The sequence below is a fragment of the Pseudomonas sp. SWI44 genome (assembly GCF_002947915.1).
GTDB classification, from domain to species: Bacteria; Pseudomonadota; Gammaproteobacteria; order Pseudomonadales; family Pseudomonadaceae; genus Aquipseudomonas; species Aquipseudomonas taiwanensis.
In genome coordinates this window covers 5,241,968-5,354,494 of record NZ_CP026674.1, presented here as the reverse complement: position 1 = coordinate 5,354,494, position 112,527 = coordinate 5,241,968, and the positions used below count along the sequence as shown (strand labels likewise).

Here is a 112,527-nt window from a genome sequence, read left to right as displayed (position 1 = left end):
TCTTCACCCTGGCGGGGTTGCTGATTCGCTTGATCGGCGACTTGTCCTACACCCTGCTCGACCCACGCATCGACTTCGACGCGAGGGTACGCTGATGCTTTCGCCTGTCTCCCGCCGCCGCCTGCAGCGTTTTCGCAACCACCGCCGCGGCTGGCTTTCCTTGTGGCTGTTCGCCGGATTGCTTGTGCTGAGCCTCGGCGCCGAGCTAGTGGCCAATGACAAACCCTTGCTGCTGGGCTACAAGGGCGAGTTGTACGCTCCAGCGTTCAAGCGCTACAGCGAGCAGCAGTTCGGCGGCCAATTGCCGTTTCAGCCTGACTATCGCAGTGCCTATGTGCGCCAACTGATCGAAAGCCAGGGTGGCTGGATGCTGTTCGCCCCAATTCCCTTCAGCGCCGACACGCCAAACTACGACCTGCAGGTGCCCACACCCAGCCCACCCAGTGCCAGCAACTGGCTGGGCACCGACGACCAGGGACGCGATGTACTGGCCAGGGTGCTTTATGGCACACGGGTGTCGCTGCTGTTTGCCTTCGCCCTTACCGTCGTCAGTGTGCTGATCGGGGTAATGGCCGGCGCCCTGCAGGGCTACCACGGCGGCTGGGTCGACCTGCTCGGGCAACGGTTGCTGGAGGTATGGTCAGGGTTGCCGGTGCTGTACCTGCTGATCATCCTCAGTGGTTTCGTCGAGCCTGACTTCTGGTGGCTGCTGGGGATCATGGCGCTGTTCTCATGGCTTAGCCTGGTCGATGTGGTGCGCGCCGAGTTCCTTCGTGGGCGTAACCTTGAGTACGTCAAGGCCGCCCGTGCCCTCGGGTTGCCCGATACCCAGGTGATGCTGCGGCATATCCTGCCCAACGCCATGAATGCCACCCTGACCTTCATCCCCTTCATGCTCACCGGGGCCATCACCACCCTGACCGCATTGGACTTCCTTGGCTTCGGCATGCCGGCAGGGAGCGCTTCGCTGGGCGAACTGGTGACCCAGGGCAAGCAACACCTAGAGGCACCGTGGTTGGGCTTTACCGCGTTCTTCGCCCTCGCGGTGATCCTGTCGCTACTGGTGTTCATTGGTGATGCCCTGCGCGAAGCTTTCGATCCTCGCCGCTAGCGTGGCGCGGACAAGGCAGCACAGTCTTCACCCAGGCCATACCTCGCCGCATAATGCGTCTCCCCCTCAACAGGCCTCCTCCATGCACGACAGCGACAGCCTCAAGGACTATCCCCAGGTAAGGCAACTGGCGATCCGCTCGCTGTTCGAGATCATCGAGCAATCCAGCGAAGGCACGGTGATCGTCGACCGCCAGGCCCGCATCGTCTGGATGAACGAGCGCTATGCCCGGCGCTTTGGCCTGGCCGATGCCGCGAGCGCCATCGGCCAGCCGTGTGAGTCGGTGATCCCTGGCAGCCTGATGCGGGAGGTGGTCAGCAATGGCCGGCCAATCCTGCTGGACATGCTCGACACCCACAACGACCCTTTGGTGGTCATGCGCTTGCCCATCCACGATGACCAGGGCGCGCTGATCGGGGCCATCGGCTTTGCCTTGTTTGACGAACTGCGCAGCCTGTCGCCACTCCTCAAACGCTACTCGAGCATGCAGCAAGAATTGGCGTCCACCCGCTCACAGCTAAGGGCACGTCAGGCCAAGTACAGCTTCGCCCAGTTCGTCGGCAGCAGCGCGGCCAGCCTCGAGGCCAAGCGCCGGGCGCGGCGTGGCGCGAGCAGCGATTCGCCCGTGCTGTTGCTGGGCGAGACCGGCACCGGCAAGGAGTTGCTGGCCCATGCGATTCATGCCGCCTCGGCGCGCGCGCACAAGGCGTTCGTCAGCATCAACAGCGCGGCCATTCCAGAGACCTTGCTGGAGGCCGAATTCTTCGGCACCGCCCCAGGTGCCTTCACCGGCGCCGACCGAAAGGGGCGCAGCGGCAAGCTGCAACTGGCCGAGGGCGGCACGCTGTTCCTGGACGAGATCGGTGACATGCCGCTGGCCCTGCAGAGCAAGTTGCTGCGCGTGCTGCAGGAAAAGGAATACGAGCCTGTGGGTTCGAACCAGATGCTGCGCAGCGACGTGCGGATTATCGCCGCCACCTCCATCGACCTGCAGGCCGCCATGGACCGTGGAGCATTTCGCGCCGACCTGTATTACCGGTTGAACGTGCTGCCCATCGACGTGCCGCCATTGCGTGAGCGCCTGGAAGACTTGCCAGCGTTATGCGAAGCGATCCTGGCCGAGCTGGGCAGCCAGTACGAGTTGGAGCCCGAGGCATTGCAGCTATTGGCCCGGCACGCGTGGCCAGGAAATATCCGGGAGTTGCGCAATGTGTTGGAGCGGGCCACGTTGTTGGCCGACCAGCCGCGGCTGGGGCCTGCGGAAGTACGCTCGGCGCTGGGGCCATTGAGCCCGGTGGCGGCGGCTGTGACGCGGCAAACATACCGAGAGGCCTGTGAACAGTTCGAGCGCAAGTTGATTGGCGATGCCTTGCTGGAATGTTCGGGGAATGTGCCGCAAGCCGCTAAGTTGTTGGGGCTGGGGCGCTCTACCTTATACAAGAAGATGGTGGCGCTTGGGCTTTAGTCTCATTTTTGAGATTCTTGTCTCTATATAGGGATACCACCCCAACCGCCGGCAATCCTTCGCCTACACGACACGTGTTAGGACCCGGCGTGCCGGCGAGGGACTGCAAAGCGGGCCCAACCGTCTCAAATCAGAGACAAATATGTCATAACCACCAAATTTATCTATGTAATTCAATCACTTATAAGGTTGGCACGATTCCCGCTATCCCCTGGTAACCGATAACAACAAGACCCACCCAGGAGATTCATCCCGATGACCGTGCTCATCGCACTGGCCGCCCTGGCCCTGCTGATGCTGGCCGCCTACCGCGGCTACAGCGTGATCCTGTTCGCCCCCATCGCCGCCCTCGGCGCGGTACTGCTCACTGACCCGGCCGCCGTGGCCCCCGCATTCACCGGGGTGTTCATGGAGAAAATGGTCGGCTTCATCAAACTCTACTTCCCGGTCTTCCTGCTAGGCGCGGTGTTCGGCAAGCTGATCGAACTGTCAGGCTTCTCTCGCTCCATCGTCGCGGCTGCCATCGGTCTGCTCGGCACCCGGCAAGCCATGCTGGTGATCGTACTTGTCTGCGCCTTGCTTACCTACGGGGGCGTGTCGCTGTTCGTGGTGGTGTTCGCGGTTTACCCGTTCGCCGCCGAAATGTTCCGCCAAAGCGACATCCCCAAGCGACTGATCCCGGCGACCATCGCCCTCGGTGCGTTCTCCTTTACCATGGACGCCCTGCCCGGCACGCCGCAGATCCAGAACATCATCCCCAGCACATTCTTCAATACCACCGCCTGGGCCGCACCCTGGCTGGGACTGATCGGCACCTTGTTCGTGTTCTGCGCAGGCATGCTCTACCTGCAACGCCAGCGCAACAAGGCCCAGCGCGCAGGCGAAGGCTATGGCAAGGACCTGCGCAACGAGCCGGAGACCGCCCCCGACCTGACCTTGCCCAACCCCTGGCTGGCCTTGTCGCCCCTGGTGCTGGTGGGGGTCATGAACCTGCTGTTCACCCATTGGATTCCACAGTGGTACGGCCCCAGCCACACCCTGCAACTGCCGGGCATGAGCGCGCCGGTCAACAGCGACGTGGCCAAGCTCACGGCCATCTGGGCAGTGCAGGCAGCCTTGCTGGTGGGTATCTTGATGGTACTGGTGTGTGCCTTTGGCGCCATTCGTACACGCCTGGCGGAGGGCACCAAGAGCGCGGTCAGTGGTGCGCTGCTGGCGGCAATGAATACCGCCTCGGAGTACGGTTTCGGCGCAGTGATTGCGTCGCTGCCGGGATTCCTGGTACTGGCCGATGCCCTGCGCGCCATCCCCAACCCGCTGGTCAACGAAGCCATTACCGTCACGCTGCTGGCGGGCATCACCGGCTCGGCATCCGGTGGCATGAGCATCGCCCTGGCTGCCATGAGCGAAAGCTTCATCGCCGCTGCCAACGCCGCCAACATTCCGCTCGAAGTGCTCCACCGGGTGGCCGCCATGGCCAGCGGCGGCATGGATACCCTGCCGCACAACGGCGCGGTGATCACATTGCTGGCGGTGACGGGCCTGACCCATCGCGAGGCCTACAAAGACATTTTCGGCATTACATTGATCAAGACCCTGGCGGTATTCGTGGTCATCGCCACTTTCTACGCCACCGGCATCGTCTAAGGAGCTTTACATGACGCTCAACGGCAAGACTGCACTCGTCACCGGTTCCACCAGCGGCATTGGCCTGGGCATCGCCCAAGTGCTGGCGCGCGCGGGTGCCAACATCGTGCTCAATGGCTTCGGCGACCCGGCGCCAGCCCTGGCCGAGATCGCCCGCCACGGCGTGAAGGTAGCGCATCACCCGGCGGATCTGTCCGATGCGGCCCAGATCGAGGCGCTGTTCGCCCTCGCCAATCGCGAATTCGGCGGTGTCGATATCCTGGTCAACAATGCTGGTATTCAACATGTGGCGCCGGTGGAGCAGTTCCCGGTACAAGCCTGGGACAAGATCATCGCCCTCAACCTGTCGGCGGTGTTCCACGGAACCCGGCTGGCGCTGCCAGGCATGCGCGAACGCAACTGGGGGCGGATCATCAACATCGCCTCGGTGCATGGCTTGGTCGGCTCCAGCGGCAAGGCCGCGTATGTGGCGGCCAAGCATGGCGTGGTCGGGCTGACCAAAGTGGTCGGACTGGAAACCGCTACCGACAACGTCACCTGCAACGCCATCTGCCCTGGCTGGGTGCTGACGCCATTGGTGCAAAAGCAGATTGACGACCGTGCAGCCCATGGCGGCGATCCGCTGCAAGCCCAGCACGACCTGCTGGCCGAGAAACAACCTTCATTGGCCTTCGTCACTCCCGAGCATCTGGGTGAACTGGTATTGTTCCTCTGCAGCGAGGCCGCAAGCCAGGTCCGCGGCGCCGCCTGGAACGTCGATGGCGGCTGGCTGGCCCAATGACAGAGGGCGACCGGGGCCTGGCGGCGGCATTGCACCCGTTTGATTGCAAGGAGGCCCTATGCGCCCTACCCGTCTGTTCGCGATGTGTTCCCTGACCCTGGCCATGGCCGCCCCGGCGATGGCCGCCAAACTTGAAGATGTCGCACCCTACCCCAAGGCTGAAAAAGGCTTCACCCGGCAGGTGATCCACCTGCCGGCCCAGGCCGATGAATCGGCCCACACTCTGGAAATCCTGGCAGGCAAGACCTTGCAGGTGGACTGCAACCGCCAGCGCCTGGCCGGCAGCCTGGAAGAAAAAACACTGCAAGGCTGGGGTTATAGCTACTACCGTCTGGAGAAAGTCGGCGGCCCGGTCAGCACCCTGATGGCCTGCCCGGACGGCAAGAAGACCGAGGCCTTCGTGCCAGTGGTCGGTGAAGGCTTCATGGTCCGCTACAACAGCAAGCTGCCGGTGGTGGTGTATGTACCCGAAGGCGTCGAAGTGCGCTATCGCGTCTGGTCGGCATCGCAGGACGTACAAAAGGCTAAAGTGGAATAAGAGACCCTCTGTGGGGCTGCTTCGCGGCCCCACGCCCCAGATCCTGCGGAGGTTCGGCATGAACGATGTGCTCTGGCGCCCCTCCACGGCGCAGATCGAGGCCAGCCGGATGGATGCGTTCCGTCGCCGAGTCAACCTGCGCTACAACCTTGAACTCAACGACTACCCGGCGCTGCATCGCTGGAGTATCGAGCACCGCGCCGCCTTCTGGCAGACGCTGGCCGAGTACTTCCATGTGCGTTGGCATACCCCTGCCAGCCAGGTGCTCAGCGAAGGGCCACTGATGCCGGACGCCCGGTGGTTTGCCGGCGGGACCCTGAATTTCGCCGAGCACTTGCTGCACCGGCGCGATGATCGTCCGGCGCTGATCAGTGTGCGCGAGGATGGCCTGCGCGTGGTGCTGACCCATGCTCAACTGGCAAGCCATGTCGCCGGTCTGCAAAGGGCCTTCATCGCCGCCGGCATAGGCGTCGGCGATCGGGTAGCAGCGATCATGCCCAACACCTGGGAAACCCTGGTAGCGATGCTTGCCTGCACCAGCCTCGGGGCGGTGTGGTCCAGTTGTTCGCCGGAGTTTGGCTTGCACGGCATTATCGACCGCTTCGGGCAGATCGAGCCGAAGCTGCTGATCGCCTGTGCTGGTTATCACTACGCTGGCAAGACCCTCGACCAGGTGGACAAGATCAACCAGGTCTGCGCCCAGTTGCCAGGCCTCGAACAGTTGCTGATAGTGCCCTACACCCGCACCCAGACCCACGCCGATGCGTTCAGTGCACCGCAGGCAAGCCTGTGGGACGATTTCTACCGGGCCGGCGGTTCACCCAACTTCGTCCCGCTGCCGTTCGATCACCCGCTGTACATCCTCTACTCCAGCGGAACCACCGGAGTACCCAAGTGCATCGTTCATGGCGCCGGTGGCGTGCTGCTGCAGCACCTCAAGGAGCATGGCCTGCACAATGACCTGAAGGCCGACGATGTACTGTTCTACTACACCACCTGCGGCTGGATGATGTGGAACTGGCTGGCCAGCGGCCTGGCGGTCGGGGCCACCTTGGTGTTGTATGACGGCTCTCCCTTCCACCCCGGCCCCGAACGACTGCTCGACCTCATCGACGCCGAGGGCATCCGTGCCTTCGGCACCAGTGCCAAGTACCTGGCCGCGCTGGAGCAGGAAGGCATCGAGCCGTGCAACAGCCATCGACTCGACAAGCTGCGACTGATCATGTCCACCGGCTCACCGTTGTCGCCGCACAGCTATGACTACGTCTACGGCAAGATCAAGGCGGACCTGTGCCTGGCGTCGATGTCGGGTGGCACCGACATCGTCTCGTGCTTCGTGCTCGGCAATCCGACCTTGCCGGTACGCCGCGGCGAAATCCAGTGCAAGGGCCTGGGTATGGCGGTCGAGGTGTGGGACGAACACGGCAGGCCGGTAACAGGCGAGAAGGGCGAGCTGGTGTGCATCCATCACTTCCCCTGCATGCCGCTGGGTTTTTGGAACGACCCCGATGGCAGCCGCTATCACGACGCCTACTTCAGCCAGTTTCCGGGTGTCTGGGCGCAGGGCGATTATGCCGAGCAACTGACCAGCGGGGGCTTGGTGATCCACGGTCGTTCCGATGCGGTGCTCAACCCTGGAGGGGTGCGTATCGGCACGGCGGAGATCTACCGCCAGGTGGAAAAGGTCGAACAAGTGCTGGAAAGCGTTGCCATTGGCCAGGAGTGGCACGGCGATGTGCGTGTGGTGCTGTTCGTGCGCCTGCGCGACGGTCTGCTCCTGGATGACGATCTGCGCCAGCGTATCCGCCAGGTGATCCGCCAGTACACCACACCGCGTCATGTACCGGCGGTCATCGCGCAGGTCACCGACATTCCCCGCACCATCAGCGGCAAGCTGGTGGAATTGGCGATTCGCAACGTGGTGCATGGGCGGCCGGTGAAGAACACCGATGCCTTGGCCAACCCAGAGGCACTGGACCAGTTTCGCGACCGCACGGAGTTGCGCGATCAGGCATAATGTCGCCCTTTTTTGCCCCGAAGCACAGGTGTCCCATGAAAGCCCAAGCCCGCCATATCCTGGTCAAGACCGCTGAGGAAGCCGAGAAGCTCAAGCAGCGCATCGCCAACGGCGAGGCTTTTGACGTATTGGCCAAGAAGTTTTCCACTTGCCCATCGGGCAAGCGCGGTGGCGATCTTGGCGAAGTACGCCCCGGGCAACTGGTAGGGGCAATCGACCAGGTGATCTTCAAGAAGGCGTTACGTGTGGTGCATGGGCCGATCAAGAGCAAGTTCGGCTATCACCTGGTGCAGACCTTCTACCGCGACTGATCGAGCAGTCACCGCGCAAGCCACGGCGTCAACCTGGGCTTGAGCCAATCCTAGCGACGTGCCGCCAGCAGTCCGAGGCCAGCGCAGCCAAGCAAGGAGGCGCTGACCCGGTTGAACAACCGACGCGGCGCAGGCTGGCTGAACCAGCGTTGCAGGTATGCACCAAGCCCGGCGTAGAGGGCGATGGCGGCCCATTCCAGCAGCAGGAACAGCACGCCCAACCACAGGAACTGCTCACTCACAGGCGTGGCGCTGCCCACGGACACGAACTGTGGCAGGAAAGCGGTGAAGATCAAGATGGCCTTGGGGTTGCCCGCTGCCACCCAGAACTCCTGACGAGCCAGGCGCCAGGTGCCGCGCGGATGGTCGGCTGCCAGCACGGCATCACCCACTGGAGCACGCCACAACTGCCAGGCGATATAGAACAGATACGCTGCGCCCACCACCTTGATCGTCAGGAACAGGTATTCGCTGGTGTGCAGCACCACGGCCAGGCCCATGGCCGCCAGCGCGATCATGCCACTGAAGGCGACGATTCGCCCGCCGCCGGCGACACAGGCCGTACGCAGGCCATAGCGGCTGGCGTTGTGCAGCGAAAGCAGGTTGTTTGGCCCCGGTGCCATGTTCAGGGCAAAGCAGGCGGGTATGAATAACAGCAGGCTCGACAGGTCCATTCGCGTTCTCCCAGACGTCAAGTGCTTATTTCGACGTTCGCCCGCACCAGGGTCAAGGTACAGCCATGGGAAAAAACTGTACGGTCGCCCCCTTGGCCTTGGCGCTGGTAAGCTGCCTGAGTGATCAAGGAGCCTGCCATGCCCTCTTCCTCGTCCCCCGCGCTGTGGCGCGATGCGGCGCTGCCCTTCGTCGAAAGCCGCCGCGCCTGCGATAGCCGGGCCTGCTACAAGGCCCATAGCCACCCAACCTTCTCCATGGGTGCGGTGGATGCCGGCAGCAGCTATTTCACCGGCGCCGGTGCCGGGCAAGCGCACCTCACCCCTGGCACCCTGGTGCTGGTTCCGGCGCAGCGTGTGCATGCCTGCAACCCCGAACCCGGTCAGGCCTGGAGCTACCAGATGCTGCACGTGGACGCGCACTGGCTGGCGCAGTTGCGTCTGGAGTCCGGTCTTGCCGCAGCCGAGACCGGGGCCCCCGCACGCATCAGTCGATCCCCTGCGCTGTACCGTGAGTTCTGCGATCTGAACGCCCTGCTGTTCTCCACGGCAGCCGCGTCGGAGAAGGAAGCTGCACTGGTAGCCTTCCTCGGCGACCATGACTTTTCCGTGCATCCGCCACTGTATCCTGCACCTGCGCCGTCGCTGGATGCGCCCACCCTGAGAACACTGATCGAACGCATGGAAGCCGACGACCCGGCTGAACTGAGCCTGGCTGCGATGGCCAGCCAGGCAGGCCTGGGCCGCTATCAGCTGATCCGTGCCTTTCGCGCGGCCACCGGGATGACGCCCCATGCCTACCTGCTGAACGCTCGCGTCAATCGGGGGCGGCGTTGGCTCCTTCAAGGGCATGACCTGGCCGAAATCGCCTATCGCTTGGGCTTCGCCGACCAGAGCCATTTCCAGCGAGTGTTCAAGGCCCATGTGGGTGTGACACCAGGGCAGTACCGGGCCACGCAATAATCTTCAATACGCGCCATCGGGCCGACGCCAGACTGGGGTTTTGGTAACCCGAGTGACCTGCCTCATGGAGCAGTTTCTGATTGTCGCCTTCGCCCACTTCCTTGCCCTTGTCTCGCCCGGCCCGGACTTTTTCCTGGTCGCCCGAAGTTCGGTATCCGCTGGCTGGCGAGTTGCCAGCGGCGCATGCCTGGGTATCGCCTTGGCCAATGGTCTTTTCATCGTCAGCGCCTTTGCCGGCCTTTCCATCCTGCGCGACGGCAGCGCCTTGTTCATCGCCTTGCAAGTGGCTGGCGCGGGTTACCTGCTGTACATCGGTACGTTGTTCGTTCGCCACGCCGGGAAAACCGAATTGGCAATGGCAGGCGAAGTGCAAGCGGCCGGAGGCTGGAGCCGCTGCTTGGGCATGGGCTTTTTATCCGGAATCCTCAACCCCAAGAACGCCTTGTTCTATGCAAGCCTGGCCAGCATGGTCGCCAGCAGCAGCGGTGCCTGGAAGACCGTCTACGCTGGCTGGATGTTCAGCATCGTGCTGGTCTGGGACCTGCTGGTCGCTGTGACCATCGGCAATCGCAGGGTGCTGAAACGCTTCGCGTACGCCTTGCCGTGGCTGGAAAGGCTCAGTGGCGCATTGCTGATCATGTTGGCCATGGCGCTAATCGGTCACCTGGTAGCGGGTTGACCAAGGTCAGTGTGCGCAGGTCCATCAGGCTGAAATGACCAAGGTTCCAGCCGCCGGTATCCAAGTGCCAGACATTGCCCAGCAGCGTGGCCTCGACCAGCGGCGTATGCCCCACCAGCAGTGCCCGCAGACCTTCCACCGCGCGGCTGTCGCGCTCGTGCAGGCGCCTGCGCGACCACTGGCAGAATTCGCAGACTTTGGGTTCGAGCACGCCTTCGAGTTGGTCACGCAGCACGCTCCAGTCGGCGAACGGGCTGTCAGCGTGCAACAACCCGACAAGGCCTTCGGAGGTCTGTACTTCCATGGCGATTGGCAAGCGCTCGAACGCATCGACGAAACGCTGCTGATCCGTCCTGGGCAGATCCAGAAACCAACCTCCGCCGGCAGAGCGATACATCTGCGGATCCAGCTGACCGCCGTTGAGGTGGTTCACCGCCAGCGACTCGTGGTTACCCTGCACGGCATGAAACCAAGGCCGGGCAAGCCAATCCAGCACCGCTTCGCTTTCCGGGCCCCGATCCACCAGGTCACCGACACTGAACAGGCGATCTACCTCGGGGTCGAAACCCACGGCATTCAACAACTGCTCAAGGCGGCTGAAATGCCCGTGGATATCACCCACCGCCAAGTCACGCCCCTTGCCATTGGCGGTTACCCGCCGAAACCGGCTCATTGCACTATTCCTCTACGGCAGCTCCCATGGCAGGCGTAAAATGGTTTGACACGCAGTCCGCTCCGGAGGTGCCTCGTGCGTAACGTCCTTGCCTGTGCCGTGCTCATGGTGCTTTCACTCAATAGCATGGCACAAGGCACACAAACCCTGCAGGTTCAGGTGCATTTCGATCACCCTGAGCACTTCCGCGATGCCAGGCTGGATCGCGCAGGTTACGCACGTGGCGCTGACGACTACGTCCTGAAGACCCTCACGCACTATCTGCAAAAGCTTGGCCAGCGCTACCTGCAACCCGGCCAGCAACTGGTCATCGATATCCATGACATCGACCTGGCTGGGGGCTTCGAACCCTGGCACGTCAATGCCTACGATGTACGCTTCATGCGCGAGACCACCTGGCCGACCATCGACCTGAGCTACACCTTCAGCCAGCCGGGCAAACCCGACCAGCATGCCCAGGAACGGGTCAGCGACAAGATGTACCTCAGCCGCCCCGGACGGGTAACCAGTAGCAGCGAGCGCCTGTATGCGGAAAAAGCCATGCTCGCCGACTGGTTCCGCCAGCGTTTCGCCGCCCAGCCAGCGTCATGATGGTCTCTTCACTGGCGAGGCGTAGCGTGCCGGTAGTATCCTCGGGGTTTGGATCCGTACCAAGGAAGGGCTAGCCATGAAACTCTGTGCCATACAACTGGCGTCGCACAAGGGCGACCTGGATAGCAACCTCGACCGCCACCGCTACTGCATCGAGCAGGCCGCCGCCCTGGGCGCCAGGCTGGTGGTGTTTCCCGAACTGTCCCTGACCGGTTACGAGCCGACCCTGGCCCGCCAATTGGCCCTGCCCCTCTCATCTGCCCGACTGGACCCGCTGCAAGCACTCTGCGACCACCATGACATAACGGTTGCAGTGGGCCTGCCACTGCCGACCCCCAATGGCATACAGATCGGCATGCCCATCCTGCGCCCGGGCCAACCCAGGCTGAGCTATGCCAAGCAGCGCTTGCACGACGATGAGCTGCCGTTCTTCACGCCTGCCGGGCAGAGCCTCGTATTCGAGGTGGATGAACACACCATCGCGCCAGCCATCTGTTACGAATCCATGTTCATGGCACATGCCGAGAAGGTCCGCGCCCAAGGGGCTGGTCTGTATTTGGTCAGCGTCGCTAAAACCGTCAAGGGTATCCGCGAAGGTTACGAGCACTACCCGGAGGTGGCCCGGCGTTTGAACATACCCGTATTGATGGCCAACTGTATCGGGCCGGCAGACACCTTCATCGGGGCCGGCGGGTCCGCGGCCTGGGACCCTCGAGGGCAGTTGCTGGCGGCATTGGATGAGCGGACCCAAGGCCTGGTGATGCTCGATCTGGCGACAGGCAGTGCCACTGCCCTGGTGTTACCGGAACTGCCTGCATGAGGTATCTGCTGCTTGCCTTGGCATGTTACGGGGCCACCTACTACCTGGTCGGTTTGACGATTCAAGGCCAACTGGCAAACATCGCCGACGGGCTTAGCCATCGACCGGATGCGCCAACGCCCGCTCAATATCTGCGCGAAGTACGCCACCAGGCGCGCCGCGCCCATCGTCACTACACGTTGTTGGCTGGCTCGGTATTGGCACTTGGGTGCTGCCTGGTGGTCAGTTGGGCAAGCTGAACGCCTACCATTCCAGCGCCAGGCTCTGCCGTCCTTCCAGTGCCAGCAAGTATTGCTTGGCCTGCAAACCACCCGCGAAGCCGGTCAAGTTGCCGGAAGCGCCGATCACCCGGTGGCAGGGCGCGATGATCGAAATCGGATTGCGCCCGTTGGCCGCGCCGACGGCCCGAACTGCGCTGGGGTTGCCGATCTGCCGGGCAATCTCGCTGTAGCTGCGGGTTTCACCGAAAGGAATGGTCAGCAGCGCCGCCCACACCTGGCGCTGAAACTCGGTGCCGACAAAATCGAGCGCCAATTCGAAGCGCTGCCGGGTACCGGCAAAGTATTCACCCAGCTGACGAGCGGTTTCGCGCAACAGCGGATGGTCGTCGTCGCGCTGCAGTTCGCCAAGGCAAACGCGGTTTTCACGTTCATGCTCCCACAGGACGGCTGCCAAACGCTGGTTGCGGGCCACCAGGGTCAGCGTGCCGACAGGGGATGCCATCAGGGTGAATGAACTGGACATGGAAGACTCTGCTCAGCAAGACGTTCGCCGCACTCTAACCCTGCCTGCGGCGCCCTGCACCCGCTTTCTTGCTCAAGCAACGCCAGCCGCGGGTGTACCGACGGTAAGCGAACTGTCATTTATTCATGAGCTTCCTTGATGCTTATCCGCAGCAGGACTAATACTTAGATCTCTGCCTGGGGAGGCACAAAAAATGCAACCAAGATTCGTTATCGTTCCGGCGGTACCCATCGAAAAGGAGTCATTTCGTATCGGTGCGCGCTACTATGCGGCGACCACGGGTGGTGGCTTCGACATCTACGATAACCAAGCCAAGGAGCGGCTCAAACCTAGCTATCCGGACAGGACGGCCGCAGAGGCGCAATGCGTTCGCATGAATGCCGCGGGTGATGCGCCCCCCAAGTCGTGAGCCAATCGCCACCTTGAGAGCGGCGACGCTATACAGACAGTTCCGGCAGGAGGGTTGGTTGATGTGCGGGCGCCTCTCTCAATACCGTGGCATTCACGAGTTCGTCGACACCCTTGGCATGCCCGGAGCCTGGCGTAACGTCATCGACGGGCCCGTCACGCCTGGCTACAACGTGGCCCCGTCGACCCCGGTGGTGGTCTTGCGCGTAGACGGTGCCGGCCTCAGGGCCGACCGAGTGAGATGGGGCTGGCGGCCACACTGGGCCGAAGACCGCGCACCACCGATCAACGCGCGCGTGGAGAAAGTCGCCCATGGCGCCTTTTTTCGCGCGATCTGGCCCCACCGGGCAATTACCCCAGTCGACAACTGGTACGAATGGGTCGATGAAGGCGGCCCGAAAAAGCAGCCTTACCTGATCAGGCGTCGCGACGGCCGCCCTGCCCTCTGTGCCTCGATAGGACAGTTCACCGGCAACGACAATGACGGCTTCGTGATCATCACCGCTGACGCCCAGGGCGGCATGGTCGACGTACACGACCGACGCCCCGTCGTGTTGTCGCCCGCGCTTGCCAGGGCCTGGCTGGCCCCGTCGACAGCACTGGCACAGGCTGAGCAGATGGCGTTGCACCTGGGCGAACCCGCCGAATCCTTCGAGTGGTACCGTGTGAGCGTGGCTGTGGGCAATGCGCGTAACCAGGGGCCGGAGTTGATCCTGGCCGTATGATCACTACAGGCAGTCGCGCGCCGCTTGGCGCAACTTGTCACCCGCGAAGAAACCACCTTTGTAGAACGTGGCGAGGCCGCCGTCGTGGTGCTTGACGACTTCCAGCACCTCATCGGATGCCAAGGCACTGGGCACCGTCAGACGGTAGCCGTTGTTGATCGATTTCTGAACCGTGAGCGGGGCTATGGCTTTCCATTTAGGCAGCACGCACGCGGCGTAATCCTCGGGTGATTTTTTCGTGGTTTTACTGCCAGTGGGGGCCGCTGGCGATGCACAGGCAGTCAGGAAAGCGGCCAGCGCAAGCGGAAACAAAATGCGAAAGGTATGCATGGACAAAGTGACCAAATCAAAGTGATGGCAGTTTACTGAGCTACTGTAAGGAACTCCAATCCACCAAAGTCGCCCCCAACCCTCTTGTACGCACTTCATCGCACATCCGGGCAAGCCGCGACACGCCACTGAAGGCTGACCGGGTCTGCGACGTATTACCAATAGGCCAATGCCGGCGACTGTCTACAATGGGCCTCGCTGACGGATCAGCACCCATCGGAAAGCCCGCCTCGGCGGGCTTTCCCCTGCCACCCTGCGACCTCATGCCATTCGCCGCCCTGCGGTAGGCCCTAGCATCACCTGCCATGCCGGGTATCCACTGGTCAGATCCGCACCGCAGCGAGACAAAACGGGCGCTTACTGAGGGTCATGCCTTCTGGCTCGGCATAGCAGATGTCCATCGAGGTGAGCCGCCATGAAACGCATCCACAAGATCATCCAGTTACACCGCCGTCAGCTGCACTTCCATCTACCACCCAGCGGGCTGGACAGTGAACTGCCTGCCCTACCCCCACACCCGGTTGTCACTCTCCAGTTGGCCCAGGTTCGGGAGGTCGCCATACCCAGTAACGGGGATCAAGCGCTGGCCTGCAAGAACACGAATATCGCCACGACATCCACGGTCAACACCGCCGTTACGATGAAACTCAAGAAGTAGAGGTCATTCTGGAACATGGCTGCACACCCCATTTTTGTCAGTGTTACTGGGAGTGCAGCAAAACCTGTTCCACCCTAGCGGTACGCATGAACTTCAACGTGTGACTTGCCAGGGCCCGGTCAAACTTCGATCAGGACCGCTGAGCCCGACCGTAGGGGCCCATGCCATAAATAGGCTAAGCTGCAATCTCCGGCGCCTCGATGGCACTGGGCGTTTCGACACGCAGCTATCCATCGTCGCTCTGGCGATTCACACCAACGAGCCGGAATCTGGCTCAAAGAGGGTGTACCAATGGCGACAATCGAGACAAAGGCGTTCGCTCGCGGGCTGCAGCGGGTGGAGAACAGCTGGCAGGCCTATGTCCTGTCACAAAAGTCCGCCGCGGGTCTGGTGGGAAAGGAGCTCGAATTAGCCTTGGCGATCAGTGCTCGACACTTCACGAAATTTCAGAATCAGAGCCAACAGTTCTATGCAGAGGTTCGAAAGCGTGTTGGAGACGCCGAAAAACTGGAAAGGGACATGGCGTTGTATCCCCATTACTACCTGCCTAAACCCCAATAGCCGCCACGCTTCGGTCTGCGCCGGCTGGAGTAATGGGCGAGATCCTGCGGCGCGGATCCCTCCTTCACCTGAACACTCACCCTAAGAGCATGCTGATGCATGCCCTGGGTGATACAGCTGCATGGGTTCTTGGATCAGCACGCAACCTCAAGGTCTGGCCGTGTGGCTTTTGCTCCATTGCGTTTTCAGCGGCAAGCGGTTGAAACCGCTAACCCCTGGGTCGACGTTCTGAATAGAACCGCCATTGGAGAGAAATCGCTCGACTTGCTCCGAGATCCGTAAATGCGCTTCTCGGTTTTGGGCGGGCTGGGGCGGGAACATGATGACAACCTCACTGTTGTGCCACTGTAATCCAGTACTCGGCATCCACTATACGCCAAACCCTACAAAAAATACGCAATTCGCCGCAATATTATGCAAAATAGCCACAACATAGAGACAATCAACCAATCACGCAGCGCTTGCAGCGGGAGCACGTCATGACCCTTCGAAGCCTGGCCAGGAATCTTCCGTCAGATCCAGAAAGAGAGGGATGGGTGCTTGGCTGGGGCGTCCTGCGCGCCCTGCACCCCTGGCATTTTGTCGACGTCTATGCCGACCGGAACACCGCCGGGGCGGAAGCGCAGCGCCGCGGATCAGATTATGTCGTTGAGTTCGGCTCGCATCGCCTTGGATCGGATGAATTCATCTGCGGGATAACACCGCCTGAAGGCTAAGGCTTGGCCGGCAAACCCAGAGGGACGCCTGCTGGGCACGTTGGTAGGGACTGGCGGCACATCGATGCAGTCGCCGCGCCCTGACACGCCCTCCAAGACCATCGACCCTTGGTCGACTTTTTGTACCATCCAGTACATTCCTTGATTACACTCCCCGCGTTTCACCCCTGTCCTACAAACTGACGATCTGATACTTGGAGTGTATTAAGTCGATGCAAACGGATTCGATTCGCCTGATGAGCGATCTGGAGCAACAAATGCTGCTGGAAGAGCTCAGCAGCAACGCAACGCAGGTCGAAGAGCAACTGAAATTCGTCGTTTGTGGACAATCCACTTTAAGTGAACTGGAGAGTCTGCTCGGCCCCTTCGAACAATGTGAAGTGCTGGGCGACATGAAATTACTCCGCTGGAGGTTTGTCTACACCGAGGGGGGCCTGGCCCTGAGTGATCCTCAAGTCCTCACGGTGGCAATCGACCAGAAAGACTGCATAACCGATTTCGCCTTGGTCTAGCGCTGCGAAAGCGCTCGCCAGATTCGGTCCGCTCCATTGATCTGCCATGAACCAGGCGCCCCGTATCATTGTCAGGAGACGTATCAATGAGCGTAAACATCAACAGTCTCACGATCACCACGCCGGTTCCCACTTCAGCCACCAACCCGGTTGCGCTGGAGCTCAGTGGAGCCGAGGCGATCGCACAACTGCCCAGCGTCGTCAAGGTCTTGGCCGATGGCTCTGTACAGTTCTCGGCACCGACCAAAGGTGCATCCAGCAAGAGCACTCACCGCACGCGGTGCGAATGGAAGGAGCCGGTCTATTGGTCGCTCGCAAGCGATGCCGAGCACATCAACGTGCAGGAGATGACGCTGACCAAGGTCAACTCCGCCCAGAAGGTTGTCATTGCGCAGCTCCATGTGAAGGACGACGATAGCCCGCCAGTGAAGGTGTTCTGGAGCAAGGCAAACATCACCCTGGGATTTCGCAAGACATTCAATCAGGCGGCCCCAGTGAACATGACCCTACTCAAAAACGTGCCCCTCGGGACGACGTTCAGGGTGATCATACGCGTCCTGGCTTCGGGTGCCCTGACCGTTACCGCGCAAAGCAATGGCCGCGCGGGATCGTCCGGCAGGCTGGAGATGGACAGTTCCTGGCGCTCATCGCTGTTGAACTTCCACGGCGGTGTGTACAACCAGGTCGACTATACCGACGCCACTGCAGCTGATGACGGCTCGATCTGTATTCTGAGCGAACTCTCGCTGACTCACGTCTGACCTTCGGGCGCCGGCCAGGTGGCACTGTCCGTTCAGTTGTCGGTGCCGGCTTCACCGCTTGCCCGTCGCCCCCATAGTCATGGCGGCCCTAGTGGGTGCGTAGCACTTGCTCACCAGCATTCCCAGGCAAGCGGATGGCGTCGGCCAGGGCGACACCGGCGATCAATGCCACACCGATTAGCGCCCAGTGAAAATCACTCACCGTCAGCTCACCCTCACCTCCTCGCAGCATCAGCGAAAGGCGCAACAGCAGCGCGACAACCGCCACACCAAGCGCCATCGCCAGCTGGAAGAACATACTGAACAGTGTCGATGCCTCGCCCATCTGCTGCTTGGGCACCTCGGAAAATCCGAGCGCGTTGTAGGTGGTGAACTGCATCGAACGCGACAGTCCGCCTATGAATAGCACCAGCGCCATCCAGTACCACGCCATCCCCTGTTGCAGGCCCAGACAAGCCAGGATGCAACCGACGCCGATCAAGCCGTTCACCAACAGTACGCGTCGAAAGCCATGACGCCGCAACAACCCCGTCGTAAACGGCTTCATCGCCAGGTTACCGGCGAAGATCGCCAGCACCAGCAACCCAGTATCCAACGGTGACATGCCCAAACCGATCTGCAACAGCAACGGGACCAGGAACGGCAAGGCGCTGATCGAAAGGCGGAACAGCGTGCCACCGACGACGCTGGCCCTGAAGGTGGCGATACCCAGGGTCGTCAACGGCAGCAGCGGCGCCGGATGGCGCTGGCAATGACGGACCGACATCCAGGTCAGGAGGCCACCCACCGCCAGCAGGGCTAAGCCTCTATCGAGGCTGCCACCGGAAAGCGAACCCAACATCTCCAGCCCAAGCAGCCACGCGGCGCAGGCCAAGGCAAGAAGAACGAAGCCGAGCACATCGAAGCTGCGGACTTCGCTCGAACGAGTATTGGGCACCAGCCACCACGCCGCCGCGATAGCCAGCAGGCCCAACGGGATGTTCAGGTAGAAGATCCACGGCCAGGACAGGTGGGTCACGATCAGCCCACCAACGGGGGGGCCGAGGACCGGTGCCACCAACCCAGGCCAAGTGATTACCGCGAGCATCTTCACCAGGTCCTGCTTTTCGGTGGTACGCAACACCACCAACCGACCGACCGGGACCATCAGGGCGCCACCGATACCCTGGAGCACCCGTGCGGCGACAAAGGTTTCCAAATTGTAAGCCAGGCCGCAGAGCCAGGACGCCAGGGTAAACAGAGCAATGGCACCGGCGAATACCTGGCGGGCACCGAAGCGGTCAGCTACCCAGCCGCTGAGCGGAATGAACACTGCCACCGCCAGCAGGTAGGCGCTGATGCCGATGTTCAGACTCACCGGACTCGCGCCAAAATCATGGGCCATCTGCGGTAGCGCCGTGGCGATGACGGTCGCATCGAGGTTTTCCATGAAAAAGGTGATGGCGACCAGCAAGGCAATGCAAGTGGTCTGCCGGGCGCTGAGGGTTACGGCCGCTTCGGTCAAGGCTACACGTCCTTCTGAAAGTGAAGAATCGGTCAGACCATCTTCATCGCCGCACGCAAGGCGAGCAGATAAGTCTCGACACCGAACCCGCAGATCTGTCCGCGCACGACTTCGGCGAACACCGAATGGTGACGAAACGGCTCTCTGGCATGGATGTTCGACATATGCACTTCGACCACCGGCGCCTCGAGGATGGCCAACGCATCGCGGATACCATAGCTGTAGTGCGTCCACGCCCCGGCATTGATCAGCACAGCATCGACCCGATCTTCAAACGCCTGATGGATTCGCTCGCACATGGCGCCTTCGAAGTTGGTCTGGAAGCTCTCGACCCGCGCCCCCAGTTCCTCGCCCAGCGCCTGCAAGGACTGGTCGATATCGGCCAGCGTGGCCGTACCATACTGGCGCGGGTCGCGTTTGCCGAACATGTTGTGGTTGATACCGTGCAACATCAGCACATTGGCAACCATGGGCTTACTCCAGAGGAATGGTCAGTCGGTCGATCACGGCGCGGGTTTCGGGACGCACCCCACGCCACCAGGCAAACGCTTCCGCCGCCTGCTCGACCAGCATGCCCACACCGTCGGCCAGGCGCGTCACGCCTTGTGCTTGCGCCAGACGCAGGAATGGCGTCAGGCCTTTGCCATAAGCCAACTCGTACGCCAGCCGCGTCGCGCCCAACACATCAGCAGGCAACGGCGGCAGTTCACCGGTAAGGCTTGCAGAGGTGGCATTGACAACGATGTCGAACGCCTGCCCTTCCAGCTCCTCGTAGCGGCTGATACGTAGCAGCGGATGGTCCAGTTCATTGCGCAAGGACACCGCCTTGGCCATGTCGCGGTTGGCGATCACCAGCTCGCTCGGGCCCGCTTGCAGGAACGGCAGTAGTGCTCCACGAACCGCACCACCAGCGCCGAGTACCAGCACCCGACGGTTGCGCAGCGGCTCTGCAAGGTTCTCTTCGATATCCCGCAACAAGCCGATGCCATCGAAGTTCTCGGCGAAGATATGGCCATCCTCGAACTTCAGCGCATTGGCCGCCCGTGCCAGCTGAGCCCGCTCGCTGCGCCGGTCGGCCAGCTCGAAAGCGCGCAACTTGAATGGCGCGGTGATGTTCATGCCCAGCCCGCCATCGCTGCGAAATTGCAGCACCTGGGTCTCGAACCCCTCGAGCTCGCCCTCGATGGCACCATACGCCAGGGTCTGGCCGCTGGCCTGGGCAAACAGGCCGTGGATCAAGGGGGATTTTGTGTGATTGATCGGTCGCCCGATCACTGCATAGCGGTCGCTCATCGTGCATCTCCGTGGGTGAACAGCACACCGTCCGCTTGCATGGCGGTGATTTCTTCGGGGCTGAAGCCAAGCCCGGCAGCGACTTCGGCATTATGCTGGCCAAGGTCCGGGGCCACCTGATGGATCGTGGTGTCGCAATCGGAAAAGCGGAACGGCAGATTGGGCAGGCGCAGGGTACCGTAGCGCGGGTGCCGCTGTTCGATGACCATGTTGCGAGCCTGGATCTGCGGGTCGGCCAGCACTTCGTCGATGCGTTGCACCTTGGCGCTGGGAATGTCGATGCCATCGAGCAGTTGCAGGATGTCGGCGACCCGACGCGCGCCGACCCAATCGCGGACCACTGCGAGAATCGCTTCGCGATGTGCATTGCGGCCATTGAGGTGATGGTAGCGGCTATCGCTACCGAACCCGGACGGGCCGCCATTGGCCTCGACCATGGCGGCAAAGCGCTGCCAGGCATCGTCGACCTGGGCGGCGATGACCAGGTCGCCATCGGCTGCGCGGAAGACGCCATAGAGGGTCGAGGTCGGCATGTCATGGCCGGTCTGCTCCGGTAGCACCTTGCCGTCGGACAACGTGTAGCACTGCACCGCATACTCGTGCATCGACACCAGCGTGTCGTACAGGGCCATGTCGATATGTTGTCCGCGTCCAGAGCTTACCCTGCCCAGCAACGCCGCGTTGATCGCCGCAACAGCATGAATACCGGTGTACATGTCGCCCAGGGAAATGCGCAGCAACGGGGGCGCCTCGCCCGGCACGCCAACCATCTGCATGATGCCGCTCTTGGCTTCGGCAATCAGCCCGAAGCCGGCGCGGTGAGCATCCGGTCCGGTGTGACCGTAGGCTGAGATTGAGCAGTACACCAGGCGCGGGTTGCGCGCCGACAACTCGGCATAGCCAAGACCAAGCTTATCCAGCGCACCCGGGCGATAGTTTTCGATGAACACGTCGGCCGAATCGGTCAGGCGTTGCATGAAGGCCTTGCCACGCGGGTCCTTCATATTGACGCTGACGCCCTGCTTGCCCATGTTCAGCTGCAGGAAGTAGCCGCTCTGCTGCTCATCCAGAGTAAACGCATGCTGGCGGCCGGCATCGCCGCTGCCGGGCCGTTCGACCTTGATCACCTCGGCACCCAGCGCGGCCAGGCAGCGCCCCACATAAGGACCGGCGAGGAAGTGGCTGTAGTCGATGACGCGGATACCTGCCAATGGCAATGCCTGGCTCATGCTTGTGCCCTCCTCGGCACCATCAGGCGGTGCTCGCCGCGCTGCACGACTTCGCCATGCTGGTTGATCAGTTCCGACGGCAGTACCACGATGCCCCACCCTGGGCGACTTTTGCTGGGACGCATCGCCCCTACGCGCATGCGGACATGCAGCACATCGTTGACCTTTATCGGCAGCACGAAATCCCAGGTCCAACCCAACGACATACCCGGCACGAAGCGGTATTGGCACTGGGTCTTCAGGCCGTCGGCGATCGACAACCCGAACAAGCCGTGGGCGACCAGGCAGCCGAAGTGGCTGGCATTGGCGTACTCCTCATCGACATGGACTGGGGTGTGGTCGCCGGTGAGGTCGGCGTAGGCCAGGATGCGCTCGCGAGTTACCGTGTAGGTGGGGCTGATGCACTCATCGCCTTCGCGGGCGTCGTCCCAGAATTTTTCCACTACGCTCATGCCGATACCTCCGCACGCGGGTCGATGGCCAGTGCCTGGGCGACGCACTTGGCCGGCGAGGCCTGGATGAACTCCACCGCCAGGCCGTCGGGCAGGCGCAGCCAGTTGCGACCCTGAGACATTTCGCTGACACCGAAGCGTTGGGCTGCGGCCAGGGCGGCTTCGAGGTCCTCGCACATGATGCCCAGGTGGGCCAAGCGCCCCTCCGGCCCGGCGAAGTCCGGCTGGTGAATGAACTGCAGGCCACCCAGCGTCCAGTACTGCGTCGGCAGCTCGACGTCGCCCTGCACTTCCCGCATGGTCATGCCGCACACTTCATTGAAGAAACGGATATGCCACTGAATGTCCCGCACCCAGAAGGCAACGTGTTCGAGATAGGCTTTCGGCTGGCTCATGGATTATCCCTTTTCTGGTGATCGGCCATCGCGCGTTCGATGCCCTTGATACAGGCCACCAAGGTCGCGTTGACGGGGGTGGCAACGCCATGACGCTGGCCCCAGCGCACGACGGAGCCGTTGATGAAGTCGATTTCGGTGATCGAGCCCTTTTCCAGGCTCTGCAGCATCGAGGTGCGGAAGCTCGCCGGCAGGCCCTCGGCAGCCAGTCTCCATGCCGCTTCGGGACTGGTCAGGCTCAGGCGGATGCCGGCCCGCTCGGCGACGGCAATGGCCTCGGCCACGGCAGCCTTTGCGGTGCATTCGAGCAGCGGCTCGCTGTACAGCTGGCCATAGCTGAGCATGGTGATGCCGCTCAACGCGCCAGTCGCGACGTTGACCAGCAGCTTGTCCCACATGGTGCCAAGGATGTTGTCGCTGACCGTGGTGGCCAGTCCGGCGCCGTTGAACGCCTCTGCAATGGCTTGCACGCGTGGGGTCATCTGGCCGTCGAGCTCGCCAATGAAGGTCTGCTTGCCTGCCACCCCGGCCCGGATCGATCCGGGTGCCAGCAGCACGCCGCCGACATAGGTCTTGCCGGCCAGCACCCGCTCGCGGCCCACGGCCTCGGCCAGGATGTCCTCATGGCCGAGGCCATTCTGCAGCGACAGCACCAGCGTTTGTGGCCCGAACAGTGCAGTGCCGCCAGCGATGGCATCGGCGGTGTGGAACGACTTGACCAACACCACCACCAGGTCGACCGCGCCAATGTCTTGGGCGTCAGTCGTCGCGTTGACCCGCACTGAGCGCTCGCCGCGTTCGTCCTGCACCTGCAGCCCGTTCAGGTTCATCGCCTCGACATGCGCACGGCCACGGTTCAGCAGCCAGGTTTCATGCCCCGCCTCGCTCAAGGCCGCGCCAATGGCGCAGCCCAGGGCACCGGCACCCAGAATGCAGATTTTCACGTCGCAGACCTCCTGTGATTTGCGACCACCTTATGCAGACGGGCTTATTTAGACTATACAATGCGTTCAATACCACTATTGAGATTCGCAATAATGAGTACATTGGAGGCTCTGCCTGAGCCGAAACTGCTGCAGCTGTTCGACGTGCTGTATCACTGCCGCAGCGTTACCCGCGCGGCCGAGCAGCTCGGTCAGAGTCAGCCGACCATCAGCATCTGGCTGGCGCGGCTGCGCGAACAATTGAACGATCCGCTGTTCGTGCGCACGCCGACCGGCATGGCACCTACGCCACGCGCCGACCAGTTGATCGGCCCCTGCCGGGAAGTCCTGGAATCCCTGCGCCGCCTGACCGCCTGGGAACCACAATTCATTCCAGCCACGGCGCAGCGTCGCTTTCGCCTGTGCGTCAGTGATGCCAGCCATATCACCTTGCTGCCCAGCATTCTCAACCACCTGCGCTCACATGCGCCGGGAATTCGCCTGGAGGCGGCACGTATCGATGGCAATACTGAAAGCGCACTGGAGTCCGGCGAGGCGGACCTAGCGATCGGTTTCGTACCATGGCTGGGTGGAGGAATGTATCAACAGGTGCTGTTCGACCAGGACTGGGTGTGCCTGAGCAATCCGCAGCATCCACGCCTGGCACATGGGATGAATGTGGCGCGCTACCGCGCCGAAGGGCATGTCCAGGTCAGCGCCGGCACCGGGCAGAAATTGCTGGAGGCCGGCTTGGCGCGCGCGGGCATCGAACGCAGGATCATGCTGGAGCTGCCGGCGTTCCTGGGGTTGGGGATGATCGTCGGGTCGACGGACTTGGTGGCCACGTTACCCCGCCATATCGGGCAAACTCTCGCCGAAATGCATGGGCTGCGCCTGCATGACTGTCCGTTTGCAGTCGAGGGATTCACGGTCAAGCAGCATTGGCATGCCCGGTATCACCAGGACAGCGGGAATCGGTGGTTGAGGGAGGTCGTCCGGGGATTGTTCCAGTCAGGGAAAGGTTAGCTTCAGGAGCAACAGTCCGCTGAACCAGGGTTGCCAGCGCTGCCATATAGGAACAATTGCCGTCGCACCGCGAGCGCATCAAAATAGCGCTTCCCGCGAAGACACCCACACTCCAGGAAGGAACACTCAGATGCCGTACCGACTTGCCATCTTCGACTTTGACGGCACGCTCGCAGATTCATTTCCCTTCTTTGTCCGGGTGTTCAACCAAGTCGCTGACCGGCACGCATTCAACCGAATTCAACCCGAAGAACTAGACAGTCTGCGCAAACTGGGGGCACGGGAGATCATGTCCCATATCGCAATGCCCCGCTGGAAGCTGCCTTTCGTAGCGCGGACATTCATGAGTCTGATGAACAACAATCGAAGCTCGATCCCGCTTTTCGATGGAATCGCCGATACGCTAAGCCATCTGGATGAGCAAGGACTGATGCTCGCGGTGGTCTCTTCCAACGCCAAAGACAATGTCACGCAGATCCTGGGCGCCAGCTGTCGACATTTCCGCGCCTTCGAGTGCGGGGCATCCATTTTCGGCAAGGCATCACGCTTGCGCCGGGTCATGCGCAAGTGTGGGGTTACGCCAGAAGAAGTTATCTATATAGGCGACCAGCCTACAGATGGCGAAGCAGCATCGGCTGCAGGCATTGCGTTTGGCGCGGTTGCTTGGGGATATGGGACCCATGAAGCATTCCATGATCTTCCATCCCACGAGTGGTTTGCCGATGTAAGCCAATTAAGGCGACTGACCGGAAACCCTCTGCTGCTGCCATGCATACCCACGCGCTGACGTGTAGCCCGCAAAAAAGCTGTCGGCTGCGGTGAGGTATCAGATTCGTCTGATTAAGCTAGCGGCGGCCCTTGACATAACTTGGCGCATCCATTTACCGAGCATGCACCATGCAAATTTCAAGGCGAACTTATGAACAAGCAAGCAAGCAAGCAAGCAAGCAAGCAAGCAAGCAAGCAAGCAAGCAAGCAAGCAAGCAAGCAAGCAAGCAAGCAAGCAAGCAAGCATTATAGCGCTCGAAGCGTAATTGCCGCAAGCCTATTTTTAACTATTTCCGCGTGTACATTACCCGCTCGTGACAACTCGGACGAAATCCATAATACATCAGAAACCCTTCGTTTAAAGGAAGCCTATGATCGCTTGACATTCGAACACCCTGAATTTAATTGGAAATACGTTGAGGGACTCGCCGAATGATAAAGCCGATCAAATACCTGGTAGCTTGCATTATTGCGACACCCTCGCTTTCGTTCGCCGCCTGCGAATTTTTCGAGGGCCACTCCCAGAAACAAATCACCGTAAGCATACCCTCAACGCTTTCCATCCCCCGAGACGCAGAAAACAACACCGTTATCTACGAGTCTCCAGCCCAGACCTTTTCCGGTAACGCGTCGTACACCTGTTCCACTACCTTCACCACCGGAATAGTAAACAACGTCGGCAGCAACGCACCGACGAAAAACTACTTCCCCATCGGCAATACGGGGCTTTCGTGGCAGTGGATCTATCAGGACGCGCCCTATATCGGATTCGGTGGTGGATCAATTAGAACCCCGGGCGGGTATGGATTCAACACCACGAAGAACGCGTTGCGCATCATAAAAACCGGCGACATCCCGTCAGGTACGACGATACCTGCTGGCACCTTGGGATATATACAAGTCGAAACATCAGCCGTCAGACCGCTAGCGATGATAATAGACAAAAGTCCATCCATCGTACTTCAGTCATGTGAAACGCCGAACATAGCGGTGGAGATGGGCGAATACAATCTAAGTGTCTTTGCCAGCGAAGGCAACGCCACCCCACCCAAACACTTCGAAATAAAACTGAACAACTGCCCCAGCGGAATCAAAAAGGTCAGTTATCGCTTGACTGCCACTTCAGGTTCGCCAGCGGTAAATGGGCAACTCGGGATAATAGAACTGAACAAGGGTTCAACCGCCAAAGGCATCGCGCTTCAACTACTTGACAGCAACCAGGCACCTCTACAACTCGACAAAACTTATGTTTTCAACGAATACTCAACCCTCGGCGGAAATTTCTCCATCCCCATGAGCGCGAAGTACATACGCACGCTGCCTAACGGCAGCGCGGGTCAATACGATGACGGTATGAGCGCGGGCTCTGCTAGTAGTGAAGTGACGTTCGTCATGAGTTATCTGTGACTCACGGTGCGCGTCAAGGACATTGTCATACCCGGTTGGCCGGCTCGCCCTTATGGGCTCATCGACCGCCCCACAGGCAGGCTGGGCCACCGTAAGCAATAGACAGCAGCACACCATCGCGTATCAGCACACATCATTTTTAGCCGCCGTCGGACCAGCACATCAGCCACAAAACCTCGACCAAATCCGCCTATGGGGCCTTGCGTACACAGAGGAAAAGCGAAACTCGCTAGGTCACGGAGCCAGAGACCGATTGGCGCAGCGTGAAACCTGACGGGGCCTGTTGTACAGAACGTCACAGTCGGCCAATGAAAATACAGCCAATACGGCGCTTATACCATCTACTTTGGCCGTTTCGACATCCAAGCAATGAAAAATACCTGTACAAGGTACTTTCTTTGTACAGGTATTAAGGCAATACTCCCTGCACCGAGGATCTCTCCTACGCTCCCAGCCTGTCGGCATTAAGCCGTACCGCCATGTTATTCCTTCTGCAGGAGGTGCCAGCCTTGTCTATACAACTCATACCTGTTGAGCCTCAACGACCTCATGGCTGCCGCAGCTGCAAGGATAACGCTGGCATTGACTTCGACTTCACCATGGCGTTCCAGCCCATTGTCGACACCCGCGCCCACTGTGTTTTTGCGTATGAATCTCTGGTCCGGGGTAAAGATGGCGCTGGCGCACAGGCCATATTGCAAAAAGTAAATGACTCAAACAGATATAAATTTGATCAAGCGTGTCGTGTCAAAGCGGTGGAACTTGCTGCGAGAGCCGGCATGCCAAGCTGCTTGAGCATCAATTTTCTACCCAATGCTGTGTACCAAGCAGAGGCCTGCATTAGAACCACCCTCCTTGCCGCAGAAAAATACAATTTTCCCATTGAAAAAATAATATTTGAAGTTACTGAAAATGAGAGCATCGCAGACAAAGCACACATAAAAAAGATCATGGAATCCTATAAAAAACAAGGCTTTAGAACGGCAATCGATGACTTCGGCTCCGGGCACTCCAATCTCAATTTACTGGCCAGCTTTCAACCCGACATCCTCAAGATCGACATGGAACTGATAAGAGACATCCATACCAGCAAGGCCAAGCAAGTTATCACCAAGGGCATTGTAAGCGTCTGCCGAGACCTCAACATACAAATCATCGCCGAAGGGATCGAGTGCGTTGAGGAACTTGATACGCTTCAGGCACTCGAGATACACCTGTTCCAAGGGTTCTTTTTCGCAAAGCCAAAACTTGAATCCCTTCCTGAGATTGCATGGCCCTAGCAGCGAAACCTAATAGGAGTCATCCATGGACAGCGCGATAGACTTCAACGCTGTAATAGCGCTCACACTGGACTACTTAAAACTTCATTTCACACACGCAGAATGGAGCATTGTTCGCGTGGGTGCCGATGAAGCCCCCAAGGCGAGCGGCAGTCATTTCGAACACCCCACGCCCGACGCCGAACTGCAAGCCATCACGAATAAAATACGCGCCGACCTCTTGGTCAATGATGTTCACGCGCCGGGAGGGGTCATACAACATGCATTATCAGGCGAGCACGGCGACACTACGCAGACTACACAGTACGTTGCCATACCCCTACTCCACTATCCGCCTATGCTCTACGGATTTATTTATGGAAGATCGGTAGATCGCAACCTATTGGAAAACCGTGCCGACCTCAGACTGCTGGAACTTATTGCGTCGCTTCTAAATAGCTTACTGCATGCTGAAACACAAGCAGATTTCCAGGCGCGCCGCGCCGAGCGTTTCGAAACCCAGGCGTACACTGATGCTATGACCAACCTGTTCAACCGAGCAGCATGGGAACAACTCTTGCACCAGGAAGAACTGCGCTGCGAACGCCAAGAAACACCCTGTGCTGTCATCGTGATTGACCTGGACGACCTCAAGCAAACCAATGACGCCGAAGGGCATTATGCCGGAGATCAGCTTATCAAGCGGGCCGCTACCTCGTTACTTCAAGCTTCACGCAAAGAGGATATCGTTGCCCGACTCGGCGGCGACGAGTTCGGGATAATTGCCACCCACTGCAACGAATATGACGGCGCGTGCTTATTGCAGCGAATTAGAGACTTGTTCAAAAAAGAAAAAATCAATGCCTCAATCGGAATGGCGCCACGCCAACCGTCTGGCTCACTAAAAAAGGCGTTCATCCGGGCTGACCAAGCGATGTACAAAGAAAAGCGTGTAAAGCGTGGTTCCGCAACGGCGCGAACCTTAGAAAACCCGTTTACGCCGGGTCACCAAACGGTCTGATTTAGCCACTGCATGGGTGCCATTATGTTTAACAAACGTCTAAAGTGCGAATTGGATGATGCCTTGTCAACGCTCCGGTCCCAGGAGGCCAGAGAAACAGCCATCAGTCGCTCGACGGCGACCATTGAGTTCACACCGGAAGGCATTATAACGAACGCCAATCAAAACGTATTGCATGCAATGGGTTACACGCTGGATACGCTGATTGGCCAACACCATGACATCCTTTGCCCGAACGACGATACCCACAGTGTCGGGCATGAGGGCTTCTGGAGAACATTGCGAGACGGTGAATATATCCGCGACCGCATCCCCTTCCGCAGCCGCCAAGGTGAAACGCTCTGGCTTGAGGCAACCTACAATCCAATTTTTTCGGCGGACGGTCGCGTCAGTCGCATACTGATGCTCGCAAACGACATAACAGAGCACGTCAGGCGCGAGCAAGAGCAACGCAACGTCCTAGAGGCCATGAGTCGATCGATGGCCATGATCGCGTTTGACCCAGACGGATATGTACTTGAAGCCAACGATAATTTTCTGCATACGCTCGGATATCGTATGCCTGAAATTCAGGGTAAACACCACCGACTCTTTTGCACTCAACAAGAGGCGCAGTCGTCGGAATACCAAGATTTTTGGGCGCACCTCAACAAGGGCGCGTTCTTTTCCGGCCGTTTTCAGAGGGTGAACCGATGCGGCGCCACCGTTTGGTTGAGCGCCACTTACAACCCGATATTTGATGCCAACAAGAAACTGTACAAGATTGTAAAATTTGCTCGCGACATTACACCGCAGGTTGAACAACAGCAAATCGAGTCAACGGCCGCCACGCTTGCCTATCAGGTCTCGAAAGAAACCGACCAACGTGCGCAGCACGGCGCCATGGTCATCAGCGAAACCGTGGCGGTGGTCCGCAGCATTGCGGGCGAACTTTCAAATGCTGCCCTCAAAATATCAGCCGTTGGTCAGCAGTCTGAAATGATCACTGGCATTGTCCAAACCATACGCGGCATCGCTGATCAGACTAATTTGCTGGCGCTAAATGCAGCCATTGAAGCGGCCCGAGCAGGCCCCCAAGGAAGAGGTTTCGCTGTCGTCGCAGATGAGGTGCGTCACCTCGCTGTTCGCACCGCCCAAGCCACCTTGGAAATCAGCGACGTTGTAAAGCGAAACCATCAATTATCGCAAGACGCTGTCAAAGGTATGCAGATGACTCAACATATGGCTGACGTCGGCGTAGGGTTAGTAGGCCAAGCCGGGGATATCATTGGGGAAATTCAAAGCGGCGCCCGCCAGGTCGTGGACACGGTCAAGCAACTCAGTGAAGCGGTAGATAAACTCTGAGCCTTTTCGTCAACTCGCTTCTTCGCCTTCACGTTGTTGCCCTGTACTCAACCGTGAGATGAGTGACTTGGTGAACAGGCTCCAATGCAGCGCGTACATCATCGACCGATAGACCTACAGAACCTTGCACACTCACGATGGCTGCTCGCGCCTGCGGCCCCACTCGCCAGACATGGAGGTCTGTGATCTTGAGCGTCCCGAACTGACTGAGCAATTCACGGATCTCCTCGGCTATATACTCATCGCTCTTGTCGAGTAGCACGGCTGCAGTATCGCGAATGAGCGACCACGCCCAGCGCGCAATCACGACAGCCCCCACTATACCCATCAACGGATCAAGCCATACCCAGCCGAGGTACTTGCCAGCCACCAGTGCGACGATGGCCATGACAGATGTCACTGCATCCGCCAGCACGTGCATATATGCGGAACGCAGGTTGTTGTCGTCGCCATGCGTGTGGGTGTGGGTGTGGGTGTGGTGATCATGGGAGTGTCCATGATGATGCGCATGCTTATGACTGCCTCCCGCGAGAATGAGGGCGCTGACAAGGTTTACGACCAAACCTATTACCGCAATGAACGTGGCCGCCTCGAACTCCACGTGGGCAGGTTCGAAAAGGCGTACTAACGATTCAGCACCGATGCCCAAGGAGATCAACCCGAGAACGAGAGCGGACGCAAAACCGCCAAGGTCACCCACTTTTCCCGTTCCAAAACTATAAGCAGCATTCTGCGAATGCTTGCGGGCAAACGCATAGGCCGCCACGGCGATACCCAGCGCGCCTGCATGAGTGGCCATGTGAAAACCATCGGCCAACAGGGCCATCGAACCGGTGATGTATCCGGCAGCTATTTCTCCCACCATCATGGCAAGGGTCAGCGCTACAACCCACAAGGTGCGCTTGGCATTTTCATCGTGTCCAGCACCCAGGAAATCATGGCTGTGAATGGGATCGATCGTGCTCATGTGTTTCTCACTTTGAGTATCGGCGGATGGCTTCCAGGAGCGCTTCCACACCTTGCGCCCTCTCTTGATCAGTGAGACCCGCCCTGGCTACATGCTCACGGGCATGGTCCTCAACAATCTCATCAAGTAGCCCGTTGATTGCGCCACGGGTTGCAGCCACCAGATGCAGGGTTTTTGCGCAGTCAGCATCGCCCTCCAGTGCACGCTCTATAGCCTGTACTTGTCCAGCGATGCGCTTCACCCGCTTGAGCAACTCATCTTTTCCGGATTGCATGTGGGCCATAACATACCCCCCTACCCTATATTGCGTGAATGATGCGCTTGATTTTCGTTGGGAGCAAGGGAGGGTCGGCAAAAGCAGGCTGTGGTTCCACGAACCAAGTGTTACAATCCGCCACTTCAAAGCGGCGCTCGAAGCGCTGGACATCCGTGAACGTCGGCAGTACGACACCCGCCACACCTACGCAACCATGCGCCTGATGACTGGGATGAACCGTGCGTTCATCACGAACCAGCTTGGCCAAAGCGTTGAGATGTTGCCCTCTACCTACGCGTAATGGATCAGCTCCTCCTCGGACTGGAGGGAGCTGGAGAAGCTGCCGCCCCGAGTCGAATTGGCCCAGCATTGGCCCAACACTGACTAGAGGGCCTAAATACACCTCTGGAACCCCCGCAGGACAAGCACTTGATTTCTACCGCCAACATCACCATGCAATTCGGCTCCAAGCCGTTGTTCGAAAACGTCTCGGTCAAATTCAACAACGGCAACCGCTACGGCCTGATCGGCGCCAACGGCTGCGGCAAGTCCACCTTCATGAAAATCCTCGGCGGCGACCTCGAGCCGTCCGCGGGTCAGGTCATGCTCGAGCCGAACACCCGTCTGGGCAAGCTGCGCCAGGATCAGTTCGCCTATGAAGAGTTCACGGTCATCGACACCGTGATCATGGGTCACAACCAGTTGTGGAAAGTCAAAGCCGAGCGCGACCGCATCTACTCGCTGCCGGAAATGACCGAGGAGGACGGCATGGCCGTCGCCGAGCTGGAAACCGAATTCGCTGAAATGGATGGCTACACTGCCGAGTCCCGTGCCGGCGAGCTGCTGCTGGGCCTGGGTATTCCGCTGGAACAGCACTTTGGGCCGATGAGCGAAGTCGCGCCAGGTTGGAAGCTGCGCGTGCTGCTGGCACAGGCGCTGTTCTCGGATCCGGACTTGCTGCTGCTGGACGAACCGACCAACCACCTGGACATCAACACCATCCGCTGGCTGGAGAACATCCTCACCGCGCGTAACAGCACCATGGTGATCATTTCCCACGACCGGCACTTCCTCAACAGTGTCTGCACCCATATGGCCGACCTGGATTACGGTGAACTGCGCCTGTTCCCGGGCAACTACGACGAGTACATGACCGCCGCCACCCAGGCCCGTGAGCAGTTGCTGGCCGACAACGCCAAGAAGAAGGCCCAGATCGCTGAACTGCAGACCTTCGTCAGCCGCTTCTCGGCCAACGCCTCCAAGGCCAAGCAAGCCACCTCGCGCGCCAAGCAGATCGACAAGATCCAGTTGGCCGAGGTCAAGCCTTCAAGCCGTGTCAGCCCGTTCATCCGCTTCGAGCAGACCAAGAAGCTGCACCGCCAGGCCGTGACCGTCGAGAAAATGGCGAAAGCTTTCGACGACAAGGTGCTGTTCAAGGACTTCAGTTTCACGATCGAAGCCGGCGAGCGTGTGGCGATCATCGGTCCGAACGGTATCGGCAAGACCACCTTGCTGCGTACCCTGGTCGGTGAAATGACCCCGGACAAGGGTGAAGTGAAGTGGACCGACAGCGCCGAAGTGGGCTACTACGCCCAGGATCACGCGCACGACTTCGAAGACGACATGAGCCTGTTCGACTGGATGGGCCAGTGGACCACCGGCGAGCAGGTGATTCGTGGCACCTTGGGCCGGATGCTGTTCTCCAACGACGAGATCCTCAAGTCGGTGAAGGTCATTTCCGGTGGCGAACAGGGCCGCATGCTGTTCGGCAAACTGATCCTGCAAAAACCGAACGTACTGGTCATGGACGAACCGACCAACCACCTGGACATGGAGTCGATCGAGGCACTGAACCTGGCGCTTGAGAACTATCCAGGCACGCTGCTGTTCGTCAGCCACGACCGCGAGTTCGTGTCGTCGCTGGCCACTCGCATCATCGAACTGACCCCCACTGGCGTGGTGGACTTCAGCGGCACCTACGATGACTACCTGCGCAGCCAGGGCGTCGTAGTCTGAGCCGACCGCACAAGGGCCGCACCGCGGCCCTTTTTTGCGCCCCGGCCCAGCGGGCAAGGCTCGCAATCAAATAATCATTAGCCTGCTTTCATTTCCGTCGCGCAACGGCCATGATGAATCCACGCCCACCGCCCGCCCGCGAACGAGCCCATGACCGCGCAACAACCCTCCCCCAGCACCCGCGCCAACCGCACGCTACAGATCCTGTCGATCGTTTTCTACACCTTCATCGCCTTCCTCTGCATTGGCTTACCGATTGCGGTGCTGCCCGGCTACGTGCATGACCAATTGGGCTTTGGCGCGGTAATCGCCGGGGTGACCATCGGCCTGCAGTACCTGGCCACCCTCCTCAGCCGTCCCTTCGCTGGGCGTGTGGCCGATACCTTGGGTGGCAAGCGTGCCATTGGCTACGGACTGTTCGGGATTGCCGGCTGCGGGGTATTGACGTTGCTGTCGGCCTGGACGCTTGGACTTCCCGTGCTGAGCCTGTTGCTGCTGCTGGCTGGACGGGTGCTGCTGGGCGTGGCCCAGGGGCTGATTGGGGTGGCGACATTGAGCTGGGGCATCAGCCAGGTAGGTGCGGAGCATACGGCCAGGGTGATTTCCTGGAACGGCATCGCCTCCTACGGCGCCATTGCCATCGGTGCGCCGGTGGGCGTGCTGGCCGTGGACGGCCTTGGCTTCAGTGTGCTGGGCCCTGCGCTGTTGCTGCTTGCGCTGTCGGCCTTGCTGGCATTGCGCAAGCGCCCGGATGTGGTGGTGGTCCGTGGTGAACGCCTACCGTTCTGGTCGGCTTTCGGGCGCGTCGCGCCCTGCGGCCTGGGGCTGACACTGGCCTCGATCGGTTATGGCACCCTGACCACCTTCGTCACCCTTTATTACCTTGAGCGTGGCTGGATTGGCGCAGCGTGGTGCCTGAGCGCATTCGGCCTGTGCTTCATCGTTTCGCGGCTGCTGTTCGTCAACGCGGTCAACCGCTTTGGCGGCTACAACGTGGCCATCGCCTGCATGGCCACCGAAGTGGTCGGTTTGGGCCTGTTGTGGCTCGCCCCTTCGCCGCCCTGGGCACTGCTGGGGGCGGGCCTGACCGGCTTCGGGCTTTCACTGGTGTATCCGGCGCTGGGGGTCGAGGCCATCAAGCAGGTGCCCAGCAGCAGCCGAGGTGCCGGACTGGGCGCTTACGCGGTGTTCTTCGACCTGGCCCTGGCCATCGCCGGCCCAGTCATGGGCGCGGTCGCCGTGCACTTGGGCTACGCCTCGATCTTTTTCGTCGCGGCCCTGCTCGCCCTGTCAGGGGTGGGCCTGATCCTGCTGCTGGCCCGGCGCAACAACGGCGGTTGAGCGCCCTGCAGGCAGCGGCGCGCCCAGTGCCTGGCTGAAAAATGCAGCAGTGTCACGCGTTAGCGAGCGATGGATATGCCGGCGGTCGACACCGTCGGCATCCTTGCACAGCACTGGCATGCGAGCGTGCTGCTCTTCGTCGCAGCGGGCCATGAACACGAAATGCCCAGCGCCGGCCAACAAGCGGTAATCCGGGGTGAGCGGAAGCTTACGGGCAAGGGCCTCGGCATTCCGGTCCAGCGCCACCAATTGGTCGCTGTCACCGCTGAAGATCAATGCCGGCACCTTTACGCCAGCCAGGGCGTGACGGCCAAACATCAGGCTAAGCGGTGCCATCAGCATCACCGCGCCTATCCGTGTATCTGGCTGGGGGCTCAGTTCGCTACGGTCGGCTATCAATACACCATGGGTCTTGCAGGCATCGGCATCGTGTGGGCGCTCCAGGCAGTAGCGCCTCAGCCGGTCCAGATCTGGCTGCGCGCCCGACAGAATCAGCGCCGTTTCACCGCCGGCCGAATAGCCAATTACACCCACTTTGCCGTCATTCAGGTAGGGCCCCAGCAACCGATCGACACGGGCGGCGGTGATGGCGGCACTGACCTGCAACGGACGACCATAGAGGTTGCTCAGGGTGCCCAGGCGGCTGTGGTCGCGGGCGTTGTCGCCTGGGTGAATCACCGCCACCACGACGAACCCCTGGTGCGCCAGGGCCGTTGCCAAGTAATGCAGCGCCAGCGGGCTTCCGGTGTTGCCATGGGACAGTACCAGCAAGGGAAATTGACCCAAAGCGACCGGGGCCTCTTCGGCCACCTGGATCGGGTAGCCGTCGATACGATTGGTGCGAGGCTCGCCTGTGGACGGGTAGAACGCCAGGGCCTGCATCGGACGGGCATCGACAGGATCGTCCAGGGTCATGCGGTGCAGCCCAACGTTCCAAGGCTGCGCCTCGGCGCGGGGCAGCAGCCCCCCCAGCAGGACCAGCGCCAACAAGATTCGGGAGGTGCTCATCGGCCCGCCACCCCTGCGAAGCAAAAGGATGACGCCAGCATAGATCCAGGATCGTCCGGGGCGGATGAAACCTAAATGAAAAAACGGCTGACACCCCAGGTGGCAGCCGTTTTCTAATTGCCTCAGCGGATCACGCGGCGGCGAACAGCTCGTTGGCGATCTGCGCCTGAGCGTCGTCAATTGCCTTGCTACGCTGCTCCGGGCCGTAGGCCAGGCCGTGGGCGCGGACGATTTCCAGGTCGGTGATACCGATGAAGCCGAGGAACACTTTGAGGAAGTCCTCATGACCGGCACCGGTCGCTTGGCCGGCGTGCAGGCCGCCTGCAGTGGATACCAGGACCACTTTCTTGTCGCCGCACAGGCCTTCAGGGCCGGCTTCGGTGTAGCGGAAGGTCTTGCCGGCGACGGCAACACGGTCGATCCAGGCTTTGAGCTGGGTCGGCACGGTGAAGTTGTACATAGGGGCGCCGATCACCACAGCGTCGGCGGCCAGGAACTCTTCCAGGGTTTCGGCGCTGAGCTTGGCTTCGAACGCCTGGGCCGCATCGCGCATGTCTTCAGGGGTACCGGCTGCAACCAAGGTCGCGGCGGAGAAGTGGGCGATGGCGTCGGCGGCCAGGTCGCGGTAGACCACTTCGATGCTCGGGTCGACGGCTTTCCAAGCTTCGACCACTTCGCGGCTCAGCTGACGGGAGGCGGAATTGTCGCCCAGGATGCTCGAATCGATATGCAACAGTTTCATGGGACTCTCCTGTGAATGAAGACCGCGGCGGTGGGCGATCACGATGGAGAGAATCCTACCGGGGCAGCCAATGGCTGATAAGGCAGCAAAAATGCGTTAGTTTGTCCTATGGATAGGACAGTGAGACAGGACCATGCAAGACCTCAATGACCTCTTTTACTTCGCCCGCGTGGTTGACGCCGGGGGGTTCGCGGCGGCAGGACGCCAGCTGGGCATCCCCAAGTCACGCTTGTCGCGACGCATCGCCGAGCTGGAGGAACGTCTGGGCACACGCCTGCTGCAACGCACCACTCGCCAGCTCAAGCTCACCGCCGTGGGCGAACGGTACCTGCATCATTGCCAGGCCATGCTGCTGGAGGCCGAGGCGGCCGACGAGGTGGTGGCGAGCATGAGCAGCGAGCCGCGTGGCCGACTGCGGGTTTCCTGCCCGGTCGCCTTGGCCCATGCCTTCTTGCCGGACGTGGTCAGTCGTTTTCTGGCGCACTACCCTCAGGTACAACTGGACATGGTGCTGCTCAACCGCCGGGTCGATCTGATTTCCGAGGGTATCGACGTGGCCCTGCGGGTCCGCGATCTGGGCGATGAGGACCCTGCGCTGGTCACCCGTCGTTTGCGCCAGGCACAGATGCAGCTGGTGGCGGCTCCTGGCTTCGCCGACCACATTCGCCACCCCGCCGAACTGGCCACCCTGCCAGTCCTGGGTGCAGCAGAGCCCGACAGGCTGGTGCACTTGCGTCTGCACGGCCCAAACGGCCAACAGCAGGAGATTGCGCTGGAGCCGCGCCTGGCCATCGACGACTTCGTGGTGCGAAGCGCAGCCGTCCGCGCCGGGCTCGGCTTCTCGGCCTTGCCAAGCATGTTCTGTGAGGAACAGCTTGAACGAGGCGAACTGGTCAGGCTGCTGCCCGACTGGTCGCTGCCTGGTGGCTATCTGCAGGCGGTGTACCCTCACCGGCGGGGTCTGCTTCCAGCGGTACGGGCCTGGATCGATCATCTGGCGGCGTCGTTCGAGGCCTGTGGGGAACGTTATGTCTAGGCAGCACATGACCGAAGACCAGGTCGTGACCTTCTGCCTGGGCTTGCCGGGTGCACGGGAAGACTACAAGTGGGGCGGTGTCCGGGTGTTTTCGGTAGCCGGTAACAAGATGTTCGCGGTGCTGGATCTGGCCGGTGCAGGGCTGTCGTTCAAGGTGGCGGACGACACCTTTCTGGGCTACTGCGACCGACCCGGCGTCCGCCCGGCACCTTACCTGGCGCGGGCAAAGTGGATCAGCATGGCGCCACCCTACCCCATGGGCCGGGATGAGCTGTGCGATTTGCTGCAACGCTCGCACCAGCTAGTGGTGAAACGCCTGCCAAAACGGCTGCAGGTTGGCCTGGTGATGTGAACCGATCGCTGGCAAGCCGAGGCTCCAGGTAACGCGACGACTTCAAGAAGGACGCGCCCCTGGAGGAGCGACCTTGGGTCGCGAAAGGGCTGCAAGCAGCCCCCGGCAACGCCGCCATCAAAACAACGAGAAAAGCTGCTGATTCAGGAACAGGTAATCCACCCAGAACACCTGGTGCAGCAGCACGATGCCCCAGAACACCAGCTGGTAGGAAACCTTCCGAGTCTTGTGCCGAAACAGTTGTTGGGCCACCAGTGCTCCAGGCCAGCCCCCTAGAAGCTCGCTGACATGCAACACCTTCTCAGGCGTACGCCAGGCTTGGGCGCGCGCCTGGTGCTTGTCCTGCCAGTACAGCAGCAGGCAGATCAAGCTCGCCGCCGGATAGACGGCTAGCGGCCACCAGGCTTGCCCACCCCAAGCCATCTGGGCCACGCCAATTCCTGGCAGCAGGCACAATGCGCCCAAAACCAGCAGCTTGAAGCGGGCATGGCGTACCCCCTCCTCACGAGCGGCGCCATACTGCCCCTTGGCTTGCGTGCGTGCCATATCAGCCGTGCGCCGTCGACCAGTCGACCCAGCCGAACTGCCAGGTGGCCAGAATCAGCAGGCCAAAGGCAATGCGGTACCAGGCGAACACTGCATAGCTGTGATTGGCGATGAACTTCAACAAGCCTCGCACGGCGATCATGGCGAAAATGAACGAAGTCACGAAGCCGATGGCGAAGACTGGCAAGTCGCTGGGCTGGAACAGATCGCGGTACTTGTAGCCTGAATACACCGCCGCCCCCACCATGGTGGGCATGGCCAGGAAGAAGGAGAACTCGGTAGCGGCCTTACGCGACAGACCGAAGATCAAGCCGCCGATGATGGTCGAACCGGAGCGGGAAGTGCCGGGGATCATGGCCAGGCACTGGATGAAGCCGATTTTCAGCGCATGGCTCCAGCGCATGTCGTCGACGTGATCGACCTCGACGCGGTGGTCGCGGCGCTCGGCCCACAGCATGATGAACCCACCGACCACCAGCGCAGCAGCCACGGTGATCGGGTTGAACAGGTATTCATGAATCAGGTCGGCGAACAACACACCGAGCACCACCGCAGGCAGGAAGGCCAGCAGCAGGTTACCGGTGAAGCGTCGCGCGGTGGGCTGGCGGGTCAGCCCAAAGACCACATCGAGGATCTTGCGTCGGAATTCCCAGACCACCGCCAGGATCGCCGCCAACTGGATGATGATGTTGAACGCCATGGCCCGCTCGCCACCGAAGCCGATCAGGTCGGCGACGATAATCTGGTGGCCGGTACTGGAAATCGGCAGAAACTCCGTGAGTCCCTCGACCACACCTAAGATGATTGCCTGGAAGGCAGTCCAAAAATCCATCGTTCCCCCGGGTGGAGCACTGCTCTGTGCAGGCCCCTAGTTCTTGATTTGCTTGTGATTTGCCGCACGCGGCGCGGCTGTTTTACAGCGACTGTTGGTGGCAATGCCAGTCGAAAAGTTCACGCTGCCTAAAGGTTTCATCTTGGGCGGCCGAAATCCTAACAGAGACGCTCTGCGATCGCTTGCCTGAACAGCGGCAGAGTAGCCCGGATCTAGCACTTAGCCATTAGTCGAGTGGGGGGCGACGGCAAAGCGTGTTTGGATGCACCTGAATAACAAGAAAAACGCGGGAGTAACCTTCATGAAGACCTTGAGGTCGATGTCGATCAGCCGCCGCTTGTGGCTGATACTGCTGGTGGCCGTGGCAATGCTGGTAGTGCTGGGCTTGTTGATGCTGCGCCAGATCCACGGCGACCTTTACCAGGCCAAGGCGGAGAAGACCCGCCATGTGGTCCAGACTGCCGCAGGTGTGCTGGCCTACTACCAGGGGCTGGAGGCTGCCGGAAGCCTCAGCCGCGAGGCGGCCCAACAGCAGGCCCTGCAAGTGGTGCGTGGGCTGCGCTATGACCAGAATGACTACTTCTGGATCAACGACCTGGGGCCGAAAATGATCATGCACCCGGCCAACCCCAAACTCGATGGCCAGGACCTTTCGGCCATCCGAGACCCAGACGGTTTCGCCGTTTTCAACGAAATGGTCGCCCTCGCCCGCAGCCAGGGCGCAGGCCCGGTCAACTACCGCTGGCCCAAGCCGGGCGCCACCGATCCGGTGGCCAAGACCTCCTACATTCAATTGTTCAAGCCTTGGGGCTGGATCATCGGTTCGGGTGTGTACGTCGACGATGTGCAGGCCGAATTCGCCCGTCAGTTGCGCGACGCCACCCTGGTCGGCCTGGGCATCGCCCTGTTGATGGCGCTTGTGGTGATGCTCATTGCCCGCAGCATTGCCCGCCCACTGCAGGAAGCCGTTCAAGCCATGGGCAACATTGCCAGTGGCGAGAGCGACCTGACCCGGCGTCTGGACACCCACGGCCGTGACGAGATCACCCACCTGGGCGAGCATTTCAACCGCTTCAACGGCAAATTGCAGGGGGTCGTCGGCCAACTGCAAGGTGCCGCCCATGCCTTGGCCCAGTCCGCAGGACAAGTCGGTGACAATGCTGGAGCCGCGCAACAGCGCAGCGCCCAGCAGTCGCTGCAGATGGACCAGGTGGCGACTGCCGTGAACGAAGTCACTTACGCCGTGCAGGACGTGGCCAAGACCGCCGAGCAAGCGGCCGGCGAGATGCGCGCTGCGCAACAGCAGGTGGAGCATGGCCAGCAAGCGATTCACGGCAGCCTGCAGCAGATCGACAGCCTGTCACAGACCATCGATCAGGCCGTGCAGGTGATCCGGGAACTGGCCGGGCACAGCAGCAAGATCGGCGGTGTACTCGATGTGATCCGCTCGATCGCCGAGCAGACCAACCTGCTGGCCCTGAATGCTGCGATCGAGGCAGCCCGCGCGGGCGAACAAGGCCGTGGTTTTGCCGTGGTTGCCGACGAAGTGCGCCTGCTGGCCCAGCGCACGGCTCAGTCGACCGCGGAAATCCATACCATGATCGAGCATTTGCAGGGCCAGTCGGATGCCGCGGTCAAAGCCATCGACACCAGCAGCGAGGCCTCCCGCCAGACGGTTCAGCAGGCCCGAGAAGCCGGCACCAGCCTGGATGCGATCAGCCACGCGCTGCACAACCTCACCGCACTCAATGCCTCCATCGCCAGTGCCACCTTGCAGCAGTCGCATGTCGTCGAGGAAATCAACCGCAACGTGCTGGATACTGCCGGTTTGTCACAGCAGACCGCCGACGCTGCCCGCCAGTCGAGCGATGCTGGGGAGGCACTGGCCCGCTTGAGCGAGGAACTGGAGCAGCTGCTGCGTCAATTCAGGGTTTGAACCGCGTCTGCGAAGGGCCGCGAGGCGGCCCCGACAGGGATTGATGCGAGGGCTATGCCCTCGATCGCAGGCTACGCCCGCGCCCCCGCAGCTTCTTCGAATCGATGAGCTTTCGTTGTTCGGTCAGAGCCGGCAGCCAAGCGGTTCACAAAGCCTTGTCACTCATCGCCCCCCACGGGCTACAATCGCGCCCCCTCCCATTCCAAGGATCGCCGATGTCCGGCCTTGAGTTCATCGCCGCCGTGCTCGGCGTAATCGCCGTCTGGCTCACCGTCAAACAAAATGCCTGGTGCTGGCCTATTGGCCTGGTGATGGTGCTGATCTATGCCTGGCTGTTCCATGAGGTCAAACTGTACTCGGGCATGCTCCTGCAAGTGGCCTACGCTGCGCTGCAGCTGTATGGCTGGTGGCAATGGCTGCGCCCGGATCGCGCCGAAGATGCACGCAAGGTGTCCCGCCTGGGGGGACCTGCCGTAGGTCACAGCCTGTTGGCCGGCCTTGTGTTGAGCCTGGCGCTGGGCGCGGCGATGGCCCGGTGGACCGATGCTGCCCTGCCCTGGCTGGACGCCACCTTGACCGGTTTCAGCTTGGTGGCGCAGGTATGGATGGCGCAGAAGCGCCTGCAGTGTTGGCCGTTGTGGGTGGTGGTCGATGTGGTGTACGTCGGTCAATACCTGCATCAACAGCTGTACTTCACTGCTGGATTCTTCGCCGTGCTGACCGTCATCGCTGTGCGCGGCTGGATGGAGTGGCGTCGTGATCCGGCGTTGGTGGCGCAATGAAAGTCGTAGTGCTGTGTGGTCCGGAATCCAGTGGTAAAAGCTGGCTAAGTCGAGTGCTTCAGGCTCGCTTCGGCGGCCTTGTCGTGCCGGAATACGTGCGCCACTTCATCGACCAGGAGGGCCGCGATACCTGCTACGCCGACATCCCCACCATCGCCCGCGGGCAACTGGCGTGGGAAGATGACGCTCGCGCCCGCCAGCCTCGTTTGTTGATCCTCGATACCCACTTGCTCAGTAACCTGTTATGGAGCCGGGCACTGTTTGGCGATTGCCCGGCCTGGATCGAGCAGGCCCTGCTGGAGCGCGACTACGACCTGCATCTGTTGCTCGACCCTGAGGGTGTCGATTGGGTGGACGATGGCCAGCGCTGCCAGCCCCAACTGAGTGAGCGCCAAGGTTTTTTTGCCGACAGCCTCGGCTGGCTGCAACGCCACGAACAAGTTTGGCAGGTCGTCGGCGGCGACTGGCCAACCCGCAGCGCCGCCGCATTGGACGCTGTCGGCCAACTGCTCGCAACCCCGTGATGTGTTAAGCCCCTGAGACACCAAGGCAAGCCATGGTTCCCGTGCTTGCGCGCTTTCCGCAAATGCCGGGGTGAGTGTTACGCCGCTGATACAACCCCGCCAAAGCCGCTTGGGGCAGGGCCACAACCAGAAAAAGCTGTTCTTGGCCTGCCCCGTGTCTCGTCGCTGATACAGCTAAATGATGAAGCATTCAGCTATTGAAGCTAATTCCTTGAATTATCTATGAAAAGCAAAAACGGCACAGCTCCTGCTCTCTTCCTCGCAACGCTGATAACGGGCCAGCGAACGGAAAGAAGGAATTGCCACCGTGGAGAAACTCGATAAAGGCCTTTTCCGCCGCCTGCTGATAGGGTGCGTACTGGGTTCATGCCTCAGTCTACCGGCCCAGGCCGACAACGGAATCATCGTGATCACCCGCGATGTCCAACCCCGAATGGCGATCCGCGCGCCGCTGGCGCCAGACCCCAACCCTACCACCGCCAACGCCAACCCCTCTGCCTACATCCTCAAGCAGACCAATGAGCTCAGTGATGGCGACTTCGCCAACATCACCAGCGGCACTGGTATTTCTTCGCTGGTCAACCAGCAGACCAACAACCTGGGCGGAGCCATCGGCAACCAGAACCAGCTTCCCAACATGGCCGCTGGCCGTGGCACAGGCGCAGGCAATGGCATCTCCAACATGGTCAATTCGAGCGTCCAGCGCGGTCTTGCACCGCTGCAGATCCTGACCGGAGGCAAATGAGATGAGGCAGACGTTGTTCATCCTTGCCGCGTTTTGCAGTGCATCGGCCTTGGCCCAGTCCCCCGTGATGAATGACGCTTCCATCGACAGCTCCGGCGGGCAGTACCAAGGCAACTTCTCCCTCAACCAGGCAGCGGGCGACCTGCAGCAACAGGTCAACGCCCGCGCGTTTGCCAATGGGCCGCAGGCCAGCGCGAATACGCAGATCCAACAACGCCTTCAATCCGTGATCGATCCGAACATGGATGCCCGAGCCAGCATTCAGGGCACCGCCTTCAGTCACGGCAGCGGCGCGCTGGGCATCAACCAGAGCGCAGGTGCCAGTACCCAGCAAGCCAACGCACTGAGCATCAGCACCAGTGCGCATCCGCAAAGTATCGACGACAGCGTCCTGATGCAGCAGAACGTGGCGCTGATCAAAAGCTCCGATCCAACCGATACCTCCCCTGGTTATCGCCAGGTCACCACCGGTGACCAGGCCTTCACCGGTAGCCGTGGGGTGATTCAGTTGAATCAGAGCGCCGGGGTGGGAAACCAGACGGCAAACACCCTGAGCGTACGGGTCGCGAACTGACCCAAAAAGGTAAGAACAACACTTAACCGAAAAAAAAGACGGAGAAACACCATGAAACCCTCGATGGCACTCAAGCCTCTGGTTTTCGCAATTGCTGCGGTCATGGCTGTTGCTGCACAAGCGGATCAGAACGATCGGCGTGGACATGGCCACCACGGCCACTACAACCCTCCTCCAAAACCTATCTACACCAGCGCTACTGCCACAGCTGACGACACCCAAAGAAGCACCAACAACTTCATCCTCAATGAAGGCACCGTCAACGAAGCAGAAATGAGCAGCTCGGCCGCAGGCGCGAGCGGCAACGTCGGCGTCAACGTGGCAGCCGGTAACGGCAACCAACAAGACAACGCGGCGGCTATCGCCAACACCGCGTCCGACAACTCTGCCATCGACAACAGCTTCGTCTTCGGCGACTCCGTGGCAACCGCAAACGTCGATCAACACAGCAACAACAACACCGTCAAGAACTGGTCGACCCAAAGCTCGGCTGTCATGAGCGGCTCGGCTGACGGTAGCAGCGGTAACGTGGGTATCAACATTGCTGGCGGCGACCTGAACCAGCAGAAAAACACCATGGCCATTGCCAACAACAGTGCGCCAATTGGTAACTCCACTGCCACTGCCACTGCCAAGCAGACCGGTCCAGGCCTGACCGTCATCAACCGTGCCGACCGCACCTATCGGGTGGATACGCTTACCTTCACCACCTCCAAGAGCGGTTCGTCCTCGCGCAGCGGCTCGTTCGATGCCAACATCGACAAGAGCTCCAGTTCGAGCTTCAGCGTGGCTGGCTCGCAAAGCAGCAGCGCCAGCGGTTCGAAGAGCAGCAGCGCCAGCGGCTCCAGCAGCAGCAACGCCAGTGGCTCTAGCAGCATGAACGCCAGCGGCTCCAGCAGCAGCAGCGCCAGCGGCTCGAACAACATGGCTGCCAATGGCTCGAACAGCTGGAATGCCAGTGGTTCGCATAACTCGAGCTCCAGCTCCACCTCGAGTGCTTCGCTCAGCGCCTCGCTGGATGCTTCGGCCAGTGCCGATGCAACCTCCAGCTCGTCGTTCGGCCCGTTCACCCGGACCCGCAGCGAAAGCTTCGACGGCTCGCTCAGCGCTAACCTCGACGTAGACGTCGATACCTCGAGTGACAAAACCCACGCGTCGTCCTTCGACAAGTCCTTCGATTCGTCGTTCGACAAGTCGTATAGCTCTTCGTATGACCGGACCCGCGACTCTTCTTACGACAAATCTCGCGACACCTCCTACGAGAAGTCTCGCGATTCTTCGTACGAAAAAGCGAGAGCCTCGGAGTGGGAAAAAGCCAACGCTTCGGCCTTCGAGAAGTCCGGCGAGAAAGCCTCGCAATCTTCGGACAGCATCTCGAAGAGCTACAGCGAGTCTAGCGAGTACGCACTGAGCAACACCGTGTCGTTCCAAGTGCTGACCCCGACCGGCTGGGCCAACCCTGTGACCAACACCGCAACCCTCAGTGGCTCGGTGAACGGTGGCAGCGGCAACCTGGGCGTCAACGTGGCAGCCGGTGTGGGCAACCAGCAAAGCAACTCGCTGGCCATCTCCAACACCTCGATGTAGCAACTGCGGCGTGGAGGCCCCCTGCGGGGGGCCTCTTTCTAACAAGAAATCAAAGGGGGGCGTCGAACATGCGCATTATCGCCTTGGCGTTTTTGCTGTGCATGGCCAGTGTGATCGAAGCAGCCCAGATGCCGTTGTCCGTCCTGCCGGGAGGCGCGGTCATCTACAAACCCATCCAGAGCATCCGCGAACGCAAGTTCGCCGACCTGGTGCAACAGAAAACCGACTTCAGTTGCGGCGCCGCGGCCCTGGCGACCATCCTGCGCCAAGCCTACTGGCTGGACGTCGACGAGCAGCAGATCATCGAAGGCATGCTGGCCCATGCCGACCCCGACCAGGTGCGCGTCCAAGGTTTCTCGATGCTGGACATGAAGCGCTACGTGGAAAGCCTCGGCATGCGCGCCCGTGGTTACAAGGTGGCCCCCGATACCCTGCACAGCATCCGTATTCCAGTGGTCGTGCTGATGGACATCCGCGGCTACAAGCATTTCGTGGTCATGCAGAAGGTCGATCGTGGTTGGGTCTACATCGGCGATCCGGTGCTGGGCCACAAGCGCTTCAAGGTAGAGGACTTTCTCAAGGGCTGGAACGGCATCATCTTCGCCGTCATTGGCCAGGGATACGACAAGAACAACATCCTGCTCGACCCACCGTTGCCGCTGAGCGCCAAGAACCGCATCAGTAACTTCACGCCGGTGCAGGACGCTGAGTTGATGGACTTTGGCTTTATCCAAAGCGACTTCTTCTAGCAATCAATGGGCAAGACGCTCCGGGAGCTCCCCATGAAAACTTCTACCTGGCTGGCCTTGATGTGCCTGGCCGCTACCCTGCCGACCCAGGCAGAGACATTCAAACCCATCGAGCTGAAGGATCAGGAGCTGGCCAACCTGCGTGGCCGCTACGTGATGCCGGGACGGATCGTCAGCTTCGGCATCGTCATGACCAGCACCTGGCAGAACGCCAATGGCGAGGTGATTGGCGCAACGTCTTCGATGCAGATTCAGCAATCGACCATCAAGCCGCAGTTCTATGTGTCGATGATCGACGAAAAAGGCACCGGCACCTCCCAACCCACGAGCAATGGCACAGGGACCGTCACCGGCGGCAGCGGCCTGAACACCACCGAAGGCGTGACCCAGGTGGTACGTGCCGCGGGTGACTTCAACACAGCACACAACAATGTCGCCATCAACGTGACCAAGGGCAACCAGGCCCCAACCAGCAGCCCCCAAGGTCAAGCCCTGGCTGACGGCTCCTCGCTGACCGGCAGCAACGGTGCGGGTTCGCTGAACGTGTCAGCTTCCGGCACCGGGGTTCAGATGAGCATCGTTGCCAATAACAACCAGGGCAACACCTTCCAGCGCATCGGCCAAGGTGGACTGATGCAGAACACGACATTGCTCGGTGCCAGCAACCGGGTCAGCAACCTGACGTCGCTCAATGTCGTGATGCGAGACAGTGCTCGCACGGCCGGCACGATGAATGTCAACCTGGACCAGCTCAAAGGCCTTCGAAACCTCGGATACTGATCTACGCTCAGTCTCATCGAATGCAGTCAGTCAGAAGGGACGGCTAACCCATGCACCGTTTGTTGACGCTAAGAGCTATCGTCTGTTTGAGTACCCTGGCACCGGCCACTCTGCTCCAGGCTGCGGCCGACCCGGAGGTCGAAGCGCTGAAACAGGAGCTTATCGCGCTGAAACAGCGCTATGAAGCACAACAGAACGCATTGATGGTGCTGGAGCAACGACTGCGCCAGGTCGAAGAGGCACCTCAGGCCCCAGCCCCGAAACGCCTGACCAAATCGCCTGCCGAAGGGGTCAAGGGCAGCCAGACCGTGGCCTCTGGCGCGCCCGGTACCACAGGCAGTTCCTACGGACAATCGTTGCAGGACAATTCCGAGCCCGCGCAAAGCGTGTCCAACCTGTATGACGAAGCCAGCGGCTTTTTCGGTGGCGGCAAGTTCAGCGTCGAGACCGGCCTGACCTATACCCATTACGACACCCGCGCCCTTACCCTCAACGGATTCCTGGCGCTGGATTCGATTTTCCTGGGCAATATCAACATCGACCGTATCAAGGCGGACAACTGGACCCTGGACCTGACAGCCCGCTACAACATGGATCAGCGCTGGCAGTTCGATATAAACGTCCCGATCGTCTACCGCGAATCCACCTACTCCTCAGGCGGCGCAGGCGGTGCCGCTGGGGTGACGTCCGATGATACGGTGACCCGCGACCCGGCCATCGGCGACGTCAACTTCGGGATCGCCTACAAGTTCCTCGACGAAGACGAAACCTGGCCGGACGCCGTGGCCACACTGCGCGTCAAGGCACCCACCGGCAAGGACCCCTATGGCATCAAGCTGATCCAGAGCCCTGGCAACGACAACCTGGCGGTTCCGGAAGACCTGCCGACCGGCAATGGTGTCTGGTCGATCTCGCCCGGCATCTCGCTGGTCAAGACGTTCGACCCGGCCGTGTTGTTCGCCAGCCTGCAGTACACCTACAACATGCAGGACTCGTTCAGCGACATCAGCCCGCAGGTCAATTCCAAGGTTGGCGGGGACGTGAAACTCGGGGACTCGTGGCAGATCGGCGGCGGTATCGCCTTTGCCCTCAACGAGAAGATGAGTATGTCGTTCTCGGTAACCGACCAGTTCTCGAGCAAGAGCAAGATCAAGCCTGACGGGGGCGACTGGCAGTCGATCAGCAACAGTGACTACAACGCTGCGAACTTCAACATTGGCATGACATTCGCTGCGACCAACAACCTGACGATCGTACCGAACCTGTCCATCGGGCTGACCGATGATGCGCCGGACTTCTCCTTCAGCCTCAAATTCCCTTACTACTTCTGAGTTGTGCGGGCCTGCCCGGCCCGGCAATTGGTAACCAACCTTGTAACCGACCGCTTTCCTGAACTTGGCCTGTTATCATCGAGCACAGAAACATGACGTTTTAATGGCAATAAGGAAAGTTTTCGTGAATGACCTGTTAGGCCACCCTCGCACCCGTCTTGCCGCCCTGGCGACCTTGGTGCTGGTGATCCCACTGGGCGCGCGCGCCATGTTGGGTTGGTCCAACGCTTTTGGTTACCTGTCGGACCTCGCGATCGGCAGCCTGCTGGTGCTGGCACTGCATCGCCGCCCCTGGTGGCTGGCCCTGCCGGTGCTTCTGGCCTGGGCCGGGTTCTGGGTGACTTCGGCGGAGCTGGTGAGTGCAGTGGGCCGGCTGCCCACCGCCGCCGACCTGGGCTACCTGACCGACCCACAGTTCGTGGAAAACTCCACCGGTGGCGGCCTTGCCCATGCCTGGCTACCCTGGGCACTGGCGCTGGGCCTGCTGGGGTGGCTGGCGAGCCTATCGTTCGGGGCCCGTTCGCCTGCTACTCCCTTACCCCGCAAGGCCTGGGCCATTCCCGTGCTGCTGTTCGGCCTGCACTGGAGCGGTCAGCACCTGGCGCCGTCGGACGCCGACCAATGGCGCCAATACAACCTCTCCCACCAACTGCTGGCAGCAGGCGTCGGCAGCGTGCAGCAACGTGCCCTCGATGCGTTTGGCGAACAACAGCCCGTAACCCCGCTGCCAAGCGCGGGCCTTACCCAGTCCGACTTGCATGGCCGCAAGCTGTTGGGCGTGCCCGGCCAGGCGCGCAACCTGCTGGTGATTACCCTCGAAGGTATTCCCGGGGCTTACATCAGGCCTAATCGCCAGGCCCTGAATAGCCGCTTCGACGAAGAGCTGATGCCCAAGCTCAGCCACTGGGCAGAGCGCGGCATGAATACCCCGGATTACGTGCTGCATACCCACCAGACCATTCGCGGCCTGTACGCCATGCTCTGTGGTGACTACGACAAGCTCGCCAACGGCACTCCCAAGGGCATGGAGCTGTTGACGCAGCAACAGCGCAATCAGGCTTGCCTGCCGGCGCAGCTGCGTCAGGCAGGATTCACCACCCATTACTTGCAGGGTGCAGGCCTGCGTTTCATGGCCTAGGACCGGATCATGCCGCACATTGGCTTTGACTCGGTGAATGGCCAGGAATGGTTCCGCAACGGGAACTACCTGGAGTTCCCCTGGGGCAAGGATGACCGGGCCTTCTTCGAGGGTGCGCTGGACTACGTGGGCCAGCTACGCAAACAGGACAAGCCGTGGATGCTCACCCTGCTGACCGTGGGCACGCACCAGCCCTACTCGGCGCCCGAGCAGTACCTGGAGCGGTACGATACCGCCAAGCAGGCGGCAGTGGCCTATCTGGACGATGCCATTGGCGCGTTTCTCGACAGCCTCGAACAACAGGGTGTCCTCAAGGATACCCTGGTAGTGGTTACGTCCGATGAGTCCCACGGCATCGACGGAGTCCGCCTGGCATCATCCTGGGGTTTCAACCTCACCCTCGCCCCCGAGCAAGCCGCATTGCCCCGCGTGAACCGCGGCACCTATGGGCATATCGACCTAGCCACTTCGTTGCTCGATTACTTCGCACTGCCCATTCCCGCCGCCCTCGGCGGGCGCTCGCTGTTTCGCGACTATGACAGTGGCCGCGAGATGATCGCCTACACCAACGGCATGCTTCGCTACCATGACGGCAAGGGCGTGTTCACCGAGTGCGACTTCCAGCAGCGCTGCCGGCGATACGCCAGCGAGGGATTCATTGCCGACCAAGCCAAGTACCTGGGGCCAGGCGATGCGATTACCGGGCTGCAGATCAGCGCTCTGGCCGGAGTGCTCGACCAGTCCTTGCTGCAGACACCGCTGAACCTTCGCTACCAGTTCGGCGGTCCGTCCGCCATCCCGCTGCAAGCCCGAATACACGACGACTGGGCCGATAACCTGATCGGCGCACAGTATCTGGAACTGCCGGAGGGCTCGCACACCAGGGTACGGGTCAAGATCCGCTCCCTCGACCCGCAGCACAATGCCTACATTCAGCTCAAAGCCAAAGAGCTAGAGCGGGATGTACCATTGGGGCTACCTGAAGAAATGCTGGTAACGGCGGACCAGCCTCTGGACATGGAGTTCGGTTTCGACAACCCGACTGAGCGCAAGGCGTTTTCTTTCCATTTGCTGGGGTACGGCGGTGGCGAGGTGGAGGTCAGTGACTTCAGTGTGATCACAGCGCTGCCGGGCGAGGACGAGGCTGTCGAGGAAATTGCCGACGGGCATATTGCGCAGTCGAGTTGAGACGCAGTGCCAAAGTGTCCAGGCTGCTTCCGAACAACCCCACACGTTGAGTCAGCCCGGCTGAATGCTTACCTGATCTGATGCTTGTGCAGCAGGCGATAGAAGGTTGGCCGCGACACCCCGAGCACCCGCGCCGCAATGCTCAGGTTATCGCTGTGCCGGTTGAGCACATCGCACAATGCCTGACGTTCCGCGCGGTGCTTGTAGTCCTCCAGCGTGCCCAGCGGCTGATCCTGTTGCTCCACTACCTGCAAACCAAGGTCCTGCGCCTCAATCTGCCGCCCTTCGGCCAGGACCAAACCTCGCCTCACACGATTGGCCAGTTCCCGCACATTACCCGGCCAGTCGTGTCGGCCCATCGCAGCCAGCGCATGGTCGCTGAACGAACGCGGTCTGCGCCCAGTTTCCAGGCTGTAGAAATGCGAAAAGTGGTTGGCGAGCATCGACAGGTCACCATGGCGGTCGCGCAGGGGCGCAGTCACGACCTGCAGGACGTTCAGCCGGTAATAGAGGTCTTCGCGAAAGCGGCCCTGTTCGATGGCCTTCTCCAGGTCCACATGGGTCGCGGCCAGTACCCTGACGTCAACGGGGATAGGTTGGCTGCCTCCCACCCGTTCGATGTGCTTCTCTTGCAGAAAACGCAGCAAATTGGCTTGCAACTCCAACGGCAAGTCACCGATTTCATCGAGAAAGAGCGTACCGCCGTGCGCTGCTTCGATTCGCCCGACCTTGCGCTGGTGGGCACCCGTGAAAGCCCCCTTTTCATGACCGAACAGTTCGGACTGGATCAGGTGTTCCGGGATCGCGCCGCAGTTAATGGCGATAAACGGTTGATCGAAGCGTTGCGACTGACGGTGCAACGTGCGGGCCACCAACTCTTTGCCCGTGCCACTTTCTCCCCGGATCAGCACCGGCGATTCGGTCGGCGCCAGTTTGCCCAACAACTTGCGCAGTTCACGGATGGGTCTGCTGTCGCCAAGCAGTTCGTGCTCAAGCTCCTCCACCTGCATCGCACCTTTGCCACGCAAGCGCGCCATGCCAAACGCACGCCCCAAGGTAACTTGAACCCTGGACACATCGAACGGCAAGGTGTGGAAATCGAAGAACCACTCGCAGACGAAATCTCCGACGTTCTGCATGCGCAGCTCTTCAGCGCTCAACACGGCAATCCATTCGGTGTTGCTGCGCTTGATCATGTCCTTGACTGCGTCGGGGTGGCGCAGGTGCGACGCCTGCAGGCGCAGCAAGCCGACATCGCATGGGTACTCCAGCGCAGCGCCCAGCGTACAGCTATGCACATCCCAGCCCGCTCCACTCAGGCCTGGCAAAAGACGGTGGCAATCGTCGCAAGGATCGACAATGAGCAAGCGGCGTTGAGATGCAGGCTCGTGCATAACCTTTCCTTGGCGCCAAATTATGGTTTTTTACATGAAAACAGTAAGTTGCGACGCCCGAATTAACAGTAGCAACGAACTTGGCGCCGCCCACTACCGTTTGTCTGTAAACGGGAGTGGCTACAATTCGACAAGGGAATTTTCACCGGTTGATGACGTCACACGGGGCGTAGAATGGAGAGTCATTTCTCCGCCCCCAAAAAATTTACAACTGCCATGTGACTTGAACACCGACTTGGAGCATCAGTACGAATAACCCCGCGCTGCGTATCGCGAAATGTTTTAGCGAGCACTCGACAACGCGGACTTCACTTCGATGTTTGGGACCATAGAGAGACCGAACCATGAATGCCCCGCTCCGTGTCAACGAAGCACTGCTGATTGCCGACCATGCCTTTGAACCCTTCCAGTGCGTTGCCTGGGATGCCCCAAACGGTTCGGGCGAGCTGAGTCTGGCAGTCATCGACCGGACCAGCACCCGTATCGGCAGCAAACAGGTTTCCTCGCGTATCTATTCCGACCCAGCGCAATGGGCGAACCTGATCGAGGAAGTGCGTGCCGAACTCTCCGAAAAAGGTTATGACCTGCAACCTTGGTCGATGCCGAAGTAATAGCTGCGGGTGACACAAGTGCGTGCCAGTGCACGCACCTGTGAAACATGTGCTGTTACTGCCACGGCAACTTTCCTTATTGCGGCACAGTGTCGCAGCCTGCTGACAAGTGTCACTTTTGCATTACCTTGAAGTTTTGCAGGTGCTGGTATTCGGCTTGCAGTTCTTCGGCCAATTGTCTGGCACGCCCCAGGCGTACTGGCGCCATTTCCATATCCACCAGCAGGGTGTCGCAAGCCAGTGGTTGCACAGCGCCCCAACGCTGCAGGCGGCCATCGGTGAACACCAGGCAGCGCTGCAGCTCCTGTGGACAGGCCTTGCGCCGCGCCAGCAGCCACTGACGAGCCTGGTCCAAGGCCGCGATCAGGGGGGTACCACCACCGGCGCCCAGCGCCTGCAACCAGGGTTGCAACGCTGCAGAGGCCTTGAGGCCATGGCGCTGCCATTGTGGCGTACCTCCGCTGGCGGTCAGCAAGGCCAGACGCGCTCGCTGGCGATAGGCCTGGTCGAACAGCTCTGCCAGCAGCCCTTTGGTGTGTGCCAACGCCTGGTAACGACGGGTCGACGCTGAGGCGTCGACGATCACCAGCCATAATTCGTTCTCTTGGGCCCGCCGCTGTTGCCAGCACAGATCCTTGCGCACGCGTGGCCGCCCCTTGAGCAGGGTCGGCAACCAGGCAACCCGGCCGGTGGCAGCCGCCTGAACACGCCCCCGGCTGGCGCCCTTGAGCGGTCCGACGCGGGGCCTGGCATCCGTCGCCTTGGCGTCAGGCGGGCGGATGCTCAGGGCTTTTTTGCCCAGTTCGGCACCTCGCGGCGGGCCCCGGTGGCTACCGGCTGAGGCGCCATGGCGCCCCAATCACCCTGCCCGCCTTGCCTTTGCCCTTCTCCTTGGCCGCCCTCAGGCGCTGCCGATGGCGGCATGGCGGGGGGCGAGACCCGACGGCGGTGGCGCAGGGCGAACTCCGCTACGGCGTCGACATCTTCCTCTGCAATGACTTCGGCGCCGCGCCAGGCGCAGTGGGCGCGGGCTGCTCGCAGCCAGACCAGATCGGCACGCAGGCCATCGACGCCAGCGGCGAAGCAGCGCTCGGTGATCCAGGCCAGAGCCTGGTCACCCAGGGCAATACGCTCGAGCCGCTGACGCGCGGCCTGACAGCGTTCACGCAGTTGCGCCTGGGCTGCGGCCCATTGCGCGCAGAACGCTTGAGGGTCGCTGTCAAAAGCCAGACGGCGGCGAATGATGTGCTGACGAGCGTCTGGGGTAGGCACCCCTTCAAGAGCCACATTCAAGCCAAACCGGTCCAGCAGTTGCGGGCGCAGCTCGCCCTCTTCCGGGTTCATCGTGCCAATCAGCACGAACCGGGCGCTGTGGCGATGAGAAATGCCGTCGCGCTCGACTCGGTTGGTTCCGCTGGCCGCCACATCCAGCAGCAAGTCCACCAGGGTATCGGGCAGCAGGTTGACTTCATCGACGTACAACACGCCGCCGTCAGCCTGGGCCAACACTCCTGGGGAAAACTGCGCCTTGCCCTGGCCCAGCGCCGCGTCCAGGTCAAGCGTACCGACCAGCCGCTCTTCACTGGCGCCCAAAGGCAAGGTGACAAACGGCCCTTCACCCAGCAAATCCGCCAAACCACGCGCCAAGGTGCTCTTGGCCATGCCGCGCGGACCTTCGATCAGTACGCCGCCAATCCTCGGGTCGATGGCCGTCAGGCACAGCGCCAGCTTGAGGTCGTCGGCGCCAACCACGGCCGCCAGGGGAAATTGTACGGGTTCACTCATTTCAAGCCTGTTCCTCGCCGTCGAGCAACTGCTCCTCGAGGGCCTCTCGATAATCGCCTGGGGCCTGCCAGAGGCCTCGTTGCTGAGCCTCCAGCAAGCGCTCGGTCAGATCGCGCAGGGCCTCTGGATTGTGCTCGCGCATGAATTCGCGCGTCGCCGGGTCGAGCACATAGGCATCGGCCAGGGACTGGTAATGATGGTCATCGATCAGGTGCGTGGTGGCATCGAAGGCGAACAGGTTGTCGACCGTCGCGGCCATTTCGAAAGCCCCCTTGTAACCGTGGCGCTTCACCCCGTCGATCCACTTGGGGTTCAGCGCACGCGCACGAATGACCCGGTTCAGCTCTTCCTTCAGGGTACGGATACGGGGGCGGTCGACCTGGCTGTGATCGCCGTGATAACTGGCCACTGTCGTACCGGCCAGCGTCTCCGAGGCCGCCAGCATGCCACCCTGGAATTGGTAATAGTCGTTGGAGTCGAGCACGTCGTGCTCGTGGTTGTCCTGGTTCTGCAACACCGCCTGCACCTGACTCAGGCGACGGGCGAACTGAGTGCGTGCCGGTGTGCCCTGGTCAGCGCTGCCATAGGCATAACCACCGTGGTTGAGGTAGACCTCGGCCAGGTCCTCACGCTGCTGCCACAAGCGTCCATCGATGGCGTTCTGCACGCCGGCGCCATAGGCGCCTGGCTTGGCACCGAAAACCCGCCAACCCGCTTCACGGGCGGCCTGCTCGGCCGAGACGCCTTGTGCGATCAGCACTTCACGCTCACTGCGCACCCGAGCCGCCAGAGGGTTAAGGTCATCTGGCTCATCCAGTGCAGCCACCGCTTGCACGGCGGCATCGAACAGCCGGATCAGGTTTCCGAAGGCATCTCGGAAAAAGCCCGAAACACGCAAGGTCACGTCCACCCGAGGGCGGTCCAGCAGGCTCAGGGGCAATATCTCGAAATCATCGACCCGCTGGCTACCGGTCGCCCACACCGGCCGAACGCCCATCAATGCCATGGCCTGGGCGATGTCGTCGCCCCCCGTGCGCATGGTTGCCGTGCCCCAGACCGACAGGCCCAATTGGCGCAGATGGTCGCCATGGTCCTGCAGATGACGCTCCAAGACAAGGTTGGCCGAAGCGAAGCCCAGGCGCCAAGCCGTGGTCGTGGGCAGGTTGCGCACATCCACGGTGTAGAAATTGCGGCCGGTGGGCAGTACGTCCAGACGGCCACGGCTGGGCGCACCACTGGGGCCGGCAGGCACGAAGCGCCCCTCCAGCGCTGCCAGCAGGCTGCCGATTTCGGCCGCCCCACAAGCATCCAGATTCGGCGCGACCTCGTCCTGCAGCGCCTGCACCACCTCACGTACCGACTGCCACGGGGCTTGCTCGGGCAGTCGCAGCGTGCCGGCCAGGGCTTGCTCGATCACCTGCAAGGCCATCAGTTCGAGGCGTTCGCGGGTGTCGCCACAGGTTCGCCACGCCGAACCGCTGACGGCCTGCAACACGTCGGGGCGCGGCCCTTGCCAGGGTTGACCGAGCTCGCAGTCCAGCGGATCGAAGCCCAATTCCAGCGCCTTGGCCAGGGCTCGCGGCAAGCTGGCGTTGCCACCACGACCATCGCCACGCTCTACCCGCAGCAAGGCGAGCAAGGTATCCAGACGCAGCCGTCCTTCAGGAGATTGGCCGAACACATGCAAGCCATCGCGGATCTGCGACTCCTTGAGGTCGCACAGGTACGTATCCAGACGCGGCAACCATACCGTTGCGTCGTCCAGCTGGCCTTCGAGCTGAAGTTCGCGGTCGATATGGTTGACCTTGACCAGTTCGAGTATGTCGCGCTGAAGCTCGCGGGCACGCCGCGGGTCAAGCAGTTGCGCCTCGTAGTATTCATCGGCCAGTTGTTCCAGGTGGCGCAGCGGGCCGTAGGTTTCGGCGCGGGTCAGTGGCGGCATCAGGTGGTCGATGATCACCGCTTGGGTACGGCGCTTTGCCTGTGCGCCCTCACCCGGGTCGTTGACGATGAACGGGTAGATGTTCGGCAGCGGCCCTAGCAATGCATCGGGCCAACATTGGGCGGATAGGCCGACCCCCTTGCCAGGCAGCCATTCGAGGTTGCCGTGCTTGCCGACATGGATCACCGCATCGGCGGCGTAGGCATGACGCATCCAGAAGTAGAACGCCAGGTAGCCGTGCGGCGGAACCAGATCGGGGTCGTGGTAGACGGCGCTGGGATCGACCTGGTAGCCGCGTGCGGGCTGGATGCCAACGAAGGTCAGGCCAAAGCGCAGACCCGCTACCATCAGGCGGCCACTGCGGAACATCGGGTCCTGCTCGGGCGGCCCCCAGCGCTCCAGCACGGCTTGGCGGTTGGCATCCGGCAGACGTTCAAAGGCTGCCTGATAATCCGCCAGGCTCAGGCTCTGGGCACAGGGGCGCTGGTCCACGTGGTCGAGGTCGTTGGTGACACCGCCCAGCAGTTGATGGATCAACGCGGTGCCGCTGCCAGGCAGCTCGCTCGTCGGATACCCCTCGTCCTGCAGGGCCTTGAGGATATTCAATGCAGCGGCCGGCGTATCCAGGCCGACACCGTTGCCAATGCGCCCGTCACGGGTCGGGTAGTTGGCCAGCACCAGGGCGATGCGTTTCTGGCCATTGGGCAGGCGCGCAAGCTCCACCCAGCGGCGCGCCAACTCGGCAACGAAATCCATGCGCTCGGGATGGGCGCGGTAGCACACCACGTCCGCCTGGCTACGCTCGCTGCGCCAGGCCAGATCCTTGAAACTCACTGGCCGGGTGATGATGCGCCCGTCAAGCTCGGGCAAGGCGATATGCATGGCCAGGTCGCGGGCGCCCAGGCCCTGCTCGCTTGCATCCCAGCCGGGCTGGTTGTCCTGGGCGCAGATCGCTTGCAGAACTGGAATGTCGCGCCGGAATGGTCGCGAATTGGGTCGCTCTGGGCTGGACAGGGCAAACCCGGTCGTGTTGATCAGGACTTCGGCTTCGACCTCTTCCAGCCAGGCCTCGACCTGCTCCAGGCAGGCGCTCTCCTTGAGGCTGGCCACCGCGATGGGCAATGGATTGAGCCCGGCCTTCTGCAAGCGCTTGCAAAACACGTCGATGAATGCGGTATTGGCCGCCTGCAAGTGCGAGCGGTAAAACAGCACCGGTGCCACCGGCTGTTCCGGGCGCCAATGGCCATACCAGTCTTGGATTGACGCACTGGCCTTGGTGGGGTGATAGACGGCGGTCCGGGGCAGCGGTTGAGGCTCGTCCCAGGCGTAGTCGCAGCCCAGCCACTGGCTAGCGATGCAGTTGAACAGGTTGACGGCATTGGCCTTGCCGCCCTGGCGCAGGTAGTGCCACAGGCGGTCCGCCTGCTCGGGGGCCACCGTGCTCAAACCGGTAAGTTCGGGGTCCGGGCGATCATCGCCGGGCACCAGAATCAACTGCACCCCGCGCGCTGCCAGTTCGACCAGCTGTTCGACGCCATAGCGCCAGTAGCCGACGCCGCCGTGCAGCGAGACCAGGATCACCTTGGCATGGCGCAGCACCTGGTCGACATACAGGTCGACCGAAGCATGGTTCTGCACCTGCATAGGGTTGGCCAGACGTACGCTGGGGAAGCCAGGCGGCAGTTGCTCGGCGGTGTCGGCGAGCAACGCCAGGTGCGAATCGCCGCTGCAGAGGATCACCAGGTCGGCGGGGGTCTGGCCGAGGTCGGCGATGCTGTCGTCCGGCACGAAACCGCCGGGCTGGGTCCGCAGCAGGTGCATGGGTCAGGCGCCCAGGGCCTTGCGCAGACGCGCTTCCAGTTCACTGGCGTTCAGCTCCTGGCCGATCAGCACCAGGCGGGTGATACGCGGCTCGTCGGCGCGCCAGGCACGATCGAAATGCTTGTCGAAGCGCGTGCCCACGCCCTGCACCAGCAGGCGCATCGGCTTGCCCGGAATGGCCGCGAAGCCTTTGGCGCGCAGAATGCCGAATTCGACCACCAACTGGGTCAGGGCATCGAGCAGCAAGCTTTCATCGGCTTCGGGCAGGTCGATGGAGATGGAGTCGAAGGCATCGTGGTCATGATCGTCATGGTCGTCGTCATCGTGGTGCGAATCGTGGTGGGTGCGGCGACCGTCAATATGCGCCTCGGATTCAGCCCCCACGCCCAGTAGTACGTCCAGTGGCAGACGACCGCTGCTGGCTTCGATCACCTTGACTGCTGGCGGCAGCTCTTCGGCGACTTCCGCCCGGACCTTAGCCAGGCCTTGGGCGTCGATCAGGTCGGCCTTGTTGAGCACCACCAGGTCGGCACTGGCCAGTTGGTCGGCGAACAGTTCGTGCAGCGGCGATTCGTGGTCCAGGTTGGGGTCGAGCTTGCGCTGGGCGTCTACCTGGTCTGGATAGGCTGCGAATGTGCCGGCGGCCACCGCCGGGCTGTCGACCACGGTGATGACGGCGTCCACAGTGCAGGCATTGCGAATTTCCGGCCACTGGAAGGCCTGTACCAGGGGTTTTGGCAGGGCCAGGCCGCTGGTTTCAATGAGAATGTGGTCGAGGTCGCCACGGCGCGCCACCAATTCGCGCATTACTGGGAAGAACTCTTCCTGTACGGTGCAGCACAGGCAGCCATTGGCCAGTTCGTAGACGCGTCCGCTGGCTTCTTCCTCGGTGCAACCGATGCTGCACTGCTTGAGAATTTCGCCGTCGATGCCCAGTTCGCCGAATTCATTGACGATTACCGCGATACGGCGGCCTTGGGCATTGTCGAGCATGTGCCGGAGCAACGTGGTTTTGCCCGAGCCGAGGAAGCCGGTGACGATGGTGACGGGTAGCTTGGCCAGTGTTTTCATGTCGCAATGCCCTTGGCAGGATGGCGGGCATGCGGGACGAGAGCCACGGGCCAGTGGCCGGGCTTGTTCGCCACCGGATCACCCCGCCCGGTTGAAAGTCGAAATCGTCCGAGGCAGGTCTCCTGGCTTGCACTGCTTCGCCCTCTCTCTGCGGGGGCTTGTGGGATGACGCCTTCCCGCGCTTGGGCGCAGTGGCTGTGTCGATCCGTTGTCGGTGCTTACAGTTGCGGGGGCAGCCGCGGCTTGTACCGCGTTCCCGTCTTAGCTTCGGCGCAGCCGAAGAACCTCGAAGCGGCAAGGCTACGCGTGGGGTGGCAGGTGGTCAACTGTTCGCACAATCGCTCGACCCATTTGTAGCCGGTCTTTCGGCTGATCTCGTAGGCCTGGCATAGGGCGCTGAAGCTGGGCGCCCCTTGCAGGAATTCGCGATGAAAAGCATTTTCAGGTCCATAGGTTTCAGCTCTCGCCAAGGCATGGTCAGAACCTCGAATACCGACCCTGTCAGTCAAAGACTGTTACCTATGTGCGTGATCTGATTTGTAACCCATGTGGGTGAGTCATGCCGCCAGACCTTTTTGGCTACTTTTTGGGGCGTCTGCCAAAAAGTGACCCGCTGTAAGAGCGGAAAGGTGATTGAGCGTCGCTTTGGCAAATGGATATGCCCACGCATCCATAAACCAAAACTTTGAAGCACAGATTTAAGGGCGGCATTCAGATAGCGTGAATATCCATTCGCCATGGAGGCGCTCATTCACCTTTTCGCCTTTACGGCGACCTACTTTTGCTCTTGGGCAAAAGTAGGCAAAAACCGCTGGCTCCTATCATCCGGCCTACTGACGTCGCAATTTGCAGCGTCTGGGATATCGCGCATGAAAAGCAAAAGCGGCGCTTGAAATACCTAATCCGAACAACAACAACAACAACAACAACAACAACAACTGAACCAGCCGCACATTCAATATTAAAACCATAAATGCGAGGCAAATTTTCTTTTGCTTCGCTTTGCTCTTGCTTCTAGCGCGCGGTAGTTCAGGCGCCACCTCATGCGACTTCAGGAGGCCGAGCGCAGGGCTTGCGCAGGGAGGTGACGGGCATGGATGCCCGTCAAGCGCTGCGGCCCAGGAGGGGCCGTTCAGCGCGGTCCTCCCGGAGCAAGCCCGGAGCGAGGGAACCCCGGAGCGCAGCGCAGGGGCCGGATGATAGGAGCCAGACTTTTTTGGTTACTTTTTGGGGCGTCTGCCAAAAAGTGACCCGCTGTAAGAGCGGAAAGGTGATTGAGCGTCACCTTGGCAAATGGATAAGCTCACGCATCCAGAAACCAAAACTTCAAACTTCAAACTTCAAAGCACAGATTTAAGGGCGGCATTCAGATAGCGTGAATATCCATTCGCCATGGAGGCGCTCACTCACCTTTTCGCCTTTACGGCGACCTACTTTTGCTCTTGGGCAAAAGTAGGCAAAACCGCTGGCTCCTATCATCCGGCCCCTACGCTTCGCTTCGGGGTTCCCTCGCTACGGGCTTGCTCCCGGAGGACCGCGCTGAACGGCCCCTCCTGGGCCGCAGCGCTTGACGGGCATCCATGCCCGTCACCTCCCTCCGCAAGCCCTACGCTCGGCCTACTGACGTCGCAATTTGCCGCGTCTGGGATATCGCGCATTAAAAGCAAAAGCGGAGCATGAAATACCAAACCCGAAAAACAACAACAACAACAACAACAACAACAACAACAACAACAACAACAACAACAACAACAACAACAGCTAAACCAGCCGCACATTCAACATTAAAACCATAAATGCGAGGCAAATTTTCTTTTGCTTCGCTTTGCTCTTGCTTCTAGCGCGCGGTAGTTCAGACGCCACCTAATGCGACTTCAGGAGGCCGAGCGCAGGGCTTGCGCAGGGAGGTGACGGGCATGGATGCCCGTCAAGCGCTGCGGCCCAGGAGGGGCCGTTCAGCGCGGTCCTCCCGGAGCAAGCCCGGAGCGAGGGAACCCCGGAGCGCAGCGCAGGGGCCGGATGATAGGAGCCAGACTTTTTTGGTTACTTTTTGGGGCGTCTGCCAAAAAGTGACCCGCTGTAAGAGCGGAAAGGTGATTGAGCGTCACCTTGGCAAATGGATAAGCTCACGCATCCAGAAACCAAAACTTCAAACTTCAAACTTCAAACTTCAAAGCCCAGATTTAAGGACGGCATTCAGATAGCGTGAATATTCATTCACCATGGAGGCGCACATTAACCCTTTCGCCTTTACGGCGACCTACTCCGGCCCCTACGCTGCGCTCCGGGGTCCCCTCGCTACGGGCTTGCTCCCGGGAAAACCTACGCTCGGCCCCCTGCCCTCGCATTTGGCTGCGCCTGAACCAACCCGCATAGAGGAGCAACAACAAAGCGACAACAACGCAAAATCGCTGTTGAAATGTAACTGCATTTGACGTGCATCCCGCCCCGTGCTCTCCTTACGCCTTGCGTTCAGGTGCCCCATCAGGGGTGAAACGGGAAACCGGTGCGTCACAACCCCCGACAGGGGTGGACAAAGCCGGTGCTGCCCCCGCAACGGTAAGCGAGCGAAGCGTCTAGACCACTGTGCCAGCACCCCTGGCATGGGAAGGTGACCCTTTACAAGGAGCCCTGCTCCTCCTCGTGAGCCCGGAGACCGGCCTGGCGTTCATGAACACCCCGCGGTGGGCGGGCGCTGTCGCATTCCCCTGGGCACTTCGCGCTCGGGGTTGCCGCGCCTGCCCATTGCCCACAAAAAGCAGAGGAACGCGTCATGCCCGTCACCAGCGCCAAACACACCGTCGCCACCCCCGTTACCCTGAGCCAGCGTGTCGTCATCGCCGTTGGTGCCAGCCTGCTGGGCCTGTGCCTGGTCTACTTCGCAGGGTTTTCGCACATCGAGGCAGTGCACAATGCCGCCCACGATACTCGCCACAGCGCCGCCTTCCCCTGCCACTGAGCCTGCCCGCATGATCAAGCGCATCGCCCGTACGGCAGGCTTCAGCGGCCTGCTTGCCGCCCTCCTGCTGACTTTGCTGCAGAGTTTCTGGGTTACACCCCTGATCCTCGAAGCGGAAACCTACGAGTCCGCCACCCCCGCTGTCGAGCCGCACAGCCATGAGGGCCAAGCCGCTCACACCCACGAACACAGTGAACAAGCCTGGTCGCCGGAAGATGGCTGGCAACGCGTGCTGTCCACCACTGGCGGCAATCTCGTCGTGGCCGTTGGTTTCGCGCTGATCCTGGCTGCACTGTACAGCCTGCGCGAACCCAGCCGCGTAGCCACCGGCGCACTGTGGGGCCTGGCCGGTTTCGCGGTGTTCTGCCTGGCGCCCACCCTTGGCTTGCCACCGGAACTGCCCGGCACCGCCGCCGCTGAACTGGGGCAACGCCAAACCTGGTGGATCGGCACCGCTGCAGCGACCGCACTGGGCCTGGCACTGCTGGTTTTCGCTCGCCACGGTTTGCTCAAGGTCGTGGGCGCCGCCCTGCTGGTGCTGCCACACGTGATCGGCGCGCCGCAGCCTGAAGTGCATCAAAGCCTGGCCCCCGAAGCGCTGGAAACCCAATTCGTGTTCGCCTCCTGGCTGACCAACGCGGCCTTCTGGGTAGCGCTGGGCCTGATCAGCGCTTGGCTGTACCGTCGCTCCAGCCAGGCTTGATGGCCTGCGGGGTGTCCTCGTCCCTGCTCTATGCAGGCTTCGGTTGCCGCCAAGGCTGCCCGGCGGCCACGCTCGACACCCTGCTACGCCAGGCACTGGATGCGCATGGCCTGCCACTGACGGCACTTGGCGGCATTGCCAGCATTCCAACCAAGGCCGATGAACCAGGGTTGCGGCAACTCTGCGCGCGACTGGGCCTTCCGCTAACCGTATTCGACTCGGTACAACTACAGCCATTCGAACCGCTATTGAGCCACCGTTCACCAACGGTGTTCGCCCACAGCGGCTGTTGGGGCGTGGCGGAGAGTGCCGCATTGGCGCTTGCCACCCACCATCACGGTTCGGCCAGGCTTGTCGTGCCCCGTCTTGTGCTCGGCCCGGCTACCCTCGCCCTTGCTTGTGGCCGATAATCGCTTCATTCATTTATCTGCAAGGACTCTCCATGACGGTCTACTTCATTGGTGCCGGCCCCGGCGACCCGGATCTGATCACGGTCAAGGGCCAGCGCCTGATCCGTCAGTGCCCCGTGATCATCTACGCAGGTTCGCTGGTTCCGCCAGCCGTCCTCGAAGGCCATCAGGCACACACCGTCATCAACAGTGCCCAGCTTCACTTGGAGCAAATCATCGAGGCGATGCGCGATGCCCATGAAAAGGGGCTGGATGTAGCTCGTGTCCACAGCGGCGATCCAAGTCTCTATGGCGCCATCGGTGAACAGATCCGCCACCTGCGCGAACTTGGCATCGACTATCAGATCGTACCTGGCGTTACCGCCGCTGCCGCCAGCGCCGCCCTGCTCGGCTGCGAGCTGACACTGCCCGATGTGGCGCAAACCGTGATTCTCACACGCTACGGGGACAGCTCCCCCATGCCGGCTGGCGAGCAATTGGGCGACTTGGCCCGCCATGGCAGCACCCTGGCCATTCATCTAGGGGTGAAGCACCTGCCGCGTATCGTGGACGAGCTGATGCCCCACTATGGCCCTGATTGCCCGATTGCCGTGATCCATCGCGCCACCTGGCCCGATCAGGACTGGGTGCGTGGAAACCTTGGGAATATCGTCGAACGCGTGGCGGCCAAGGGCTTTCGCCGCACCTCGCTGATTCTCGTCGGCCATGTACTTGGGGATGCCCCCTTTGCCGAGTCCGCCCTGTATCGGGCAGGTCACGCCCACCTGTATCGCCCTGGCGATTGACCATTGCCAAGCGCCTGAAGCCCGTAGCAGACTCCGCTGTACCTCTCTCGAACCGGAGTCACGTCCATGCTGGAGCTACGCCCGAATTGCGAATGCTGCAATGCCGATCTGCCGGGTGACAGCCCGGATGCGTTCATCTGTTCCTTCGAGTGCACGTTCTGCCGTGCGTGCGCCGATACCCGTTTGAAAGGCCGCTGCCCGAACTGCTCTGGGCAATTGGTGGCTCGCCCCAGCCGCGTAGGCCAGGCTCTTCGCGACAACCCCGCCTCCATAGAACGGGTGCTAAAACCACACGCCGCTTGCGCCTGATCTGTCTTGGGCATCGCCAGGGTTCGCTTGGCGATGCCTATCTCAAGCATCTTGTAGGATTTTTCAACAGGTATCGGCTGCTTATTCAACAGTTCTATACTCGCCGTTACCAATCATCCTGAATGGAAGTATCTTGCAGCGCTGCTGAAAAAGCCGATGCAGACGTATTCCTGACAGTTTCAGGAAACGGACCACCTTCCGACAGGAGTTAGCTACATGACAACCGTGCTGATCGTCGACGATCACCCCATCGTGCGTCTTTCATTGCGCTTGCTACTTGAGCGCGAACGTTTTCACGTCGTCGGCGAAGTGGGCGATGGCAGTGAAGTCGCGCAGAAGGCACGGGAGCTGCGCCCGGACGTGGTGGTGCTGGACATCGGCTTGCCCGGCCTGGACGGCATGGAGGTGATCAAGCGCCTGCAGAACATGGAACCCGCACCGAAGATAATGGTGCTTACCGGCCAGGCCACCGACCTCTATGTACGCCGCTGCCTGGATGCCGGTATCGGCGCCTTCGTCACCAAGGATGAAGACCACGAGGCGCTGATCTTTGCCTTGAAGGCCCTCGTCAAAGGCTACTCGACCTTCCCGCAGATGTCCGTGAACAGCAATTCTCTGGAAAGCGAAACCGTGCGCCTGAGCAGCCTCTCCAACCGTGAGATGGAGGTGCTTCGGCGCCTGTCGCGGGGCGAAAACAACAAGAATATCGGTACCTGCATGAACCTCAGCGCCAAGACCATCAGCACCTATCGCGGGCGCATCATGGAAAAGCTCAAGACCGAATCGCTGGTAGAGATGGTCGATCTGGCCAAGCGCAACAACGTCAACTGAGCAATCCGCTGCCATGAAGCGCCCACTGTCGACCATGCTGCTCGCCCTGTTCCTGGCCTTGCCCCTTTGCGCACTGGCCGATGGTGAACCGCGAGACCTGCTTGCACGCGCGTTGAGCGCTGCCTCGCCGTTGACGCTGGATGCCCAGGACCGCCAATGGCTCCAGCGGCGCGAGGCACTGATCCTGGGCAGTTCCCGCCCCGACTATCCGCCGTTCGAGATCAACACCAGCCTGTCGGACTACGAAGGCCTGAGCGCAGACTACGCCGGACTGATCGCCGAACAACTGGGGGTGCCCATCAAGGTAATGCGCTTCGCCAATCGCCACGAAGCGATTGCCGCACTGCGCGACGGTCGCATCGACCTGTTGGGCAGCTCCAACGCATTCGAGGCTGACGATGCCCACCTGGTCCTCAGCCAGCCTTATACCGACGACCTGCCGGTCATCGCCACTCGCGAAGGCCGCTCCCTGAAAAGCAACCTGGAACTGGATGGGCTGCGCCTGGCCATGGTCGATCACTACCTGCCAGGCGAGGCTGTACGCGCGCTTTATCCAAAGGCCCAGTTGAGCCTCTACCGCTCTACCCAGGCCGGCCTTGCCGCCGTCGAACTGGGCGAGGTGGATGCCTACCTGGGTGATGCGATCAGCACCGACTTCCTGATCGGCAAGAGCTACCAAGGCACGGTCAAGATCGACCACTTCTGCCTGGCACCGGGAGGCACCTTCTCCTTCGCCCTGGCCAATGACAATCCACGGCTGAAGCGCCTGGTGGACCAGGCCCTGGACAGAATCAGCGAGAGTGAGCGCCTGAACATCCTGCGGCGCTGGACCAGCGGCAACACCAGCTTGCTGATGGAGCGTCACCTGGCCGCACTGACCGCCGAGGAAGAAGAATGGATCGCCCGGCACCCTACCGTCAGCGTATTGATCAACCCGGCACTGGCACCACTGACGTTCAACAACACCCAACAACGCTTGAGTGGCATCACGTTGGAACTGCTGAAACAGATCACCCTGCGCACCGGCTTGCAGTTCAAGTTGATCGAGCAGCATTCGGTGCAGGCCATGGTGGACCAACTGGCCCAAGGCCAGGCGGACATGATCGGCGCGCTAGGCTACGGCGTGGCACGTGCTCGACAACTGCGCTTTACCCGCCCCTACCTGGTCAGCCCCAGGGTACTGGTGACCCGCAGCGCCTTGGCTTCGCCAACCCAGGCCACCGCCCTGGATGGCCAGCGAATTGCTTTGTTGCGGGGCGCACCGCAGCTGGCGGACGTGAAACGCCAGTACCCGCACGCCAGTATCGTCGAAGTCGACAACCCGCTTGGGCTGATGGAGGCCGTGGCCAACGATGAAGCCGATGTCGCCTACAGCAACCATATCAATGCGACCTACTACATCAACCACGTCTTCAAGGACAAACTGCATATTGCCGCCGTCCTTGGCGACGAACCCGCCGTCGCCGCATTCGCCGTGGCACCCGGCCAGCCAGTACTGCAGGGCATCCTCGACAAGGTGCTGCTGAGCATCCCGCCGGAAGAGCTGGACCAATTGATCAATCGCTGGCGCACCAGCACCGTGGTCAGCGATAGTCCATGGCGTGACTATCGCACCCTGGCCTTGCAAGTGCTGGTGCTGTCCACGTTACTGCTGGCTGGCGTGGTGTTCTGGAACAGTTACCTGCGCAAGCTTATTCAGCAGCGTACCGAGGCCCAAAGGGCCCTGCAGGACCAACTAGCGCTGAGCCGCGGCCTACTCGAGCAACTGCGTCAGGCCAAGGAGGATGCCGAACAGGCCAGCCAGACCAAAAGCACCTTCCTGGCAACCATGAGCCATGAAATCCGCACGCCGATGAACGCCGTGATCGGCTTGCTGGAGCTGGCCCTGGAAGACAGCCGCTGCGCGCACTCCGATCGCCAGACTTTGCAGACAGCCCACGATTCGGCGGTGGGCCTGCTCGAGCTGATTGGCGACATCCTCGACATCTCGCGCATCGAGTCTGGCCACATGACGCTTCAACCGGTGCCTATCGACCTGGTCGAGTTGGTACGCGCCACCGCACGTGTATTCGAGGGCAATGCCCGGATCAAAGGCCTGCACCTGCAAAGCGCCTTGCCTCCCGAGCCGGTCTGGGTGCTGGCCGACCCTCTCAGGCTCAAGCAGATCCTCTCCAACCTGCTGAGCAACGCCATCAAGTTCACCGACCGCGGCGAAGTCATCGCGAGCCTGACTGTGAGCTCGGTGCTGGAGGAAGGCAAACGTGAAGTCGAACTGTGCGTACGCGACACCGGCATTGGTATCGGTGTGGCCGACCAGGCCCGACTGTTCACCAGCTTTGCCCAGGCCAATGGACCACGGGCTCGCCAAGGTGCAGGCCTGGGTCTGGTCATCAGCCGTACCCTGGCGGAGCTGATGGGAGGTACTCTCAGCCTGCAGAGCGTCGAAGGGGTTGGCACGAAGGTGGAAGTGCTGCTCAGGCTACCCGCCTGCCAGCAGCCCGCTGTCGCTGCGCCCGATACCCCGGCCCGGGAAAGCGACGGCAGCCCACTGCACATCCTTGTGGTCGACGACTACCCGGCCAACCTGTTGCTACTGGACAAGCAGCTAACCAGCCTGGGCCACCGCGTAACCCTCGCCGAGAATGGCGCAGTGGCGCTCGCCCTTTGGCAAGAGGCGACGTTCGATCTGCTGATTACCGACTGCAGCATGCCGGTGCTCGATGGCCACGCCCTTACCCGGCGCATTCGCGAGCTTGAGCGCCAACGGCAGCGACCCGCCTGCCGCATCATTGGCGTCACCGCCAACGCCCAGGCCGAGGAGCGTGCCCGTTGCCTGGCCAGTGGCATGGATGACTGCCTGTTCAAACCGATTGGCCTACAGACCCTCAAGGCGCACCTGCCCCGGCTGCCTGCCCAGCCGGAGCCGTCAAGCACTCCGTCAAGCGGCTTTGACCTCAAGGAACTCCGTCATCTGACTCAGGACAACGAGCAACTGACGCGCAGCTTGCTCGAACAATTGGCGCAGAGTGCCCGCGAAGACCTGGCAACTCTCCAGGCACTGGGCCCCACTCCCCCCGCCGACGCATTACGCACCGTGGCACACCGTATCAAGGGTGGCGCCAAGATGGTCAGGGTGCGTGGCGTGGTCGGCGACTGCGAGGCCATCGAGCAGGCCCTGGCCCAGGACCTGCCTACCGCCGCGTTGCAGCGCCGCCTGGAAGCGAGCCTGCAGAGCCTGCAACGCGAACTGGCCGATACCCTCAGTGCAATTGCAACGTCGAACTGATCTGGCTGATGGCGTCGACCACATGCCGCGACCCCTGCTGGATCTCCATGATCACCGTACCGGCCTCGTTGGCCAGCGCCACCCCCTGACCGGTGCGAGACAAACTCGATTGCATGCTCGCCACCGCTGTCAGTGACAGGTCGTGGTTCTGCCGCACCACATCGACGATCTCCAGGGTCGCCTTGCTGGTCCGGGCCGCCAGGCTGCGCACCTCATCGGCCACCACGGCAAAACCACGCCCCTGATCTCCTGCACGCGCAGCCTCGATGGCAGCATTCAATGCCAGCAGATTGGTCTGGTCGGCAATGCCGCGGATGGTCAGCACGATCTGTCCTATCACGTCGGATTGGCGGCTGACCGCATCGATGTTACGGGCGGCATCGTTCAAGTCCTGGGAAATCTGCTCGATTACCTCGACCGTCTGCTGGACCACCTCCGTGCCCTTGCGGGCGCACGCATCAGTCTGCACCGAGCTGGCATGGGCCGCTTCGGCGGCGCTTTGCTGGGTGCTGATCTGGGCAGTGATGTCGCTGGCGAACTTCACCACTTTGTACAGTCGCCCCTTGCTGTCGAAGATCGGGTTGTAGGAGGCTTCCAGGTAAACGGTCTGGCCTTGTTTATTGACCCGCTCGAAGCGATGGGAATGGTATTCGCCACGGTTCAGTGAGGCCCAGAACTCACGGTATTCGGCCGACTCACGCTCATGGGGCAGGCAGAACAAGCCATGATGCCGGCCCACCACTTCCTCGAGCCGATAGCCCATGGTGTTGAGAAAATTCGGGTTGGCCTTGATTACCCGCCCCTGGGGCGTGAACTCGATCACTGCCATGGAGCGGCCAAGGGCCGTGATCAGGCTTTCGCTTTCATGCTCATCCTTTACGCGCTGGCTGATATCAGCGGCGACCTTGAGCACGCTGGTGACCTGCTGCTGGTCATCGAGCACAGGCATGTAGCTCGCCTCCAGCCACACCTCTTCGCCGGCCTTGTTGATGCGTTCGAAGGTGCCGCTGATGGCTTTACCCTGGCCCAGTTCACGCCACAACTGCTGGTACTCGGCACTCTGGGCGTAACCCGGGTCGCAAAACAGCCGATGATGCTTGCCCCGCAGTTCTTCTGCGCTGTATCCCATGGCCCGACAGAACTGTTCATTGGCATCGAGAATGGTGCCATCGGGTTCGAACTCGATGATCGCCATGGACCGGCTGATCGCCGCCAGTTTCGCTTCCACGCCGGCCAAGGCCTGATGGCAGCGCTGGATCTCGATCAAGTCGGACTTGCGATGGAAATCGAACATGGTGCCGGGCTCCTTCTGGGCGGAATTTTCAGAGCATAGATCGGCATTGGAGGCGTGCAAGCACGTTGATATCACTTTGTAATTAGGCGCCAAGCCTGATTACGCACTCGCTCAGGAACTCTCGCGCACCATCAATTCAAACCCCAGGTCCTGCTGCTCGGTCGTGACCCGCTTGCCATCGAGCAACGCCAGCAATGCCTGGGCCGCGCCGCGCCCGACGGCGGCTCGTGGTGTACGGATCGAGGTTAAGCGCGGCACCATGTGCGCCGAGGCTGGCAAGTCGTTGAACCCTACCATGGCCACTCGACCTGGCACCTCGACGCCCTGACGCATGGCCTGCAGCACTGCACCCTGGGCCAAGTCGTCGTTGCAGAAGAATATGCCGTCGACGTCCGGTGCCTGCTCCAACAACTGGCTGAACAGTTCGCTACCCAAGGCGATGGACGACGGTTGCGGGGCGAGAATCTCCAGCTCCGAGGCCTGCAATCCGGACTCCACCAAGGCCTGGCGGAAGCCCTCGGCACGCTGCATCACCCGCGGGTCGAGCTGCGCGGCAATGAACGCCAACCGGCGGCGGCCGCGCTCGATCAGGTGACGGGCGGCAGCACGGCCAGCCTGCTGCTGAGAGAACCCCACCGATAACTGCCCCGCTTCCCCGCCGAGCTCCATCATGTGGACACATGGCACGCCACTGGCCGCCAGCATCTGGCGCGACGCGTCGCTACGGTCGAACCCGGTCAGCAACATGCCACACGGCTGATAAGCCAGATAATTGCGAATCAGGTTCTCTTCCTCGGCGATATCGTAGTGATAGTTGCCGATCAGCACTTCCAGACCGCGTGGACGCATCACCTCGTGGATAGCTTCGAGGGTGTCGATGAACAGTTGGTTGGACAGCGAAGGAATCAGAACCACCACCGACTGGCTACGCGCCGATGCCAAGGCGCGGGCGGCCGGGTTGGCGACGTAACCCAGGCTCGCGGCGGCAGCCATGACTTTTTCGACCAGTTCTGGCGCAACGGTGCTGACGCCGCGCAAGGCACGGGAAGCGGTAATGGGGGAAACCCCGGAAAGCCGGGCGACTTCTGCCAGCGTGGGACGACCGGTAGTGCGAGAGCCTGTGCGAGACATGAATGTTGTAATTTTACTACTTGCCAAGGAGGGGGAACGGCCATAAGGTAGCGCTGTCTCAGGACGCAGGCAATGTAATCTTTGGTAGTGCCCGGCACTGATAGCCTGCCAAGCGTCCATACTGCGTAAGGACAAGACCAATAACACCGGGGAGGTGGCGTGTCGTCGAAGACGAGACAGCGCTGTCTCACTCCGCAGGAGGTACTGATGAACTCTTCCCTGTCCGCCATTGTGGTGATGGGTGTCGCCGGCTGCGGTAAAAGCAGCGTAGGCGCCGCCATTGCCGCCAGGAGCGGAGGCCGCCTGATCGAAGGCGACGCTTTCCACCCTGCCGAAAACATCAGCAAGATGAGCGCCGGCATCCCTCTGAACGACGACGACCGTGCCGGCTGGCTGGTTCGCCTTGGCCAGGAGCTACAGTCGACGCTCCAGTCTGGCGAACGCCCGATCCTGACCTGCTCCGCCCTCAAGCTCCGCTATCGCGAAACCTTGCGCGCTGCGGTGCCGAACCTGTGTTTCGTATTCCTCGAACTGAGTCCGGCCGAAGCGGAAAAGCGGGTGTTGGCACGCCCCGGCCACTTCATGCCTGCCAGCCTGATCGACAGCCAGTTCGCCGCGCTCGAACCACCCCATGGCGAGACGCTGACCCTCGCGCTGGACGCGACTCGTCCGCTCGACACGCTCGCAGAGCAGGTCGACGTATGGCTAAAGCCTTGCGGTGAGCGGAGCCTGGCGCGGACCGCCTGATCCCGGCGGTTTTCCTGGCTCACCTGAGATAGCGCTGTCTTTACGCTAACAAACCTTAAAAAAATCAAAAAGCTACGCCAAAAACAACGATAAGACCGAGGCATAAGAACCATGTTCGGACTGGCAACTGATACCTACCTGCTGCTCGACGCCCTTGTCACCATTGTCGGGCTGATCCTGCTGATCACCCATTTCAAGGTCCACCCCTTCGTCGCCCTCACACTCGCCGCCGGCTTCCTCGGCCTGACCTCCGGCATGCCGGTCGCCAAGGTCATGAAGTCGTTCCAGGACGGATTTGGCGGCGTGCTTGGCTTCGTCGGCATCGTGCTGGCGCTGGGCACCATGCTGGGCAAGCTGATGGCCGACTCAGGTGGCGCGGACCAGATCGCACAAACGCTGATTCGCGCCTTCGGCAAGAAGAACGTGCATTGGGCGATGATGTTCGCCGCGTTCCTGGTGGGCATCCCGCTGTTCTTCGAGATCGGCTTCGTGCTGCTGATTCCGCTGGTGTTCATCGTGGCCCGCCGCTCAGGCGTGTCGCTGATCAAGATCGGCATCCCGCTGCTGGCCGGTCTTTCCGTGGTCCATGGCCTGGTGCCGCCGCACCCGGGACCACTGCTGGCCATCGGCATCTTCCACGCAGACATCGGCAAGACCATCTTCTATGGCCTGCTGATTGCCTTGCCGACCGCCGTGATCGCCGGACCACTGTTCGGTAACTTCATCGCCCGCTACATTCCGGGCAACCCCTCGCAAGAACTGATGGACCAGATCGCCAAGGAGTCCGACCAAGGCAACCTGCCAAGCTTCACCATCACCCTGGTCACCGTACTGTTGCCAGTGGTGCTGATGCTGCTCAAGACCTTCGCCGACGTGGTCCTGCCAGCCGAGCACATCGTGCGCCAATGGATGGACCTGATCGGCCACCCGATTACCGCCTTGCTCGCCGCCTTGCTGTTGGCCTTCTACACCTTCGGCTCGGCCCGGGGATTCAATCGCCAACAGATCATGAAGATGCTCGACCAGAGCCTGGCGCCAACAGCGGCCATCGTGCTGATCGTCGGCGCCGGCGGTGGTTTCAAACAGATGCTGGTCGATACTGGTGTGGGTAACGTGATCGGGCAAATGGCCGTACAGGCTGAGATTTCGCCGATCCTGCTGGCCTGGCTGGTCGCCGCAGTGATTCGTATCGCCACCGGTTCGGCGACGGTGGCCACCATTACTGGCGCAGGCATCGTGGCCCCGGTGATCGACCTGGTGCCGGGCGTGAACCGTGAACTGCTGGTATTGGCCACCGGTGCCGGCTCGCTGATCCTCTCGCATGTCAACGACGCCGGTTTCTGGCTGGTGAAGCAGTACTTCAACATGACCGTGGCCGAAACTTTCAAGACCTGGAGCATGATGGAGACCATCCTGTCGATAGTCGGCATCATCTTCATCATGTTGCTGTCGTTGGTGGTGTGACCCTCAAGGGGGCGGCCAACGCCCCCCCACTTCACCACTGTCGCTTGTCAGGCCGGGTCAACCCAAGCTTCTCGATCCGGTAGCGCAGCATGTCGCGTGACAGACCGAGCATCCGCGCCGACTTGGTGACATTCCAGTCGGTGCGATCCAGCGTACGGCATACCAGATCCCGCTCCATGTCCGGCAGACTGGTACCCGGGTCAGGCTCGAAGCGTGGTGCCTCGAACGACGCAGGCGCAGGATGAGCCAAAGGCTCGTCGATCAAGGTCATGCACAGGTTCAGCTGGTGTGCCTGCACCACTTCATTAGGTGCCAGCAAGACCGTCTGTTCCAGCATGTTACGCAGTTCACGCACATTTCCAGGCCAGCTGTAACCCAGCATCAGCGACTCGGCCTCGGCCGAGAAACGCAGGTTGGGCTTGCCATAGCGACGCCCGTGATGGGCCAGGAAGTGCCGGGCAAGCAGCAGGATGTCCTGCCCGCGGGCATACAGACGTGGCACCTTCAAGGCAATGATGCGCAAGCGGAAGAACAGGTCGCGACGGAATTTGCCCTGTTGAACCATTTGCTCCAGGTTGCAGTTGGTGGCACTGATCACCCGCAGGTCGACCTTGCGCTCCTTGACCGCGCCGATCCGCCGAATGCAGCGATCTTCCAACAGCTTGAGCAGCTTGGCTTGCAGGACCAGGTCCATTTCACCGATTTCATCCAGAAACAGCGTGCCGCCGTCCGCTGCCTCGACCAGGCCTACGCGGCGCTCCTTGGCATCGGTAAAGGCACCTTTCTCGTGACCGAACAACTCGGCTTCCAGCAGGTTGGCCGGAATCGAGGCGCAGTTGAACTCGATGAACGGCCCCTTGCTGCGTGAGCCGTCGAAATGCAGGGCACGGGCCACCAGCTCCTTACCAGTGCCGGTCTCCCCTTCGATCAGCACCGGCGGCAGATCGTCACTGGCCATGCGGCGCTCGGCATCGAGCACCTGATGCAGGGTGTGCTTGAGCGTGAGCATCGCCGGCGACTCGCCGATCAACGCCTGCAGGCCGGACTTCTGCGCTTCCCGCTCCTGATAGAACGACAGTGTGCGCTCCATGCGGTCCGCTGCCAGCGCCTTGTCCAAAGTCAACTTGAGTTCTGCCAGCACCACCGGCTTGGTCAGGTAATGGAAGGCCCCCTCCTTCATCGCCAGCACGGCGTCTTCGACATTGCCGTAGCCGGTCATCATGATCACCTTGAGGTCGGGCGCCTGTCCGACGAGGGTGCGTAACAGGTCATGACCGTTCATGCCGGGTAGCGAATTGTCGGTGAGCACCGCATCGGGCTGGACGCGCTTGATCTGCTCCAGTGCCAGTTCGGCACTGTGGCACACCGTCACCTCGAAGCCTTTGATGCCCAGGTACGTGCGAATGTTATCGGCGAGGACTTCATCATCCTCGACTACCAGGATGCTGTGCTCCATGGTCTCCTCCCGCTGCGATATTGAAAGTAAGGCTGACGCGGGTTCCTTCCTCTTCACGACTGCTCAAGCTGACCGAGCCGCCAAAACGTTCCATGATGCGTTTGACCAAGGCCAGGCCAACACCCAGCCCGCCTTGCTTGGTGGTGAAGAAAGGCTTGAACACCATCCGCTCCTGCTGCCGGGTCATGCCCTTGCCGGTGTCGCTGAGCAGCAGCTGAGCGCGCTGCCCGTCCTGCACACTTACCTCGGCGCGCAGCTCGCCGCCGTTAGGCATCGCTTCCAAGGCGTTGGCGAACAAACTGTTGAGAATCTGGGTAAGCTGCAGCGGCTGGCTGGCGACCCACTGCACCGATGGCCCCTCGAAGCTGAACTGCACACCGTTGCGCTCGATCTGCTGCGTGAATGCCAGCCGGGTATCCTCGATGGCAGCGACCAGATCCACCGCCTCGGCTTCATCGCTGGCCGGGCGTAGCGATACCAGTAGATCGCGCACCCAACGGGACATACGGTCAACCTGACCGATGATGTCGACGATGTTCTTCTGCGCCACGGGATTGGCGATTTCCTGCGCCAACTCCGCACTGGAACGGATGTTGGCCAGCGGGTTGCGCAAACTGTGGGCCACCGCCGAGGACATCTCGCCAAGCGCCACATAGGTTTCACTGGCCACCAGGCGGTCCTGCTGCTGACGAAGCATGGACGCTGCCCGACGTACGATCCAGAACAGGCCGAAGTAAATCAGCGCGCCGCCGACCAAGGTCGACGCCCAGATCAGTACGTAGCCGCGCTGTATGCGACGGATCAGGTCCTTGGGTTCCTTGTAGATCTCAACCATAGAAAGCACCTGCTCCCCCTGGCTGTCGAACAAGGGGATGTAGTTCTCGATGAACAGGTACTCGGGCTCACGCAGAAACTTCTGTTCTTCACGGTCTTCGTGGGCCTTGTGATAGCTGGCCGACACAGCCTTTCGTGAGCGGAACGCACGATCGAGGTCGCCATCGGCCTCGATGCGCACGCCGATCAATTCTCGGTTGGTGGACCACAGGATGGTCCTGTCGCGAGCATAGACGTTGGCCAGCAAGGTGTCCGGGAGGTGCTCGACATGATCGAGGAACTCGACGCGGGTAGACTCGGCTAGCGCCGGGGCGAATTGCAGATGCTGCTCATCCCGTCGTGGGTCAAGCAATTCGCCCATCGTGACACCTGGGGGCAACTGCGAATGGCGTACCTCAGCCTGGGCCATGGACTGGATGAATTGGGCGGTCAGCATGGCATCGCGCTCGACGCTGTCGCGCACCACGAACCGGGTCGACAAATACCCCAAGCCCCCCGCCACCGCGGCGATGATCAGCAGGCTGATGATCGAAAACCAGCGCAGCAGATTGAATTCGCGCAACGGCACAGCTGGGCCACTGGTAAGGCCACGCGTCGTGCCCGGAACTTCGTTTTCCAGCGTCTGCATCGCTTGGTTCCCGCTCAGCAAGTCCATTCAGGAAGGCCTCAAGGGGTTGCTACCGTACGTAGCAAATTGATAGCACTTCGCCAGAGCGGCAACAGCCGCCATTTGTCGTGATCATGACGCTGCAAAAAGTTGGCCAGGCTATTTAGATTATATTTTATATTTACAATTCAATGACTTATGGCACTTTTATTATACAGATTCGAGAATAATTCCCCGACATCGGGTGTTTTCCACCCAATTCGCAGAAAACGTTTTAAATCAGATACTTAAGGTCAACATGTAATTCAGGACATCACGTTCTCGCCAATCGGAAGCTCAACGAGACCCGGGTGCCATGGCCCGCGCGGCTGCTCAACCTTACCGAGCCTCCAAAACGCTCCATGATGCGCTTTACCAACATGAGGCCCACCCCCAAGCCACCTTGCTTGGTGGTGAAAAAGGGTCGAAACGCCAATCGCTGCTGCTGCTCGCTCATGCCCTTGCCGGTATCGGAAAGACGCAAAGTCAGGTTGGTGCGATCGTGGCGTACCACCTCGACCTTGAGTTGCCCACCCTGCTCCATCGACTCCAGGGCATTGGCGATCAGGCTGTTGAATATCTGCGCAAGCAACGCTGGCTGACCCAGCACCTGAACGGCGGGTAATGGTCGCACTTCCAGGCTGACCCCTGACCGCGCGAGCGCCGCCGCGAATGTCTGCAGGCTTTCCTGAAGCGCCTGGGACAGGTCCACCGGCACCGCGTCGTCGTTCAGCGGCCGCAACGATTGCAACAACTGGCGGATCCACTGCGACATGCGGTCGACCTGGCTGATGATGTCGTTGATGTTTTTCTGTGCGGGGCCGTCATCGAATGCCTGGGCCAGCTCTGCACTGGAGCGAATGCTGGCCAGCGGGTTGCGCAAGCTGTGGGCCACCGCCGAGGACACCTCGCCCAGGGCGACGTAGGTCTCGCTGTTGATCAGCCGCTTCTGCTGTACCGCCATCACCCGCGAGGCACGCCGCATGATGCCGTACAGGCCGATGTAGACCAGGCCTGCACCGACGGCGATCGCCAGCCAGATCAGCAACAGGCCGTGCTCGATGCGCACGATCAGGTCGTGGGGCTCCTTGTAGATCTCCACCATCGCCGTGACCTGCTCGCCCCCAGCATCGAACAGCGGAATGTAGTTCTCGATGAACAACTGCTGAGGCGGGGTCACGAACTTTTGCTCGGCCCGCGCCTGCTCGAAGTCGTGATAGCTCGCCGACACCCGCATCTTGTACTCGAAGGCGCGGTCCAGGTCTTCGTCGCCTTCGATCAGCTTGCCCACCAGCGCAGGGTTGCTGGACCAGATCACCATGCGGTCAGGTGCATAGATGTTGGCAAGCAGCATGTCCGGCAGGTGGGCGATATGGTCGAGAAACTCACCCCGAGCCCTGCGCCGCGCGTCCGGGTCCACGTCAGGCAAGGCTTCCTGGTCGGTGCGAGGGTCGATCAACTCGCCCATGGTGCGCACATTGGGGATGGACACATGGCGCACTTCGGCATCGGCAATGGCGGTGATGAACTGGGCCGTGAGCAATGCGTCGCGCTCGACGCTTTCATCGATGATGAAGCGGCTTGAAATCAGGCCCAGCCCAACGCCGATGGACAGAATGATCGCCAGGCTGACCCAGGCATACCAACTCAACAAATTGAATGGCTTGCGCTGTGGAGCGGCCTCGCCAGCTGTGGGCACGTCGAGGCTGTTCAAATGCGGGGCGCTGTCCATGCCGGACTCCAAGGCGGGTCACCTTTGAAGGTTATAGCCCAGAGTTGGGGAATCATGACGCCGATTGGTCGGAACGCTGCGGTTTATACGTTCTAGAGCCGCGTGCAGCAGTGCGGTACTACAAAGGGGAATCTTCGGCCAACCCCTGCAATTTACGGTATTCACGCAATACGTTGGGGACATATCGGCGGGTTTCGGCGAACGGCGGAACCGCCCGTCCACGTCGCAGCACCGCATCGGGTCCAGCGTTGTAGGCAGCCACGGCCAGGGTGATATCGTTATCGAACAGCTTCAGCATTCGCTTGAGGTAGCGTGCCCCGCCCTGCACGTTGTCTTCAGGATCCAGCGCGTTCTCCACGCCCATCTCCCGGGCGGTGTCCGGCATCAATTGCATCAGCCCGACTGCCCCGGCCGCCGAACGGGCCTTGGGGTTATAGCCGGACTCGGCCTTGATCAAGGCATGCAGCAACGCCTGGGGTACATCATGGGTTCGCGCCGCCGCCGCGACAACATCGGCGTATGGCCTTCCGGTCACCCTCTGCGCATCGGCAGGACCGGCCTGGGCGACCGTTTCGCTGATCACCCGCTGGTAGTGGCTGCCTGGCCGATGGACGTTGGTCAGGACATAGCCGCCTTTGGCATCAATGCTGATGTACACGTCGGCCTGGGCCGCACCTGCCACCAGCCAGATCAATCCCAGAATGATAACTCGCATCTCGGTCACCTCCCGTTCGCTGCCCCCGTTTTGGGGGATATGCCCCAGAAAACCTGAGCTTTCGAGCTACGACGCAAGCACCGTGCCGCTTGCCATCCCGCATGCCGCAAGGCCCCGAGGCAGACGTGCACGGCAGTTGCATAAGGCTTGAAAAAGCATGTCCACATGCAGCGGAGGGCTTCACCATGCAGCGCAGAATCAATACCCAACGTGGTTTCACCCTGCTTGAGCTTCTGGTGGTGTTGGTGGTGCTTGGCCTGTTGGCCGGGATCGTCGCGCCCAAATACTTCAGCCAGCTCGGCCGCTCCGAGGCCAAGGTGGCGCGGGCACAGATCGAGGGGCTGAGCAAGGCGCTGGACCTCTATCGCCTGGAAGTGGGGCATTACCCCAACAGTGAGCAAGGATTGCAGGCGCTGGTGGCAGCCCCCAACGGCGAGGCACGCTGGTCCGGGCCTTACCTGCAGAAAGCGGTGCCACAGGACCCCTGGGGCCGGCCTTATATTTACCGCCAACCGGGTGAGAACGGCGGCGAGTACGACCTGCTCTCGATGGGCAAGGACGGCCAGCCCGGCGGCGATGGGGAGAATGCCGAAATCACCAGTTGGCAGTAAGGAGAACGGCCATGCGCTACAGCCTCAAAGCCTTGGGTAGCCGGGGCCTGGTGCAGTTGCAGATCGACGCAGAGGATATCGAGCAGGCGCGGCGCAAGGCCGAAGAGCAAGGCCTGAAGGTGGTCAGTGTGCGTGGCCAAGGGCACTGGCTCGGCGGCCTGACCTGGCGCCGCGAGGCAACCTTCGACCTGGTGCTGTTCAGCCAGGAGCTTTCAACCTTGCTCAATGCCGGCCTCCCCCTGATTGACGCCCTGGAAAGCCTGGCGGAAAAGGCTCCTGCCGCCGCGACCCGCAAGGTGCTGGCGGCGTTGGTAAGCCAGCTCTACGAGGGCCGCTCGCTGTCCCAGGCCCTGGGACAACAACCGCGGGTCTTCCCAAACCTGTATGTGGCGCTGGTGCAGTCCAGCGAGCGCACCGGCGCCCTGGGAGATGCGCTGACCCGCTACATCAGCTATCGCCAGCGCCTGGACATGGTTCGGCAGAAGCTGGTGGGCGCCTCGATCTACCCCTTGCTGTTACTGCTGGTGGGTGGGGGTGTGGTGCTGTTTCTGCTGGGCTACGTGGTCCCCCGCTTTAGCCTTGTGTTCGAAGGCATGGGCACCGAACTGCCCTGGTTGTCACGGGTACTGATGCAGATCGGTCTGTTCCTGCACGCCCAGCAACTGCCGTTGGGCCTGTCGGCCTTGGTGAGCATAAGCGCACTGGTCGTACTGCGCCGGCATCCGGCGCTGCGGCGTTGGGCATCCCGCCAACTGCGACGTGCTCCGGCCCTGCATCAGCGCCTGATGATGTACGAGCTGGCTCGGTTCTATCGCTCGCTGGGCATATTGTTGCAGGGCGGTATTCCCATCCTCACCGCCATGGGTATGGCCCGCGGCCTGCTGGGCAGTGCCGCGGCCCAGGGGCTGGAGCAAGCCAGCAAACGGGTGGGTGAAGGGTTGCCACTGTCCGATGCGCTGGAAGCGGGCCAACTGGTGACGCCCGTTTCGTTGCGGCTGCTTCGGGCGGGTGAGCAGTCAGGCAACCTTGGCGAAATGCTGGAGCGCTGCGCGGACTTCCACGACCAGGAAATCGGACGTTGGGTGGAGTGGTTCGTTCGTCTGTTCGAACCGTTGTTGATGACCTTCATCGGGCTGTTGATCGGCCTGATCGTGATCCTCATGTACATGCCGATCTTCGAGCTGGCATCGAGCATCCACTGACCATCAGGCGGACGAGACGGCTCCGCCCGCCTGTGGCGCGACTCAGTGCCCTGCCGACGCCGGTCCGGCCTTGGCGGTGAAGGGTGGCTTGGCCAGCCATACCAGCAGGATCAGGCCGGCGAACACCCAGGTCATCAAGGTGAAGTAGTCCACCGTCGACATCATGTACGCCTGTCCGTTGAGCATCTGTTCCAGTTGCGCGTAATGCTGTGGGGTGGCGCCGCCCAATTGCTCCAGGGTGTGCCGCGTCGTCGGGTCGTAGGCGCTGATGTGCTCGCTGAGATAGGCGTGGTGCTGGTCGGCGCGGCGAATCCAGATCCAGGTCGTCAACGAGGCGGCAAAGCTGCCACCCAAGGTGCGTAGGAAGGTCGCCAGGCCAGAACCATCGGCGATCTGCTGCGGCGGCAGGTCCGACAGCAGGATGCTCAGGGTTGGCATGAAGAACAGCGCCACACCGATGCCCATGAACAGTTGCACCAAGGCTACGTGCTGGAAATCAACGTCGCTGGTGAAACCTGCGCGCAGGTAACAACTGGTGCCGATGGCCAGGAACGCCAGCCCGGCCAGTACCCGGAGGTCGAAGCGGTGCGCATACTTGCCCACGAACGGCGACAGCACCACCGGCAGCAGGCCGATCGGCGCCACCGCCAGGCCTGCCCACGTGGCGGTATAGCCCATCTGGGTCTGCAACCACTGCGGCAGAATCAGGTTGATGCCGAAGAATGCGGCGTAGCCCCCGACCAGCACCAGCGTGCCGATACGAAAGTTGCGGTGAGCGAACAGCCGCAGGTTGACCACAGGGTGTCGATCCGTGAGCTCCCAGATCACGAAAATCGCCAGGAACACCAGCGAAATCAGGCTGCCGACGATGATGAACGACGACTCGAACCAGTCCAGGTCGTTACCTTTGTCCAGCACTACCTGCAGGGCACCGACGCCAACGATCAGCGTCAGCAAGCCGATGTAGTCCATCGGCTGGCGACTGGTGACCACCGGACGGGTGCGCATCTGCTGACGCACCACGGCTGCGGCGAACAAACCGATGGGCACGTTGATGAAGAAGATCCACGGCCAGCTGTAGCTGTCGGTGATCCAGCCGCCCAGAATCGGCCCGGCGATCGGCGCCACCACCGTGACCATTGCCAGCAACGCCAGCGCCATGCCCCGCTTGGCCGGCGGATACACCGCGATCAGCAGTGTCTGGGTCATCGGGTACAGGGGCCCGGCCACCACACCCTGCAATACCCGAAAGCCCACCAACTCGGGCATCGACTGCGCAATACCGCAAAGAAAAGAGGCCAGCACGAACAGCAAGGTGGCCCAGATGAACAGTTTCACCTCACCGAAGCGGCGGCTCAGCCAGCCGGTCAGCGGCAACGCAATGGCGTTGCTCACCGCGAACGAGGTGATCACCCAGGTGCCCTGCTCATAGCTGACACCCAGGTTACCGGAGATGGTCGGCAAGGCCACGTTGGCGATGGTGGTGTCGAGCACCTGCATGAAGGTAGCCAGCGACAGGCCGATGGTGGTCAGCAGCAGGCTCGGCGGCGTGAACTGCGCAGGGGCTTGGTTGCTCATCGCTGGGCCGTCTTGCCAGTCGCGCTGTTTTCGTGAATCAACCGGGCGATCAGCTTGTCAGCCTCGACCAACTGGCGATCGTAAACCTGCGTGGTGTAACTGGCCTGCTGCGGTGGCTGCTGGGCCAGCGCCGGGCCACTCTGGTCGTGCAAGTCCACCTCGACCACCGTGGACAGGCCGATACGCAGCGGGTGGTCCTTGAGCTGCTCGGGGTTCAGTTGGATACGCACCGGGACACGCTGCACGATCTTGATCCAGTTGCCGGTGGCGTTCTGCGCAGGCAACAGGGCAAAGGCACTGCCGGTGCCGGCGCCAAGGCTGTCGACCGTACCGCTGAAGGTGACCTGGCTGCCGTAAAGGTCTGCAGTGATCTGCACAGGTTGGCCGATGCGCATCTCGCGCAGTTGGGTTTCTTTGAAGTTGGCGTCGATCCAGACCTCGTCCAAGGGAATGACTGCCATGGTCGCAGTGCCCGGTTGCAGGCGCTGTCCCAACTGCACGGTGCGCTTGGCGACATAACCGGTCACTGGGGCCACCAAGGTGGTACGGGCATGGTCGAGATAGGCCTGGCGCAGATCGGCGGCGGCAGCCATCACCTCAGGGTGCGAAGACACCACAGTGTCGTCGATAAGCGCCGCGCTGGTGTTGAGCTGCTGGCGGGCGCTGTTCAGGGCGCTCTGGGCCACGCTCAGGTCGTCACGAGCGTGGGAGATTTCCTCAGCCGCGATGGCCCCGCTGTCGGCAAGCACCTTGCGTCGGTTGTAGTTGTCCTGGGCCTTCTGCAGCTCGGCCTGGCGGGTCTGCAACTGGGCCTTGAGGGCATCGACATTGCTGTACAGGCCTCGGACCTGGCGCACGGTGCGGGCCAGCTTGGCTTCGGCGGACTGCAGCGCAACCTCGCTGTCGGCCGGGTCGAACTGCAACAGCACCTGGCCCGCGTGGACCAGGTCACCATCGTCAGCACCAATGCTGGTCACCGTGCCGGTCACCAGTGGGGTGATTTCCACCACGTTGCCGTTGACGTAGGCGTCGTCGGTGCTTTCGTGCCAACGCCCGACCAGGCTGTACCAAGCCCAGGCGCCGAGGCCACCGAGGACCAGCAGCAGAAGCAGGCCGAGCAGCCAGACCTTGCGCTTGCGCGAAGGTTCGGGGGTGGCGGAGGGATGAGAGGCGTCTGCGGGAGTAGCCATGACAGTACCTTGGAGAATGCTTGACAGGGATCAACGATCGCCGAAGCGGCGGATCGTCAGGGGGTCGCCAGAACCGAGCAGAACCTTGGCCAGCAGGCTTTCGAGGGTCTTGAGTTCCTCAGGCTGCAACACACCGACCAGCTCGTTCATCGCCAGGGCGCCGATCTCGGGCAGGCGATCGGCCAGGCGCTGGCCATCGGCAGTCAGCGCCAGGCGGACCTGGCGCCGGTCGTCCTCGCAGCGGTTGCGCAGGACCAAGCCCTTTTGCTCGAGGCGGTCGAGCATGCGGGTCATCGAACCACTGTCCAGGCCCAGGTAGCGGCACAATTCGGCCGGCGTATCCACCTGGTACTGGGTGACGATGATCAGCACCTTGAACTGAGCAGCGGTCACGCCCTCGGACTCAAGGTGCCAGTCCAGAATGCGGTCCTTGAGGATCGCCGCCCGGCCCAGGAGCATGCCGATGGCACAGGTATGGAAATTTTCCGGGTTGAAATGGGACATCGGGGTCTGCTCGATTAGATGTGTAAAAATATTACTGCCTAGGCAGTTAATGTCAAAGCTTTGATTAGGTGGCTATGTAAATAGAGATGAATGGTCCGCCTTGGTTCGAGCGGCCTTGCATCGCGAAAGGCCGCTCAAACAGCGGATGTAAACACGTAGGTGATTCAAGCCTTGCTTACCACTCCCAACCCCAGTGCTTCCACCACGCCGCAGGCAATCGCCATTCCCACCAGCTCTGCCAGACTTTGCGCCTGCAATCGCTTCATCACCCGTGCGCGATAAAGATCGACGGTCTTGACACTCACCCCCAGCCGCTCGGCCACCTCGCGGCTGCTCAGGCCTTGGGCCAGAGGCACGAATACATCGCGCTCACGCGGTGTCAGGGCATCGATCCGCGCCTGCACCTGCGCCAGCTCGCCACGCCGCGCTCGCCCGGCACGCTCCAGCGCGGCCTGGACACTGTCCAACAGCAACTGGTCGTTGTAAGGCTTCTCGATGAAGTCACAGGCGCCGGCCTTGAATGCCCGCACCACGATGGGCACATCGGCATGGCCGCTGACGAAGATCACCGGAATCTCCAATCCCCGCTCACGCAGTGCCTGCTGCACCGCCATACCGCCGACTCCCGGCATGCGTACATCGAGCAATACGCAGGCCGGCCCATCGTCCACGCATGCCTCCAGAAACGCTGGTCCGCTGGCGAACGGCAACGCCTGCAACCCCACCGACTCCAAGAGCCATACCGTCGAGTCGAGCATGCCCTGGTCGTCATCGACCACATACACTTTCGCTTGCACCCTTCTGCCTCCCGTTATCCCCGGCTCACGGCCAGCCGACAGCACATCACCAGCCCGCCCTGCTCACCCAATCGTGCCCACAAGTTGCCGCCAAAGCCCTCGATCAGGCTGCGGCTCATGCTCAACCCAAGCCCCAGACCGGCCGCCTTGCTGGTGGTGAACGGTATGAAGATATCCTCCAGGCGTTCAGGCGCTACGCCTGGCCCTTGGTCCTTCACTTCGACCAGCACACTGTCGCCCTCGCGCACCGCGCCCAGCAGGATACGCGACGGTCGCTCGCCGTGCTGCTCGCGGTTGGCATCGATGGCATTGCGCAACAGGTTGAGCAGCACCTGCTCCAGCAACACCCGGTCGGCATAGACCGCAGGCAACTGCGCGCTCACACGCAGTTCGATGCTGACCTGCTCGCGGGCAGCCTCCCAAGCACACAGGCGAATGGCTTCGCCCGCCACGTCGGCCACTTCAATGGCCTGCAGGCGCCTTGGCCCCTTGCGCAGGAACGCCCGCAAACGGCGGATCACTTCGGCCGCGTGGGTAGCCTGCTCGGTGATACGCAGCAATCCCTGGCCAACCCGCTCACGCGCCTGCGGGTCGTGGTCCAGGCCCTGCAAGTAGCGCTGGCTGGCGTTGGCGTAATTGACCACCGCCGCCAATGGCTGGTTGATTTCATGGGCGATACCCGAGGCCAGCTCGCCCAGGGTGGCCAGCCGCGCACCATGAGCCAGGCTCTCCTGGGCCTCGATACGCAACGTGATGTCCCGAGAGACACAAACGATCTCCACCACCGCACCGGTGTAGGTTTCACGTATCGCGCGGGCGGCGATCTCGAACCAGCGGTAGTTGCCCGACGCGTGGCGCACGCGGCAGGTCATGGTGTGATAGCCGTCCTGATCCAGGGCCTCGGCGGCCTGCTGCAATACCTGACGGCGCTCACGGGGGTGCAACAGCGCGCGAACCGCCGTGCCACGCAGGTGCTCAGGCCATACGCCCACCAGTCGATAGGCGGCGGGCGAGGCGTCGAGGAAACGGCCATCGGGGCTGTGACGTGAGATCAGGTCAGTGGTGTTTTCGATGATCAAGCGGTAAAGGCGTCGCGCCTGGGCGGCTTCCCGAGCCCCCATACGTTCGTCGCTCGCATCGCGGCAGCGGGCCAGCACCTGTTGGCGCCGATCGTCAGGGATGAAAGTCCATAACAGGATGCGCTCACCGACCTGCACCTCCACGTCAGCAATTGCCCGGTGCTGATGCAGACATGCACGCACCAGCGCCCCAGCGTTAGACGGCAGCCAGCCGGCCAGTGCAAGGCCCTCGTCAAGCAACGCCTGGAGAGCCGGGTTTACGGCGAGGGGCTGGGCATCGGCCGCCAGAATCAGGCTCGGTTGTGGATCTAGGGCGAGCAAGGGTGAGGGGTGTGTGTCCACGTTACAAAGCTCACTCGTATAGTATTTATACTATATTGCTATGGTCGATATTCCAGATACCATAGCAATTCGCGTAAAACAGCGACAGAGGAAGGCGGCCCATTGCGCGCCTTCCCGTTCCCTGATCAGAGCTAACAATCAGCCACCGGGGTCATGCGCACAACTTGCGCCTGTCTCCCCTACAGGAAAACCGCATGTCGATCTTCTCTCAGGGCCTGATGCCCGCTGCTGTCAACCACGTCGCCCTCACCCCCTTGAGCTTCATCGAACGCACCGCTGCCGTCTACGGCAGTTACCCGGCGGTGATCCATGGCGCCATCCGCCGCGACTGGCGCGAAACCTACCAACGCTGCCGCCGCCTGGCCAGCGCTTTGGCCGGGCGCGGCATCGGCCCTGGCGACACCGTGGCGGTGATGCTGCCGAACATCCCGGCCATGCTCGAAGCGCACTTCGGCATACCTATGGTTGGCGCCGTGCTCAATACCCTCAATGTGCGCCTGGATGCCGAAGCGATCGCCTTCATGTTGCAGCATGGCGAAGCCAAGGTGCTGATCACCGACCGCGAGTTCCATGGTGTGATCAGCGCCGCCCTCGCCCTGCTCGAACACCCCCCACTGGTCGTGGACGTGGACGACCCCGAATACGGCGAGGGCCAGCCAGTCAGCGAACTGGACTATGAAGCCTTTCTGGCCGAAGGTGATCCGGCGTTCGACTGGGAATGGCCCGCTGACGAATGGCAGGCCATCTCCCTCAATTACACCTCGGGCACCACCGGCAACCCCAAGGGCGTGGTTTACCATCACCGCGGAGCCTACCTCAATGCCTTGGGCAACCAGATGACCTGGGCCATGGGCCACCATCCGGTGTACCTGTGGACCCTGCCGATGTTCCATTGCAACGGCTGGTGCTACCCCTGGACCATCACTGCCCTGGCTGGTACCCATGTGTTCCTGCGCCGGGTCGATCCCCAGCGCATCCTAACCCTGATCCGCGAGCATCGGGTTAGCCACCTGTGCGGTGCGCCGATCGTGCTCAATGCCCTGGTGAACATGCCAGAGAGCGCCAAGGCGGCTATCGAACACCCCGTGAACGCCATGGTCGCAGGAGCCGCCCCGCCGGCCAAGGTGATCGGCGCGGTGGAAGAAATGGGCATTAAGGTCACGCATGTGTACGGCCTGACCGAAGTCTATGGCCCCGTCACCGTCTGTGCCTGGCACGCCGAGTGGGATGAACAGCCACTGGCCGAGCGGGCGCGGATCAAGTCGCGCCAGGGTGTGCGCTATCCGACACTGGACGGCCTGATGGTCGCCGACCCACAGACCCTGCAGCCCGTACCTCGCGACGGGACTACCCTGGGCGAGATCTTCATGCGCGGCAATACGGTGATGAAGGGCTATCTGAAAAACCCCGAAGCCACTGCCGAGGCCTTCCGAGGCGGCTGGTTCCACACCGGTGACCTGGCTGTGTGGCATGCCGACGGCTACGTCGAAATCAAAGACCGACTCAAGGACATCATCATTTCAGGTGGCGAGAACATCTCCACCATTGAAGTGGAAGACACCCTGTACAAGCACCCTGCCGTACTGGAGGCCGCCGTGGTAGCCCGCCCGGACGAGAAATGGGGAGAAACACCGTGCGCCTTCGTGGCACTCAAGCCAGGACACGAGGCCACCCGTGAAAGCGAGATCACCAGCTGGTGCCGCGAGCACCTGGCCGGGTTCAAGGTGCCCAAGACCGTGGTGTTCGGTGAACTGCCCAAGACATCGACCGGCAAGATCCAGAAATACGTTTTGCGTGACCGGGCCAAAGGACTGTGACCTGCCCTACTGCCATCCGACTTTTTCAAGAGCGCTGCCATGACTGACTACAATGCCCCCTTGCGCGACATGCGCTTCGTCCTCCATGAGCTGTTCGACGGCCCCGCCCTATGGGCGCGCCTGCCGGCCCTGGCCGAACGGGTCGACGCCGACACCGCCAATGCCATCCTCGAAGAAGCGGCCAAGGTCGCCGGCCAATTGATCGCCCCGCTCAGCCGCAACGGCGACGAGCAAGGCGTGCAATTCGATGCCGGCCTGGTCACCACTGCGCAAGGCTTCCGTCAAGCCTGGCAAACCTACCGCGAAGGCGGCTGGGTGGGCCTGGGCGGCAACCCTGAGTACGGCGGCATGGGCATGCCGAAAATGCTTGGCGTGCTGTTCGAAGAGATGCTCTACGCCGCCGATTGCAGCTTCAGCTTGTATTCGGCATTGAGCGCCGGCAGTTGCCTGGCACTCGATGCCCACGCCAGCGAAGCGCTCAAGGCGACTTACCTCCCGCCCCTGTACGAAGGCCGCTGGGCCGGCACCATGTGCTTGACCGAACCCCACGCCGGCACCGACCTGGGAATGATCCGCACCCGCGCCGAGCCCCAAGCCGATGGCAGCTATCAGATCAGCGGCAGCAAGATCTTCATCACCGGTGGCGAACAGGACCTGACCGAGAACATCATTCATCTGGTACTGGCCAAACTGCCGGATGCCCCTGCTGGCGCCAGGGGTATCTCGCTGTTCCTGGTACCCAAGTTCATGGTCGAGGCAGACGGTCGCCTGGGGGTACGCAACGCCGTGCACTGTGGTTCGATCGAGCACAAGATGGGGATCAAGGCCTCGGCCACCTGCGTGATGAACTTCGATGGTGCCACTGGTTACCTGGTCGGCGAGCCAAACAAGGGCCTGGCCGCCATGTTCACCATGATGAATTACGAACGGCTATCGATTGGCATCCAGGGTATCGGCTGCGCCGAAGCGTCCTACCAAAGCGCCGCCCGATACGCCAACGAGCGTCTGCAAAGCCGCGCCGCCAGTGGCCCGCAAGCACAGGACAAGGCTGCCGACCCGATCATCCATCATGGTGACGTTCGGCGCATGCTGTTGACCATGCGCACCCTCACCGAAGGTGGCCGGGCTTTCGCCGCCTACGTCGGCCAGCAACTGGACCTGTCGCGCTACGCGGAGGACACCAATGAACGCGAGCAAGCCCAGCGCCTCGTGGCGTTGCTCACGCCAGTGGCCAAGGCATTCTTTACCGACAACGGCCTGGAAAGCTGCGTGCTCGGGCAGCAGGTCTATGGTGGCCACGGTTACATCCGCGAGTGGGGCCAGGAGCAGCGTGTGCGTGACGTGCGCATCGCCCAGATCTATGAAGGCACCAACGGTATCCAGGCCCTGGACCTGCTGGGACGCAAGGTGCTCGCCGATGGTGGCCAGGCCCTGGCCAGTTTCATCCACGAAGTGCGCGCCTTCGCCGTGACCGCTCCCCTGCACCGCGACGCCCTGCAGGAAGCCCTGACACGCCTTGAAGCTACCAGCCAGTGGCTGCAACAACAGGCCCCTGCCCAGGCCAACCTCGTCAGTGCCGTGGCGGTGGAATACCTGCACCTTTTCGGTTTGACCGCCTATGCCTACATGTGGGCGCGCATGGCCGCCGTGGCGCAGGCCAAGGCCGATGAAGACCCGTCCTTCTACGGCGCCAAGCTGGCCTGCGCCGACTTCTACTTCCAACGCATCCTGCCACGCAGCCTGGCCCTCGAGGCCTGCATTCGGGCCGGCAGCGCCAGCCTCTATGGGATGACGCCCGCGCAATTCTGACCCACCTCGCGCCCCATGGCCCGCAATGTCCGATGGGGCGCGAAGCATTCTCAAACGCTGAATATTCAGCGCAAAACCGACAAAAGACCGCTCATCTGATAGTCATTCGCCATTACCTCGGTTCTCGGAAACCCCTCGCCAGGGGTAGAATGCGCAAAACCGGAGCCGCAATGAACCACGATCCCTTGACCCCCGCCCCTGACGATGCCATTACCGACGCCGCCGCGCATTGGTGCATGCGTCTGCATGCCGACGACTGCACGGCGGCCGAGCGCGAGGCGTTCACTCGCTGGCTGGCCGCCGATAAGCGGCACGCCGAAGAGTACCAGGCGATGCTGGAGATCTGGGATACCGCCGAGCTGCTGCCCCGTACGGCCACGGTGGTCGAATTCAATCCGGCGCCACACGTCACCCGCCGCACTCGCACGCGGCGCCCGCTCGCTTCTGCCGCGGCCATTGCCCTGGCGGTACTGCCGTTGGCGGGCTGGATCGGGTGGGAACAAGGCTGGTTACCCAACCAGTACCAGCACTTCGAAGCCGACGGCCGGATGCAGACCGTGCAACTGGGCGATGGCAGCCAGGTCGACCTCAACCTCAACACCGAGCTGACCTACCTCAATTTCAAGGATCAACGCCAGGTCAGGCTCAAGCGCGGCGAGGCGTTCTTCAACGTCACCCACGACAGTGCGCACCCGTTCATCGTCCACGCCGGTCGTGGCCAGACCCGCGTCACCGGTACCCAGTTCAACGTGTGGAAGTACCAGGACGAGGTCAAGGTCACCCTGGTGGAAGGTTCGGTTCTGGTCAGCAGCGACGGCAGCGAAGGCGGCTACCGCCTGGGCCCTGGGATGCAGGCCAGCTACCACACCGGCGACTTCGAGCCGCAACTGGTGCAGAGCAACGACTTTGGCAACGCCCTGGCCTGGCGCAGCGGCAAACTGATTCTGGACAACCTGAGCCTCGACCAGGCCCTGCCGGTGATCAACCGCTACCTCGACGCACCGCTGTTGCTCGCCGATGCCAGCACCGGCCGGATCCGTATCAGCGGTATCTACAACACCCGCGAGGTCGAGCGGCTGGTCGACAACCTGCCCAAGGTCCTGCCGGTTTACCTGACCCGCAGCAAGGACGGCAGCACCGTCCTCAACCGCATTTCTCCTCCGCCGAGCGAGGGCTGACGGCGGCCAGCCTTACAGCACCATTGCCGCCAGCCAGCCAAAGGCCAGCAGCGGCAGGTTGTAATGGATGAAGGTCGGCACCACGGTATCCCAGATGTGGTGATGCTGGCCGTCGACGTTCAGACCTGAAGTTGGACCCAGGGTCGAGTCTGACGCCGGCGAACCTGCATCCCCCAGCGCTCCAGCAGTACCGACGATGCAGACGGTGGCCACCGGGTCGAAGCCCAGTTGCACGCACAGCGGTACGAAGATCGCCGCCAGGATGGGCACCGTGGAAAACGACGAGCCAATGCCCATGGTCACCAGCAGTCCCACCAGCAACATCAGCAAGGCACCGATGCCCTTGCTGTGATCGATCCACTGCGCCGATGCCTCGACCAGGCCCTTGACCTCACCGGTCGCCTTCATCACTTCGGCGAACCCCGAAGCGGCGATCATGATGAAGCCGATCATGGCCATCATCTTCATGCCCTCGGTGAACAGGTCGTCCGTGTCCTTCCAGCGCACGATGCCCGACAGCGAGAAGATCAGGAAACCCACCATCGCGCCGATGATCATCGAATCCAGCCACAATTGAACGATGAACGCGCAGGCAATGGCCAGTCCCGCCACCAGTAGGGTCAGAGGGTTGTACTGCACACTGACCTGCTCCACCTGCTCGATGCGTTCCAGGTCATAGTCACGACGTTTGCGGTAGCTGAAGAACACCGCGATCAGCAGGCCTGCCAGCATACCGGCAGCCGGAATGGCCATCGCATGGGTCACGTTGATACCGCTGACATCGACCCCGGCGCGAGCGACATTGGCCAACAGGATTTCATTGAGGAAGATGTTGCCGAAGCCTACCGGCAGAAACATGTAGGGCGTGATCAGGCCGAAGGTGATGACGCAGGCGATCAGGCGTCGATCGATGCGCAATCGAGTCAGCACGTACAGCAGGGGCGGAACCAGCAATGGAATGAAGGCGATGTGGATAGGCAGGATGTTCTGCGACGACACCGCCACCACCAGCATCAGGCCGATCAGCAGCCACTTCATCCGACCACCCTCGGCATGTCCCTGGCGGTCGATCATGGCCAGGGCACGGTCAGCCAGCGCATGGGCCAGCCCGGACTTGGCGATGGCCACGGCGAACGCACCCAGCAACGCATAGGACAGCGCCACCGTGGCACCACCGCCCAAGCCGCCGTTGAACGCCTTTAGCGTACCTTCGATACCCAGGCCGCCGAACAGCCCTCCAGCCAGCGCACCGATAATCAGGGCGATGACCACATGCACCCGAGACAGGCTGAGTATCAGCATGATGCCGACCGCGGCGATCACTGCATTCATGGTTTGGCTTACCTCGTTTGCGACAGAAAAAAAGCGCGCACTCTGAAGCACCGAGCGAAGGATGTCAAAAGCGCCATGTGTCGACCTGTTTCGAGGCGATCAACGCGTCGCCACAGGCTGGGCCAAAAATTAAATTGATCGTTCGAATAAAGAAAAAAATTTCAGCGCCGACACAGTCTCTAGCCCAGACCTATTACAAGGGAATTCTCCCCATGCCTTTGCGACAACTTTCCATCCAGTGGAAAATCACCCTGCTCGCCGGTCTCTGCCTGGCGGGTATTGTCACGTTGCTTGTAGGACTATCGCTGTATCGCATGGACCACAGTTCGGACCTGGTCAAGCAAAGCAGCACGCAGATGCTCACCCAGGCAGCCCAGGCACGCATCGAGTCACAAGGTGAAGTCCAAGCGCTGAACATTCGCCGCCAGTTCATGGACGCCTATCAATACGGCGCAGGGTTCGCCCGTCAGGTGCTGTTCCTGCGCGAACAAGCCGAAAAGCGTTTCCTCGACGCTTTCGACCTGCGCGAGGACATGACCCGCCAGGTGCGCGCCGCGCTGCAGGCCAACCCCGACCTGCTCGGCTTGTCGCTGGTGTTCGAACCCAACGCTCTGGATAACAAAGACAGCCTGTTCGCAGACAAGGCGGAGCTGGGCAGCAACGAAACCGGGCGTTTTTCCCTGTACTGGTCGCAACCACGAGCAGGCCAGCTGACCTCCATGTCCCTCCCCGAGCGCGACTTGACCGATACCCAAATCGGGCCGAGCGGGCAGCCGGCCAACACCTGGTTCGTGTGCCCACGCACCACCGGTAAAGTCTGCGTGGTCGAGCCTTACTTCTATGACATCGACGGCCAACGGGTGCTGATGACCAGCATCGTCTTCCCGCTGTCGGTTCAGGGCAAAGTGGTCGCGACGCTTTCCGTCGACATCAATCTCAACAGCCTGCAAGCCCTGAGCGAAGACGCCAGCCGCAGCCTGTACGAAGGTCGTACCACCGTCGGCATCCTCAGCCCGGCAGGCCTGCTGGCAGGCTACAGCGCCGACGCCAGCAAGCTTGCCCATCGTTTCGACGAGGTTGACCCGGCCAAGGGCGACGAACTGGTCCGCAAGCTGGCGGAAGGCAAGCTCAACGTCCTGCACGACCAGCAACGTCTGAAGGTACTGACGGCATTCCAGCCGATCCCAGGCGCCCAGCCATGGGGTGTACTGCTCGATGTGCCGGAGAACGCCCTGACCGGGCCGGCTGAAACCCTCAAACGCGAACTCGACACCCTCAACACCAGCGGCACCTTGCTTGAACTGGGCCTGGGCCTGGCAGCGGCGATCGCCGGTCTGCTGATGGTGTGGCTGATGGCCCGTGGCGTCACCCGACCGATTCTTGGGGTAGCGGCGATGCTCAAGGACATTGCCAGTGGCGAAGGCGACCTCACCCGCCGCCTGACCTATGACAAGCGCGACGAGCTCGGTGAACTGGCTGGCTGGTTCAACCGCTTCCTGGACAAACTGCAGCCCACCATTGCCGAGGTCAAACGCTCGGTCCAGGCTGCTCGCGGCACCGCCGACCAGTCTTCGGCCATCGCCACTCAGACCAGCGCCGGCATGGAGCAGCAATACCGCCAGGTCGACCAGGTCGCCACCGCATCCCATGAAATGAGCGCCACGGCTCAGGACGTTGCCCGCAGCGCAGCCCAGGCCGCCCAGGCCGCCCGCGATGCTGATCAGGCAACCCGCGAAGGCCTTGCGGTAATCGACCGCACCACCCAGAGCATCGACACCCTGGCCGCCGACATGAGCACCGCCATGGCCGAGGTCGAAGGGCTGGCACAGAACAGCGAGAAGATCGGTTCGGTGCTGGAAGTGATCCGCTCGATCGCCGAGCAGACCAACCTGCTGGCTCTGAACGCCGCCATCGAGGCTGCACGGGCGGGTGAAGCCGGCCGTGGCTTCGCCGTGGTCGCCGATGAGGTACGCAACCTGGCGCAACGCACCCAGGAATCGGTGGAAGAAACCCGTCAGGTGATCGAAGCCCTGCAAGCCGGTACCCGCGAAGTGGTCGGTGCCATGGACAACAGCCACCGCCAGGCCCAGGGCGGTGTCGAGCAGGTCGGACAGGCCGTGACCGCGCTGCAGCGTATCGGACAGGCCGTGACGGTGATTACCGACATGAACCTGCAGATCGCCTCAGCGGCCGAGGAGCAGAGCGCGGTGGCCGAAGAGATCAACAGCAATGTGGCGACCATTCGCGATGTGACCGAGTCGCTGTCCGGGCAAGCCAACGAGTCGGCGCGGGTCAGCCAGTCGCTCAACAGCCTGGCCAACCAGCAACAGGCGTTGATGGACCAGTTCCGCGTCTGAGCCTCGAGGGCCGGCAAAAGCCGGCCCTCTTCACATGGCCACCACGCTGGCCGCCAGGTGCGCGGCGCTGGTTTCTGAGCGCGGCATTACACCCGTCAACCGTCTGTGTGCAAAACAACGTGTTCCCAAACATCGGTCCACGCTAGTCTGTGCCGGAATCCGACAACGGAACACCGACCATGCTCCACCTGCTGCTGACCACCTTGGTCCCGATCATCGTGCTGATTGCCTTGGGAACCTTCCTGCGCGCTCGTGGTTTTCTGGCCGAACCATTCTGGCCCGGCGCAGAACGCCTCAGTTACTACGTGCTGCTGCCGTCGCTGTTCCTGCATGGCCTGGCGACCGCCAACCTCGATGGCGTTCCGGTAATGGGCATGGTTGTCGTGCTGATGCTCTCGACCGTGCTGGGTGCCCTGCTGCTGATGCTTTACCAAGGCGCCGCCAACCATGACGGGGCCGACTTCACCTCGGTATTCCAAGGCGGCGTGCGCTTCAACAACTACATCGGGGCCACATTGGCAGCCGGCATCTATGGCAGCGCCGGCATCGCACTGGCGGCAGTTGCCAACGCAGCGATCGTGCCGCTGGTGAACCTGCTTTGCGTCCTGGTCTTCGCTCGTTTCAGCGCACGCCACAGCTCACCGATCACGGTACTGCGGGCAATCTTTGCCAACCCTTTGATCGTCGGCTGCGCGGGCGGGCTGCTGTTGCGGTTCAGTGGCCTGGGTCTGCCCGCGGGTATCGAACCCACGGTCAAGGCGCTGGGCCAGGCTGCCCTGCCCTTGGGCTTGCTTTGCGTGGGAGCGGCCCTGGGCGGTGCAAGACTTGGCCAGCAGGTGCGGCCGTTGGTGGCCGCTTCGACGTTCAAGTTCCTGGTCATGCCGCTCACAACCTGGGGGCTGTGCCGGCTGCTGGGGCTGGGCGGTCAGGCGGCCGTCGTGGCAGTGCTGTTCCAGGCGTTGCCCACGGCTTCATCGTCCTATGTCATGGCCCGGCAAATGGGCGGCAACGCACCGTTGATGGCCACCATCATCGCCCTGCAGACAATGGCTGGCGCAGTCACCCTGCCATTGATGCTCTCGCTGACGTTGAGTTGATGGCGATTGGCTAGACTGTGATTCAGCTCACAGTACGGACATTCGCCCATGCGCCTATCGTGGATGGTAATCGCGCTGACCACAGCCCTGCTTGCAGGCCCTCTTCACGCGGCCGACAGTACCAAGGCCGCGGTCGCCGAGGACAAGGCCGAAGCGCTCGAGGAAAAAGTCGTCGAGGATGCCCCGCCACCGAAGAAAAGCGAAACCCTGACCCCGAGCGAGGTAAAAGCGGTGGACCCGGCCGGCCAGTCGCCGATGGACGACAGCATCACCTGCCTGGCCCGGACCATTTACTGGGAAGCCAAGGGTGCCACGGACGAGGACATGAGTGCGGTGGCCAGCGTAGTGCTCAATCGCCTGGGCCATGAGGGCTTCCCGGACTCGATCTGCGCGGTGGTCAAGCAAGGGGTCGAAACCAAATCCTGCCAGTTCTCCTGGTGGTGCGATGGTCGCCCGGACCAGGTCGAAGAAGAACAGCGCTACACCATCGCCAAGGAAATCGCGCGCAGGGCCCTCAACCAGCAACTCAAGGACCCCACAGGCGGCGCACTGTACTTCCATGACCGCAACGTACACCCGGAGTGGGCCAAGGCCTACCGCAAGACCGCCGAGACCCAGCATTTTCTTTTCTACAAGCCAAACCAGGCGTTGGCCCGCTGAGCCAGGTCATTGGATCGCACTTTTCCGGCGACCAATGGTCTATCCCCTCCTTTGCCGCCCATAACCTTTCTGCCGGCTTCACCGGCAAGCTGCACGATTCCGGGCCAAAAGCCTCGAGCTTGTGTAGGATGGGCAGCGCTTACCAAGACGCTGCCAGCCATAGGGAGATCCACATGCGCGTCCTGTCATCCGTTGCCGCCTTGTCACTGGGCCTGGTCGTCTCGACGGGGGCCCTGGCCGTTACTGGCGAAGAGGCGCAACTGATCGATTCGATCAATGCCTATCGCAGTCAGACGCAACGCTGCGGCGGCGAGGTGTCGCTGGAACTGCCGCCCCTGAACAGCGATACGCGCCTGGCACTGTCGCCGGAAGGCACCCGCGACCTGCAGCAGGCCATGTCCCGCGCGGCCTACCCCATGGTCAATGTCCAGGCCATCAGCCTGTCCGGCCCGCGCGACGCCCGTGCCGCGATGAACGCCATCGAAGAGAGCTTTTGCCAGGTGGTGCTCGACCCCCAATTCGTCGACATCGGTGTGAGCCAGGAAGGCCGTGACTGGCGTATCGTTCTTGCCCGTCCGCTGCTAAGCGGCGGGCTGGGCGACTGGCAAGCCGAGGGGCAAAAGGTGCTGCAGGCGATCAATGCCGCACGCAAGGTACCACGCCAATGCGGTGGCCAACCCTATGCCGCTGCCCCCGCACTGGGCTGGAACGCGACGCTGGCAGGCGTGGCCGCCAGCCATACCCGAGCCATGGCCAATCAGAATTTCTTCGACCATGTCGACAAGGATGGCCGCACCCCGGGCGACCGCGCCGAGCTTGCCGGCTACCTCTATCAGCAAATCGGCGAGAATATCGCCGCCGGTCGCGATACGGCGCGCAAGGTGGTCGACGGCTGGCTGGACAGCCCAGGACACTGCGCCACCCTCATGAACCCAGACTTCCGCGAACTGGGCGCGGCCTATGCGGTGGACCCGAAAAGCGATGCAGGCATCTACTGGACGGCGCTGTTCGGCAGTCCACAGTAAGTCCTTCTGGTGAAGGGGTTTCAAGGACCTGTCCGGCGCAAGACCTGCGCCGTGCAACCAAAGCGCCGGCGCACGCATTTGCCCAGGTAACTCGCATCGCCCAACCCTACCTCGTCGGCAATCTGCGCCAAGCTGTGACTGGAATTGAGCAGTCGCCAACGCGCCTGCTGCAAGCGCATCTCCAGCCACCAGCCTTTGGCGCTCATGCCGTGGCTGGCCTGGAATTGTCGATCCAGCTGGCGCCGACTGATGCCAAGCTCGCTGGCCAGTTGTTCGACGGACAGCTTCGCCCCCAGATGGTGACGCATCAGCGCCAAGGCCCGCGTAACCTGACGCCCCTGCCCAGCCCCGGTTTCGAGCGAGCGCAGCGCGTGACGGCTGTGGCGTGTTTCGTCCACCAACATGTCGGCCAACCCCTTGAGTGCACGGGTTCGACCGCAGGCTGCCGACAACAGCTCCACTGCAAGGTCGATGACCGCCGTACCGCCTGCACAGGTAATGCGCCCGCCATCGATGCAGTACAGCTGCTCGGGCAGAACCTGAAGGTGCGGGAAACTGGCTCTGAACTCCACTTCGTGGCGCCAGTGCACCACCACCTTGTGCCCGTCCAGCAAGCCACAAGCCGCCAGCAGAAAGGCTGCATTGTCGACTGCGACCAGCTTCACGCCCGCCTTGACAGCCTGCCTGAGCAGGCCTTGATAACGCGGAGCGAGCTGGGCGGTTGCGCCCGCGCTGCGTCCGCCGAACACCACCAGGTAGTCGTAACCGCGCAGTTCCAGCTGCTCCGGCGTTACGTGCACATGGACCACCGCCCCACTGCTCGATGGCACCGGATCGTCAGTCAGGCCCAGCAATGTCCAACAGCAATACCGCTGACGGCTGTAATCCTCATCGTCGGCGCTGAAACGCAGCTTGTCGAGAAAGCCGCCGAAGGGCAGCAAGGCAAAATCCGGCAACGGCAGGATCAACAGGCGAAGATCAGGGGGCATTGCACAATGTCCAGAAAACACCATTGAATGGCCAGATAATACCCTTTGATTCGAACGGCGTACCCTAAACTGGACGTCTGTGAATCGACAAGGCACTTTCCATGGCACTCGACACCTGGCTGATCTACCTGCTGGCCAGCACCGGCCTGTCGCTGACCCCAGGCCCCAATAGCCTGCTGGCCCTGACCCACGGCGCCCAGTACGGCGCTCGCCGGACGCTGTTCACCATCGTCGGCGGTGTGTTTGGCTTCAGCGCCCTGATCGCCCTGGCCATGTTCGGCCTTAGCGCCCTGCTGCAAGCGTCTGCCTCGGTGTTGACCGTGCTCAAGTGGGTTGGCGGCGCCTACCTGATCTGGCTGGGGATCCAGCTATGGCGCAGCCCAGCCCTGCACCTGGAGATGAACGCGCGGCCTGCTCGACTGAACAATGCCGGACTGTTTCGCCAGGGCCTGCTGTCGGCCTTGGCCAACCCCAAGGTGCTGCTGTTCTATGGCGCCTTCCTGCCGCAATTCATCGACCCGCAGCGCGGGCTGCTCATGCAGTTCGTGGTGATGGCTGCTACTTTCGCCAGCGTCGAGTGCCTGGTCGAGTATGTGCTGGCGCGTCTGGCATTTCGCATCCGTCCCTGGTTGGCCAAAGGTGGCAAAGGATTCAATCGCTGCTGCGCCAGCCTGTTCGCGCTGATTGGCGCGGCGCTGCCCTTGGGTCGCTGAAGGCCATCCTTTGAAAGCCTCGACTCAGGGCTTGAGCAAGCCTTCGCAGAAACTGACGAATGTCTTGACCCGACGCGAGCCACGATGATTGGGCAGGTACAACGCATTGATGCTGTCACTGGCCGCGCCTGGGCTTGCCTGCCAATCACCGAAAATCCGCTGCAGCCGGCCAGCCGCCACGTCCTCGCGCACCAGCCAGTCGGCCAGCAGAGCGATGCCGCAGCCCGCAAGGGCAGCCTCGCGCAACATATCGGCGTTGGCGCTGCGCAACGGCCCGCTGACGTCCAGTTCCAACGCCTGCTCTGCCTGGCGCAAACGCCAGGGCCGCGCTTTTTGTCCGTAGCGAAAACGCAGGCAGGCGTGATCCAGCAGCTGCCGAGGGTGGAGTAACGGCTCGCGCCCAGCCAGATACGCCGGGCTGGCCACCAGCCAGCGGTCGAAAGTGCCCAGCTGGCGGCAGACCAGTTCGTCATCCGGCGCCGGGTCGCCCAAGCGGATCGACAGGTCATAACGGCCATCGAGCAGGTCATCGAGACGGTCGCTCATGTCGATGTCCAACTCCAGCGCCGGATGCTGTGCCATGAACGGCCCCAGATGCGGGGCGATCACCCGGCGACCGAACTCCACCGGCAAGCACAGGCGCAACACCCCTACCGGCTCCTCGCCTCGGTCGGCCACACTGGCGTCAGCCTCTGCCAACGCCTCGAGAATCGCCCGTGAGCGCTCATAGTAGCGGGCCCCCGCCTCGGTCAGGCTGACTTGGCGGGTGGAGCGATTGAGCAACGTGGCCCCCAGGGCGCCTTCCAGGGCATCGACCAGCCGGGTGACCGAGGACGGAGCCACACCCTGGGAGCGGGCAGCGGCTGAAAAACCCTGTGCATCGACGGTGGCCACGAACATCTTCATCGCCAAGAGCTTGTCCATATCTTTCCCGCCGTTGAAATCTCGGAACGGTCCTACAATCGGTGTGGCAGGTCAAGAAGCGCACTGATGACTCCTCCCGTTCATAGTGGAAACACCCCCCGTAGAGCGAGATCCCAAATGCCCCTTGCGAATGTATTCGACGCACTTCCGTCCCGTTGCCCGAGCGACGTCGAACTGGTCGACGCGTTGCTCAAGCGCCCCGGCCTGCGCATAGAACGTATCGTCTCCACCGGCCAGGCCAGCCCACCCGGCTTCTGGTACGACCAGGCCGAAGGCGAATGGGTCGTGCTGCTCAGCGGCGCAGCCGGGCTGCGTCTGGAGCACGAAGACCATACCCGCCTGCTCAAGCCGGGGGACTGCCTCGACATTCCTCCCCACTGCCGCCATCGGGTGGAGTGGACGTCCCAGCAAACTTCCACCATCTGGCTCGCGGTGTTCTACAGCGCCTCCCTGCCCTGGCCAAATAGCTGAGCCGACCTGCCCACGCCCACTGACTGAACGCCTGCCTGCTGCCCGCTGGTGGCGGCGCCGCGCAGCGTTACCGACTGCCCCTGGGTGGCGCATTACGACGAAAGTCTACTGCGTCACATCGACAAATGAACACGAACGGCACACCCCGTGCACATTTACCGGCCTGATCTAGACTTTTAGCCACTCCTTGGCAAGTTCAACCCTGCGACAATCAGCCTCAGAAAATTTTGTACTAACTTGTTAATTAGCTTGCTAAGGGCTTAAACTCCGCCGCATTCCACCTGCTGAGATCTCTGGCATGAAAGAAACCCCGCGCGCCTCTGGCGCCACAACCCTCATTCTGGTCGGCTTGGGCGTAATCGTCGCCCTGCTTGGCCTTCTCCTGGCTGCTGGCGGCATCAAGCTCGCTGGCCTGGGCGGTTCCTGGTACTTCCTGATCGGCGGCCTGGCCATGGCCATCGCCGGCGTCCTCATCGCACGCCGCAAGGTCGCCGGTGCCTGGCTGTACGCCCTGTTCCTGGTCGGTACCGTGATCTGGGCGCTGGTCGATGCCGGCTTGCAGTTCTGGCCGCTGTTCTCGCGCCTGTTCATGTTTGCCGCGATTGGCTTGGTGGTGGCATTGGTGTACCCAATGCTGGCCCGCGCCAACGGTGCCAGCGCCGGCCGTGGCGCTTATGGCATCGCGGGCGTATTGGCTGTGGTGCTGGCCATCGCCGTCGGCAACATGTTCGTTGCCCACCCCAGTGTCGCCCCCACCGGTAAAGGCCCTGGCCTGACCCCAGTGGCGCCGGAAAAAGCACAGAAAGACTGGGCCCACTACGGCAACACCGAAGGTGGCAGCCGCTTCGCCGCGCTGGACCAGATCAACCGCGCCAACGTCGACAAGCTGCAGGTGGCCTGGACCTACCGCACCGGTGACGTCGCCCTCAGCGACGGCAACGGGGCCGAGGACCAGCTGACCCCCCTGCAGATCGGCAGCAAGGTGTTCATCTGCACGCCGCACAACAACCTGATCGCCCTTGACGCCGACACCGGCAAAGAGCTGTGGAAGAACGAGATCAACGCCCAGTCCAAAGTCTGGCAGCGTTGCCGTGGCATGGCCTACTTCGACGCCACCGCGCCGATCGCACAGCCGACCCAGCCAAACAGCTCGCCAATCACCCAGGCCAGCGTGCCAGCCGGCGCCAACTGCCAGCGTCGCCTGCTGACCAACACCATCGACGGTCGCCTGATTGCCGTCGACGCCGACAATGGTGAGTTTTGCCAGGGCTTCGGCAACAATGGCCAGGTCGACCTCAAGGCTGGCCTGGGCAACGTCCCTGACTCCTACTACCAGCTTTCGTCCGCGCCGCTGATGGCCGGTACCACCGTCGTGGTCGGCGGCCGCGTTGCCGATAACGTCCAGACCGACATGCCAGGCGGCGTGATCCGTGGCTTCGACGTCATCACCGGGGCCATGCGCTGGGCGTTCGACCCAGGCAATCCGGAAGATCGCAACGCACCGACAGGTGACAAGACCTACGTGCGAAGCACCCCCAACAGCTGGGCACCCATGTCGTACGATCCGGCGATGAACACCGTGTTCCTGCCGATGGGTTCCTCGTCCACCGACATCTACGGTGTCGAGCGCAACAAGCTGGACCACACCTACGGCGCGTCGGTGCTGGCCCTCGACGCCACCACCGGCAACCAGAAGTGGGTGTTCCAGACCGTACACAATGACCTGTGGGACTTCGACCTGCCAATGCAGCCGAGCCTGATCGACTTCACCAAGGACGACGGCAAATCCGTTCCTGCGGTGGTGATCGGCACCAAGGCTGGGCAGATCTATGTACTCGACCGCGCCACCGGCAAGCCGCTGACCCAGGTTGACGAAGTACCGGTCAAGCCGGGCAATATCCCTAACGAGCCGTACTCCCCGACGCAACCGAAATCGGTGGGTATGCCGCAGATCGGCGCGCAGACCCTGACCGAATCGGACATGTGGGGTGCCACGCCGTTCGACCAGCTGCTGTGCCGCATCGACTTCAAGAAAATGCGCTACGACGGCCTGTACACCGCGCCGGGTACCGACCTGTCGCTGAGCTTCCCGGGTTCGCTGGGTGGCATGAACTGGGGCAGCATCTCCACCGATCCGGTACACGGTTTCATCTTCGTCAACGACATGCGCCTGGGCCTGTGGATCCAGATGATCCCATCGCAGAACAAGGGTCAGGCCGCAGGTGGTGGTGAAGCATTGAACACCGGCATGGGCGCGGTACCTCTCAAGGGCACGCCTTACGCGGTGAACAAGAACCGCTTCCTGTCGGTAGCCGGTATTCCATGCCAGGCACCGCCTTTTGGCACCCTGACCGCCATCGACATGAAAACCCGTCAGGTTGCCTGGCAGGTTCCGGTCGGCACCGTCGAAGACACTGGCCCGCTCGGCATTCGTATGCACCTGCCAATCAAGATCGGCCTGCCGACCCTTGGCGGCACCCTGTCGACCCAAGGTGGCCTGGTGTTCATCGCCGGCACCCAGGACTTCTACCTGCGCGCCTACGACAGCAGCAACGGTAACGAGATCTGGAAAGCCCGCCTGCCCGTAGGCAGCCAGGGTGGCCCGATGACCTATGTCTCGCCGAAAACCGGCAAGCAGTATGTGGTCGTCACTGCCGGCGGTGCCCGTCAGTCGACCGACCGTGGCGACTACGTCATTTCGTACGCCTTGCCGTAAACCGCTTCGTCCGTCATCACCGGCAAGCCGGCCACTACAGGACCCGCGAAGGTCCCAGTAGTGGCCGGCTTGCTGGCGATGAGGCCCTGAAAGACTATCCGAGACCCCGTAATGTCCCCCGCTCTTCGCTACACCCCCACTGCTCTACTCCTGGCCCTGGCCAGTACCACAGCCCTGGCCGATGGCGACCTCATGACCCGCAGCACCCTGACCGGTGACTGGGGCGGCCTGCGTCACCAGCTGGAAGAGGACGGCATCAAATTCACCGGTGACTACAGCGGCGAAACCGCCTACAACGCCCATGGCGGCCTGCACCGCTCCGCGCGCTATTCGCAGAACCTCAAGCTCGGTGTGCAGTTTGACCTGTCCAAGCTCTATGGCCTGGATAACGGCGGCAAAGTCCAACTGACCATCAATGACCGTCGCGGCAACAGCGCCTCGGAAGATCTGGTGGGCAACCGTCTTCCGATCCAGGAAAACTACGGCGGCCTTTACACCCGCCTGACCGAACTGAGCTATGAGCGCACCCTGTTCACCCCGGCGCTGAACGTCAAGCTCGGCTACATGGCCATGGGCAACGACCTGGGCGGGCTGGACAGCGGCATCCTGTGCAACTTCATGAACGCCGGTTTCTGCGGCCACCCATTGAACATGTCGGGCGGTAGCGGCTGGACCAACTATCCCAACGCCCACCTCGGCGTGCGTGTGAAGTACGACTTCTCGCCGTCCTGGCAGTTGCGCGTCGCGGCGTTCAATGTCGACCCCGAAAGCAATGGCAACTCCAGTCGCGCCTGGCACCTGGGGCCGAAGCACACCACCGGCACCGTGGTTCCGGTAGAGCTGGTGTACAAGCTTCAAGGCGAGCTGCCGGGCGAGTACAAGCTGGGCTATTACTACGACAGCTCCGATGTAAAACGCATTGGCAGCGACGACGAAGTGTCGGGCCGTGGTGGTCACTACCTGCTGATCGACCAAGCCGTGTGGAACGATCCGCAATCGGCTGGCCGCAGCCTGCATGCCTTCGGCCAGTATTCGGCATCGAGCAAGGCCGCCTCGCCATTCACCAAGTGGTATGGCGCCGGTGTGGTGCTGTACAAGCCGTTCGAAGGGCGCCCTCGCGATACCCTGGCCCTGGGTTACGGTCGCGCCGTGCCGAACCCGCGTAGCCGCGACGTGCTGGAAGAAACTGCGCTGAACAATGGCCAGGCCTTCCCCGATATCGACAGCGCCGAACAACTGATCGAGCTGAGCTACGGCTACCAGGCCACTCCATGGCTGAACCTGCGACCTGATGTGCAATACATCATCGAGCCAGGCGCCTTCTCCGGAAAGGACATCGACAACGCACTGGTGGTTGGCCTGCAGGTCAAAGCCACGTTCTGATAGCGGTTCAGGCTAGAACGCGCCGGTGGTTTGCGCGCCCTTTTCCATCAAGGGAGGGGGCAACCGCCGGCCCGTCCCCCCAAGGCTCAGGCCGAGTTCGGATAACGCTGGCCAAACGATGCAGAGCAGCTTTACTAGAGGATAACGAGCTTTGGAAACGGTGGACGCCCATGAAGATCGTAGTCACCAGCATCCTCGTAGACGACCAGGCCAAGGCCCTTTCCTTCTACCATTACGTGCTCGGCTTCGAACCCAAGCATGACCTGCCCATGGGCCAGCATCGCTGGCTGACCCTCACCTCACCCAATGACCCTGACGGGGTCGAACTGCTGCTCGAACCGGATGTACACCCTGCAGCAAAGACCTACAAGTCAGCGCTCAAGCAGGAGGGTATTCCCTTCACGACCTTTCGGGTGCGCGATATTCAGGCCGAGTACGCCCGCCTGTGCAAAGCTGGCGTGAGGTTCACCCAGCCGCCTACCGTCATGGGGCCGGTCACCACCGCGGTATTCGATGACACTTGCGGCAACCTGATCCAGCTCGCCCAGAAGCACTGAAGGCATTCACGACTTCGTCGGTAGACGCAGCGTTGCACGCAAGCCATGCGGTGCCCGGTTGTCCAACTGCACGCTGCCGCCCACGCGGCTCATGATGGCGGCGACGATCGATAGCCCCAACCCAGCGCCATTGGGTGCATCCTTGCTGTAGAAGCGCTCGAAGACCCGCTTCAGGTTCGCAGGCTCGATGCCAGGCCCTTCGTCATCAACATCCAGCCGCACTGTCTGGCCCTCGCGACGCAGGCGTACACTCACCCGTCCACCCGCCGGCGAATGATCTGCAGCGTTGGTCACAAGGTTCTGGATGGCGATACCCAGGGCACCGGCATCGGCACTGACGCGGTAGTCAGCTTCGGCAATGTCCAGGGAAGGCTCCAGTCCTCGTGCGAGCATCCAAGGGGTCAGGTCGGCCAGGGTATCGGTGACCACCTCAGCCAGATCGACCGGCTGCCAGTCACGCGGGCCCAGTTGTGGCTCCAGCCGCGCCAGGGTCAGCAGTTGGTTGACCACCCGGGCAAGGCGGTCGACACCACCAATCAGGTAGGTCAGCGCCTTTTGTCGCTCCGCCTCGCTGGCAGCAGCAAGCGCGTTCTGCGCATGCAGGCGCAGAATTGCCAACGGCGTGCGCATCTCATGGGCGGCATCGGCGATGAAACGGTGCTCGCGCCGGAGCATTTCGTCGATCTGCGCGAGCAACCGGTTGATCGCGGCCTGCATGGGCTCGAGCTCAGCCGGTAGCGGTACCAGCTGCAAGGGCTCGAGGGATTCGGCGTGGCGCGCGCGTATGACCGTGGCCATGTTCTGCAACGGCTTCAGCCCCCAGCCAATCGCCGCCCAGACCAACAGTGCCAGCACCAGGCTGCCGAGCAGGAACGGCATCAACGTGTGGCGCACGATGCGGTCGATCAGGTCATAGCGAACATCGTTGCGCTCGCCGACCCAGATCACCCAGCGCTTTTCGGGTACCGGCAGCATGAAACTGCGCCAGCGCTGCTCGGCCACGACGATATCGGCAAACCCCGGCGTGCGCGGAGCTGGCTCGATACGCGGTGCGCTGGGCGTGTGCACCAGCAAACTGCCATCATCGGACCAGACCTGGAATGCCAGCTTGCTTTCATAAGGGTGGCCCACCCTGTGGTGCCCCGCCTTGCTCAGCGCCTCGTTGAAGGCACGGTAGAGGGCATCGCGGCTCTGTTCCTGCACCGGCAGGCTCATGATCCCTTGCAACAGCCGCGCGTTCTGCGCCAGGTGGGCGTCATAGACCTCGTTAATTTCGTGTCGACTGTCGTGGTAGTTGTACAGCGCAAGCGCTCCGCTCCCGACCAGCAACGACAGCATGACGCGCCACAACGTGCGCTGGCGCAATGAACTCATCGATGGCCTTCCACCAGGTAGCCAATACCTCGCACGGTTCGGATCAAGCCATTGAACAGCTTCTTGCGCAGCTGGTAGATGTTCACCTCCAGGGTGTTGCTTTCAGGCTCCTCATCCCACCCATACAACAACTGGGTCAGGCGCTCACGGGTGAAGACCTTGCCCGGTTGCGCGAGCAGTTCGTGCAGCAAGCGATACTCCTTGGGTGTCAGCACCACCGGCTGGTCCAAGTAATACACCTGCTGGGTCGCAGGGTCCAGACGCACCCCGGCATGTTCGATGACCAGTTGCGCACGACCGGCACTGCGGCGCAACAGGGCCCGCAACCGGGCCTTGAGCTCGTTCAGGTCGAAGGGTTTGACCAGGTAGTCGTCGGCACCGGCATCCAGGCCATTGATGCGATCTTCGGTGGCATCCCTGGCGGTGAGTATCAGCACTGGCAGGTTCTTGCCGCTGGCGCGCAGGCGCCTGAGCAGTTCGATACCGTCCAACCGGGGCAGCCCCAGGTCCAGGATGACCAAATCGAAAGCCTCGTGCACCAGGGCGTGCAGCGCACTGGCGCCATCCTGCAGCCAGTCGAGGGTATACCCTTCCTGGCGCAGGCCGTCACAGATCCCCTCTCCTAACGCTGCATCATCTTCAACCAGCAGTAGACGCATGCTTAATCCTGCTTGTCCTTGATTGCCTTGAGTAAAGCATCGATTTCCCCTCGCCGGCCCTGGTCGGCCAATTCGCGGCCGGGCCGGGCGGGCGCTTGTAAGGCCTTCTGCAGTGCGGCGCGGGCCTCATCGTAGCGGTTCTGCCGATACAAGTGGTCAGCCCAGAAGTAGTTGCTGTCGATGCCATCAGGGTTGATCGCCAGGGCTTGACGCAACATCGCTTCGGCCTTGTCATGGTCGCCAAAACTCAATGGCCACCCCGGCACCTGATCATACAGTGCCCCCAAGCTTGTGTAAGCGGAGCCTTGCAGGGCCTTGGGGTCCATGGCCAACGCCTTTTCCAGGCTGGCCCGTGCCGCCTTGACCTTGCCCAATGCCCCTATCCCGCCGGTGGCACCCGCCCAACTGCTGTTGACGATTCCGTCCCAGATCAACGGCTCGGCTGAACCTGGGTGCTGGTGAACCAGGGCCGCCGATTGCCCGGCCAGGGCCTCGAACGCGGCAGCCTGCTGCGCCTCGGGTACACGGTAGCGAACCTCGGCCCAGCGCTGCTGGATGGCACCGAGCTGCTGCGTGCCGGCTTGATCCAAGGCCCAGGTGAAAGGCGCGATGACCAGCAGACTGGCCAGTATCAGGGGTTTCATTTGCTCGACTCCTTGTTGTGCGAGGTGCTGTAGCGGCGAATCAGCGGCAGTTGCTTGCGCAGCGCGCGGTCGACCACGCCAGGTAGCATGCCGTTCAGACGGACGAATAATTTCTCTGGCCACCCCAGGTACAGCTCGTTGCGGTCCGATTGCACCGCCGCCAGCACGGCGCGGGCGACATCTTGCGGGTCGTCCATGCCCACCTTCAAAGCCTGGTTCAAGGCCGTCGCGGCACTACTGTTCATTGCCGTACGGGTGGCCCTAGGGGCGGCATACAGCACGCTTACCGTGGTGTCGGCCAGTTCGCGCCGCAAGGCTTCGGAGAAACCACGCAGGGCAAACTTGCTGGCACAGTAGGTGGCGTAGCCTGGGTAACCGATCGAGCCATAGGTCGAGCCTACGTTCACCACCAATGCCGCAGGCTGTTCGCGCAGCAGTGGCAGGCAGATGCGGGTGAGCTTCACTGCGGCTTTGATGTTCAGGTCGAACAGTTCGTCGAGCGCGGCTTCGTCGAGCTGTTCGATCAAGGCGAAACGGTTAACGCCCGCCGCGTTGATCAACACATTGAAACCGCCCATGGCCCGCGCCGCTGCCAACACCTCGCCGCGGCCTTCGGCGCTGCACAGATCAGCCGCCTGCCAGCGCAATTGCTGCGGGTAGCGATTCATCAGGCTGCTCAGCTTGCCCAGGTGGCGGCTGACCGCCAACACCCGCGCCCCCGCCGCGCAGAGTTGATCCGCCAACTCAAGGCCAATGCCGCCGCTCGCGCCAGTCAGCACCACCACGCAGTCAGACAGCCGCATGGCGCACCTCGCCCCGGTTGGCGCGTGGCAACCCTTCGAACATCGCGGTGTACAGCCGGTACACCACTTTCGCTGCGTGGACTACAGCCTGCTGGTCCTCGGGACTGTCGAGGCGATCCATCAGCTTGCGATACGTGGCCATGTGGTCCTGATCCAGCGCGCCGTGGGAGCTGAGGTAGCTGAATGCGGTGTCCGGCAGGCCGAGGCCTTGCTTCAGGGAACCGGCAGCCTGAGTGGCCAAGGCAATGCTGGTGCCTTCCAGTACATTGACCATTCCGAACAGCGCCACGGGGTTGCCACGGGCGACCTGGTCATAGAGAAACGCCACCATCAGCTCGATGGGTAGCGCCGGCCGCGCATCGCGTACCTGTTGCGGCTCGCCACCGCAGGCAGCGATGTCATTGAGAATCCAGTGTTCGTGGCCATATTCTTCTTCGATGTACTCGCACACCGCACCGCGTAGCCACTCCAGCCGCTCAGGCAGCCTCGCCCCGCAGGCCATCATCAGTGGCACGGTATGCCGGACATGGTGATACGCCTGGCCGAGGAAGGCCCTGTAGGACTCAAGGCTGGCCTTGCCGTCAAGCGCGTCCTTGATCACAGGCACATTGAACAACGCCGTACGTTCCTCGGCGGTTTCCGCTTGCAAGGTTGCAAAGAATGACATGATGGACCTCTTTCATTGAATTTCAGTTAGCAGCGACTCGTAGCGCTGCAGAATGTGTTCACGCCGCGGGCGGCCATTGGCCGTGAGGGTCTGCTGGGCAACACTCAGTGACTCGGGCAAACGCCTCCAGGCATGCACCTGGGCATAGTCCGGCAGCCCGGCGTTGGCCTGACGCACCGCTTGCTCGATCGCTTCATCGGACGCTGACGGGTCCAGCGGCCAGAGCAACGCCAGGTTGTGGGGCAGGTGCTCGCCGTGCACGAACGCCTGCGCGATCACGCCCCCTTGCGTCAACTCGGCCTCCACCCATTCAGGGTTCACGTTGCGTCCGAAACTGGTGGTGAACTGGTGCTTCTTGCGCCCATCGAGGTACAGGAAACCGTCCGGGTCGAAGTGCCCGATGTCCCCCGTGGGCCACCAGGCGCCGTCGAACCCAGGCTCCCCCAGGTAACCCAGCAGGGCCGAGCCACAGACCAGTACCTCGCCGTCCTCGGCGATACGTACCTGCACATGGGGCAAGGGCCGCCCGACACTGCCCAGGCGCTGCTCGCCAGGACGATTGAGGCATACCACCGATGCGCATTCGGACAACCCGTAGCCCTCGAACACCGGAAGCCCGACGGCCTCGGCTCGCTGCAGCAGGCTGGAAGCCACTCGCGCACCGCCCACCGCGACAAAGCGCAAGGGCCCCACACGCATCAGGCCCCGCTCGATGGCCGTGACCAGACCCAGCAACAGCTGTGGAACCAGAATCAGGCTTTCGGCTCCGGACAACGCGATGCAGCCCAGCAGACGCTTGAAGTCGACCTGACTGGCGCCACCCATGCCCAACTGCTGCTGCGGGTACAGCATTACACTGGCACCTGCCAGTAAGGCGGCGTACAGGCCCAGGTTCTCCAGTAGAACGGCCAAAGGCAGCACTGCCAGGTACTTGCCCGGTGCCGCAGCGCGGCTGGCGGCCTCCAGCTCACTGGCGACCCGTAACAGGCTGTCGGCGCTGAGGCACACACCTTTGGGCGCCCCCGTGCTGCCGGAGGTGTAAGTGATCTTCGCGGTGCCGAGGGGCAACGGCTGGGCGACTGTGGCTTCACGCGTCCAGTATTGTTCACGCGGGCTGAAGCCGCATTGGCGTAGGTCCTCGGCGAAGCCCTCATCGGCCACCGCCAGTACCGCGCCGCTCTGTTCCAGGCAGTGCCTGCGCTGGGCATGGCTGAAGAACGTCGGCAGGATCACGCACGGGCGATCGCCGAACAGTGCCGCCAGGTCCCAGAACAAGGCCTCGGGGCCATTCTCCAGGGCCAGCGCGAAGGTACCGCGAGGTTGCCCGGCCAACCAGTCCTGCCGCCATTGCACTTCGGCCAGCAGCTGGTCATAGGTAAACGCGCCGCTGCTGCCTTGCACGGCGGGTTGCGCGCCACGGCTACGTGCATGCCGGTGCAGGATCTGCTGAAACGCTTGCAGTTCATGCGGCATGACCGGCCTCCTGTACAGATACCGGCAAGCCAAACCGCTCGAATACCCCACTCTGGGCGAGCGCCGTGTAGCCACCACCGATGCGTCCGACGAACACTTGCGGATGCTGGGCGTAGTAATGCCCCCAGCTCGCCGCCTCGCCGTGCAGGCGCTCCGGGTCCGCCGGGGCCAGTGCCGTTGGCACCAGGCCAAGTCGATGGAAGCTGTTGACCAAGGTCGTCGCCCCTGTGAAGGCCACCCACTGCAAACCACGTTCGGCCAGCAACCAGGTCACGGCAATGATCATGATCCGCGCGCTGCCCGCACTGAGTGCGGCCAGGTTCCCGACCTCCACCAGTTCCGAGCGCTGCACCGTGCCGGCGGCCAGGCGCGATACGCAAGCCTCCAGTGGCTCATCGAGATAGCGTTCGAGAAATAGCGGACCGCTGATGGCCGGGCGAATGCCCGCCGCGGCGATCAGACGATGGTGACTGTCGTACAGCCCCAGTAGCTCAGGCAGATAGTGATGGACGTCGGCGTGGTGAATGGACTGGAAGCGGGCATGGATGAACTGTTCCAGTTCGGCGCGTCCTGGGTCGGACACGCCATGCAGCAGCAGATGGGCCTGGCGCTCGGGATGCACGCCTATGGCCAATGGAAACATCGCGCCGCAATCGTTCTGGGTCATGGTATCCCCCTGGGTTCATGCGTTCGGCGCAGTATCCCGGAGAAATCTGAAGCCAGTCTGAAGTGGCTGTCCTGCGTTCACAGTCTGCAAGGCGTCCGCTACAGTTGCCCTTGCTCACCGCGTATTACAACAAGGAACAGCGATGCGCCACGAATTCAGCGAAGTGCTCACTGACTGGGTCGACTACTTTCTGGTCGGCGATATCCAGTTGCTCGAAAGCTACAAGCAGGCCCATGGCCTGCCAGACGATCTGGCCTACGAGTTCACCCATGGCGACAGCGGCGACCAGGCCGTGCGCGAGGGGGTCGTGCTGCCTTTGGCCGGCGTCGACAACCTGCCCTACCGCATCCTTTTCACCCTCGACGGCGACCCGCCCGCGCTGCGCCAACCCGGCAGCCGCCTCAAGCATCAACGCTCCGGCTATGTGTTGCGGGTTGAGAACCGCGCGCTGATGCTGTTCACCTGGCGCATCCTGCAACACTTCACCCCCAAGACCTTGGGCGACCTACTGGCACGTTACCAGGAGCCCGGGCGGCCGATCATCGAGCTCGATAACGGCTGGTATGACGTAGAGGTGCTGGCGGGTGCCGTGGTGCGCGAAGGGTTGTACGAGCCGGCATTCGAGTTCGTGTTGAACAAGCGCTGGAGCCGGGGTGAGGCCGCGCAGGTGGATATCGGCTACGCCTTCACCCTGCGCGGGTACTTCGATTGAGCAAGCACCTGCAGCGGCCCTTGGGCGGGTAAGCCCGTTCCTGGCTGCGTGGGAACGAGCCTGCCCGCGAAAGGGCCAATGAAGCCTCAACTGTGATGGATATCCCGATCCTTGGTCTCCGGCAAGAAGAAGATCCCCAGCACCGCGGTCATCACCGCAATCACGATCGGATACCACAACCCATAGTAGATATCGCCGGTCGCCGCCACCATGGCGAATGCCACCGTCGGCAGGAAGCCACCGAACCAGCCATTACCGATGTGGTATGGCAACGACATCGAGGTGTAGCGGATACGCGCTGGGAACAGCTCCACCAGCCAGGCGGCTATCGGCCCGTAGACCATGGTCACGTAGATCACCAGAATCGTCAGCAGCAGCAACACCATGGGGTAATGGATCTTCGCCGGGTCGGCCTTTTCCGGATAACCGGCATCCTTCAGAGCGCCCGCCAAGGTAGCGGTGAAGGCATCGCTCTGGGACTTGAAGTCAGCGGCCGCGAGGCCACTGCCATCGAAGCTCGGAATCACCCGCTCGCCGA

Annotated in this window: 109 protein-coding genes, 7 pseudogenes and 2 riboswitches (2 of these 118 only partly in view); of the genes and pseudogenes, 69 read left to right on the top strand and 47 right to left on the bottom strand. The window is 61.7% G+C overall.

The window, feature by feature from the left end; genetic code table 11:
* From C4Q26_RS25285 to C4Q26_RS25250, 8 genes are all read left to right on the top strand, one after another.
* On the top strand, positions 1–95 hold the end of the coding sequence (locus tag C4Q26_RS25285; protein WP_023380737.1) for a microcin C ABC transporter permease YejB. It extends 964 nt beyond the left edge of the window; the window shows 95 of its 1,059 coding nt (coding positions 965–1,059); its start codon lies off the left edge, out of view; the stop codon is at positions 93–95.
* Entirely contained in the window at positions 95–1,111 is a 1,017-nt protein-coding gene (locus C4Q26_RS25280) for an ABC transporter permease (RefSeq protein WP_023380739.1), read from the top strand. Before C4Q26_RS25285 ends, C4Q26_RS25280 begins: the two co-directional genes overlap by 1 nt.
* An 82-nt stretch (positions 1,112–1,193) precedes the next feature.
* Positions 1,194–2,576: a sigma-54-dependent Fis family transcriptional regulator gene (locus C4Q26_RS25275; protein WP_104883854.1), complete on the top strand. Its 1,383-nt coding sequence runs from the start codon at positions 1,194–1,196 to the stop codon at positions 2,574–2,576.
* Between the two features lie 255 nt (positions 2,577–2,831).
* On the top strand, positions 2,832–4,223 hold the full coding sequence (locus C4Q26_RS25270; RefSeq protein WP_104883853.1) for a GntP family permease: 1,392 nt from the start codon (positions 2,832–2,834) through the stop codon (positions 4,221–4,223).
* Between the two features lie 10 nt (positions 4,224–4,233).
* On the top strand, positions 4,234–5,004 hold the full coding sequence (hbdH, locus tag C4Q26_RS25265) for a 3-hydroxybutyrate dehydrogenase (protein WP_023380744.1): 771 nt from the start codon (positions 4,234–4,236) through the stop codon (positions 5,002–5,004).
* A 58-nt stretch (positions 5,005–5,062) separates the two neighbouring features.
* The gene (gene eco, locus C4Q26_RS25260; protein WP_023380746.1) at positions 5,063–5,542 is read left to right on the top strand and encodes a serine protease inhibitor ecotin; all 480 of its coding nucleotides are present in this window, start codon (positions 5,063–5,065) and stop codon (positions 5,540–5,542) included.
* A 58-nt stretch (positions 5,543–5,600) separates the two neighbouring features.
* Positions 5,601–7,559 carry an acetoacetate--CoA ligase gene (locus tag C4Q26_RS25255; RefSeq protein WP_104883852.1) on the top strand — a complete coding sequence of 653 codons (1,959 nt, stop codon included), beginning with the start codon at positions 5,601–5,603 and terminating at the stop codon, positions 7,557–7,559.
* Between the two features lie 35 nt (positions 7,560–7,594).
* A complete protein-coding gene (locus tag C4Q26_RS25250; protein WP_023380749.1) occupies positions 7,595–7,870 on the top strand; it encodes a peptidylprolyl isomerase in 276 nt (91 codons plus the stop codon).
* A gap of 50 nt (positions 7,871–7,920) precedes the next feature.
* On the opposite strand, the gene C4Q26_RS25245 is transcribed toward C4Q26_RS25250, so the two are convergent.
* The gene (locus C4Q26_RS25245; RefSeq protein ID WP_023380751.1) at positions 7,921–8,544 is read right to left on the bottom strand and encodes a LysE family translocator; all 624 of its coding nucleotides are present in this window, start codon (positions 8,542–8,544) and stop codon (positions 7,921–7,923) included.
* Positions 8,545–8,682: 138 nt separating this feature from the next.
* Here C4Q26_RS25245 and C4Q26_RS25240 point away from each other — a divergent pair, with 138 nt between their 5' ends.
* Together C4Q26_RS25240 and C4Q26_RS25235 are read left to right on the top strand one after the other, a co-directional pair.
* Positions 8,683–9,504, top strand: coding sequence for an AraC family transcriptional regulator (locus C4Q26_RS25240; protein WP_027907355.1), 822 nt, complete (start codon positions 8,683–8,685; stop codon positions 9,502–9,504).
* Positions 9,505–9,568: 64 nt separating this feature from the next.
* The gene (locus C4Q26_RS25235; RefSeq protein WP_104883851.1) at positions 9,569–10,183 is read left to right on the top strand and encodes a LysE family translocator; all 615 of its coding nucleotides are present in this window, start codon (positions 9,569–9,571) and stop codon (positions 10,181–10,183) included.
* Here the strand turns inward: C4Q26_RS25235 and C4Q26_RS25230 are convergent.
* Positions 10,140–10,856, bottom strand: coding sequence for a metallophosphoesterase (locus C4Q26_RS25230; protein WP_104883850.1), 717 nt, complete (start codon positions 10,854–10,856; stop codon positions 10,140–10,142). The genes C4Q26_RS25235 and C4Q26_RS25230 overlap by 44 nt on opposite strands.
* Positions 10,857–10,931: 75 nt before the next feature.
* On the opposite strand from C4Q26_RS25230, the gene C4Q26_RS25225 reads away from it, so the two are divergent.
* From C4Q26_RS25225 to C4Q26_RS25215, 3 genes are all read left to right on the top strand, one after another.
* The gene (locus C4Q26_RS25225; protein WP_027907354.1) at positions 10,932–11,447 is read left to right on the top strand and encodes a DUF3016 domain-containing protein; all 516 of its coding nucleotides are present in this window, start codon (positions 10,932–10,934) and stop codon (positions 11,445–11,447) included.
* Between the two features lie 76 nt (positions 11,448–11,523).
* Positions 11,524–12,267, top strand: coding sequence for a carbon-nitrogen hydrolase family protein (locus C4Q26_RS25220; RefSeq protein WP_023380761.1), 744 nt, complete (start codon positions 11,524–11,526; stop codon positions 12,265–12,267).
* Entirely contained in the window at positions 12,264–12,506 is a 243-nt protein-coding gene (locus C4Q26_RS25215; RefSeq protein ID WP_104881710.1) for a hypothetical protein, read from the top strand. The genes C4Q26_RS25220 and C4Q26_RS25215 overlap by 4 nt, the downstream gene beginning before the upstream one ends.
* Before the next feature lie 4 nt (positions 12,507–12,510).
* Here the strand turns inward: C4Q26_RS25215 and C4Q26_RS25210 are convergent, their stop codons facing one another.
* Positions 12,511–13,011 (bottom strand): methylated-DNA--[protein]-cysteine S-methyltransferase, encoded by a 501-nt coding sequence (locus C4Q26_RS25210; protein WP_023380762.1) that lies wholly within the window; start codon positions 13,009–13,011, stop codon positions 12,511–12,513.
* A 193-nt stretch (positions 13,012–13,204) separates the two neighbouring features.
* Here C4Q26_RS25210 and C4Q26_RS25205 point away from each other — a divergent pair, with 193 nt between their 5' ends.
* Together C4Q26_RS25205 and C4Q26_RS25200 are read left to right on the top strand one after the other, a co-directional pair.
* Positions 13,205–13,420, top strand: a complete 216-nt coding sequence (locus C4Q26_RS25205) for a hypothetical protein (protein WP_023380763.1) — start codon at positions 13,205–13,207, stop codon at positions 13,418–13,420.
* A gap of 61 nt (positions 13,421–13,481) precedes the next feature.
* Positions 13,482–14,144 carry an SOS response-associated peptidase gene (locus C4Q26_RS25200; RefSeq protein WP_104883849.1) on the top strand — a complete coding sequence of 221 codons (663 nt, stop codon included), beginning with the start codon at positions 13,482–13,484 and terminating at the stop codon, positions 14,142–14,144.
* A 3-nt stretch (positions 14,145–14,147) separates the two neighbouring features.
* Here the strand turns inward: C4Q26_RS25200 and C4Q26_RS25195 are convergent, their stop codons facing one another.
* Entirely contained in the window at positions 14,148–14,474 is a 327-nt protein-coding gene (locus C4Q26_RS25195) for a hypothetical protein (RefSeq protein WP_023380765.1), read from the bottom strand.
* Between the two features lie 415 nt (positions 14,475–14,889).
* Between C4Q26_RS25195 and C4Q26_RS27970 the strand changes: the two genes are divergently transcribed.
* Both C4Q26_RS27970 and C4Q26_RS25190 read left to right on the top strand, forming a co-directional pair.
* Entirely contained in the window at positions 14,890–15,132 is a 243-nt protein-coding gene (locus C4Q26_RS27970; RefSeq protein ID WP_023380766.1) for a hypothetical protein, read from the top strand.
* 291 nt (positions 15,133–15,423) lie between these two features.
* Positions 15,424–15,693, top strand: a complete 270-nt coding sequence (locus C4Q26_RS25190) for a hypothetical protein (protein WP_023380767.1) — start codon at positions 15,424–15,426, stop codon at positions 15,691–15,693.
* Positions 15,694–15,840: 147 nt separating this feature from the next.
* Here C4Q26_RS25190 and C4Q26_RS28965 read toward each other — a convergent pair whose 3' ends face one another.
* Positions 15,841–16,014, bottom strand: a complete 174-nt coding sequence (locus tag C4Q26_RS28965; RefSeq protein ID WP_371919395.1) for a hypothetical protein — start codon at positions 16,012–16,014, stop codon at positions 15,841–15,843.
* A 158-nt stretch (positions 16,015–16,172) separates the two neighbouring features.
* Here C4Q26_RS28965 and C4Q26_RS25180 point away from each other — a divergent pair, with 158 nt between their 5' ends.
* From C4Q26_RS25180 to C4Q26_RS25170, 3 genes are all read left to right on the top strand, one after another.
* Positions 16,173–16,409, top strand: a complete 237-nt coding sequence (locus C4Q26_RS25180; RefSeq protein ID WP_104883848.1) for a hypothetical protein — start codon at positions 16,173–16,175, stop codon at positions 16,407–16,409.
* A 236-nt stretch (positions 16,410–16,645) separates the two neighbouring features.
* Positions 16,646–16,921, top strand: a complete 276-nt coding sequence (locus tag C4Q26_RS25175; protein WP_148299919.1) for a hypothetical protein — start codon at positions 16,646–16,648, stop codon at positions 16,919–16,921.
* 86 nt (positions 16,922–17,007) lie between these two features.
* Entirely contained in the window at positions 17,008–17,682 is a 675-nt protein-coding gene (locus C4Q26_RS25170) for a polysaccharide lyase family 7 protein (RefSeq protein WP_104883847.1), read from the top strand.
* An 88-nt stretch (positions 17,683–17,770) separates the two neighbouring features.
* On the opposite strand, the gene C4Q26_RS25165 is transcribed toward C4Q26_RS25170, so the two are convergent.
* The 7 genes from C4Q26_RS25165 to C4Q26_RS25135 form a co-directional block, all read right to left on the bottom strand.
* On the bottom strand, positions 17,771–19,111 hold the full coding sequence (locus C4Q26_RS25165; RefSeq protein WP_051376128.1) for an MFS transporter: 1,341 nt from the start codon (positions 19,109–19,111) through the stop codon (positions 17,771–17,773).
* Between the two features lie 107 nt (positions 19,112–19,218).
* On the bottom strand, positions 19,219–19,656 hold the full coding sequence (gene aroQ, locus C4Q26_RS25160) for a type II 3-dehydroquinate dehydratase (protein WP_027907349.1): 438 nt from the start codon (positions 19,654–19,656) through the stop codon (positions 19,219–19,221).
* Between the two features lie 4 nt (positions 19,657–19,660).
* Entirely contained in the window at positions 19,661–20,479 is an 819-nt protein-coding gene (gene aroE, locus C4Q26_RS25155) for a shikimate dehydrogenase (protein WP_027907348.1), read from the bottom strand.
* A complete protein-coding gene (locus tag C4Q26_RS25150; RefSeq protein ID WP_104883846.1) occupies positions 20,476–21,708 on the bottom strand; it encodes a CaiB/BaiF CoA-transferase family protein in 1,233 nt (410 codons plus the stop codon). Before C4Q26_RS25150 ends, aroE begins: the two co-directional genes overlap by 4 nt.
* Complete coding sequence (locus tag C4Q26_RS25145) at positions 21,705–22,160, bottom strand: MaoC family dehydratase (protein WP_023380777.1); 456 nt, start codon at positions 22,158–22,160, stop codon at positions 21,705–21,707. The genes C4Q26_RS25150 and C4Q26_RS25145 overlap by 4 nt, the downstream gene beginning before the upstream one ends.
* Entirely contained in the window at positions 22,157–22,555 is a 399-nt protein-coding gene (locus C4Q26_RS25140; protein ID WP_023380778.1) for a VOC family protein, read from the bottom strand. The genes C4Q26_RS25145 and C4Q26_RS25140 overlap by 4 nt, the downstream gene beginning before the upstream one ends.
* A complete protein-coding gene (locus C4Q26_RS25135; RefSeq protein WP_023380779.1) occupies positions 22,552–23,499 on the bottom strand; it encodes a ketopantoate reductase family protein in 948 nt (315 codons plus the stop codon). Before C4Q26_RS25135 ends, C4Q26_RS25140 begins: the two co-directional genes overlap by 4 nt.
* A gap of 93 nt (positions 23,500–23,592) precedes the next feature.
* On the opposite strand from C4Q26_RS25135, the gene C4Q26_RS25130 reads away from it, so the two are divergent.
* The 8 genes and pseudogenes from C4Q26_RS25130 to C4Q26_RS28955 all read left to right on the top strand — a co-directional run bounded on the left by C4Q26_RS25130 (position 23,593) and on the right by C4Q26_RS28955 (position 30,303).
* A complete protein-coding gene (locus C4Q26_RS25130; protein WP_023380780.1) occupies positions 23,593–24,504 on the top strand; it encodes a LysR family transcriptional regulator in 912 nt (303 codons plus the stop codon).
* A gap of 130 nt (positions 24,505–24,634) precedes the next feature.
* The gene (locus tag C4Q26_RS25125; RefSeq protein WP_023380781.1) at positions 24,635–25,291 is read left to right on the top strand and encodes an HAD hydrolase-like protein; all 657 of its coding nucleotides are present in this window, start codon (positions 24,635–24,637) and stop codon (positions 25,289–25,291) included.
* Positions 25,292–25,423: 132 nt separating this feature from the next.
* Positions 25,424–25,708 (top strand): hypothetical protein, encoded by a 285-nt coding sequence (locus tag C4Q26_RS27965; RefSeq protein WP_158664918.1) that lies wholly within the window; start codon positions 25,424–25,426, stop codon positions 25,706–25,708.
* Entirely contained in the window at positions 25,705–26,679 is a 975-nt protein-coding gene (locus C4Q26_RS25120; protein WP_104883845.1) for a fimbrial protein, read from the top strand. The genes C4Q26_RS27965 and C4Q26_RS25120 overlap by 4 nt, the downstream gene beginning before the upstream one ends.
* 509 nt (positions 26,680–27,188) lie before the next feature.
* Positions 27,189–27,959 carry an EAL domain-containing protein gene (locus C4Q26_RS25115; protein WP_371919566.1) on the top strand — a complete coding sequence of 257 codons (771 nt, stop codon included), beginning with the start codon at positions 27,189–27,191 and terminating at the stop codon, positions 27,957–27,959.
* A 25-nt stretch (positions 27,960–27,984) separates the two neighbouring features.
* Positions 27,985–28,959, top strand: coding sequence for a GGDEF domain-containing protein (locus C4Q26_RS25110; RefSeq protein ID WP_104883843.1), 975 nt, complete (start codon positions 27,985–27,987; stop codon positions 28,957–28,959).
* Positions 28,960–28,971: 12 nt separating this feature from the next.
* Positions 28,972–29,709, top strand: a pseudogene (locus C4Q26_RS28960) (PAS domain-containing protein); the annotation flags it as partial.
* Between the two features lie 132 nt (positions 29,710–29,841).
* Positions 29,842–30,303 carry a methyl-accepting chemotaxis protein gene (locus C4Q26_RS28955; protein ID WP_238346437.1) on the top strand — a complete coding sequence of 154 codons (462 nt, stop codon included), beginning with the start codon at positions 29,842–29,844 and terminating at the stop codon, positions 30,301–30,303.
* 28 nt (positions 30,304–30,331) lie between these two features.
* Here C4Q26_RS28955 and dmeF read toward each other — a convergent pair whose 3' ends face one another.
* A complete protein-coding gene (gene dmeF / locus C4Q26_RS25100; RefSeq protein WP_104883842.1) occupies positions 30,332–31,270 on the bottom strand; it encodes a CDF family Co(II)/Ni(II) efflux transporter DmeF in 939 nt (312 codons plus the stop codon).
* Positions 31,271–31,277: 7 nt separating this feature from the next.
* Positions 31,278–31,553, bottom strand: coding sequence for a metal/formaldehyde-sensitive transcriptional repressor (locus C4Q26_RS25095; RefSeq protein ID WP_027907343.1), 276 nt, complete (start codon positions 31,551–31,553; stop codon positions 31,278–31,280).
* A gap of 25 nt (positions 31,554–31,578) precedes the next feature.
* Between C4Q26_RS25095 and C4Q26_RS28950 the strand changes: the two are divergent.
* From C4Q26_RS28950 to C4Q26_RS25080, 3 genes and pseudogenes are all read left to right on the top strand, one after another.
* Positions 31,579–31,914: pseudogene (locus C4Q26_RS28950) on the top strand (integrase).
* Between the two features lie 41 nt (positions 31,915–31,955).
* Complete coding sequence (locus C4Q26_RS25085) at positions 31,956–33,542, top strand: ABC-F family ATPase (protein WP_104883841.1); 1,587 nt, start codon at positions 31,956–31,958, stop codon at positions 33,540–33,542.
* A 150-nt stretch (positions 33,543–33,692) separates the two neighbouring features.
* Positions 33,693–34,883 carry an MFS transporter gene (locus C4Q26_RS25080; RefSeq protein ID WP_104883840.1) on the top strand — a complete coding sequence of 397 codons (1,191 nt, stop codon included), beginning with the start codon at positions 33,693–33,695 and terminating at the stop codon, positions 34,881–34,883.
* Here C4Q26_RS25080 and C4Q26_RS25075 read toward each other — a convergent pair.
* Together C4Q26_RS25075 and C4Q26_RS25070 are read right to left on the bottom strand one after the other, a co-directional pair.
* Positions 34,833–35,891 carry a dienelactone hydrolase gene (locus C4Q26_RS25075; RefSeq protein ID WP_104883839.1) on the bottom strand — a complete coding sequence of 353 codons (1,059 nt, stop codon included), beginning with the start codon at positions 35,889–35,891 and terminating at the stop codon, positions 34,833–34,835. The genes C4Q26_RS25080 and C4Q26_RS25075 overlap by 51 nt on opposite strands.
* Positions 35,892–36,021: 130 nt before the next feature.
* Positions 36,022–36,633, bottom strand: coding sequence for an FMN-dependent NADH-azoreductase (locus C4Q26_RS25070; protein WP_023380793.1), 612 nt, complete (start codon positions 36,631–36,633; stop codon positions 36,022–36,024).
* Between the two features lie 133 nt (positions 36,634–36,766).
* Here C4Q26_RS25070 and C4Q26_RS25065 point away from each other — a divergent pair, with 133 nt between their 5' ends.
* Entirely contained in the window at positions 36,767–37,669 is a 903-nt protein-coding gene (locus C4Q26_RS25065) for a LysR substrate-binding domain-containing protein (RefSeq protein ID WP_104883838.1), read from the top strand.
* 7 nt (positions 37,670–37,676) lie between these two features.
* Positions 37,677–38,021: an MmcQ/YjbR family DNA-binding protein gene (locus tag C4Q26_RS25060; RefSeq protein WP_023380795.1), complete on the top strand. Its 345-nt coding sequence runs from the start codon at positions 37,677–37,679 to the stop codon at positions 38,019–38,021.
* Between the two features lie 117 nt (positions 38,022–38,138).
* Here C4Q26_RS25060 and C4Q26_RS25055 read toward each other — a convergent pair whose 3' ends face one another.
* Both C4Q26_RS25055 and C4Q26_RS25050 read right to left on the bottom strand, forming a co-directional pair.
* On the bottom strand, positions 38,139–38,567 hold the full coding sequence (locus C4Q26_RS25055; protein WP_027907340.1) for a DUF1294 domain-containing protein: 429 nt from the start codon (positions 38,565–38,567) through the stop codon (positions 38,139–38,141).
* 1 nt (position 38,568) lies between these two features.
* A complete protein-coding gene (locus tag C4Q26_RS25050) occupies positions 38,569–39,399 on the bottom strand; it encodes an undecaprenyl-diphosphate phosphatase (protein ID WP_104883837.1) in 831 nt (276 codons plus the stop codon).
* Between the two features lie 301 nt (positions 39,400–39,700).
* Between C4Q26_RS25050 and C4Q26_RS25045 the strand changes: the two genes are divergently transcribed.
* The 10 genes and pseudogenes from C4Q26_RS25045 to C4Q26_RS25000 all read left to right on the top strand — a co-directional run bounded on the left by C4Q26_RS25045 (position 39,701) and on the right by C4Q26_RS25000 (position 50,733).
* Positions 39,701–41,335, top strand: a complete 1,635-nt coding sequence (locus C4Q26_RS25045; protein WP_023380798.1) for a methyl-accepting chemotaxis protein — start codon at positions 39,701–39,703, stop codon at positions 41,333–41,335.
* A 215-nt stretch (positions 41,336–41,550) separates the two neighbouring features.
* Positions 41,551–42,117 (top strand): nicotinamide riboside transporter PnuC, encoded by a 567-nt coding sequence (gene pnuC, locus C4Q26_RS25040; RefSeq protein WP_027907338.1) that lies wholly within the window; start codon positions 41,551–41,553, stop codon positions 42,115–42,117.
* Positions 42,114–42,641: an AAA family ATPase gene (locus C4Q26_RS25035; protein WP_027907337.1), complete on the top strand. Its 528-nt coding sequence runs from the start codon at positions 42,114–42,116 to the stop codon at positions 42,639–42,641. The genes pnuC and C4Q26_RS25035 overlap by 4 nt, the downstream gene beginning before the upstream one ends.
* Positions 42,642–42,948: 307 nt before the next feature.
* Positions 42,949–43,386 (top strand): hypothetical protein, encoded by a 438-nt coding sequence (locus C4Q26_RS25030; protein ID WP_027907336.1) that lies wholly within the window; start codon positions 42,949–42,951, stop codon positions 43,384–43,386.
* Between the two features lies 1 nt (position 43,387).
* On the top strand, positions 43,388–43,960 hold the full coding sequence (locus C4Q26_RS25025; RefSeq protein ID WP_023380802.1) for a hypothetical protein: 573 nt from the start codon (positions 43,388–43,390) through the stop codon (positions 43,958–43,960).
* A 51-nt stretch (positions 43,961–44,011) separates the two neighbouring features.
* On the top strand, positions 44,012–45,547 hold the full coding sequence (locus tag C4Q26_RS25020; RefSeq protein ID WP_023380803.1) for a hypothetical protein: 1,536 nt from the start codon (positions 44,012–44,014) through the stop codon (positions 45,545–45,547).
* A 68-nt stretch (positions 45,548–45,615) separates the two neighbouring features.
* Complete coding sequence (locus tag C4Q26_RS25015) at positions 45,616–46,296, top strand: C39 family peptidase (RefSeq protein WP_023380804.1); 681 nt, start codon at positions 45,616–45,618, stop codon at positions 46,294–46,296.
* A gap of 33 nt (positions 46,297–46,329) precedes the next feature.
* On the top strand, positions 46,330–47,076 hold the full coding sequence (locus C4Q26_RS25010; protein ID WP_023380805.1) for a hypothetical protein: 747 nt from the start codon (positions 46,330–46,332) through the stop codon (positions 47,074–47,076).
* 50 nt (positions 47,077–47,126) lie between these two features.
* On the top strand, positions 47,127–48,407 hold the full coding sequence (locus tag C4Q26_RS25005) for a hypothetical protein (protein ID WP_023380806.1): 1,281 nt from the start codon (positions 47,127–47,129) through the stop codon (positions 48,405–48,407).
* 103 nt (positions 48,408–48,510) lie between these two features.
* Positions 48,511–50,733: pseudogene (locus tag C4Q26_RS25000) on the top strand (LTA synthase family protein).
* Between the two features lie 68 nt (positions 50,734–50,801).
* Here C4Q26_RS25000 and C4Q26_RS24995 read toward each other — a convergent pair.
* Positions 50,802–52,127 (bottom strand): sigma-54 dependent transcriptional regulator, encoded by a 1,326-nt coding sequence (locus C4Q26_RS24995; protein WP_023380808.1) that lies wholly within the window; start codon positions 52,125–52,127, stop codon positions 50,802–50,804.
* 344 nt (positions 52,128–52,471) lie between these two features.
* Between C4Q26_RS24995 and C4Q26_RS24990 the strand changes: the two genes are divergently transcribed.
* The gene (locus tag C4Q26_RS24990) at positions 52,472–52,738 is read left to right on the top strand and encodes a hypothetical protein (RefSeq protein WP_023380809.1); all 267 of its coding nucleotides are present in this window, start codon (positions 52,472–52,474) and stop codon (positions 52,736–52,738) included.
* 112 nt (positions 52,739–52,850) lie between these two features.
* Here C4Q26_RS24990 and C4Q26_RS24985 read toward each other — a convergent pair whose 3' ends face one another.
* From C4Q26_RS24985 to C4Q26_RS28485, 5 genes and pseudogenes are all read right to left on the bottom strand, one after another.
* Complete coding sequence (locus C4Q26_RS24985; RefSeq protein WP_256583329.1) at positions 52,851–53,411, bottom strand: VWA domain-containing protein; 561 nt, start codon at positions 53,409–53,411, stop codon at positions 52,851–52,853.
* Between the two features lie 110 nt (positions 53,412–53,521).
* Positions 53,522–54,523 carry an ATP-binding protein gene (locus C4Q26_RS24980; RefSeq protein ID WP_104883836.1) on the bottom strand — a complete coding sequence of 334 codons (1,002 nt, stop codon included), beginning with the start codon at positions 54,521–54,523 and terminating at the stop codon, positions 53,522–53,524.
* A 1-nt stretch (position 54,524) separates the two neighbouring features.
* Positions 54,525–58,286, bottom strand: a complete 3,762-nt coding sequence (gene cobN, locus C4Q26_RS24975; RefSeq protein ID WP_104883835.1) for a cobaltochelatase subunit CobN — start codon at positions 58,284–58,286, stop codon at positions 54,525–54,527.
* A 3-nt stretch (positions 58,287–58,289) separates the two neighbouring features.
* Positions 58,290–59,357: a cobalamin biosynthesis protein CobW gene (gene cobW, locus C4Q26_RS24970; protein ID WP_023380813.1), complete on the bottom strand. Its 1,068-nt coding sequence runs from the start codon at positions 59,355–59,357 to the stop codon at positions 58,290–58,292.
* Positions 59,358–59,451: 94 nt separating this feature from the next.
* Positions 59,452–59,661: riboswitch (cobalamin riboswitch) on the bottom strand.
* Positions 59,662–59,695: 34 nt separating this feature from the next.
* Positions 59,696–59,832 (bottom strand): annotated as a pseudogene (locus tag C4Q26_RS28485) (IS481 family transposase); the annotation flags it as partial.
* A 1,982-nt stretch (positions 59,833–61,814) separates the two neighbouring features.
* Positions 61,815–62,037: riboswitch (cobalamin riboswitch) on the top strand.
* Positions 62,038–62,130: 93 nt separating this feature from the next.
* On the opposite strand from C4Q26_RS28485, the gene C4Q26_RS24950 reads away from it, so the two are divergent.
* From C4Q26_RS24950 to C4Q26_RS24920, 7 genes are all read left to right on the top strand, one after another.
* Entirely contained in the window at positions 62,131–62,316 is a 186-nt protein-coding gene (locus tag C4Q26_RS24950; RefSeq protein WP_023380814.1) for a CbtB-domain containing protein, read from the top strand.
* 10 nt (positions 62,317–62,326) lie between these two features.
* On the top strand, positions 62,327–63,019 hold the full coding sequence (locus C4Q26_RS24945; RefSeq protein ID WP_104883832.1) for a CbtA family protein: 693 nt from the start codon (positions 62,327–62,329) through the stop codon (positions 63,017–63,019).
* Positions 63,019–63,429 (top strand): cobalamin biosynthesis protein, encoded by a 411-nt coding sequence (locus tag C4Q26_RS24940; protein WP_023380816.1) that lies wholly within the window; start codon positions 63,019–63,021, stop codon positions 63,427–63,429. Before C4Q26_RS24945 ends, C4Q26_RS24940 begins: the two co-directional genes overlap by 1 nt.
* A 32-nt stretch (positions 63,430–63,461) precedes the next feature.
* A complete protein-coding gene (gene cobM / locus C4Q26_RS24935; RefSeq protein WP_027906681.1) occupies positions 63,462–64,214 on the top strand; it encodes a precorrin-4 C(11)-methyltransferase in 753 nt (250 codons plus the stop codon).
* 66 nt (positions 64,215–64,280) lie between these two features.
* On the top strand, positions 64,281–64,523 hold the full coding sequence (locus C4Q26_RS24930) for a DUF1272 domain-containing protein (protein ID WP_023380818.1): 243 nt from the start codon (positions 64,281–64,283) through the stop codon (positions 64,521–64,523).
* A gap of 216 nt (positions 64,524–64,739) precedes the next feature.
* Entirely contained in the window at positions 64,740–65,354 is a 615-nt protein-coding gene (locus C4Q26_RS24925) for a response regulator transcription factor (RefSeq protein ID WP_023380819.1), read from the top strand.
* Between the two features lie 13 nt (positions 65,355–65,367).
* Positions 65,368–68,640, top strand: coding sequence for a transporter substrate-binding domain-containing protein (locus C4Q26_RS24920; protein WP_023380820.1), 3,273 nt, complete (start codon positions 65,368–65,370; stop codon positions 68,638–68,640).
* On the opposite strand, the pseudogene C4Q26_RS28945 reads toward C4Q26_RS24920, so the two are convergent.
* The 3 genes and pseudogenes from C4Q26_RS28945 to C4Q26_RS24910 form a co-directional block, all read right to left on the bottom strand.
* A pseudogene (locus C4Q26_RS28945) lies at positions 68,615–69,049 on the bottom strand (methyl-accepting chemotaxis protein); the annotation flags it as partial. The gene C4Q26_RS24920 and the pseudogene C4Q26_RS28945 sit on opposite strands and share 26 nt — an antisense overlap.
* A gap of 150 nt (positions 69,050–69,199) precedes the next feature.
* Positions 69,200–69,835: pseudogene (locus C4Q26_RS28940) on the bottom strand (PAS domain-containing protein); the annotation flags it as partial.
* 210 nt (positions 69,836–70,045) lie between these two features.
* On the bottom strand, positions 70,046–71,065 hold the full coding sequence (locus tag C4Q26_RS24910) for a LacI family DNA-binding transcriptional regulator (protein ID WP_023380822.1): 1,020 nt from the start codon (positions 71,063–71,065) through the stop codon (positions 70,046–70,048).
* 207 nt (positions 71,066–71,272) lie between these two features.
* Here C4Q26_RS24910 and C4Q26_RS24905 point away from each other — a divergent pair, with 207 nt between their 5' ends.
* Both C4Q26_RS24905 and C4Q26_RS24900 read left to right on the top strand, forming a co-directional pair.
* Positions 71,273–71,812, top strand: a complete 540-nt coding sequence (locus C4Q26_RS24905; RefSeq protein WP_023380823.1) for a gluconokinase — start codon at positions 71,273–71,275, stop codon at positions 71,810–71,812.
* Between the two features lie 111 nt (positions 71,813–71,923).
* The gene (locus C4Q26_RS24900; protein ID WP_023380824.1) at positions 71,924–73,276 is read left to right on the top strand and encodes a GntP family permease; all 1,353 of its coding nucleotides are present in this window, start codon (positions 71,924–71,926) and stop codon (positions 73,274–73,276) included.
* A gap of 31 nt (positions 73,277–73,307) precedes the next feature.
* Here C4Q26_RS24900 and C4Q26_RS24895 read toward each other — a convergent pair whose 3' ends face one another.
* The 4 genes from C4Q26_RS24895 to C4Q26_RS24880 form a co-directional block, all read right to left on the bottom strand.
* The gene (locus C4Q26_RS24895; protein ID WP_104881691.1) at positions 73,308–74,732 is read right to left on the bottom strand and encodes a sigma-54 dependent transcriptional regulator; all 1,425 of its coding nucleotides are present in this window, start codon (positions 74,730–74,732) and stop codon (positions 73,308–73,310) included.
* Positions 74,701–76,194, bottom strand: a complete 1,494-nt coding sequence (locus C4Q26_RS24890) for a sensor histidine kinase (protein WP_023380826.1) — start codon at positions 76,192–76,194, stop codon at positions 74,701–74,703. The genes C4Q26_RS24895 and C4Q26_RS24890 overlap by 32 nt, the downstream gene beginning before the upstream one ends.
* A 292-nt stretch (positions 76,195–76,486) precedes the next feature.
* Positions 76,487–77,944 (bottom strand): HAMP domain-containing sensor histidine kinase, encoded by a 1,458-nt coding sequence (locus C4Q26_RS24885; protein ID WP_104883831.1) that lies wholly within the window; start codon positions 77,942–77,944, stop codon positions 76,487–76,489.
* Positions 77,945–78,062: 118 nt separating this feature from the next.
* Positions 78,063–78,659: a lytic transglycosylase domain-containing protein gene (locus tag C4Q26_RS24880; RefSeq protein WP_023380828.1), complete on the bottom strand. Its 597-nt coding sequence runs from the start codon at positions 78,657–78,659 to the stop codon at positions 78,063–78,065.
* A gap of 185 nt (positions 78,660–78,844) precedes the next feature.
* Here C4Q26_RS24880 and gspG point away from each other — a divergent pair, with 185 nt between their 5' ends.
* Together gspG and C4Q26_RS24870 are read left to right on the top strand one after the other, a co-directional pair.
* A complete protein-coding gene (gene gspG, locus C4Q26_RS24875) occupies positions 78,845–79,270 on the top strand; it encodes a type II secretion system major pseudopilin GspG (RefSeq protein ID WP_104883830.1) in 426 nt (141 codons plus the stop codon).
* A gap of 11 nt (positions 79,271–79,281) precedes the next feature.
* Positions 79,282–80,472 (top strand): type II secretion system F family protein, encoded by a 1,191-nt coding sequence (locus C4Q26_RS24870; RefSeq protein ID WP_104883829.1) that lies wholly within the window; start codon positions 79,282–79,284, stop codon positions 80,470–80,472.
* A gap of 42 nt (positions 80,473–80,514) precedes the next feature.
* Here C4Q26_RS24870 and C4Q26_RS24865 read toward each other — a convergent pair whose 3' ends face one another.
* The 5 genes from C4Q26_RS24865 to C4Q26_RS24845 form a co-directional block, all read right to left on the bottom strand.
* On the bottom strand, positions 80,515–82,050 hold the full coding sequence (locus C4Q26_RS24865; protein WP_023380831.1) for a DHA2 family efflux MFS transporter permease subunit: 1,536 nt from the start codon (positions 82,048–82,050) through the stop codon (positions 80,515–80,517).
* Complete coding sequence (locus C4Q26_RS24860) at positions 82,047–83,240, bottom strand: efflux RND transporter periplasmic adaptor subunit (protein ID WP_023380832.1); 1,194 nt, start codon at positions 83,238–83,240, stop codon at positions 82,047–82,049. The genes C4Q26_RS24865 and C4Q26_RS24860 overlap by 4 nt, the downstream gene beginning before the upstream one ends.
* Positions 83,241–83,270: 30 nt before the next feature.
* Positions 83,271–83,744, bottom strand: coding sequence for a MarR family winged helix-turn-helix transcriptional regulator (locus tag C4Q26_RS24855; protein ID WP_023380833.1), 474 nt, complete (start codon positions 83,742–83,744; stop codon positions 83,271–83,273).
* 164 nt (positions 83,745–83,908) lie between these two features.
* Complete coding sequence (locus C4Q26_RS24850) at positions 83,909–84,541, bottom strand: response regulator transcription factor (RefSeq protein WP_104883828.1); 633 nt, start codon at positions 84,539–84,541, stop codon at positions 83,909–83,911.
* Between the two features lie 14 nt (positions 84,542–84,555).
* Positions 84,556–85,962, bottom strand: coding sequence for a sensor histidine kinase (locus tag C4Q26_RS24845; protein WP_104883827.1), 1,407 nt, complete (start codon positions 85,960–85,962; stop codon positions 84,556–84,558).
* Positions 85,963–86,156: 194 nt separating this feature from the next.
* Here C4Q26_RS24845 and C4Q26_RS24840 point away from each other — a divergent pair, with 194 nt between their 5' ends.
* The 3 genes from C4Q26_RS24840 (at position 86,157) to C4Q26_RS24830 (ending at position 90,766) form a co-directional block, all read left to right on the top strand.
* Positions 86,157–87,779, top strand: a complete 1,623-nt coding sequence (locus C4Q26_RS24840; protein ID WP_104883826.1) for an acyl-CoA synthetase — start codon at positions 86,157–86,159, stop codon at positions 87,777–87,779.
* 39 nt (positions 87,780–87,818) lie between these two features.
* On the top strand, positions 87,819–89,588 hold the full coding sequence (locus tag C4Q26_RS24835; RefSeq protein ID WP_104883825.1) for an acyl-CoA dehydrogenase C-terminal domain-containing protein: 1,770 nt from the start codon (positions 87,819–87,821) through the stop codon (positions 89,586–89,588).
* A 170-nt stretch (positions 89,589–89,758) separates the two neighbouring features.
* On the top strand, positions 89,759–90,766 hold the full coding sequence (locus C4Q26_RS24830; RefSeq protein ID WP_104883824.1) for a FecR family protein: 1,008 nt from the start codon (positions 89,759–89,761) through the stop codon (positions 90,764–90,766).
* A 12-nt stretch (positions 90,767–90,778) separates the two neighbouring features.
* Here C4Q26_RS24830 and C4Q26_RS24825 read toward each other — a convergent pair whose 3' ends face one another.
* Positions 90,779–92,098, bottom strand: coding sequence for a Na+/H+ antiporter family protein (locus tag C4Q26_RS24825; RefSeq protein WP_023380842.1), 1,320 nt, complete (start codon positions 92,096–92,098; stop codon positions 90,779–90,781).
* 212 nt (positions 92,099–92,310) lie between these two features.
* Between C4Q26_RS24825 and C4Q26_RS28935 the strand changes: the two are divergent.
* From C4Q26_RS28935 to C4Q26_RS24805, 5 genes and pseudogenes are all read left to right on the top strand, one after another.
* A pseudogene (locus tag C4Q26_RS28935) lies at positions 92,311–93,549 on the top strand (chemotaxis protein); the annotation flags it as partial.
* A gap of 150 nt (positions 93,550–93,699) precedes the next feature.
* Complete coding sequence (locus C4Q26_RS28930) at positions 93,700–94,455, top strand: methyl-accepting chemotaxis protein (protein ID WP_371919406.1); 756 nt, start codon at positions 93,700–93,702, stop codon at positions 94,453–94,455.
* Positions 94,456–94,634: 179 nt separating this feature from the next.
* Positions 94,635–95,552 carry an AEC family transporter gene (locus C4Q26_RS24815; protein ID WP_104883823.1) on the top strand — a complete coding sequence of 306 codons (918 nt, stop codon included), beginning with the start codon at positions 94,635–94,637 and terminating at the stop codon, positions 95,550–95,552.
* Between the two features lie 48 nt (positions 95,553–95,600).
* Positions 95,601–96,212: a cell wall hydrolase gene (locus tag C4Q26_RS24810; RefSeq protein ID WP_041925504.1), complete on the top strand. Its 612-nt coding sequence runs from the start codon at positions 95,601–95,603 to the stop codon at positions 96,210–96,212.
* Between the two features lie 173 nt (positions 96,213–96,385).
* A complete protein-coding gene (locus C4Q26_RS24805; protein ID WP_023380848.1) occupies positions 96,386–97,237 on the top strand; it encodes a CAP domain-containing protein in 852 nt (283 codons plus the stop codon).
* A gap of 20 nt (positions 97,238–97,257) precedes the next feature.
* Here the strand turns inward: C4Q26_RS24805 and C4Q26_RS24800 are convergent, their stop codons facing one another.
* Positions 97,258–98,226, bottom strand: a complete 969-nt coding sequence (locus C4Q26_RS24800) for a GlxA family transcriptional regulator (protein WP_027906688.1) — start codon at positions 98,224–98,226, stop codon at positions 97,258–97,260.
* A gap of 101 nt (positions 98,227–98,327) precedes the next feature.
* Here C4Q26_RS24800 and C4Q26_RS24795 point away from each other — a divergent pair, with 101 nt between their 5' ends.
* On the top strand, positions 98,328–98,939 hold the full coding sequence (locus C4Q26_RS24795) for a LysE family translocator (RefSeq protein ID WP_027906689.1): 612 nt from the start codon (positions 98,328–98,330) through the stop codon (positions 98,937–98,939).
* Positions 98,940–98,963: 24 nt separating this feature from the next.
* Here the strand turns inward: C4Q26_RS24795 and C4Q26_RS24790 are convergent, their stop codons facing one another.
* The gene (locus C4Q26_RS24790; RefSeq protein ID WP_027906690.1) at positions 98,964–99,863 is read right to left on the bottom strand and encodes a LysR family transcriptional regulator; all 900 of its coding nucleotides are present in this window, start codon (positions 99,861–99,863) and stop codon (positions 98,964–98,966) included.
* 117 nt (positions 99,864–99,980) lie between these two features.
* Here C4Q26_RS24790 and C4Q26_RS24785 point away from each other — a divergent pair, with 117 nt between their 5' ends.
* The 4 genes from C4Q26_RS24785 (at position 99,981) to C4Q26_RS24770 (ending at position 104,990) form a co-directional block, all read left to right on the top strand.
* Positions 99,981–100,334, top strand: a complete 354-nt coding sequence (locus tag C4Q26_RS24785) for a cupin domain-containing protein (protein WP_023380853.1) — start codon at positions 99,981–99,983, stop codon at positions 100,332–100,334.
* A 298-nt stretch (positions 100,335–100,632) separates the two neighbouring features.
* Entirely contained in the window at positions 100,633–103,050 is a 2,418-nt protein-coding gene (locus tag C4Q26_RS24780; RefSeq protein WP_104883822.1) for a glucose/quinate/shikimate family membrane-bound PQQ-dependent dehydrogenase, read from the top strand.
* A gap of 111 nt (positions 103,051–103,161) precedes the next feature.
* Positions 103,162–104,433: a carbohydrate porin gene (locus C4Q26_RS24775; RefSeq protein ID WP_023380857.1), complete on the top strand. Its 1,272-nt coding sequence runs from the start codon at positions 103,162–103,164 to the stop codon at positions 104,431–104,433.
* 170 nt (positions 104,434–104,603) lie between these two features.
* The gene (locus C4Q26_RS24770) at positions 104,604–104,990 is read left to right on the top strand and encodes a VOC family protein (protein WP_023380858.1); all 387 of its coding nucleotides are present in this window, start codon (positions 104,604–104,606) and stop codon (positions 104,988–104,990) included.
* Between the two features lie 6 nt (positions 104,991–104,996).
* Here the strand turns inward: C4Q26_RS24770 and C4Q26_RS24765 are convergent, their stop codons facing one another.
* From C4Q26_RS24765 to C4Q26_RS24735, 7 genes are read right to left on the bottom strand one after another with little or no spacing between them, the layout of a single operon-like run.
* Positions 104,997–106,364, bottom strand: a complete 1,368-nt coding sequence (locus tag C4Q26_RS24765) for an ATP-binding protein (protein WP_027906693.1) — start codon at positions 106,362–106,364, stop codon at positions 104,997–104,999.
* The gene (locus tag C4Q26_RS24760) at positions 106,361–107,023 is read right to left on the bottom strand and encodes a response regulator (RefSeq protein WP_023380860.1); all 663 of its coding nucleotides are present in this window, start codon (positions 107,021–107,023) and stop codon (positions 106,361–106,363) included. Before C4Q26_RS24760 ends, C4Q26_RS24765 begins: the two co-directional genes overlap by 4 nt.
* Before the next feature lie 2 nt (positions 107,024–107,025).
* Positions 107,026–107,667, bottom strand: coding sequence for a tetratricopeptide repeat protein (locus C4Q26_RS24755; protein ID WP_023380861.1), 642 nt, complete (start codon positions 107,665–107,667; stop codon positions 107,026–107,028).
* On the bottom strand, positions 107,664–108,470 hold the full coding sequence (locus C4Q26_RS24750) for an SDR family oxidoreductase (protein ID WP_104881682.1): 807 nt from the start codon (positions 108,468–108,470) through the stop codon (positions 107,664–107,666). Before C4Q26_RS24750 ends, C4Q26_RS24755 begins: the two co-directional genes overlap by 4 nt.
* Positions 108,457–109,137 (bottom strand): TenA family transcriptional regulator, encoded by a 681-nt coding sequence (locus C4Q26_RS24745; RefSeq protein WP_023380863.1) that lies wholly within the window; start codon positions 109,135–109,137, stop codon positions 108,457–108,459. Before C4Q26_RS24745 ends, C4Q26_RS24750 begins: the two co-directional genes overlap by 14 nt.
* Positions 109,138–109,149: 12 nt before the next feature.
* On the bottom strand, positions 109,150–110,610 hold the full coding sequence (locus C4Q26_RS24740) for an AMP-binding protein (RefSeq protein WP_104883821.1): 1,461 nt from the start codon (positions 110,608–110,610) through the stop codon (positions 109,150–109,152).
* On the bottom strand, positions 110,600–111,277 hold the full coding sequence (locus C4Q26_RS24735; RefSeq protein WP_023380865.1) for a thermostable hemolysin: 678 nt from the start codon (positions 111,275–111,277) through the stop codon (positions 110,600–110,602). Before C4Q26_RS24735 ends, C4Q26_RS24740 begins: the two co-directional genes overlap by 11 nt.
* A 142-nt stretch (positions 111,278–111,419) precedes the next feature.
* Here C4Q26_RS24735 and C4Q26_RS24730 point away from each other — a divergent pair, with 142 nt between their 5' ends.
* Positions 111,420–111,989: a hypothetical protein gene (locus C4Q26_RS24730; protein ID WP_023380866.1), complete on the top strand. Its 570-nt coding sequence runs from the start codon at positions 111,420–111,422 to the stop codon at positions 111,987–111,989.
* 86 nt (positions 111,990–112,075) lie between these two features.
* On the opposite strand, the gene C4Q26_RS24725 is transcribed toward C4Q26_RS24730, so the two are convergent.
* Positions 112,076–112,527, bottom strand: partial view of an MFS transporter gene (locus C4Q26_RS24725; protein WP_023380867.1) — the final stretch only. Its footprint extends 1,228 nt past the window's final position; the window shows 452 of its 1,680 coding nt (coding positions 1,229–1,680); its start codon lies beyond the right edge, outside the window; it ends in the stop codon at positions 112,076–112,078.

Coding starts and splice junctions, on each gene's coding strand:
- eco (WP_023380746.1), top strand. CDS start 5,063: ATGCGCCCTACCCGTCTGTTCGCGATGTGTTCCCTGACCCTGGCCATG.
- C4Q26_RS24830 (WP_104883824.1), top strand. CDS start 89,759: ATGAACCACGATCCCTTGACCCCCGCCCCTGACGATGCCATTACCGAC.
- C4Q26_RS25230 (WP_104883850.1), bottom strand. CDS start 10,856: ATGAGCCGGTTTCGGCGGGTAACCGCCAATGGCAAGGGGCGTGACTTG.
- C4Q26_RS24745 (WP_023380863.1), bottom strand. CDS start 109,137: ATGTCATTCTTTGCAACCTTGCAAGCGGAAACCGCCGAGGAACGTACG.
- C4Q26_RS27965 (WP_158664918.1), top strand. CDS start 25,424: ATGAACAAGCAAGCAAGCAAGCAAGCAAGCAAGCAAGCAAGCAAGCAA.
- C4Q26_RS25045 (WP_023380798.1), top strand. CDS start 39,701: ATGAAGACCTTGAGGTCGATGTCGATCAGCCGCCGCTTGTGGCTGATA.
- C4Q26_RS25060 (WP_023380795.1), top strand. CDS start 37,677: ATGACCGAAGACCAGGTCGTGACCTTCTGCCTGGGCTTGCCGGGTGCA.
- C4Q26_RS24860 (WP_023380832.1), bottom strand. CDS start 83,240: ATGGCTACTCCCGCAGACGCCTCTCATCCCTCCGCCACCCCCGAACCT.
- C4Q26_RS25250 (WP_023380749.1), top strand. CDS start 7,595: ATGAAAGCCCAAGCCCGCCATATCCTGGTCAAGACCGCTGAGGAAGCC.
- C4Q26_RS24925 (WP_023380819.1), top strand. CDS start 64,740: ATGACAACCGTGCTGATCGTCGACGATCACCCCATCGTGCGTCTTTCA.
- C4Q26_RS25055 (WP_027907340.1), bottom strand. CDS start 38,567: ATGGCACGCACGCAAGCCAAGGGGCAGTATGGCGCCGCTCGTGAGGAG.
- C4Q26_RS24980 (WP_104883836.1), bottom strand. CDS start 54,523: ATGAGTGAACCCGTACAATTTCCCCTGGCGGCCGTGGTTGGCGCCGAC.
- C4Q26_RS25005 (WP_023380806.1), top strand. CDS start 47,127: ATGCACCGTTTGTTGACGCTAAGAGCTATCGTCTGTTTGAGTACCCTG.
- C4Q26_RS25175 (WP_148299919.1), top strand. CDS start 16,646: ATGAGCGATCTGGAGCAACAAATGCTGCTGGAAGAGCTCAGCAGCAAC.
- C4Q26_RS24795 (WP_027906689.1), top strand. CDS start 98,328: ATGGCACTCGACACCTGGCTGATCTACCTGCTGGCCAGCACCGGCCTG.
- C4Q26_RS25195 (WP_023380765.1), bottom strand. CDS start 14,474: ATGCATACCTTTCGCATTTTGTTTCCGCTTGCGCTGGCCGCTTTCCTG.
- C4Q26_RS25110 (WP_104883843.1), top strand. CDS start 27,985: ATGGACAGCGCGATAGACTTCAACGCTGTAATAGCGCTCACACTGGAC.
- C4Q26_RS25035 (WP_027907337.1), top strand. CDS start 42,114: ATGAAAGTCGTAGTGCTGTGTGGTCCGGAATCCAGTGGTAAAAGCTGG.
- pnuC (WP_027907338.1), top strand. CDS start 41,551: ATGTCCGGCCTTGAGTTCATCGCCGCCGTGCTCGGCGTAATCGCCGTC.
- C4Q26_RS25095 (WP_027907343.1), bottom strand. CDS start 31,553: ATGGCCCACATGCAATCCGGAAAAGATGAGTTGCTCAAGCGGGTGAAG.
- C4Q26_RS25240 (WP_027907355.1), top strand. CDS start 8,683: ATGCCCTCTTCCTCGTCCCCCGCGCTGTGGCGCGATGCGGCGCTGCCC.
- C4Q26_RS25215 (WP_104881710.1), top strand. CDS start 12,264: ATGAGGTATCTGCTGCTTGCCTTGGCATGTTACGGGGCCACCTACTAC.
- C4Q26_RS24940 (WP_023380816.1), top strand. CDS start 63,019: ATGGCCTGCGGGGTGTCCTCGTCCCTGCTCTATGCAGGCTTCGGTTGC.
- C4Q26_RS24735 (WP_023380865.1), bottom strand. CDS start 111,277: ATGACCCAGAACGATTGCGGCGCGATGTTTCCATTGGCCATAGGCGTG.
- C4Q26_RS24995 (WP_023380808.1), bottom strand. CDS start 52,127: ATGCACGAGCCTGCATCTCAACGCCGCTTGCTCATTGTCGATCCTTGC.
- C4Q26_RS24865 (WP_023380831.1), bottom strand. CDS start 82,050: ATGAGCAACCAAGCCCCTGCGCAGTTCACGCCGCCGAGCCTGCTGCTG.
- C4Q26_RS24800 (WP_027906688.1), bottom strand. CDS start 98,226: ATGCCCCCTGATCTTCGCCTGTTGATCCTGCCGTTGCCGGATTTTGCC.
- C4Q26_RS28965 (WP_371919395.1), bottom strand. CDS start 16,014: ATGTTCCCGCCCCAGCCCGCCCAAAACCGAGAAGCGCATTTACGGATC.
- C4Q26_RS24990 (WP_023380809.1), top strand. CDS start 52,472: ATGAATGCCCCGCTCCGTGTCAACGAAGCACTGCTGATTGCCGACCAT.
- C4Q26_RS24805 (WP_023380848.1), top strand. CDS start 96,386: ATGCGCGTCCTGTCATCCGTTGCCGCCTTGTCACTGGGCCTGGTCGTC.
- C4Q26_RS24930 (WP_023380818.1), top strand. CDS start 64,281: ATGCTGGAGCTACGCCCGAATTGCGAATGCTGCAATGCCGATCTGCCG.
- C4Q26_RS24730 (WP_023380866.1), top strand. CDS start 111,420: ATGCGCCACGAATTCAGCGAAGTGCTCACTGACTGGGTCGACTACTTT.
- C4Q26_RS25050 (WP_104883837.1), bottom strand. CDS start 39,399: ATGGATTTTTGGACTGCCTTCCAGGCAATCATCTTAGGTGTGGTCGAG.
- C4Q26_RS24740 (WP_104883821.1), bottom strand. CDS start 110,610: ATGCCGCATGAACTGCAAGCGTTTCAGCAGATCCTGCACCGGCATGCA.
- C4Q26_RS25280 (WP_023380739.1), top strand. CDS start 95: ATGCTTTCGCCTGTCTCCCGCCGCCGCCTGCAGCGTTTTCGCAACCAC.
- C4Q26_RS25245 (WP_023380751.1), bottom strand. CDS start 8,544: ATGGACCTGTCGAGCCTGCTGTTATTCATACCCGCCTGCTTTGCCCTG.
- C4Q26_RS25190 (WP_023380767.1), top strand. CDS start 15,424: ATGGCGACAATCGAGACAAAGGCGTTCGCTCGCGGGCTGCAGCGGGTG.
- C4Q26_RS28955 (WP_238346437.1), top strand. CDS start 29,842: ATGGTCATCAGCGAAACCGTGGCGGTGGTCCGCAGCATTGCGGGCGAA.
- C4Q26_RS25150 (WP_104883846.1), bottom strand. CDS start 21,708: ATGAGCCAGGCATTGCCATTGGCAGGTATCCGCGTCATCGACTACAGC.
- C4Q26_RS25080 (WP_104883840.1), top strand. CDS start 33,693: ATGACCGCGCAACAACCCTCCCCCAGCACCCGCGCCAACCGCACGCTA.
- C4Q26_RS25235 (WP_104883851.1), top strand. CDS start 9,569: ATGGAGCAGTTTCTGATTGTCGCCTTCGCCCACTTCCTTGCCCTTGTC.
- C4Q26_RS24750 (WP_104881682.1), bottom strand. CDS start 108,470: ATGCGGCTGTCTGACTGCGTGGTGGTGCTGACTGGCGCGAGCGGCGGC.
- C4Q26_RS25140 (WP_023380778.1), bottom strand. CDS start 22,555: ATGAGCCAGCCGAAAGCCTATCTCGAACACGTTGCCTTCTGGGTGCGG.
- C4Q26_RS25145 (WP_023380777.1), bottom strand. CDS start 22,160: ATGAGCGTAGTGGAAAAATTCTGGGACGACGCCCGCGAAGGCGATGAG.
- C4Q26_RS25205 (WP_023380763.1), top strand. CDS start 13,205: ATGCAACCAAGATTCGTTATCGTTCCGGCGGTACCCATCGAAAAGGAG.
- C4Q26_RS24885 (WP_104883831.1), bottom strand. CDS start 77,944: ATGGACAGCGCCCCGCATTTGAACAGCCTCGACGTGCCCACAGCTGGC.
- C4Q26_RS24825 (WP_023380842.1), bottom strand. CDS start 92,098: ATGAATGCAGTGATCGCCGCGGTCGGCATCATGCTGATACTCAGCCTG.
- C4Q26_RS24815 (WP_104883823.1), top strand. CDS start 94,635: ATGCTCCACCTGCTGCTGACCACCTTGGTCCCGATCATCGTGCTGATT.
- C4Q26_RS25210 (WP_023380762.1), bottom strand. CDS start 13,011: ATGTCCAGTTCATTCACCCTGATGGCATCCCCTGTCGGCACGCTGACC.
- C4Q26_RS24765 (WP_027906693.1), bottom strand. CDS start 106,364: ATGAGTTCATTGCGCCAGCGCACGTTGTGGCGCGTCATGCTGTCGTTG.
- C4Q26_RS24895 (WP_104881691.1), bottom strand. CDS start 74,732: ATGGAGCACAGCATCCTGGTAGTCGAGGATGATGAAGTCCTCGCCGAT.
- C4Q26_RS25275 (WP_104883854.1), top strand. CDS start 1,194: ATGCACGACAGCGACAGCCTCAAGGACTATCCCCAGGTAAGGCAACTG.
- C4Q26_RS25015 (WP_023380804.1), top strand. CDS start 45,616: ATGCGCATTATCGCCTTGGCGTTTTTGCTGTGCATGGCCAGTGTGATC.
- C4Q26_RS25120 (WP_104883845.1), top strand. CDS start 25,705: ATGATAAAGCCGATCAAATACCTGGTAGCTTGCATTATTGCGACACCC.
- C4Q26_RS24780 (WP_104883822.1), top strand. CDS start 100,633: ATGAAAGAAACCCCGCGCGCCTCTGGCGCCACAACCCTCATTCTGGTC.
- C4Q26_RS24775 (WP_023380857.1), top strand. CDS start 103,162: ATGTCCCCCGCTCTTCGCTACACCCCCACTGCTCTACTCCTGGCCCTG.
- C4Q26_RS25025 (WP_023380802.1), top strand. CDS start 43,388: ATGAGGCAGACGTTGTTCATCCTTGCCGCGTTTTGCAGTGCATCGGCC.
- C4Q26_RS25170 (WP_104883847.1), top strand. CDS start 17,008: ATGAGCGTAAACATCAACAGTCTCACGATCACCACGCCGGTTCCCACT.
- C4Q26_RS24950 (WP_023380814.1), top strand. CDS start 62,131: ATGCCCGTCACCAGCGCCAAACACACCGTCGCCACCCCCGTTACCCTG.
- C4Q26_RS24835 (WP_104883825.1), top strand. CDS start 87,819: ATGACTGACTACAATGCCCCCTTGCGCGACATGCGCTTCGTCCTCCAT.
- C4Q26_RS24900 (WP_023380824.1), top strand. CDS start 71,924: ATGTTCGGACTGGCAACTGATACCTACCTGCTGCTCGACGCCCTTGTC.
- C4Q26_RS25165 (WP_051376128.1), bottom strand. CDS start 19,111: ATGGAAAACCTCGATGCGACCGTCATCGCCACGGCGCTACCGCAGATG.
- C4Q26_RS24890 (WP_023380826.1), bottom strand. CDS start 76,194: ATGCAGACGCTGGAAAACGAAGTTCCGGGCACGACGCGTGGCCTTACC.
- C4Q26_RS25070 (WP_023380793.1), bottom strand. CDS start 36,633: ATGAAACTGTTGCATATCGATTCGAGCATCCTGGGCGACAATTCCGCC.
- C4Q26_RS28930 (WP_371919406.1), top strand. CDS start 93,700: ATGGAGCAGCAATACCGCCAGGTCGACCAGGTCGCCACCGCATCCCAT.
- C4Q26_RS24840 (WP_104883826.1), top strand. CDS start 86,157: ATGTCGATCTTCTCTCAGGGCCTGATGCCCGCTGCTGTCAACCACGTC.
- C4Q26_RS24870 (WP_104883829.1), top strand. CDS start 79,282: ATGCGCTACAGCCTCAAAGCCTTGGGTAGCCGGGGCCTGGTGCAGTTG.
- C4Q26_RS25125 (WP_023380781.1), top strand. CDS start 24,635: ATGCCGTACCGACTTGCCATCTTCGACTTTGACGGCACGCTCGCAGAT.
- C4Q26_RS25075 (WP_104883839.1), bottom strand. CDS start 35,891: ATGAGCACCTCCCGAATCTTGTTGGCGCTGGTCCTGCTGGGGGGGCTG.
- C4Q26_RS24770 (WP_023380858.1), top strand. CDS start 104,604: ATGAAGATCGTAGTCACCAGCATCCTCGTAGACGACCAGGCCAAGGCC.
- C4Q26_RS25255 (WP_104883852.1), top strand. CDS start 5,601: ATGAACGATGTGCTCTGGCGCCCCTCCACGGCGCAGATCGAGGCCAGC.
- C4Q26_RS24790 (WP_027906690.1), bottom strand. CDS start 99,863: ATGGACAAGCTCTTGGCGATGAAGATGTTCGTGGCCACCGTCGATGCA.
- C4Q26_RS24810 (WP_041925504.1), top strand. CDS start 95,601: ATGCGCCTATCGTGGATGGTAATCGCGCTGACCACAGCCCTGCTTGCA.
- C4Q26_RS25200 (WP_104883849.1), top strand. CDS start 13,482: ATGTGCGGGCGCCTCTCTCAATACCGTGGCATTCACGAGTTCGTCGAC.
- C4Q26_RS25010 (WP_023380805.1), top strand. CDS start 46,330: ATGAAAACTTCTACCTGGCTGGCCTTGATGTGCCTGGCCGCTACCCTG.
- C4Q26_RS24920 (WP_023380820.1), top strand. CDS start 65,368: ATGAAGCGCCCACTGTCGACCATGCTGCTCGCCCTGTTCCTGGCCTTG.
- aroE (WP_027907348.1), bottom strand. CDS start 20,479: ATGAGCGACCGCTATGCAGTGATCGGGCGACCGATCAATCACACAAAA.
- C4Q26_RS24905 (WP_023380823.1), top strand. CDS start 71,273: ATGAACTCTTCCCTGTCCGCCATTGTGGTGATGGGTGTCGCCGGCTGC.
- C4Q26_RS24855 (WP_023380833.1), bottom strand. CDS start 83,744: ATGTCCCATTTCAACCCGGAAAATTTCCATACCTGTGCCATCGGCATG.
- cobN (WP_104883835.1), bottom strand. CDS start 58,286: ATGCACCTGCTGCGGACCCAGCCCGGCGGTTTCGTGCCGGACGACAGC.
- C4Q26_RS25020 (WP_023380803.1), top strand. CDS start 44,012: ATGAAACCCTCGATGGCACTCAAGCCTCTGGTTTTCGCAATTGCTGCG.
- C4Q26_RS24755 (WP_023380861.1), bottom strand. CDS start 107,667: ATGAAACCCCTGATACTGGCCAGTCTGCTGGTCATCGCGCCTTTCACC.
- gspG (WP_104883830.1), top strand. CDS start 78,845: ATGCAGCGCAGAATCAATACCCAACGTGGTTTCACCCTGCTTGAGCTT.
- cobM (WP_027906681.1), top strand. CDS start 63,462: ATGACGGTCTACTTCATTGGTGCCGGCCCCGGCGACCCGGATCTGATC.
- C4Q26_RS24945 (WP_104883832.1), top strand. CDS start 62,327: ATGATCAAGCGCATCGCCCGTACGGCAGGCTTCAGCGGCCTGCTTGCC.
- C4Q26_RS24785 (WP_023380853.1), top strand. CDS start 99,981: ATGCCCCTTGCGAATGTATTCGACGCACTTCCGTCCCGTTGCCCGAGC.
- C4Q26_RS25180 (WP_104883848.1), top strand. CDS start 16,173: ATGACCCTTCGAAGCCTGGCCAGGAATCTTCCGTCAGATCCAGAAAGA.
- C4Q26_RS25065 (WP_104883838.1), top strand. CDS start 36,767: ATGCAAGACCTCAATGACCTCTTTTACTTCGCCCGCGTGGTTGACGCC.
- cobW (WP_023380813.1), bottom strand. CDS start 59,357: ATGAAAACACTGGCCAAGCTACCCGTCACCATCGTCACCGGCTTCCTC.
- C4Q26_RS24760 (WP_023380860.1), bottom strand. CDS start 107,023: ATGCGTCTACTGCTGGTTGAAGATGATGCAGCGTTAGGAGAGGGGATC.
- dmeF (WP_104883842.1), bottom strand. CDS start 31,270: ATGAGCACGATCGATCCCATTCACAGCCATGATTTCCTGGGTGCTGGA.
- C4Q26_RS24880 (WP_023380828.1), bottom strand. CDS start 78,659: ATGCGAGTTATCATTCTGGGATTGATCTGGCTGGTGGCAGGTGCGGCC.
- C4Q26_RS24910 (WP_023380822.1), bottom strand. CDS start 71,065: ATGTCTCGCACAGGCTCTCGCACTACCGGTCGTCCCACGCTGGCAGAA.
- C4Q26_RS27970 (WP_023380766.1), top strand. CDS start 14,890: ATGAAACGCATCCACAAGATCATCCAGTTACACCGCCGTCAGCTGCAC.
- C4Q26_RS25270 (WP_104883853.1), top strand. CDS start 2,832: ATGACCGTGCTCATCGCACTGGCCGCCCTGGCCCTGCTGATGCTGGCC.
- hbdH (WP_023380744.1), top strand. CDS start 4,234: ATGACGCTCAACGGCAAGACTGCACTCGTCACCGGTTCCACCAGCGGC.
- C4Q26_RS25130 (WP_023380780.1), top strand. CDS start 23,593: ATGAGTACATTGGAGGCTCTGCCTGAGCCGAAACTGCTGCAGCTGTTC.
- C4Q26_RS25220 (WP_023380761.1), top strand. CDS start 11,524: ATGAAACTCTGTGCCATACAACTGGCGTCGCACAAGGGCGACCTGGAT.
- aroQ (WP_027907349.1), bottom strand. CDS start 19,656: ATGGTTGCCAATGTGCTGATGTTGCACGGTATCAACCACAACATGTTC.